Genomic DNA, 115,343 nt, shown 5'->3' on the forward strand with positions numbered 1-115,343 from the left:
CAATAGCGGTTTGGAACCACCTGATCCCATCTCGAACTCAGAAGTGAAACGAACATGCGCCGATGATAGTGTGAGGTCTCCTCATGCGAAAGTAGGTCATCGCCAGGGTTTTATTCCAGGAAAGCGGCTTTTTAGCCGCTTTTTTTTTGTCTTTTTATCATTAAATTCTGCGTTGAATGCCATCAGGCTTACCTGTATCCTTTGAACCTTTACTATTTTTAATAATGAACAATTCGATATAAAGAGGAATAACGATATGCCTAACCTTTTGAGTTTTCTCGGCGTTCCAGTACAACAGCAGAATTTAGTGAATGAACCCATTCTGTTGGAAGAACCATCTGAATTTAAGCCTCACGTGTTCCGAGTTGCTTTAGCAAATATTAAATCAGAAGAAGTGCTAGAAAAATATTTAGACAAGCAAGCTAAACTTTATCCGAATGAATATCGAGAGGCCATTCAAGCCTATTTTAAGGAAAAATTAGCTAATAGAACCGGTCTTATGCGGCATGTTAGTTTTTTTGACTCTGAAAATAGATCAACGCTAAATTTTGGAACAGTAGTTCAGGGATTTAAAGATTTAGGCTTTGAGCCTCTTTCTGCTTATTTGAATACTTTTATTGTTATAGGAGGGGCGATCGCTGGGACAAAAAAAATAGATCGTCCTGTTGAAGAGGCTCACAATTTAACGCACCCGAAATCTCATACTGCTGTATTTAACCAGAATGTAGATAATCTAAACCAGGATGTCCACGAAGCTCGGATGAGGAGCATGATAAAACAAATCATGAATGGTCGCGAAGTACTGGAACAAGAAGATATTGATAGTTTAGTGGAACAGTTGGGAAAAAAACGTTCTAAAACATGTACAGATGAACTTATACGAGCTCTTTTGAGACCGCTTCAGAGAGTCGCGTTTACTAACCTAATGAATTTGTGCGGTGGTGTTCTCACCGAACAAAATTTGAATGATTTTTTTAGGGGAACGCTGTTTTATGCTGTCGCGGAACCCTCGTCGATTGCTCATAGAGTAATGACTATGCGGTAAATTCAGGAATTTTATACTCTTATAATTCTAAACACTATTCAAAGTGTACTACTTAAAGAAATGCCAGGTATTCCTGGCTTGATTTTACCGTAATAGATTGATGTTTATTAGCTTACGAAGAGCAATCAGAACAGACTATTATTCACTATAGATTCCGATACCTCTAGGTCTTCGGAATCTATACTGGATTAGAAGCGTACTTTTATGGAGCACATATACCAGGCCTTTCGTACTCATCCACCGTACTGTCCAGTTGTTCTTCAGGATCTTCCGTTCTGCTGGTTATCCGTGAATAGAGTTGTTTAAAGTTAATTGTTTTTTGTATCGTATTTTCTGGGCTCTGAGTTGGGGTAATGTTTGATGAAGGACTTTCGTTCATTGTACCTATTAACTCTAAAGTTTCCTTGGTAAATTTACAATTTGTCCAAGCTTCAGCTGATGTAGATGATGGGTTTTCCTTAATGTTCGTTTTGATTATTTGTAGTTTTTCCCTATTGGAAGCATCTTGAGGAATGCAGTTTAAAAAATTTGAACGTAGAAACTGAAAATATTTACTGGCGTGTATTTTTTGATACTCATCGGTAAATTTTGCAACTGCAATCTCCTCTTGCAAAGAAGGTGTATTGGCCCAGGTTAAATTCACAGAATTATCATTTCTATTACTTAAGTAGTGTTCTGGATATGTATCACCTATTACTGCTACTTCCACATATGAAGAGAACATCCCATTAAAGCAGCAATCCTATCCTGTTCTATGGAAAATTTCGACCGCATTGAACAATGCATGATGATATTTCAACCATTCATCTAATTGTTGCACAGGGATTTGAAAAGAACGAAGAATATGTGGAAAATCCAGGCGGCCGCAATTTGGAAAAGATTGAGTCTCGTCTATCAATATTTGAAATAATCATAAAAGCTAATACTCTTGAAGACGCTTTTGATAAGATCGCAAGAAAATTTTCTTCTCCAGTTCAAGAGGCAGACAAGCAAATATCTAATTGATGAGTATACTCAATGCGTTATTATTTATTCGCCAGGTCATACCATATGAGGTTTTAAAGCAACTAAATCTGTTTGCTCTTCTGAGTTTTCCTCATTAACCTCAACTTGCGACCGTACTTTATCCATTTCATTTTGAAAATTTTTCTTAAAATCTTTAAACAATTGTTCAGTAGAAGATTCTATTGAAAATAATCTGCTGAAAAAATTAGGTTCTCTTTTCGTATATAAAGCTTCGGAATGAGACTTTTCGTGTTCTAAGACTTTTTTCAGGAGATCATTAGCACTTAGGTTATTTTCTCCCATAATATCTTTATATGTTGACTTTAAAGCCTCAAATTTATCATGAGTTTCTTTCGAATCAGGATTTAGCTTCGGAATTTCTTCCAATCTTTTATATAGTTTATTTAACGTGTCCAATTGTTGTGCTGAAAAATGTTCTTTGTTCACTGTAGGTGGTGGCGGCAAAATATAAAAACTATCTTTATTAGGTTGTCCTCCAACTAAGGTAGTTTCATATTTAGGTGATACAAAAAAATATTTCGATATATCCGTAGTAAATCCTAGGATTGCCTCAACGATGTTTAATGCAGTGGTTCGACACGTATTACTTACTTGAATATGCTGTACACCTTCACTTATTTTATCCTTATCCTTATCCTTATTCTTAACAGTAGAGCTAAAATCACATTCATTTAATTTTTTCCATTCAAAAGTTACATTATCTCCCTCTTCTTGAGTTGGGACGTAACTACGAATGGCTTCTTTATGGATAACTGTTGTTTCTGATGTACCAGCGTTATAAAGATCCATCATGCCTTTTTTAATGTTCGGATTTGCTATTTGCTTTTTTTCCACATCAGAAATTAAGCCCATAAAATCCTTGGCTTGATCATAATTTATAGAATAAGCTTGATATGACATGGGACGAACAGAATCTGGTTTCCTGGAAATACCCTCATCAACTAATCTTGATAAGGTGCCATCCCCAAGCGATTCTACAATCTTAGTCATTTGACTATCAGGGCCAACATCGTTTTGTTTTCCTACTCGTGTTAGGAGCTTAGGAGAACCATCTTTCATTACTCCTAGCATCATAAAACTGTGAATACCCTGTTTACCAATTGCAACAAAATACTCATCTTTCTTGGATAAGTTCAATTTTTCGTAAGTTAGTTCTGGCATGATCATCTCCGCAACATTTCTTTTAGGTAAGTTTTCTCACTTCCTAATTAAAAGTTTATCAAGCCAGGATTAGGTGAATGTGATTGAGCATGTTTAAATAACGTATAGGGTATGCATTTTTTTTAAGTTTGAGTCAAGAAATAACTGGAGTTTGGATAAACTAAAATAGTTACAAGACCGAACCCTGAACTATCAACACATTTCAGAAAAACCAATCGGTAATTCCTCCCATTTTTAACTGAGGCAAAAAATAGAAGATTAGGTAACAAATGCGAATTTTTGCCTTAGCGGAATCCCTCCAATAGCTTTGGGGTACGCATCAAAACACCCTTAAAAATATTCTTCAAATGATGAGGGTTGGTCACTGCCAAATCATAGTCGGTATTGAAATAGCTTTAATTACTTTTTTGTTACATAGATGCTGTTCTATTATCTACAAAGTAATTGATTACTACTTTTATACCATTTCTCCCACATTTATTAATTCAGCATAACACTACGGTATGACACATCAAATGAGTCATCTGCATTATGCTCAATATCACTTTTATGTTCCTTTTCTTGACTGAGCTTTCGTTCGAATGCTAATTGCTGTTTAAGATTCCGCTGAGACTCAATTTTTGGTGTTATATCCGGAAAGATATTATCGAAAACTTTCTTTGCACCAGGTTCTGATACTCTCTTTTCTAAGTAAGCTTTAAGCTCGAGACCATTATCTTGACCTATTCTTTTATCTAAATAGTTTTTGATTTCTTTAGACAGTTCAGGAAATACTTTATTGAACTGCTTTTCGTTTAATTTTTCAAATAATGAAATAATATCTTTGCTTGAATTCATATGTATTTTACTAAAATCTACTTTGGCAGCTAATGACTTGCATTGTGAAGATGATAAATGCTGCATCAAATCACCTAGTGCTGAACAGTTGAGTTCCATAGCATGGATGTCACCTTTCATTGTATTAAAAATTGCAGTCTGTTGCGAAGCTGAAAATGATTTATTCATAATAATGTTAAGATCATCAATGCTTTTAATTAATGTTTTAATCTCGTTAACTTTTAAAAGAGCTTCAATATGCTTGATAGGTAAAAAACGTAATACATCTCCAAGCTGGTTAGCATCCGTAATAACTTCATATACATTTTTAGGAATTTTATCAAAGGCACATGCTCTTGAAGTCTCAGACATTCGATAGAGTATCTCAATCATTTCATCGGCAGTTTTTGCTGTGCTGATGGTGACCATAGCTTGTTCCGGGGTTTTTAAAGAGGTCGGTTTATCATTAAAAGTTTCTGATTCATCCAAATATCGTGTTAAATCAGCATGAAAAATTATATTTTCTTTTAAAAATGAAGACATTAAGGTAGTTAACTCGCCATATTCACTACCTGATAATTCATTTTTTATTGATTTAAGATCATTTAAAACTATATTAACAAACGTTTGTTTTTGTTCTGGCGTAGCATTTTCTATAGGAAATGAATATAACTGTTCATATACTGCTTTTCTAAATTGATTCATAGCTTCCTGTTTTTTTTCATTGCCAGTTTTTCTAAATACATATTGATTAATATTTTCAAATTCGACTATGAACTCCCTAAGCGCTTTGCCTTTAGATGTTGTATCTCGTTCTACAGCTAATATCATTGATTCTTTATGATTAAATTGAGGTGCTAAATCTAAAGCATATAAAGCTTGCGCACTTTTGATACTAGAATCTTTTGATAGCTCCGTATGATGTGTAGTGACTAACTTAAAAAGTGCTGTCTTAAAGCGGGGTAACATTTCAATGCGTCCAATCGCACCAATATGATGCTTTTGCTGAATAATTTTTGGAGTAAAAGTCATTCTGTCATCTGCCTCACCATAACGTTTCGTGTTCTCAGATAAAACTCCGCCATGAATAAGGAAATCAAGTTGTTGATTCTCGGCTTTATAACTCATGTGTGAATGATGAGTTTTAGGTACGGTATAAATTGCTGATTTGCTCGATTCACTAAAAAATGGAGCCATTTGGCGGAAAAATTTATTATGGAAGGCATTTACATTATTTTTATAAGCTCCCAATATCACTTCAGCTTCGACTAAATTGGTACATTCACGTAAGTCGTGATTCTTATAAAACTCTGAGCTTGTTTTTTTTACATCATATTTACTATCACCCGGAACCGGATCTACGGCAAAAAGCCTAATAGGTTTCCCTAAATCATTTAAATGCCTTGCTACAGCAAACGTTGTTACTGCCCCACGACTAAATCCGGTTAAGCTGATATCTTCTACTGCTACCTTTTTATCTATAGAATCTTGTGGTTCGATAATAATCGCGTTTCCAAATTTCTCTTTTAATTCGGCTAAATCTAATTGACCAACGTCATCAAAAGAATCTCTTATTTTTCCGGCAACTGTATCTAAATTAGGATTGATATAACCGATGCCATTCGAAGCTCCGCCAATGGATTTATCATGACAACCATTGAAATACACTCTGATAACATTCTCGTTAAATTGTTCTTCTTCGAACGTGTCTCTATCACTCTGTGCAGTTCGACCGGTTCCCGCAAAAACAAACATAATTTTATTAGGCATTTTATTTTCCTCTAGAAAATAAATTGAAGAGTAGGAATCAACTCTCATAGTTCTATTTAACTATTTTTAAATGACGAGAATATGAATGCCTTTATTCAATATGCGTATAACCTATACACTTTTTTAGTGGGGATAAAAATTTAGTGTGCGCAAGAAATTCTTACTTATATTCAGTTCATTAATGGAATAAGGGGAAATGCAACCGGGAAGGAAATAAAGAAATTAAACTGTATTCAACTAGGTGTGATATATCTCAAGGTATCCTCTGATCCTAATCTATTCGGGCTTAATATATTGATCCAGCCTAACATGATCTGGTCAAGTAAAAATAGACAGCTAGTTAAAGAGGGGGCTGTTTATCTTTTCAAATTGTTTAGGACTCATGTAGTTTAATGTTGAATGTAACTGATTAGAGTTATAAAAATTTTCTATGTAATCAATTACATCATTTTTTGCATACTCATGCGATGAGTAGCATTTACCTTTGGTACGCTCTGTTTTGAGACTTCCAAAAAAACGCTCCATTACAGCATTATCCCAGCAATTCCCTTTACGGCTCATATTAACAGTAATCTGATGTTGTCCTAATAACTGTTGGTAATCTGAACTCGCATATTGACTTCCACGGTCAGAGTGATGCATTAGTTCACTAGTGGGGCAGCGCTTAGTTAAAGCCATTAAAAGGGCTTCCTTAATGAGTCCTTCTCGCATATTCTCTGCCAAAGACCACCCTACTATTCGCTGTGAAAATAAATCGAGAACAGCCGCTAGATATAAATAGCCTTCTTGCGTCCAAAGATAAGTAATATCCGCCATCTAAACACGATTAGGCTGGTTGACGTTAAATACTCTATTAAACTTGTTTTCCGCAATAGGAAAGTGATGTTTACTCTGCGTTGTAACCTTAAAGCGACGCCGTTTTTTACATTCAAGTCCCATTTCTTTCATTAAAGACCTGGTTTTATAGCGGCCTACGTTAAGACCTTTTGCTTTCAATGCTTTTGAGATGCGGCGACTTCCATAACTCTTGTCGGTTTGTTTATGAAGCGCTTTTATTTCAACATGTAATCGCATATCTCCATCCTGCTTGGGTAGCGAGCTCTTCTTTAGATAACGATAGTAACCACTTCGATTAACTCTCATCGCTACACATAATAAGTTAATCGGGTACACCTTACCATGCTCAGTAATAAATCGGTATCTTATTTCTGTTCTTGAGCAAAGAAGGTGGCTGCCTTTTTTAAAATTTCGCGCTCCATCCTGAGTTGAGTCACTTCCTTTCGCAACTTTTTTAATTCCTCTTGTTCTGCACTCAGTGGGGGTTTTGACGCAGGAATTTGCTTACTTTCTTTTACCCAGCGGTTGATATTTTTATCACTCACTCCTAGCCTTCTTCCTGTCACAGCTTGACTGTAGCCATGTTCCGTTACTAATTTTGCTGCCCTTCCTTAAATTCCTTTGTGTATTTTGTACTCATCTTTCCACCTTAATTAAGTAATTATCCTTTTAATCCCTATTAACTTCGGTGTCTACATTTATTAGACCACATCATTCTCGTCACCCTCCGCGAAGGCGGAGGGTCCATATAGGGTATTTCCGAGGCCCCAAAGCCATAAAAAATATTCATATCAGTACATTGCAACTAATAAAAAAGGGAACGTTATATTCATGAATTATAATGAGTCTCATTAAAAGGGTTTGGGTACACACGAATATTGCAGTTATGTGAATGACCAATTAAATGATAAAGAATGGACCCTCCGCCTTCGCGGAGGGTGACGGGGAATTGTAGAGGGTGATATGTAAAAAATGAGGATCGTTCAGAGATAAACCGCGGCACGTAGGCAGCAGGTAAACTGTCACCAGACCCTAGTCTGTATTTTTGTCTATTTGTTCCAATTTGTGACCATCAAGATGGCGTTGGTTGCGTTCATAGTCTTGTTGCTCTATCTGCTTTTCTTGTTTGGTCCTTCCGAACTTTATGCGATTTTCAGAAGACATTTTTTCTTTTTCCAATTTAATTTTAGCTTTTCTCTTTTTATTAAGATTAATGACGTCTGCCATGGCGCTCTCTATCAGATAAGGTTGTATATACTATAGCGCATAAAATCGGTGCACATCATTAAATTACACAAATACAGTAAAACTGAATTCTATGGTATATATTATATCCTGACTTAAGTTTGATTAACCTCATAAAAAGTTCTTACAAATAGAAAACGAATATAACCTTAAACTGGAAGTTAATGGCAAAATTAATTGGTTTTAAGCAGTATGTGACTTTAGGCCTATTCTTATTCTGTTGGTCAGTGCATGCCTCTTTTATTGAGCAAACACTCGGAGCAGCTGTAGTTAAGGACGCCACTGCCGTTTATTTTAATCCGGCGGCTTTAACTATTATTCCTCATCAGCAACTTATCCTTTTGGGCACATTGGCACGCGCACAATCTCAATTTACCGGGAGCGCTCAACAAGTACCGTTTGGTCTTACCGAGTACGGAACAGTCACGACAAAATCAAATTTTTCTTTACCTTCCATGTACGTCAGTTTTCCCATTAATGATAAATTCGCTGCCGGTTTTGCTATCGTAGCCAATGATTTTAATCGGGATCTGGATGATCATTCTGTTCTTCGCTACGTTCTGGCGCGTAATCAAACTAATGATGTGGATTTAGTACCGGGGATTGGCATTAAAATCAATGAATTCCTTTCTATAGGCGGTAATCTTAATATTACTCATGCCCACTTGATACAAGAGCCTGTTTCAGGGGTGACCCGTTTAAATATTCCTGACAGTCGAAGTCATAATAATAGTAAAGCAAATAGTTTAGGTGGTGATTTGGGGATTTTGATTCAACTGAGTAAAAGTACCACTTTGGGTTTTAATTATCGCAGTGCTGTTACTTATCATTTTCATGGCACCAGTACAATTACCAGTCCGCAGTTTATTGCTTCGGATGATTTTCATTTTAAATTCTGGACTCCAGCGAGAAGTGTTATCTCACTTAGTCATTTTCTAAATGAAAAACTTGGTTTTATAGGAACCATTCAATACCTCCAATGGGATATATTTAAAGAGGCTTATATTTATAATTTTGCAACGCAATCGGGACGTCGAGCCTTTATTGTCCCCCAGGCTCGTATAGACTATAACTTTCACAACAGTTGGCTTTTGACCTTGGGTACTATTTATAATATGTCGTCAAAATGGAAAGTCAGAGTAGCGGGAACTTATAATCAGTCCCCATCAAATGGGATGTTTCAGATAGGTACTGGCGATAGTTTGACTGTTGGTTCTTCTATGGGGTATCAACTGCTGGAAAATCTAACCATAGATTTCAGTTATGGCCATGCTTTTTACCAGAAGGAAATTATTAATATCAGAACAGCGCAGAATATCATAACTGGTGTCTATCATGGTACTCATGACGCTGTTTCCTTAAAACTCACATTAACTGCCTGATAAATTGGGATTTAATGATTCATAATCCCTTTTCAGGATTATTTTTTACTTTTTACTATACTCATGGCCGTCGCAACTAATCCTCCCAGATCTGCCAGGTTGCCCGGGAGTATGAGCGTATTGCCCTCTTTGGCTACTCGAGCAAAAGCGTCTACATATTGTTCAGCCACTTTGAAATTAACTGCCTCCATACCACCGGTTGATTGTATGGCCTGCGCAATTTGTTGAATGGCTTGTGCATTAGCCGAAGCTACTGCTTTAATGGCCTCAGCCTCACCTTGTGCGCGGTTAATTGCAGATTGTTTCTCACCTTCTGATCTCTGAATAAATGCTTCTCGTTCACCGGTAGCAATGTTAATTTGCTCCTGCTTGCGACCCTCGGAGGCTGCGATTAGGGCGCGTTTCTCTCGTTCTGCAGTAATCTGTGCCTGCATGGCATGTATAATTTCCTTGGGCGGGGTTAAATCTTTAATTTCGTAACGTAATACTTTCACTCCCCAGCTCGTAGCAGCCTCATCAAGGGCGGCAACGACAGCGGCATTAATGTGTTCTCGTTCTTCGAATGTTTTATCCAGTTCCATTTTTCCTATCACCGATCGCAATGTGGTTTGAGCGAGCTGAGTAATCGCCAACACGTAATCACTGGTGCCATAAGATGCAAGTTTGGGGTCAGTCACCTGAAAATATAATATACCGTCCACTTGTAATTGTGTGTTGTCCTTAGTGATGCAAATCTGGCTGGGAACATCCAGAGGGACTTCCTTGAGCATATGTTTGTAGGCGACTCTGTCGATAAACGGGATGACGACATTCAATCCGGGTAATAAGGCCGCATGAAACCTCCCCAGTCGTTCAATTATCCAGGAATTTTGTTGTGGCACAACCTTGAGTGCCGTAACGATAAAAATAACGGCTACAATCAAAATCAACAATGCAATTTCCATAACGCCTCCATACAGTTAATCAGTAAGTCAAATCGGTTTTCGATTTGTTAATATAAGAACAGAACCTCGTATATCCTTTATACAAAAGCTACCCTCATGCCCAATCTCTTTTGTTTCCAGTTCTGCATTCCATTCGGTACCGCGATAAAAGACACGTGCTGTGCCATCATCTCGCCAGGTTAACACTTCTACTGGCTGACCGATGTCCAGGCTTAGAGCCGATGCATCAGAAGTATGTTCGCTCTTCCAGCGGCGCAACAAAACGATACCTGCGATACTCGCCAATCCTGCCAGTGTCAGTTGTGCCGAAAACGCCATACCTATCAGAGCGAAGATACCACCAACAGCCATCGCAATCGCTACGATTAATAAATAAAACGTTCCAGTTGCCATCTCCAGCCCAAGTAGAATCAAAGCCAGCAAAAACCAATAGATATATAATGTCATGGCGTTCCCCAGAAATAACTTAAGCTTGCTCAATCATCATCGCATCGTCAGAGCTAAAAAAATGATCGTCAATATACACGTTAATTTCATAAGACCTTTGGTCGGCAACCTATTGAAAAGGGTCATAACTGTTGTATTAAATGACGAAATGAGCTCCCCAGGTTTATAATTAATACAGTTCCATTGTATCAAGTTCATTAGTCATCCTTAAGTACGACATTAGCATTATTATAGATTAATTTATATGGATACTAGACCAGGCCATCGGGGTAATCCAGGTGATTTATGTTTTTATGCTCTGATAATCAAACTTTAAGTACAGTCTTGCCCCGCAATATGATTATGAGCCCTGACTTTTTTTTGCTATAACGTCGAATATATCCCAGTTAACTGATTCACCATTCCCTCCTGCCTGTTTATAATAACGATGCAGAAAGTACCTAATTTCAAATCCATTTGAAGTTAAAATACTTTTTAATTCATCCTGGCTTATGCCATAAGCTTTGCCATTCTTTACAAAGGTATGTTTATTACCAAAAAAGTTAACGGCAAACAGTGCATCCGGCTTCATATGTTGACTGATTTTTTTGATGAGATAGGGCAGATTATTTTTATCACCAAAAGGTAAGGAAAAAAAGGATAACACAAAATCATATTTTCCACTTAACGTAGCGTTTTCAAACTCTGACAATTGAAAATTAAATGAACCATTAATGAAGTTCATTCGCTCATTAATTATCTTACCTGCTCGTTTCGACGTATCAACGCAGGTAACATCCCAGCCTAATGAAGCAAGATTAAGAGCGACATCGCCAGCCCCGGATCCTAAATCAAGAGCTCTATATTTTGCTTTGTTCTGAAATGAACTGCTCATTACCTGGGTATAGAGATAGTAAATGTTCCTGCCAACTGAACCATCGAGATACTCTTCCCAGTTATCTTGATATTGACTTGCAAAAGAACTCGTTCCCATGGTTATAAGCAATAGATATACTATTGCAGGCATTATCAGTGTGCACTTATTCATCGATATGGATCTCCCTGTTCTTAATGAAGAAAACGTGACTGATCTATTAATGAGTGTTGTATGTAGGTTGGCTCCAATGTCTGGTTCTTCACACACTCCAAGTATTTACTCTAAGTCTCTACGCCATTGCGAGAGAAATCCATTAGCAGGTCATTTACACACAAGCCATGATGAGTCCATCGGTCAAATGTCAATCATTTATGCTCATCATGTGAAGACAGATGATTGTAACAAGATTAACAACCCCTCATCAAACTTAAACACATACAACGACATTGAATTCAAGCCCAGTAAGGACTGTACTAGAATGTACTGATGTATTGTCAATATACCGTGTTTTATACGGGATGCTCTATTTGTATTTGAATCCCTTGTGTCGAAAGTGGCATTTAGTGAGACTCTATCCAATATAACTTTATAGATGGATTTATATTGAATTTAAGATAAATGTGAAGAATCATTATTGATTATTTGATGTAAATGCTTATCTTGGTTCTTGGATTAGGGTATTATTAGGATTTGTTATTTATTGAACAGTTATACTTTGTCCAATTTTGATTTTGTAAAGGATTGTTATTTTAGATGTTAGTGTTCAGAGTGATACAGCTTACACAGGAATTAGGAGCGTCAGGTACATTAATTCCCTGTGATACCCGATTAAATCAATCCATCATAGCTCAGTTTAAAAATAGAGAACAAGCGGCTACTATTAGTCCTGCAGATGTCCAGTTTTTATTGAAATCTTATAAAGAACGCTGGAACAGTGTAATTGATACTGAAGATGATTATACCTTGAACTGCCAAGGGATAAATCAGATATGGATCAGTTTTGCCCAGGAATTAGCTGAGTTTACCGGCATGCATCTTTATCAGGTATTGATTCCTTCTATAACCAACCTCAAAGATTTCAATAATTTAACTTTTTTAACTGAAACAACCCGAATGGAAAACTTTTATGTAGGGCATGGAGGAAAAACTCTGTACCGTAAGAGAGGGTTTTGTGAGCATTTATTAAATAATGGATTAAGACTGTCTACTTATCGGGATATCTCAAATACTAAATTAAATTTGGTAACCATAGACGAGCTAAGCAGACTGAAATCGTGTAAACAGACTAATGGTGATTTTAAAATCGGCAGTGAAGTTTTTGTAAACTTCTGGGATTTTATGAATAGAAAAGTTTTTCCTCATCTTTTGGATAGGGGGGAAATGCCTTTTGAGTTATTGCCGCGTTTATTAAGCTTGGTAGAACACTATTTTAACTTGAAATGTGCCGGGGCAGACTATGCGATTTTTAAAAAGGCTGCCAAAGAGTTTTTTAAGCTCGTATCACACGGTGATTTAAATAATATTAATTATTTTTATGGACAACACATTTCCTTTCAATCGCGAGACTATTATTTACTGGACTTTTTAATCGCTATAAACATGTCTCGTAGTTATGATTTGGATAATTTGCTTAATGCATTGTTGTTATGGTTATATAGCATTAATCCAGCATTGAAGAGCTGTCTTGGTGCTTTGAAATCTGTATACAGTTCCTTGCCTGATCAGCAGTCCAGCAGTAGCAGCAGTCAGACGGTAGCATCCTCTTCTGTACCTTATAATGAACAGTTGCATCAATGTTACTGCTTAATCGTATCCTTGATGACTACTGCTTTTGAAATGTGGCCTTTTACCGGCGGGACAATCAGTTTATGGGATCTGAACAATTATGTTTTTCCCCAAGCAAAGGAAATTTATCAGTATTTTTTACCTGCACTAAGTGAAAACAGGGAGCATGATTTAGAGGACATCTATTTATTGGTGAAGGAACAATTTTTTGCGCCGGTTCCTGTAAAAATGGGTATATTTTCGTGGATTTCACATTTTTATTCTACAACACGATGGTATGAGTGTGTAGGACAAGGAAGGCTGGATAAGCTGGATATATTTTGGTATGAACCCGAATTATTGCTCCATGCCTTATTGCATTTTAAGCCAACCAGCTCTGTTATAACGCCGCATATTAATCAATTTCTTGATGATTTAGTCCAGACTTATGCGCAAAATTGCAATGATTTATTAAAACGCTTCCGTGTGAATATCCTTTTTACTCATTTATTGAAGAAATTCGATCCTCAGGATAAAGCCAGTTTGAGAATGTTACTGGAGTTGTATGACTTAACTAAAACCAGGATTATTTTTCTGGATAATTGTGCTAATTATATTGGAAACAGATTAATTCAAATTAATTTGAACCAGCCAGGACGCTCACTTTTGTTTTATGCTTTTGTTAGCAGGGCAGATAATTCAAAGGTAACCATTTCAATGACAGGTTTAAAACTGGTCAGTAGTATTATAGATGCTTTTAAAGAAGCGTTACATTCACCTAGCCTAAGCTTGAGTGAGATCTCACGTCAATCGATGTTTTCGTATCTGAGAAATCTGGGGCGTCCTATTTTAACGGTTGGAGAACTCGAGGTGGCTAGAAATAGTGCTGTGTGTTTGGATTATTTGGGTTCTCCAACGTAATCTGCTTTATAAAGTTAATTATTTATAGTGCAAAGCCACAGCCATTATTTAAAGTAATTGAGGGCAAGGAACGGATTTTCCAGACAGAGTCATTATTCAGTTTGTTTCTTTTGACAGTACTTTAGCAATAGGCTTATTGAACACTTGTTATATAGTATAACTAACGCCAATTTATAGATAATAACGTCAGCACTCCTCTGGATTAATACCGATTTCAGTTAATTTTATCAAACCAACCGTTTATGAACACAAATCACTCCTGGTGTTATCAAAACGCCCTCTTTGTTAATATTTAGTTAATAAAAAGTCATTACAATACAAATTAGTATTAATAAAGTAACAAAGGGTGAATTATGTACAGTAAATCTGAACCAAAAACAGGTGGCGCGGCTGAGACTCCATCAGCGACACCAGCACAAGGATTTGCGTCAAATTCAAAACCAACTTTTTCATTTTTGCCACCAGCTCAAATGATGTATCAAAAAAGTTGGGATTTGGCAAACTTTACTACAGTGGCTTTTTTTACCAGTGCCAGTATTGTTGCAACACAAGGTCCAATTAAAGCCATGTTACTGAGTCAAGCTAAAAATGGTACGTTAATCCCTCCATTTTCTGGTGGTGTGTTCGGTTTGCTAGGAGCATTATATCGAGGAACTAGCGCGTCACTTTCAGGCTCAGCAGTAAGGACTGCGTATGTAACCGGTGCAAAGGGCTCAAAGCCCATAGAAGAAGGGTTGATTAGAGAAGAAGGATTTACGAAGGAAGAAAAGGCGCTTGTTGAAGAAAGTAAGCCTTCTAAATTAACAAACCTTGCTCATGTAATGTCGTTGGCTGCAGGTGAGGTGGTGATAACGCAAATACCTGAGTCACTCTCACAATTGAAAAAGGTGCCTGGCCTTCTTCCGGATGATTTTAAATGGAAAACTATTCATAACTCGAGCAGATTGTTGGCAGGTGGGTTTACTCCAAGGTATGCCTCTGGGGTTATTAACTTTGCTTCCTTATGCTTGCTTGAAGATCAAATAGCGAAGAAATTACCAATACACGATGAGCGTATGCTGCATTTTACTGCTGGTGCTTTAAGTGGCGTATTTGCTGCTGGACTGACGTTTCCATTAGCTGCATTTAAGGATGCTTTAGCGGTTAGGTCGACTGTTGTAGATGGAAAATTATATAATAAAAGTGCATTTAGCCTGGTTAAAGAATTCTATTTTAGCTTTAATGAGGATCCCAAGCTTGTTCTAAAAGACTTCGGTAAGAGTGCTGCAAAACAATTACCACTTCGAATGGGGCTTACTGCGGTAATCTTTTCGCTGGTTGCTGGGATTGGTAAAGTCATGGGTCCTGAACCTCTCGAAAGTGTTGTTCCGAAAAAATATCAGCCTAAATCAGTGTTTGATACACCTCAAAGCTTCTTTAGCTCAGCGAAGACAGACAGTCGAGTTGTAGACAGTGAACCTACAAATGATGCTCTGGATATCCCCGTGCAGAATGGACCCAAATAATAGCACCCCTTTTTATTTTTAATAAAAAGGGGTATAATGGACAATTATTGTGTATTATGCTCATTATAATGATAGGCATGGGCGGTCGCAACCAAGCGGATACACTACTATAAGGAATGTCGATGATGATGCGAATTTTTGGTTCCCTTGCTAAACCAGCTAAGGAAGTTTTAGTAAGTACTACAACAACTGTTGGGGCTGGAATATTAGGTACTGCGTTTTTTAGTGCAGCCCAATCAGTGATGGGTGAGCCCAAGAAGCCTGGCGCATCGAGTCAACCTTCAGGTGCTGCTGAATTCCAAGAAACCCCTTGTGCAGGGCCTGAATCAGAACGAAAATATCAATTAAGTCCAGGGATGTAGGTTATTCACCTCATAGCAGAATCATTTAATTAAATGCATAGTGTACACTATGCATTTTTTTTATTGTTACACTTTATTTATGGCGATAAGCACTCTGACTTGAAGCGTGTTGAACTCCATTCAGTATTTGTTCTTGCTAAATTGAGTACAGAGTTTTATGAAGTTTTCATACCGTTTCATAGATACTGCTCCATTCTTTACTGCTTCAATTATGGCGCAGTGCGGGGTATCTATATGGGTACAATTTCGAAATTTGCAAAGTGACAAGAATGGTTTAAATTCAGTATATCCCTGAGCAAGCAGAGAAGTATCTATATCCCAGAGACTAAATTCTCTAACTCCTGGCGAATCGATTAAGGCACCACCACTCGGTAAATGATAGTAGCGAGAGTTGCTTGTGGTATGTCGTCCTAATTCACTACCGTCAGAAAGTTCATTAGTCGCAATGTTTTCTTCATGAGGAAGAATTCTTGAAATTATCGAAGATTTACCTACTCCTGATTGCCCTACAAAAACATTAATCTGATGGTTCAGGCTTTGTTTAAGCTGTTCAAACCCTATGACGTCGTTGTTATGAGTCATAATTATAGGATAACCTAAGGCTTGATAATCATTGATTACTTGCGATCTCAGATCATCACAGGGGAGATCGGTTTTATTCAGCACAATAACCGCGTGAAGATGGAGGAGCTCGGCCATGATGAGGTAACTGTCGAGCAATGGCCAACTGATTTCCGGTTTAGGAGCAATAACAATGATGAGTTGCGTGATATTTGCTGCCACAGGTTTTTTCAAACCGGCGCTGGTTGGTCTTGCCAGGATACTACCTCTGGGATACAGGCTGACTACTACGCCCTGTTTAACTCCTTCTGTTTGCCAGACAACGCGATCACCAGCAACCAAAGTATCTAGATTGGGTCTGATTGAGCAGCGAATTCGATTGCCCTGGTTGTCTTCAATTTCTACATGCCTGCTGAATCGAGTAATAACGAGGCCATCAGCCAAAGAGTCAGGATTGTTTTCTTTTGCCTCTTGATAATTCTGCTGTATTTTTTCTATGCGTACTGATTGTTGTTTATTGATTCGTCTTTTACTCATGGTGTCGATCTATACTATAATTGTTTCGTTTATTAATGATACAGTATGAAGGTAAATCATATTTAATGAAAGTCTACTTGGTGGGTGGTGCCGTTCGGGATCAATTATTGGGTATTCCGGTTAAGGAACGTGATTGGGTTGTTGTTGGTTCAACTCCGGAACAATTGCTAAAAAAGAAGTTTAGACAGGTGGGTCGTGATTTTCCAGTGTTTTTACATCCACAAACCAATGAAGAATATGCTTTGGCAAGAACAGAACGAAAATCTGCTCCGGGATATTATGGTTTTGACTGTGATTTTAGTACCTCGGTCACCCTTGAAGAGGATTTAGCTCGTCGTGATTTAACCATTAATGCGATGGCAATGGATGAACTGGGCAACTTAATTGATCCTTATAATGGACAACAGGATATCAATAACAAAATATTACGCCATGTTTCGCCTGCTTTCATAGAGGATCCGGTACGAGTTCTCAGAGTCGCCCGTTTTGCTTCCCGATTTCATAGTCTTGGTTTTACCCTGGCCAATGAAACGCGATCGTTAATGTATGCGATGGTTAAACGAGGTGAATTATCTCATTTGGTTCCAGAACGTGTCTGGCAGGAATTTCAAAGGAGCCTGGAAGAAAAGAATCCTGAACAGTTTATTACTACCTTGCGTTCGTGTGGTGCTCTGGGAGTGATTCTTCCTGAAATTAACTCATTATTTGGGGTGCCCAATCCTTATCACCACCACCCGGAAATAGACAGCGGTGTTCATAGTTTATTAGTCTTGCAATCTGCTGTAGCTTTAAGCCCTGATCCTATTATTCGTTTTGCGGCCTTAGTGCATGATTTAGGTAAAGTAATGACGCCAATACGCGAATGGCCAAAACATTATAGACATGAAGACTCTGGGGTGGCTGTTATAGAAGCTTTGTGTATGCGATTGCGAATACCCAATGATTATCGTGTTCTGGCTGCTCTTGTCTCAAGATTTCATTTGACCATTCATCGCATATTTGAATTGCGTGCCAATACCATAGTGGATCTATTGGAACGTACAGATGCCTTTCGAAGACCTCATTTGTTTCATAATGTACTTATCGCGTGCCAGGCTGATGCAGAAGGACGTGGAAGACCAGTAGACTATAAGCCAATGGAATTATGGTCTAAAATTTTATCCGAATGTGTTAAAGTAAACCCCAAAGAATTAATAGCGCAAGGTTATGAAGGAAAAGCCATCAAGGAGGCTCTGCATGTACGTCGCGTAGCCTGTGTAAAACAATTACTAAATTCCTGGAAATGAAATGAAAAATAATCAAAATTTAATATGGATAGATTTGGAAATGACAGGGTTGGAGCCTGAGCAGGATAGAATTATAGAAATGGCCACTATCGTTACTGATCCTCACCTGAATATTTTAGCCGAAGGACCTGTTATTGCTGTATCACAACCTAAATCGTTAATTGATGGAATGGATGCCTGGAATACGAAGCAACATAATCAGTCTGGATTGGTTAAACGGGTATTGGAAAGTCAAATTGGTGAAGCTCAGGCAGAACAATTGACCATCGATTTTTTGAAACAATATCTGGATAAAGGTAAATCACCTATGTGTGGGAATAGTATTTGCCAGGATAGACGATTTTTATATAAATATATGCCTGAACTCGCTGCTTTTTTTCACTATCGAAATCTGGATGTAAGCACTTTAAAGGAACTGGTTATTCGTTGGAGACCAGAGTTATTGAGTGGATTGGTTAAAGAATCCAAACATCTTGCTTTAGACGATATTAAAGATTCAATTAACGAGTTAGCGTATTATCGTCAGCATTTCATCAACTTGCCGGAAGTAACAAAATGATACAAAGAGAACGACTGGAGCTGCCTAATGGCGCGAATAAATTATTATTACATTCCTGCTGCGCGCCATGCTCTGGAGAGGTAATGGAAGCATTGGTCTTTTCAGAAATTGAATTTGCCATATATTTTTATAATCCCAATATTCATCCGGTACAAGAATATGAAATCAGGAAACAGGAAAATATAAAATTTGCTGAAAAGCATAATATTCCTTTTATCGATGCTGATTATGATAAAGATAACTGGTTTGAGCGGGCCAAGGGATTAGAATGGGAGCCTGAGCGTGGTAAACGATGCACCATGTGTTTTGATATGCGTTTTGAACGAACTGCTTTATATGCACATGAGCATGGGTTTCCAGTTATTTGCAGTTCATTGGGAATATCGCGTTGGAAAGATATGAACCAAATTAACGACTGTGGTGTTCGTGCAGCAAGTCATTATCCGGAGCTGGTGTATTGGACTTATAATTGGAGAAAAAATGGCGGATCTGAACGCATGTATGAGATCGCCAAACGGGAAGAGTTTTATAAACAGGAGTATTGTGGATGTGTGTATTCATTAAGAGACACCAATGCCTGGCGAAAACAGAAAACTCGTGACAGAATTAAAATAGGGATTAATTATTATACCGATGAGCAGCAACAATAAGGAACATTATGAGTAAGCATTCGCATGAGGGATCAGATAACCATCATGACCATCATGGTCATAGTCACGGTGAGGTAACGTATAATAAGTCCTTTTTAATTGCGATTATTGCGAATAGTGTCTTTGTGGTTCTACAGATTGTCTATGCTTATATAGCCAATTCGACCAGTTTATTAGCCGATGCGTTTCATAACTTAGGTGACGTTCTGGGTTTGATTCTGGCTTGGATTGCTATAGGTTTAATGAGTCTTAAACCGACAAAAAAAGCAACTTATGGTTTGAAGAAAACGTCCATATTGGCCGCTTTGGTTAACGGTGGGTTACTGATTTTTACTTGTGGGATAATTGCCACTGAGGCAGTGTATAAATTAATGTCTCCTACGGAAATCCAAGCGGTGTCCGTAATGATTGTTGCGGGGATTGGAATTATTGTAAATGGTACTACTGCCTTATTATTTTTGCGCGGATCCGATGATCTCAACATACGAGGGGCTTATTTGCATTTGTTTTATGATGCTCTGGTTTCTGTTGGTGTGGTTTTTTCTGCTGCATTATTGTATTGGACTGGCTGGTTGTGGATAGATCCGGTGGTGGGCATATTGATTGCTCTCGTGATTCTAAAAGGAACCTGGTCGTTATTTGCGGATAGTTTCAGATTAATTATTGACGGAGTTCCCAGAGCGATTTCCTGGGCTGCTGTAAGCGAGTTCCTGATTTCCTGGCCAGGGGTTCAGAGTATTCATGATTTGCATATCTGGGCTATGAGTACTAAAGAAAATGCTTTGTCAGTACATCTCTATATGCCTAATGATTTTCTAAGTGACGAATCTCGAGCAGAAATGGTTGAGCAGTTGAGAAAACAATTCGGGATTCAACATGTGACGATTCAGACTGAAAAGACGGAAAAGGATTGTAATGATGCCTGTCATTCACCAATGTCCTGGATTTAATGGATTAAGGACTTACAAAATTTCCAAATCTTTTCGTTAAAAGGAATTGAGCGTAAGTCATGAGATTGTTTCTTGATACGCTAGTTTTGGTAACCGACTTGAATTTGAATGTCATTATTGAGATTTGTATTATCGATAAATCGATTGATAGTTCTGTATCCTCATAACCTCCTCCTTTTGAGCATTGCCATTAAGTTAAGTGGTTATTGTGAATTGACTATTTTCGTAGCCTGTATTAGCGAAGCGTAATACGGGGAGGGAAATAATGGAGTTTGAGGCCACTTAAATCCTGTATGACGCTTTGCTAATACTGGCTACTCTGGCTGGATCGTCATAACCTCCCTGTTTTGAGGAGGTTGCCTACTAAGGCTTATTTATCGCTAATGCCAATCCCTTTCTGAAACTCTGACATGCCAGAAAAGAGTCGTTCAGTTTTTCATAAAGTTTACCCAGTTCATTGTAAGCTGATGGAGTTGGGTTCAATTCATTAGATTGTTCCAGATATTGTTTCGCTTTTCCCCACAAATGTTGGGCCATACAGAGTCGACCTAAACATAAATACAAGGGAGCTGAATGAGGATTTTTTTTAAGTAATGATTCAGCAAAGGATAATTGATGTTCATCATTATAAAACAAACCATAGAGCTCAATGAGATGAGAATCAAATTCTTTGCGAAGACAGCGTCTTAATAATGCTTCTGCCTGGGCATAGTCTTGCTTTCCGTATAAGTAGCGGACATATTCAGTAACTATCTCGGAATTATAAGATAAAGATTTGGGGAGCGAATTAAAAAGATTGGATACCGCTTCGGATTGATGTTGTTTGGTTAAATCTATTATTGCTTGCTGATAGGTGTTTTTTTGTAATTGATCAAAAGCACTATCGGAAATCACATGATTTTTTTTTAAATCGGGTAAAAGTGCTATTAATTGAGGCCAATCCCGGACTTCTTCATACAGGTTCATCAACAATTTCAAAACATAGGGGTGGCGAGGCGCCAGGTCTTGTAGATGTCGTAGCGTTGCTAATGCTTGCTCCCATTGATGATTTGCAAGCTGCAGCTGTGCTTGGGTTAACTCCACCGCAATTTTAGCTTCTGGCATTGATTGTTGGGCTTCTCGTAAATAATGGTCTCGTAATTGACTGTCTCCCATTTTTTGCGCGGCTCGGGCAGCAGTTAAATAATTAAGCAGAGGAGTGTCTGTATTAGGTAAGGCCTGGATTAAATGATTTTTTGCTTTTTGCCAGTAGCCTTCGCTGTATTCAATTAATCCTTTCCGGGTTGTCGCTTGGGCTTTTTGAGCTAACCGTCGGGTATTCCATTTGCTCAGGGCTCCGGGGGTTCTTGCTATTTTATGACAAAATTGTAAAAAAATATGCAGTATCATAAATAAGAAAAGCAGACCAAATAGTGTTACCCATAAAGTAGTTTCGATAGTCCAGTGATTAATTGCAATTAATACATAGCCAGGATCGTAATTGAGTTGAATTCCCAGATATACCGAACCTAATAAGATTATAAAAGCAACGAGAATTCGTATCATTATCAGTTCACTCCTTTCTCGCTGTTATTTATTGGATTGTCATGTGATTCATTACTTTCAATGATCTGATTAAGCTGGGGCAGGGCAGAACCTGTAACTGGTTTTTCCTGTATTATTTTAACGTGCTGTAATTCTGTTATTTGATTTAACAAAGCAGCCGTATCTTGCGCTTTTTCATCAAAAATTCTTTTGATGTTATTACTGGCTTGTGTTAGTGCAAATTGATATACAGTCGGATTGTTATTCAGTATTGCCCATTGCGCTTCCTGGAGATTCAGTCGAATGTTCTCTTTTAATGCGGATTCGAACAAGGGGGACATAAGTGGTTTGATGTTTTCATCGGTGCGGCGGACAATAACCACTTGTTCTAATAATTTGAGACTGTTTTTTAACCGTGCTTTCCAGGTTGAGGAATCAGATGATTGAGACAACTCCGTCTGGCCTGTTACTTTATTTCGTTCTAGTGGTGATTGGACGGTCAGATTGCTGACACTGAGTTGTGCCGCATCCAGCTGGCTGAGTAATCCTGGAATATCAACAGTTGGTACTGCCTTTAACTGGGCAATCTCTTTAGCGATTACTTGTCGAATATCAAAAATCTGAGGGGTGTTTAATTGACTTAACAGTTTATCGGCTTGCTGAAGCAGGGAGATCGATGCGTTATAATTATCGCTCCAGTGAGTATTGATTTGCGCTAATTCCAGGTAATATCGTGCTTTGAGAAGGAGCCAGTCCTGATTTTGATACAGGCGTTGTTTCATGGCAATTTGCAGTTCTTTATTTAAGCCATCAATTCGGATTTGCAAGTTGTTGTGTGCTTGTTGTATTTTATTTTCTTTCTCAGTAAATTGATCCTGGATGTTGGATTGATTTTGCTCTAAATCTTCAACTTGGCTCATCAGGGTCTTATTTTCATCTACTAAATGCGTTTGTAATCTTTTATTGATCTGATTGTTATAAAGATTAATAACAATAGCGACAATGGCAATAATCAGGGCAGTACTTGATAGTAATGAATTGTTTTTGTGAGTGGTCAAATTATCGTGCTCTTGTACTGGCTTATCAGGCTCACTCTCTGAGTTATGGAGTACTTGAGTAGCTTCTTTTTTTTCTTCTTCATTGCTATTTGCCATGGATTAATCCTTGATAATAATCAAACAATGTACTCATCATCCTGTCAGGATGGCTAATTATAATCTTTGTAATACCACTTAATGCCGCTGAGTTAGCAAGTCGCTCACTAAGAACAATAGCGGGTTTGTTTTTCAGCCAGTCATGTGCCTCTTTGCAGAACATCTTAAAAAGGTTATGCATGGACTGTTCACTTGTTAACAGTATAATATCCACTAAATCCTCGCGCCATAACGAATTGATCAATTGATGATGAACTTCGGGCATTACTCGTTTGTATACTGCCAGGCTGCATAAATTGGCTCCCTTTTCTATTAGAGTTTGTTCAATAAGCGGCCTTCCTCCTTCCCCCTTAAATAATAGCACGGTTTGATTTTTTAATTGTTGTAAACAATGAAGTGCTAACAAATGTTCGCTATCAGGCACATCCGGAATGTCATTGATTTCAATATGAAACTTACTCAGCTCTTTTGCGCTTCCCTTGCCAATTGCGATGACGTTAATATGTTTTGGCCACGCGATATTATGACGGAATAATTGAGTAAAACAATAATGCACCGCGTTAGCGCTGATAAATATAGCCTGACTCACGTTTTTTAAGTTGGGTAATGAGTTTATCCATGGAACTTCCGATTCAACGATTTCTAGAGTAGGACATGCAATGGCTATTCCACCGGCTTCAGTAATTGCGCTATTGAGCGCGTAGGCCTGTTTTTGGGGTCGAGTATTCAAGACGCGAAGCCCATGCAGTGACTGACTCATTCTGACAGAGTATCCAGTAATTTTGCCGCTCCTCTGTTTAAGAGATTTTGACTGCATTGCATGGCTAATTGATGTGCCTGTTCCATTGTTCCTGTTTGAGTATCGTCGATGAACAGAGAGCCAATCGGATTTAAAATCTTTGCTTTCAACTGCAGTTGGCTGTCGGAGATCATTTTACAAAAAACAGCTAACGGTACATGACAATTACCACCGAGTTGAGCATTGACAGTTCGCTCAGTGTGAACACAAAGTGAGGAAACCGGATCATTTAAAATGCCAATTATCTTTTGAATGTCCTGATCATCGGATCGGCATTCAATACACAAAGCGCCTTGACCGCACGCGGGTAACATGATGTCGTCTGATAACAGCTCGGTAATGGATTGTTCTAGTCCCATACGCTCAAGGCCGGCTGCTGCCAGGATAATGGCATCATATTCACCTGCTTCGAGTTTGGCAAGTCGGGTATTAATATTTCCACGTAAGGTTTTGATCTGAAGATCGGGTCTGTATGCTAGTAACTGCGATTGACGTCTAAGGCTTGAAGTTCCCACAATTGCGTTTAGAGGAAGCTCATCACAATGAGTGAATTTCGTACTGACCAGGGCATCATAGGGATTGTGTCTTTTACAAATCGCAGCCAGGCTAAGTCCAGAGGGTAGTTCAGCGGGCATGTCCTTTGTAGAATGGACTGCAAAATCCGCTCTCTTATCCAGTAATGCCTCTTCAAGTTCTTTAACAAATAAACCTTTCCCTCCGGCCACTAATAATTTATCTTTAAGAAATTTGTCGCCTGAGGTTACCATGGGCAGTAATTCGATAGTTAAAGATGGCCATTGTTTTAATAGAGTCTCTCTGACATGGTTTGCTTGCCATAACGCCAGTGGACTTTGACGTGTAGCGATTCGAATGGTTTTTGGCTTCATGGATTATCAGATGCTTGGAAAATAAGCGTTGATAATAGCATTGATTCTTGCTTTCTGCTAAGGGAATGGAGTTAAGTAAGTCTAGAGTTCTAGCAAGACTGGATTGAAGGGTTTATCACGATTAGGCAAGAAGTTCTGCCAGGATAAATGATGATTAATAGCATTGAACCTGGGTTTATTGACGACTCCGATTAAGTCGACTCGGACTTTTTTGCGGAGCGTTGGGAATGAGTTGTCAAAACACTTTTTAAAAAAAGGGAAAAGGATTAGGGATGTGGCAAATTAAGAAAATTGTGAGGCATTTAGATGAATCCATGCAACGAAGCTTATCTAACTCCGCTCATCAATTGGTTGCTGTTGGCGCCATAGCATTTTTAGGGTTTCCATTTTTTTATCTGATTTGGGTGTATTGTTTCCCGCAAGCTTATGAAAGCATGCTATTACGTCTTATTGGCAGTATGTTAGGCCTGGGATTAATGCTGACTCCTTACTGGCCGGCCCAATGGAAGAATTATTTATCCTGGTATTGGTTTTTAACCTTATTGTTTACCTTACCGTTTTTTTTCACCTTTCTTTTTTTGATGAATGAGGCCAGCGTTATCTCAGCAATGTCTTTGCTTTGCAGTGTATTTTTGTTGGTATTGCTCGTCGATTTATTGAGCTTAACCATCGTCTTGAATTTGGGTGTTGGCATGGCTTTAATAGGATATTACTGGCTGTCTCCGCACATTTATTTTGGAGAAGAACACATAGAAATGGCCTTAGTCATCCTTTTTACTATAATAGCAGGCTCTACATTAAATTATAAAACTGCCATGCTGCAACAGCAGCGTTTAGCCGGGATGGCCGCTGCCGCGGGAATGATTGCTCATGAATTGAGAACTCCTTTATTGGGAATTAAAAGTGGCGCTCAGGCCTTGGTTCAATATTTACCCGGATTAATTCAAGGTTATCAACTTGCTAAAGAACATCAGTTGATACTAACTCCTTTGAAAGAGCGGCGATTGCTGCAATTGGAAGGCGTAAGTGATCGTATTGTAAGTGAGATTGATTACGCGAATACTATTATTGATATGTTATTGGTTAAGGCAGGTCGCGAGAACACCATACAGAATTGTATTATGGAAACGTGCTCCATGGCAGATTGTTTGAATGAAGCGATTTCACGATATCCGTTTTTATCACCACGAGAGCGAACTTTAATTTCCTGGGAAGGGGATTTTCAATTTAAAGGATCAAAATTGCTCATGCAGCATGTCTTATTTAATTTAATAAAAAATGCACTCTATATGATAGCAACCGCTCAACGCGGCGAGATTCATATTTGGACTGAATATGGCGATAAATTCAATTACTTACATTTTAAAGACACCGCTAAAGGAATGACCAGTCAACAGGTTTCTCGATTGTTTAATCATTTCTATACCACGACGTTTATGGGGACTGGCATAGGGCTTTCTTTTTGTAAATTAGTGATGAATGGTTTTGGTGGCACTATTAGTTGTGAAGCTGAAGAAGGGCAATATGCTTTATTTAGCTTGAGTTTTCCAATTATGGATTAATTTTAATACTCAGGGATAGAATAATGAAAGGAAATAAGTTACTCCGTTTAGTGCACCTGATCTTTTTTATGTGTTGCTCCAACCTTCTGTTTTCAGGATCTCAGCCTAAATTTACTATTATTCCTACAGTTGCGAATGGCAATATTGTCCAGGTTTCAAGTATTGGTAAAGCAGAGGTAACCTATCTGGTTACTAATAAAACCAAATTGCGCCGTTCGCTGGTGATGACGCCCATCACAGGTATTAGCCTGATTCGTGGTGGAGTTTCTAACTGCGCCGATTCTTTTGTGCTTGACCCTCAGCAGTCCTGTGTATTGAAACTTGAAATTAATGGAAGTCTAATACCCGCGAAAGGATATTTTGGCGGGCCGATTATTTGTAAGAGAAATGACAATGGCTCACCCGATCCCTTTTTATGTTCAGAACCTTCACAACCCCATAGTTTGAATGTCTCTGTTATTTCGCCTGGATTGGGGCGGTTTGAGTTTCGTCAGGGTGGGGTGCCAATTCCTGGAAATACCATAAGACTGGTTTCAATTGACTCAGGGGCTATTGAATTATTTAATTCAGGAACTGGAATCATTCAAAATATAACCCTTTCTTACCCAGCAGGTTATTTTACCAGTACTTGTGGTTCTACTCTTGCTCCCAATCAAGGATGTTTTCTTAATTACACCATTCCTCCCCTCCCTCCTTCGGAAACCCTGTTCATCATCGCGAATGGCCTCAATGCGAGTAATAGCCCACAATCTTTGAAAGTCGTCGTTAATCCAGGATTTGCTCATATCACTAACTCAACAAATGGCAGTGTGACTCAATGTGGTTTTCTACCGAATGGAACTTTTAGTGCGTGTAATGATTCCGGAGTGGGTAATGCGTTTAATGGCCCAGGTGGAATTGCGCTAAATTATAATCTAAACATCGCTTATGTGGTTAATTCACTCGGAGGAACGGTTTCTCGTTGTGTGATGAACAGTAACGGAAATTTTGTTGCATGTACTGACTATAATGGAGGGAGTACACCGTTCGTAAGTCCTGAAAGCATTACTCTGAACAATGCGGGTACTCGCGCTTATGTAACTAATGTGAATTTTGTATCAGTGTGTTCTCTCGATTCGAATGGTGCGTTTATTGATTGTCTTAATGCAGGAGGTACTGGTGTTCCTTTGACTGCTCCATTGGGGATTGTTTTAAATGATCTGGAAACCTTTGCGTATATAAGTTGTTGCGATGAAGTCGTTAAGTGTTTAATAAAATCTGATGGAACGTTTGGACTTTGTGTTGATTCAGGTCCTGGTAGCATTTTTACCTTGCCTAATGGCATTACCCTTAATAAACGAAATTCTATTGGCTATGTGGCCAATCAGGGCAGTCCTGGAGAAGGCATCTCATTATGCGCCATTTCAGGGGGGAATTTTACTGCGTGTACTTTATTCACATCCTCGTTATTCCAGAATCCGACTGCAATAGAATTAAATAATTCAGAAAATTATGCTTATGTCACTGATCTGAGTAATGTTGTATTGGTATGCAGGATGAACGCTAATGGTGGTCTTGTAGGTTGTGTTGATTCAGGAGCCGTCTTTAATGGGCCATTCGGAATTGCGTTATCACGTTAACAGTTTAACCTCGGAATTTAACGGCGTCATTTTAGATGGAGTTAAAATGACGTCGTTATTTAACTTGTCGGTTTATAATGTTTTTAGGACTGTGATGCACGTAATGATAGGGCAATAAAAATATAGGTCCAACCATTGACTATCATGTCGATGGCAATAAATAGTCCAATTACCCAGAGAGCGCTAGCTGGCCATTGCGCTAATATCAGAACCCCAAGAATTATTGCGGTGATACCTGCTAAAAATAACCAACCCCAACCTTTTGATTCTCGCAATACTAAAGCCATAATAATACGTGTGAATCCAATCACGATCAGTACAGCAGCTAAAATACCAGTGATTAAGGTTGATGCCAGGAATGGGTCATAAAATACCAGACATCCTGCTGCAATATACAATACTGCAATTAAAGCCTGCCAGATAATCCCTTTCCATTCTTTATGTTTAAATACATCAATAATATGCGTTATACCGGAGACGACCAGAAGTGCGCCAAAAAAATACATACTTACCAGGGTTAAACCAACCACCATACCCAGACCGATACAGCCTAAGAATAGAAAAAGTATTCCCAGTCCTAAAATCCAACCCCAGTTACGTTTCAATTCACCAACTATTGGTTGGTAAACTTCTTGCGAATTAGCCATAAAATATCCTTATTAAATTACCCGATTGAAAGCAGCGATGACTTCGAATTTAAGAAATTTGAAATGAAGTCACTTTAATATAGACTAATTATCAATATGTTGTCGAATGTTCTCTGTGAGTATATCTGGGTTTCTTTCTCGGTTGAAATGAGTCAATAATCTTGAAACCAATTAAAAAAAGGTAATCCACATTGATTGATGCATATAAATCGCAAATGATTTGGCTAAAGTAGTCAATCATGATATTTTATAGGCAGGTTTGCAGCTTGTGTGTGGATTTGATTTATAAAGGATTTTGTGCGTTTCAATAGGATTTGTTTTCGTATCGTTTTGCTCAGGAGGAGCTATGCAACATTTCTCTATACCTACCTGTTACTTCCCAAGTACTGCGGTATTTGTAGATGATAGTCGCGATTTTTTGCTCAATTTTGTTCTGCATTTAGATGAGGGATTGGCCTATCGTGTCTTTGATTCTCCATTTAATGCGTTGGAATGTATCCATAAAAAGCGTTGTGAATTGGAACTATTGAGTCAGCGCTGCATCAGTGAATATACAGAAGCCAAAAATTGTCCCTTGACTAATCATACTATCAATCTGGATTTAGCTGCGATACACGCTGAAGTGTATAATTCGAGACGATTTTCGGAAATATCCGTAGTGATTGTCGATTATGCCATGCCGGGAATGGATGGTTTGGAATTTTGTAGACGAATTGAAGATACCAATATAAAAAAGATCCTGTTAACAGGCCAGGCCGATGAAAAACTTGCAATTGAAGCCTTTAATGAAGGATTAATACATCGATACATTAAAAAAAGTGATCCTGATGTTGCTGGTCTGATAATCAAGAGCATTCATGATTTGCAATTGCAGTACTTCCAAAGTATGTCCGATATGGTCGTGCGTATGCTCTCAGTAACCTCGCCAAGCTGTCTCCATGATAAAAAATTTGCTGAATTGTTTTGGGATTTATGTAAAAAGAAAGGGATAGTGGAATTTTATCTTGCTGATAATTCAGGTAGTTTTTTCATGCTGGATGATGACGCCAATATCAGTTTTTTAATTGTAAAAAATGAAGCCGATATGCGTCTGCATTATGATTTGGCTTTGGATAATGGAGCCAGTGAAGAGGTTTTGGACCAATTACTCAGTGGTGAGAAAATCCCTTGCTTTTGGCAGTCAAATTCTGTGACCCCGCAATGGAATGAATGGACCAATTGTTTAGTGCCTGCTCATAAATTTGTTTCTGATGAAACCTATTATTATGCTTATGTGCAAGGTGCTGTATTGTTTGATGTTCGCCTGGATAAAATTTTATCCTATCACCAATACCTTGAAGAGTTGGATGCGGAGGAAATGTTCCTGACTTAATAGACAGGTGATGGGTTAACGCACTCTATTTAAAATCTGAATTGATTAGGGGGTGTTGGTTGAGAATAAATAGATCAATTGTCAACACTCCTTTAATCGAACACCAGTTTTATAATCAGTTTTGTTGATAATTGAAAAAAGGAATATCTCGTTTATGCTCTGCTAACTTGAGTAAGCAGTCTATCACTCGAATCAGATCCTTTTTTTCGTGATTGGAGCTGATGGATAAACGTATCAATGTTTTATTTTTTGGGGTGGCTGGCGAACAAAATACAGCTCCAAAAATATCTTCTTTTTCCAGTTCATTGCGTAACCAAATCGTATTGGCTTCGTTTCCCGTCATGATTGGAATAATTTGTGATTTAGTGTAACCGATATTAAAACCGTGTATTAAGAGGGCTTCTCGTAAAAACGTGGCATTGGCATGTAGTTTTTCTCGACGCCACTCTTCCCGGGAGATAATCTCCAGTGAAGATGAAAATCCAGCCAAATCATGAGGAACCAGTGCGGAACTAAATATTGCCGGAAGTGAGGAGTAGCGTACAAATTCAATTAGCCGTTTTTTTCCCGCAATTAATCCACCTCTACCTGAAAAAGCTTTCGCCAAACTTGCCGTTATGACATCAACTTGATCGGATAGACCTAATTCGGTAACCAATCCTTTTCCATTTGGACCATAAGTTCCGAGTGAGTGCGATTCATCAACAATTAACAAGCAATTGTATTTTTTTGCAATTTTGACAAATTCTGATAGTGGACTGATTGTTCCTGTTGTACTGTATATGGAGTCAATTGCAATAATACCTGGGCCATGCCGCTCCAATCTTCTGCATAATGACTCTATTGAATTATGGTGAAACGGAATGGGTTTGGCATTAGCAGCTTTTACACCAGCCCAAAACGACATATGTGTATAAAAATCCAAATAAACCGGTGTGTTTCGTTTGGCCAGAGCCTGAATGATACCTACATTTGAACACCATCCTGACTGGGTAAGTAAGCTTGAGGGATAATTCAAAAATGCGCTAAACCGTTTTTCGCAACTATCCAGCAACAAACTATTATTACTTAAAAATACAGCTGATTGCATTTGGCCATTACCGTGCTTTTGCATGGCGTCCATCTGAGCATTAATCAATTCAGGGTGCTGGCTGATATGTAAATAATCATTACTTGAAAAAATAAGTGCGGTAGGAGTAGGTGTTTTTCCATTAAGAATATGCCTTCCTTGCCAAGATTTTTTCACTCGATCTTCAAAGTAATGCTCCATCGCATCATTGATGAAATCAGGATAGTGTTCAGTTTCTACTCCAGCTTCCCAATTCGATGACTCTGAATTATTAGTTTCTGTATTGTTATCTTGAATTCCCATCCCTAACTCAGATTCTTGTCCATTGGCGGCAGTGTAACATGGCTTTATCAGTTCCCCCAATAATCCTGTTCATTGGTATGAAAAGAGACGCAAAAATGCTTGAAGGCAGGGATACGTCCGCAATGCAAAATCAGCATTTATTTCTATAATATTCATAGAGCATAATTTGATTGGATGGGGTAAAGCAAATGGCAGAATATTTGCTGGATATAGCGAGTGAATCATCCTCGTTGATATTTTTTCAGAATCTGGTACCCGGAACACAGGAGTCCCCTTTTATTGATCGTTATAAGAGTGCGTGTTTGAATGATGAAAGTGCAATGACTCAGATGAGAAAACAATTGTTGAATGAGTTTCCTCCTGTTTTGTCATTTAACCATCAGCAGAAAAAGAAATTTTATGAAGAAGAGGCACGGAATTGTCAGCAATTTTGTTGTGGAGGGATGAGCCTTGATAGTGATTTGAAGGGAAATAGTTTTCTGGAACCAAAAGATCATTATATGCTGTCTATTGGTAATGGAACACTCTACGAAGGAAGCCAGGATCAAATTAAAGACGAGATGCAAACTGATGTACGTCAAGAGCAATTCGGTAGTGCCAAGCAAGATCAATTAATATCGAGTATTAAACATTTTGATGACCTCGTCGCTCAACGTGATCAAAAACCTTCAACATCGAAGACGTCTGAATTGGGGTAAAAATCTGAAAAGTATACCCACAATCCTTTTAATACGAAGCCTGATCCATTTACGGATCAATGAGAAAGATGGAAACAATCAGTTAGAACATTGTACTCTGGACGTCGATTTGTAACATGATGTGTTTACATGCCACCGATTGGTTGGCGGCATGTAGGTGTTATTAGCTGTTAGCCTGCAATCATCTTATCGATAAGAAATTGCAATCATTCACTAAGTTAATCAAGCACGAACCTGTATACCAATGTAGGGTCCATAATAAGTGACATAATTTAATCTCAATGGATCATTCGTACTCGATGCCGCGCGCCTGCCATTCATATCACTGTAATAAATGATTTTAAACCCTCCTGAAATCCCTGCATCATATTTACGAAAAACCGCAGGGATACGGTATAAAAGACCGAGATCGAAAAAGCCGTAAGGCACTAGCCGATCGCGATTAAAACTTTGAAAATCGACAAAATTGATCGGTTGAGCAGGCGCATCATTAATGTCTCCTACCGTTCGCATATCCGACTGACCGACGATAAAACCAAGAGTCACATCATTTTTAAGGATGAGCCTATCCAACAAAGGATACTGGCTTTCAAGACCAATCACAGGGCCAATCCCTTTAAAATTACTCGTGAGTCTATGGGTAAACGAACCACCTATCCGAGAAAACCGTTGAATCAGTCGATCATTTTCATCAACGTAATGAAGTCCAGTATAAGGTCTTAACCGCCAACCTGTTTGGGTGGCGTTAACAACTGCACCGAAGGTTAATTCATAATTATTGAGATCGAAAAGAACGTTTCCAGAAGCCTCATCAAAAAATGTACCGGACACAAGAGTGGCGTTAACTACCAACATGGCATTTGGGGCCGCAATAGAAGAACCCTTCTCATGATTAAAATGCGTTGTTCTGAATTGAATATCGGCATGGTGGGCTGCTAAATCATACTTGACAAATGCCGACCAGGATGGTTCATAAGAGGTATTGACATAATTACCGTTCGCAGCCACGATAGCAGGGGTTACAAAGACCATTTTCGTCGCATAATCAATCATCGCACCGTCAGGTCTTAAAAATGATAGTTCACCGCCAATGGTCCATCGACAAGAGGATCCAGACGAGCAATCGTCTTTTTGCAGGCCCATTTCTCCAGCAGTCCCTGTCATTATGAAGGACAACAAAAGTATTCCTAGTACATACTGTTTCATCTGTGTAAAAACTCCCTATTTTCCGTGGCCAAACGTCACATCATTTACTGTCTGTGTAGCGTTCTATCTCATTTAAAATCGGTTTTTCTAAGCTTATACTGCCTTAAAAGCCAATCAAAATGGCGGGAGGAATACTAACATAAACATTAAGTTGAGTCTTGAAACTTGTTTCCAATTTTTTCCTCGTGTTTTGTCATGTACCGATCAGTTGAAAAGAATTTTTTTGAAGAAGAGGCACGGAAGCGTCAGGATTTTTATGCATACTTCTTTAAATGATGCTGGAAAAAAACGTCACTTGTCGGTATGATTTTTAAATTGTAATCTTGAGGGCGCATCCATGAGGTTGATTAGCGTAGCGCTGTTGACAGTTTGTTCATTTTCAATTTTTGCTTTGGATGATATAGACAGACAGGAAATACAACAAAGAATTCAACCCATAGGTAAAGTGCGTGTTCAGGATCAGGGTAATGATACTTCTAAATCCGTGACAGAAGATGAATCAACGGCTAAAGTTCAAACCAAGGAGCCTGGTCAGGAGACTTACGAGCGCTATTGTATTGTTTGCCATCGTGACGGATTAGCGGGGGCGCCAAAATTTCGCGATACAACCGATTGGGGACCTCGATTATCCGGTAGAACAATCGATGAATTGGTCGCCTCAGCAATAAAAGGATTGAATGCTATGCCACCAAAGGGAACTTGCGTTGAATGTACCGATGCAGATCTTAAAGCTGCTATCCAGTATATGTTGCCAAAATCATGACTAAATTTGCCTATAGAAAAACTCAATCGTTTCTTGCATTAATTACACTTTTTGTATTAATGTCATCCTTTTATTTTCAATATATTGTGGGACTTCAGCCTTGTCCTTTATGTCTAATGCAACGTATTTGTGTTTTTTTGTTATTGGGCATTATGGGGTTGAGCCTCGGCACTCTGAAAAAGGCCCATTTTGTTAGCTTTTTGCAGATTATAGTGGCCTGCGCCGGGTTATTTTTTTCTTTAAGGCATCTATGGTTGCAGTCATTACCTGCTGGTCAAGCTCCAGCCTGTATGCCTGGTTTGGATATATTAATACGTTACTTTCCGTGGCAAACTGTAGCTAAAGCCTTATTTTGGGGGTCAGGAGATTGCGCAGAAACCTCCTGGAGCATGTTGGGAATTTCCATGCCGGGTTGGGCTGCCTTGTATTTTCTTTTTATGGCCATTACAGGACTATTCTTGTTTTTACGAACGCGCTCTTCAATTTATTAACTGGTAATAATGATTTGATTTGGCTATGATTGCTCTTTTTTTGAGTTATCTCTTTTAGATGAATAAATTTTCTTGCGAAGTGCTTTACCGGCATGCCGGCACTAAAGCACGTGTTACCCGTGTTACGACCCCTCATGGCGAGTTTATCACTCCGGTGTTTATGCCCGTGGGAACTCGTGCAGGAGTAAATAACATGACTCCAAGAGAATTATTAGCAGCAGGCAGTCAGATTATTTTAGGTGGTAATACCTATCATATGCTGTGCGCTCCCGGGATGACCGTTATTAAACAGGCGGGTGGTATGCATCCGTTTATGGGATGGCATGGTCCCATGTTAACCGATAGCGGTGGTTTTCAGGTGTTCAGTTTATCCAAAAATAAAGAGATTTGTACTATTGATGAGGAAGGGGCTCATTTTAAACTTCCTGGCAGCCAGGGTTTGATTCATATGACTCCAGAGATGTCGTTGGAAACACAAAAAATCATTGGCGCAGACATCATCATGGCCTTTGATCAATGTACTCCCGATAGTTGCTCCAAAGATGAAGTCGCTCATATTATGTCTCGTACCCATCGTTGGTTAAAACAGTCCGTGAATTATCATCTTGAGCATCCAGATTCACGTTATGGGAATCAACAAGCTTTATTTGGTATCGTTCAAGGTGGTATTTTCGAGGATTTACGACGGGAATGTGCTGATTTTGTTGCTTCAATGAATACAGACGGTATTGCAATTGGTGGTGAGACTATTGGTTTTGATATGAAAACCACAGTTGAGGTTATCCGTTGGGTTCGCGATTTCTTACCTGAAAATAAGCCTCGTTACACTATGGGCGTAGGAATGTCGCCGCAGGATCTTTTGGATGTAGTTGCAGAGGGAATTGATATGTTTGATTGTGTTGCTCCGACACGCAATGCGAGGCATGGGGCTTTATATTGTGGTGAGTTGGTACAAGAGGGGAATTGGTTACGTTTTTCCAGTGAATATGAGAATGAACGAATTCAAATAAAAAAGTCATGTTTTGCCAATGATTTGTCCCCGGTAATGGCGAGTTGCTCTTGTTATACCTGCCTCAATTATTCACGGTCGTATTTACATCATTTATTTAAAAGAAAAGCCAATTTATTTACGGCTCTTGCCAGTATTCATAATATCCATGTACTACATGATGTTTGTGCTAAAATGCGGGCTTTGGTAATAAATTCGTAACTGCTCACTAACCTGGGGAATTTCATCATCATGAACGAAGTGAAGCGGGCGCAAAGCCGGTTTCAGAAAATATGCTTCTTTCGAGATGACATCTACCGGACTTATGGAGACGTTACATCAATTCCTAACAATTTAAGATTTAACAGGAGATATAATGGTTGTAATTAGCACGTCTAAAGGTGATATTCATTTACAGTTAGATACAGAGAACACTCCAGGAACAGCAGAAAATTTTCTGAAATACGTTCGAAGCGGTTTTTATAATGATACGATTTTTCATCGGGTTATCGACGGATTTATGATTCAGGGCGGAGGCTTAAATGCGGATATGCAGCAAAAGTCAACAGAAGAACCCATCAAAAATGAAGCAAAAAATGCCAAACCAAATAAGCGTGGAACTATAGCAATGGCACGTACTATGGATCCACATTCTGCGACTGCTCAATTTTTTATTAATGTCGCGGATAATGGTTTTCTTAATTACAGTGGCGACCATGCCCAAGGTTTTGGATATTGCGTATTTGGTGAAGTGGTTGATGGCATGGATGTTGTTGATGCGATTGCAAAGGTAAAAACAGGACAGAAAATGGGGCATGGAGATGTACCTGTAGAAGAAGTAAGCATTATAGCAATTAAAGAAGTTGAATAAGCAATTTAATTGTCTTATTTCAGGTGTTGCGGTAACAAGGATGAGATTATTGAATTTGTGTTTCCGGGGAGATTGTTTTTCGGATACCTTAGAACTCTGCAGCAGGGCGAATTAGTTTCGCCCCGCAACATGCCTATGTTATTGATTGGGTCTAAATAAGCGGTTCAAGTTATTTCTTTTTCCGCTTTTTTATACTCTCTGAATAATCAAATATGGGTATTTCTATATGAAAGAAAATTGCCAATAACCGTGCAGTAAAAATACTGATTAGAGTGATAATGATATTCAGGTTATGAGGAACCTGAAAATGAGCAAGAGTAATAAACAATACCGCGCCAGCAAGAGCAATGACGGCATACAATTCTTTTCTTAGTACTAATGGAATGTCATTGCATAGAATATCCCGCAACATTCCTCCACAAATACCCGTTAACATCCCACTGATTACGGCTACGCTGGGCGGCATTCCGTGAGCAAGGACTTTTTGCGTTCCAATAATAACGAATGCGGATAGCCCCAGGGCATCAAGAATTAAAAATACTTTCATGATTCTGACAAGGGAATGAGCGATAAATATGGTCAGAAATGCGCATAATGAGGTATATAATAAATATTCCGGATGAGCGACCCAGGTTATCGGGTAGGTGTTAAATAGCGCATCTCGTACTGTACCACCACCTAAGGCAGTAATACAGGCTATAAGCATCACACCAAAAAAGTCCATTTTTTTTCGTCCGGCAGCTAATGCACCAGTTATAGCCTCTACACAAATGCCCAGGAGGAACAGGTAATGGAGTAACATAGGATTCACTGTTATGAAAAAAAACAATGATAACACTATTAAAACAAATGGCGAAATACTGTACTTCAACTAGAATTATAGATAAAGAGAACTATTTTCTACCTGGAGCACCTTGATGGAACCCGATACTCAAAATGAAGCGCCATTGGCTCAGTCAACACACGATGTAACCATTCCTGAGAACATTATTAACCTTGAACGGAATTTAAGGGGTTTGCGTGCAGAAATTGATGTAAAAATCCATAATTTTTCTGCTTATGAGGGTGAGAATCGAGTCGCCTATTTAACCAGCCTGGACTCCATTGCAAAAGAACTGGACAGTGCCATAGAGGGTATAGAGACTCTAGTCGGTCTGGTGAACACTCAAAGTGATGAAGAAAAACAGACCTTTTATCAAAGTGAAACCATGCAGAAATTTTATGGGATAGTGACTGAGCAATTAAATGAAATGTCGCAATTAAGGAAGAAACTCTAATTCATCAGACGTGTTAATCATTTATTATCTTGTCTTTGAGACTGCGATAATGACCAGTTCAGGTCTTACGAAAAACGCCCCAACTCCTTGTTAAACAGTGCTTTCTTTGACTGTAGGGTTGTTCGTAAGCTCTTTTGTTAACTCGCTTAAGATTTTTTATGCCGGTTTTTGATATTGAACAGTAAAAACAGGGTTTTCAGAATCCATCTGTGCAATCTGATAATTGTTTCTGCCTTTTCGATAACGACGAGCCAGGGAGCGAACATTAATAAGGACGATAGTCGCCAGTACCATGATAATAATGCCTGGTGAACTGGGCATATGAGTCGTTCTCGCCAGATAATCAGCCAATAGGGGTGGTAATCCAGCGGCCAGACTCGCTGCAACTGAATAGACAATAGAAAGAGCCGTGCAACGTATTTGTAATGGGAACAACTCAGTTAAGAGTACTGTCGAAACACTGTAATAGCAGGCACAGGGAATGGAAATAATTAATTGCATTAAAATAAAGTACCCTGTATTGCCATAATTGATTATATGCATGAAAGGGTAGGTCATAATAAGTAATCCACTGCTGGCAAAAATCAACATTTTTAATCGATCGTGTCTATCTGATAACCAACCAAATAGTGGAATAAGCATGGTGACACACAGTAAAGAGAGAATATTGGACATCATGATCAGGTTACGCGGTATATGGGCATATTGAATGGCGTGCAATGGAATATACAAATAAAAGAAAAATCCTGTTGTAACCGACAAAAACACCGAAAAAAATGCAAAGTAAAACATAAAAGGGTATTTTTTTACAAAATCCAGTGATTGTTTATAGATATCGCGTGTTGAAGGTTTCTTTCTGTTTGCATAGTAAATGATGTAAGCCAGACTCTCCGGCATTTTTGCACGGATAAAGAATCCAATCAGCGTCGTTATTAAGGCAAATAAAAAAGGGATCCGCCATAGATTGTTGAATTCCGGATTGGTATTTGAATAGTAATGAAAAAGCTCTGCAACCAGGCAGGCTACTAAATATCCAGCTTTTACGCCTACTGACGACCAGCATCCTCTAAAACCTCGTTGACTGGTATCCCCGCTTTCAACCAGTAATGAAGAGGAATTTAAAAACTCAGAGCCTAGCGCCATGCTCTGAATTATCCTAAAGGTTAATAAACAACCGGCAGCAAGTATGCCAATCTTATCATAAGCGGGTATTATACCTATTAGGGAGGTGGATACACCCATGATTACAATTGAAGCCATTAGGACATTTTTTCGACCATATAAATCAGAGAGTAGCCCCAGGAAAAACGCACCTATTGGTTTTGCCAGATAGGCGATAAAAATAAGGGATAACATTACCGTTGGTTTCCCTCGGGTATCGCCTAACAGGTTACGGGATAATTCTGCTGATAAAAAATAACAGATGGACATATCGTAAGCTTCTACAACATTTCCCATCAGTCCGCCTAATATTACTTTATTTTGATGTTTCATAATGAACCTGTAGCGGTAAATTTTGCGCAGACACAGCGTCGCAATAATTAAATAGAGGATTAAGCATATTCGAACAGTACTGGCCTATTTTATAAAAGTCATCGTGCTGACTAGTAAACAGTTCTTGAGTGTGTGGGCATGATTTACGGCTTGCCAAAGAATAGATAACGTAATCATTGTCTATTTTAGCAGCCATTGATAACCCGATTGGAAAAGCGTGTTTAATCTGCTTGAGGTAATACAGCTCATCATAACGCTCCGGATCGTATAAGGCTTGCCAGAAAGCCTGTCCTCCCAACTTATACCATTGAGGATTGTAGGTTTGATCAAAATGCCATAGTGAGCTGCTGAATAAATTAAATTCCATCGAGGGGGTGGATGATAAAGACACCAGTTCATTATGTTCATTGATGCGCGTTAGTGCAATATGATGAATTTCATGTATTCCCAACACATCCCTGAATACGTTTGAAAGTTTGCTTTTAAATGCAAATAGAACTTCCAGATGCTGTGGGTGGAGCATCAGTTTACGGCTATTTTCCATGAATACTTCTCTACGTTCCATGCGGATGGCTAAAATGCTTCACTGAAGCCAAAGCCAGGTCAATAATTTTTTTTGACTGCTCTTCGTTGGCGTTGATCAAGCTGACGTCGTTAATCAATTCCATCAAAAATTCAGGCACTTCATGTTCCATTAAATCGCCATTATATAGACATGCTGCTCTTGTGAAAATATAGTGAAGCAAATTTCTGCTGATTGTTAATTTATCTTTCGATAAGCCTGGGTCATTATGAGCATCTCCAAACAATAGCCAGCCAGGGGAAACGTGTAGTTTCGCGGCGATTTCAACAAGTTTCACTGGCTCCGGTATGGCTTCTCCACGCAGATATTTTCGGCAAATTTGAACGGAGTAACCGGTGATTTCAGCTAATTTGTGTATGCATACGCCGGATGTCGAGCGTTGTGAATTAAATCCTGCTGCAATCATTGCATCACGCAAGCGGTAAGCAAACTGTTTTGTTAAGTTAACTTTTTCCATGGGGAGGCAATGTTCCTGATCTCTATATGCTGACTAGAGTGTAACAAAGGGTAACAAAACCTGCAAATAGAGAAATAAATGGAAACTTTTAGTTTCGTTTGGAAATTAATGGTTGACAGAGGAAATCAAATGATTATAATGACCGACGAAACGCATGGAAACAGTTTCAATAGTCCAAACATGGAAGCACGTGATACCGGATGGATCCGGTATCACACCAAAGTCCAATTATGATGGAACAGTGGTATAACCATAGCGGTTAACCTCGCAACCTAATGGCTTGAATGGCTCCCTTCCATTCAGGCCTTTCTATTTTTTGACGGGAAGTTTGAGTTCATTGAGCAATTGAATTAAATTATTTGAAAGCGGAACCCTGATTTGTTTATGGCGACTGCCTTCTCCTCGGATTAATTCGCAATGAGACTTGGGTAATTTGAATAGCTTCGCAACAAATTTAATAAGTTCCTTATTCGCTTCGCCATCTTGTGGTTTGGCATGTAGTGCTATATGCACGTCATTATCGGTAATGGCCAGTAATGCGGATTGCTTTGCATTCGGTTTGGCATAGATGGATAGAGTCACATGATCATTTTCTAGTTTAAACCACATCAATTATTCTGCCTGTTATCTGAATTGTAATTTGTGTTATATATTAGTATAGCGAAATCACTTCGAAGTACTTTAAAGTTGTAGATTAAATGATTTGCTTTATAATACATCTTTATTATATAATTCAAACCTATTTGAATACAGGTCGAATTCTAGGCACGTAGCTCAGTGGTAGAGCACCACCTTGACATGGTGGTGGTCGGTGGTTCGATCCCACTCGTGCCTACCAAGTAACTCGAAAGATACAGTAGAATCTACTTAAAGAGCAGCTGCTGCACTGAATAATAAAGTTTTAACCCTGCTCTGCAGGGTTTTTTTTTGAAATGAAGTGCTTGACGGACGGAATGACGGACAGAACTATGCCAAACATTAAATTGCCTGATGGAAGTGTGAAACATTTTGAAGCCCCTTTGACTATTTACGATGTAGCACACAATATTAGTCCCGGATTAGCGAAGGCTGCTCTGGCCGGTCGTGTTGATGGTCGTTTGGTTGATACCAGCTATCTGATTCAGGACGACTGTTCCCTGGTTATAATCACCGAAAAACAAGATGAAAGCCTGGAAGTCATCAGACATTCTACAGCACATTTATTGGCTCAGGCCGTCAAGGCATTATTCCCCAAAGCTCAAGTGACTATAGGGCCAGTAATTGAAGATGGGTTTTATTACGATTTTGCTTTTGAGCGACCTTTTACACCAGAAGATCTTGAGTTAATTGAAGCAAAAATGCAGGAGTTGGCGAAAGCAAATTATCCTGTTACTCGCAGAGAACTACCTCGTGACGAAGCAATCCAGTATTTTAAAAATTTAGGCGAGGATTATAAAGCCAAAATTATTGCGGATATTCCAGCCGGTGAAGTTCTTTCCTTATACCGACAAGGTGATTTTGAAGATCTGTGTCGTGGCCCACATGTTCCATCTACCGGATTTTTAAAAGCGTTTAAATTGACCAAATTGGCTGGTGCTTACTGGCGCGGTGATTCCAATAATGAAATGCTGCAACGTATTTATGGTACAGCATGGGCTGATAAAAAATCATTAGCTGAATATTTGTTTCGGCTGGAAGAAGCTGAAAAACGTGATCATCGTAAATTGGGAAAAGCACTCGATTTATTTCATTTTCAGGATATTGCCCCGGGGATGGTTTTTTGGCATCCCAACGGCTGGATTATTTATCAGGAGTTAGAGCGCTATATGCGTATGCGTTTGGCTGATTTTGGCTATCAGGAAATTAAAACGCCTCAGTTAGTAGATAAAGTATTATGGGAAAAATCGGGTCACTGGGCAAACTTCAGAGATGAGATGTTTGTCACAGAGACAGAAAATCGACATTATGCCGTAAAACCGATGAATTGCCCCTGTCATGTTCAAGTATATAATCAAGGTCTGAAAAGCTATAGAGATTTGCCCTTAAGGCTCTCTGAGTTCGGTAATTGCCATCGATGCGAACCTTCCGGCTCGTTACATGGATTGATGCGTGTACGTAATATGGTGCAGGATGATGCGCATATATTTTGTACAGAAGATCAAATTCAATCTGAAGTTGCGATGATGTTGGAGTTGGTACAATCTGTATACACGGATTTTGGTTTTAATGAAATTAAATACCGCCTGGCTTTACGTCCCGAAAAACGTGTCGGTTCTGATGAGGTATGGGATAAAGCGGAGAATGCTTTAAAACAAGCCATGCAGGGTAGAAGTATTGAATGGATTGATGCTCCAGGCGAAGGCGCATTTTATGGTCCAAAAATTGAGTGTTCATTATCTGATTGTCTGGGTAGAATTTGGCAATGTGGTACAATTCAGGTGGATTTTTCTATGCCTGCTCGTTTGGAAGCAAGTTATATTGCTGAGGATGGCAGCAAACAGACGCCTGTCATGTTGCATCGTGCGATTTTAGGTTCCTTTGAGCGTTTTATGGGAATATTAATTGAACACTATGCCGGAAAGTTGCCACTATGGTTGTCCCCAGTCCAGGCGGTAGTGCTTACAATAAGTGAAAAACAGAACGCCTATGCGGAAAAAGTCACACGAATTTTACAAAAAAGCGGTATTCGTGCACATTTAGACTTGAGAAATGAGAAAATTGGCTTTAAAATCCGCGAACATACTTTACAAAAAGTGCCTTATTTACTAGTTATAGGCGATAAAGAAGTTGAAAAAGGTCTGGTAGCCGTTCGTTCACGTGAAGGTGTGGACTTGGGCGTGATGACAATAGATACAATTTGTGATACCTTGACGCAAGAAATTGTCCGTAAAGGATCTCTGTAAATAACGAACTGGAGGATTAAACCATTAGTGCACCAACTAAGCGTGAAAATGATCGCGCACGAATTAATGAACAGATCAATGTACCTGAGGTACGCTTAATTGATGTCGATGGTAACCAGGCAGGAATTGTATCAACACGAGAAGCCCTTCGGGCGGCGGAAGAGGGTGGACTGGATTTGGTGGAAATATCTCCAACAGCCAAGCCTCCTGTATGTCGCATTATGGATTATGGTAAGTTTCTTTTTGAACTGAGTAAAAAACAAGCTGAAGCAAAGAAAAAGCAAAAGCAAATTCAGGTCAAAGAGCTGAAATTCCGTCCTACGACGGAAGATGGAGATTATCAGGTCAAGCTACGCAACCTGATCCGTTTCCTGAATCATGGTGATAAGGTCAAAATCACGCTTCGTTTTCGTGGTCGTGAAATGGCTCATCAAGAACTCGGTATGAAAATTCTGGAGCGCATCCAGCTGGATACAGCTGATGTAGCAGTTGTAGAACAACATGCAAAACGCGAAGGAAGACAATTACTGATGGTTTTATCACCCAAAAAAACTAAGTAACAAATGCGGAGTATATTGTTATGCCGAAGTTAAAGTCACATCGCGGAGCATCTAAACGCTTCCGCAAGACAGCAAGTGGTGCGATTAAACGTCGCGGCGCTTACAGGAATCATATCCTCACCAAGAAGTCTACTAAGCAAAAACGCCATTTACGCGTAGGTGCCAGTACTTTGAAGCCATGCGATGCGCGTTTGGCAGAGCGTATGTTGCACGGTAGTTAAGGGGAGATTAAGATATGCCAAGAGTAAAACGTGGTGTGACCGCTAAAGCGCGTCACAAGAAAATATTAGACCAAGCAAAAGGTTATTACGGCGCACGAAGTCGGACCTATCGCGTAGCCAAGCAGGCTGTAATCAAAGCCGGCCAATATGCTTATCGTGATAGACGTCAGAAAAAACGACAGTTCCGTGCTCTATGGATCGTTCGTATTAACGCACAGGCTCGTGAGTGTGGTTTGTCATACAGCCGTTTGATTGATGGTTTGAAAAAAGCTTCAATCGAATTGGATAGAAAAATATTAGCTGATATGGCAATTCATGACAAAGTAGCTTTTGCTGCAGTTGCTGAACAAGCTAAAGCTGCATTAGCAGGCTAAGCAGTCTTTTTCTATCAATGCAATGAGAATGTACTAATAAAATTATTTAGGAGGCTGCGGCCTCCTTTTTACTTGTGGGTATAAAAATGCAGGATATCATCACCATACAAGAACAAGCCTCTGAAGCAATTAACCAAGCGTCGGACATTGCCGCACTTGAGTTAATTCGGGTCGATTTTTTGGGAAAAAAAGGTAAACTGACTGATATTTTAAAAGGCCTTGCGAATTTATCCGCTGAAGAAAAACCCAAGATGGGTCAATTGGTTAATCAGGCAAAACGTGAAATCAGTATGTTGATTGAAACGAAAATGCTTGAATTAAAAGAAAAACAATTGCTGGAAAAATTATCTGCAGAACAAATAGACGTAACACTTCCAGGTCGTAATCGAGAATCGGGTTCGTTACATCCTGTTACCCAGGTAAAACATATTATTAATGAGTTTTTTAGCCGTCTGGGCTTTGATATAGTTGATGGCCCCGAAATTGAAACGGAATTTTATAATTTTGAAGCTTTGAATATTCCTGGTCACCATCCAGCTCGTGCAATGCACGATACTTTTTATTTTGGTGATGGCAGACTTCTAAGAACACATACTTCCCCGGTACAAATTCGTACTATGGAGCAACGTAAACCACCTTTTCGCTTAATCGCTCCAGGACGGGTATATCGCTGTGATTCTGACGTGACTCATACACCGATGTTTCATCAGGTTGAAGGGTTATTAATTGATAAACAGGCTACTCTGGCTGGTTTGAAAGGGTTGCTACATGATTTTTTTGCTCATTTTTTTGGACGCGAACTGGCTCTTAGATTCCGACCATCCTACTTTCCGTTTACCGAACCCTCTGCCGAAGTAGATATTGAATGTACCCAATGCAGTGGAAAGGGGTGTCGATCCTGTAAATTTACCGGATGGCTAGAAGTTCTAGGCTGTGGCATGGTTCATCCTAATGTTCTAAACGCAGTAAATATTTCTCCTGATGAGTATCAGGGATGGGCATTTGGGATGGGGATGGACAGGCTGGCCATGTTGTATTATGGAATAGATGATTTGCGCATGATGTTTGAAAATGATTTAACGTTTTTAAGTCAATTTTAATCATTTAAAACCGGTCACTTTTCTCTCTTACAGTGAGGTCCATGCGGATTATATCTTACAATCCTGAATTGTAGTCCGTAAGTGACGTAAAACATGGGTATGAGAGGCTACAATTGAATTATGGGGACTATAGATGAAATTAAGTAAGTTATGGTTACGTGAATGGGTTAACTTCTCATTAACAGAACACGAGTTAGCCGATCAATTGACTATGGCTGGTTTGGAAGTAGACGCAGTTAACCCTGTCGCAGGTGAATTTACTCATGTAGTTGTTGCCGAAGTTCTAAGTACGAAACCTCATCCTGATGCGGACAAATTGACTTTATGCGAGGTCAATGTAAATGCTGACAAACTATTGAAAATTGTTTGTGGTGCCGCGAATGTCAGAGCCGGTTTAAAAGTAGCCTTGGCGATGATTGGTGCCAAATTGCCCGGTGGCCTCCAAATCAAGGAATCCAAACTACGAGGAGAGTTATCTCAGGGAATGCTTTGCTCCGTTACTGAATTAGGCCTTGCAGAACATTCTGAAGGCATTATGGAGTTAGAGGAAGATGCTCCTGTCGGTATGGATTTACGTGAGTATCTTACCCTTGATGATCATGTGTTTGATGTGGATTTGACGCCTAATCGTGCTGATTGCTTTAGTGTTCTGGGTATAGCCCGGGAAGTTGCGGTATTAAATAAATTACCTTTGATAGAACAACCCATTGCTACAATTACTCCGACTATAGATGATGTCCTTGGGATTCATTTAAACAATTCCCAGGCATGTCCCAGATATTGCGGCCGAATCATACGAAACATCGATACTCAGGCCAAAACGCCTTTATGGATGAGTGAACGTTTGCGTCGGGGCGGAATCAGAATACTTCATCCTGTTGTTGATGTGATGAATTACGTAATGCTCGAATTAGGGCAACCTATGCATGCATTTGATCTGACTAAAATCAATGGTGAAATTAATGTCCGTTTTAGTAATGATTCGGAGCAATTAAAATTATTAGACGGTCAGGATGTCTGCCTGAACGACAAAGTTCTGGTGATTGCTGATAAAGAAAAGCCTCTGGCCATGGCGGGTATCATGGGCGGCGCTGATAGTGCAGTTCAAGCACATACAACGGATGTATTTCTGGAAAGTGCCTTTTTTAATCCGATTACTATTGCTGGTGTAGCCAGAAAATATGGTTTATTCAGCGATTCATCTCAACGATATGAGCGAGGAGTTGATCCCTATCTGCAACTGAAAGCCCTCGAACGAGCAACCGCGTTAATTTTATCCATTGCAGGTGGAACAGCGGGACCTATTATAGAATCCTGTGATACGACGCATTTACCGAAACGAATCCAATTTACTTTTGATACTACAAAAGTGAAACAGCTGACCGGATTGACCATATCGTTACAGGAAATGAGAAGTTTACTGGAGGGATTGGGTATCGTTATTACGCATGAAGCCAGTACAAAATTTGATGTTACTGTTCCTTCACATCGATTTGATATACAGCAAGACGTTGATTTGGTTGAAGAAATCATTCGCTTATATGGCTATGATAATTTAAAAGCTGAACCGATGAATACTGTAGTACAGGCAGGTTCTACCAGTTCTAATGAACGAATTGCTACCCAATTGTCGCATTGGTTTAAAGCCAAAGGATATCATGAAACCATCAGTTATAGTTTTGTGGATCCAGAGATTCAGGAAGCTCTCTATCCCCAGAAAGAGTTTATGCAATTACTCAATCCTATTTCTTCGGAATTATCGCAGATGAGGGTTGGGATGTGGCCGGGATTAATCGCGTCAATGATTTATAATGTCCACAGACAACAGAATGCAATTAAATTTTTTGAACTAGGGGTTGTGTTTGATGTTGAGAAACAGAATTTAACAGAGCGTCCTTGTATTGCTGGTTTATTGATGGGAGAACTGGGTGGCCTGAATTGGAATGAAACAAAGCGATGTTTTGATTTTTATGACTTGAAAGGTGATTTGGAATCACTATTTTCATTATTAAAAATAAATAATGCCGCGTTTATTCCTGCAGTGAATGATGCTTTGCACCCAGGTCAATCAGCACAAATCACAATTGATGGCCAGCATGCAGGATGGATTGGTGTATTACATCCACGCCTGACAGATGCTTTAGATATTGTTCAAGATGTCTTACTATTTGAGTTAAATTTGGATGTATTGAAGAATCCAGTATCGCCATTGTATAAGACGATTTCAAAATATCCTCAAATAAGAAGAGATCTGTCCTTTTTGGTTGATGATAAAATAAATGCCATGCAGATTGAACAGGCAGTCAGATCAGCAGTAAAAGAAGATTGGCTAAAATCATTTGATGTCTTTGATGTTTATGTAGGTAAAGGGGTTCCGGAAGGAAAGAAAAGTCTTGCTGTTGCAATGACCTTACAGGATGATACAAGAACATTAGTTGATTCTGAGATCAATTTATTAATTGATGCTATAATCAAAACACTGGAAAATGAATTTTCAATCATATTGAGGGACTAATCGTGAATGCACTAAGCAAAGCAATAATGGCTGAATCCTTGTGTGATGATTTAAAGCTTTCTAAACCTGTTGCCAAGGAAATGGTAGAAAATTTTTTTGAAGAACTACGTCATGCTCTTGAGCATGGGCAACATGTGAAATTATCCGGATTCGGTAATTTTACTTTAAGAGACAAACCTCAAAGACCAGGTAGAAACCCAAAAACCGGAGAAGAAATTCCCGTAGTTGCCCGAAGAGTGGTAACATTTAAACCCGGTTTGAAATTAAAAACAAAGATAGAAGCAATAGGAAAGTAAATCCTTGACTTATTATACCAAGCACATAATGATATGTACCAATCAAAAGGCTGCAGGTAAACAATGCTGCGCCAATACTGGTGGCGAAGAATATTTTGACTATCTGAAGTCACGCTTACTGGAACTGGACATGCATGGCCCCGGAAAGTATCGTGTGAGTAAGTCGGGTTGTCTTGGGCGTTGCAGTTCTGGCCCTTGCATAGTGATTTATCCTGAAGGGGTGTGGTATTCTTATACTTCTCTTGCTGATATTGATCAAATAATTGAAAGCCATTTAATTGCGGGAGAAACCGCAGAACAGCTTTTAATTGATAAGTAGGTTATTTATTTCGTATGTAGAACAGTTGTAGTTGAATCACAGGAATTATTTCACATATTCATATTCATGTGAAATTTGATGTTTTTATATGGATTTAATTAATTGTTAATAAATTTTTATCCTTTTTACTTGTAGGATGTTTCTGTTTTGGTTAAAATCGCCCGTCCATGATAGAAAGATTACCAATTTAGGCGGTTCGGAGTTTATTTAATGAAGACAATTAGTGCCAAAGGCCATGAAGTCAAACGTGACTGGTTAGTGGTCGATGCCAGCAATAAGGTTTTGGGTCGCTTAGCTACTGAGATTGCCCGTCGTTTGCGTGGCAAACATAAAGCTGAGTATACACCCCATGTTGATACTGGTGACTACATCATTGTTACTAACGCGGAGAAAGTCACAGTGACTGGCCGTAAATTTAAAGACAAGATGTATCATCGTCACACTGGTTTTCCTGGTGGTATCAAATCGGTTACTTTCGAAAAAATGCAGGCACACAATCCTGTAAAAATTATCGAGCTTGCTGTAAAAGGCATGTTACCAAAAAATCCATTGGGTAGAGAGATGTATCGCAAACTGAAAGTATATGTTGGTAGCGAGCATCCGCATACTGCACAGCAACCCAAGCAACTTGAGATTGAGGAATAAGTATTATGGCTGAAATGAAGCAATACTATGGCACCGGCCGTAGAAAAAGTTCAACAGCTCGTGTGTTTTTACGTCCTGGTAAAGGTGAGATTAAAGTTAATAATCGCACTCTGAAAGAATATTTTTGTCGAGAAACTTCTTGTATGGTTGTAATGCAGCCTCTAGAAACTGTTGACCTTCTTGATAAATTCGATATTTTCATCACTGTAGTTGGTGGTGGTGTTTCTGGTCAGGCAGGTGCTGTTCGCTTAGGAATAGCCAGAGCATTGGTTGCTTATGATGAGCATGGACTGGCAGAAGATGCTGAGCCAAACCCTGATTCATTCCGTAGAAAGCTTCGTGCTCGTGGTTTGTTAACTCGAGATTCACGTCGTGTGGAAAGAAAGAAAGTGGGTCTGCACAAAGCACGTCGAGCTACTCAGTACTCCAAACGTTAATTATTTCTTATTTATAAAAACCCGCCTTTTGCGGGTTTTTTTTTATTTCTATCAAAATTGTCCATCTATCCGTTTGAAAATGTGCATTTCTTTGTTATAAATAAGTTTATCTTAAATCAGGACGACATGACGGTGAGTGAAACTACTGATCTGAACCAGGAAGTGGATAAGAAACCAGAAAATCCCTTGGATGAAGAACGACGTCGATTTTTGTTAACTTCTACCTGTGTTTTGGGCGGTGTTGGTGCCGTTTGTGCGCTTACGCCTTTTGTGTCTTCCTGGTTGCCTAGTGCTAAAGCACAAGCAGCCGGCGCACCTGTACAGGTTGATTTGTCAAAAATGCAGCCTGGGGAGCAAGCCATAGTTGAATGGCGAGGGAAGCCGGTCTGGATTATCAGGCGAACGAAAGAAATGCTCCAACACTTAAATGGCGATGACGCTCGTTTGCGCGATCCCGAATCGTTAGTAGATCAGCAACCTGAATATGCTAAAAACAAATACCGATCAATTAATCCTGAATATTTGGTATTAATCGGTATTTGTACTCATCTTGGGTGTTCCCCTAAATACAAACCTGATTTAGGCGAGTTAGGACCTGATTGGCCAGGAGGCTTTTTTTGTCCATGTCATGGATCCACTTTTGATCTTTCGGGCAGGGTATTCAAGGGTGTGCCTGCTCCTATAAACCTGGAAGTACCTCCATATCACTTTATCAATGATCATACGATAGTGATAGGTGAGGAAGCAAAATAAGGATTGAACCATGAGTGGACTGGTCAACTGGTTGGATGCGCGTTTTCCGCTGTTAAGTACCTGGAAAAGTCATTTTAGTACTTATTATGTTCCGAAAAACTTGAACTTTTTTTATTTTTTCGGCTCATTGGCTTTAGTGGTTCTGGTTAATCAATTGGTAACCGGTTTATGGCTTACCATGTTCTATACTCCGAGTGCGGATCAAGCGTTTTCCTCTGTTGAATACATTATGCGCGATGTAAATTATGGCTGGTTATTACGCTACATGCATTCAACCGGAGCATCAGCCTTTTTTATCGTGATCTATCTCCATATGTTTCGTGGTTTGCTTTATGGATCCTATCAGAAGCCAAGAGAATTAGTCTGGCTATTAGGTATGTTTTTATATTTATTGCTATTGGCCGAAGCATTTTTTGGTTATTTATTGCCTTGGGGGCAAATGTCCTATTGGGGGGCAGAAGTCATTACCTCGTTATTCGGTGCAATACCTTACATCGGTAAAAGTTTGGCTGTTTGGTTAAGGGGCGATTTTGCAGTTGCAAACGCTACATTACAACGTTTTTTTGCCTTACATGTTATTGGCATTCCAATTTTAATGTTAATTTTGGTGTTTCTGCATATTGTTGCTCTGCATAAGGTAGGTTCAAATAATCCTGAAGGAATTGAAATTAAACACTGCGTTGATGACCAAGGAATTCCATTGGATGGAATCCCTTTACATCCTTATTATTCTGTTAAGGATTTTTCTGGAATTATTGTATTTTTAATCGCTTTTTTTGCGATTGTTTTCTTTGCCCCGGAGATGGGTGGTTATTTTCTAGAACATGCTAATTTTGTTCCGGCGAATCCCATGGTAACTCCTGATCATATTGCTCCAGTTTGGTATATGGCTCCATTTTATGCAATTTTAAGAGCGATTCCAGATAAACTCTTGGGCATTACCTGCATGCAATCAGCCATATTCATTTTATTTTTCATTCCCTGGCTGGATCGAAGCAAAGTACGTTCTATGAGATATAAGGGAATGTTTTCACGAGTGAGCCTTGCTGTCTTTATATTGAGTGTATTGCTTTTGGGATATTTAGGAACAGCCCCGGTTACTCCGGTACGATTATTGTTGGCCAGAATGGGTACGGTTATCTATTTTTCTTATTTTATTTTCATGCCATTGTATAGTCGATTGGAATCAACGAAACCCGTTCCTGCCCGAATAGGTGAATTATGATAAAACATATGTCCTTAGTGATAGTCTGTATTCTTTTGCTGGATATAGCTCCGATTGCAAACGCAGAAGACAGGCCATTGCAATCCGTGTCTATAGACTTAAAAGACAGAGAGAGCTTGCAACGGGGCGCGAAGCTGTATATGAATTATTGTTCTGGTTGTCATTCATTAAAATACATGCGTTACAATCGAATGGCGACTGAATTAGGCTTGACTACTTTTGATGGCGCACTCGATGAAGATCTGTTAAAAAATAATTTGATTTTTACTGAGGCAACCATTTATGACCCCATCCGTATTGCTATGCCTCCTGAGGATGCAAAGCAATGGTTTGGTATGGTTCCCCCTGATCTGTCTTTAAGTGCCCGCGATAGAGGTCCTGAGTGGATTTATACTTATTTAAAGAGTTTTTATTTCGATGACTCGAGACCTTTTCGTACCAACAATCTTCTTATTCCTGATGTTGCCATGCCCAATATTTTAGAGCCATTGATCGGAACAATGATTTTGAAGAAAAATACGGTATCCCATTCCTCGGATTTAATATTGTTGGAACATGGTGAAATGTATCAGGCAGAATTTGATAGCGCGGTAAAAGATTTAGTAACCTTTCTGGTCTATGTTGGTGAGCCTGCCAAAATGGTTCGCTATAAGATAGGTGTGTTTGTCATTCTGTTTTTATGTGTTCTCTTTATTTTTGCTTATCGATTAAAGAAGATTTACTGGAAAAGAATAAAATAAAATGTCTGTAGGGTTTAATACTGAATAGAATAATAAATTTGCAAAAATGAATTAGATTTTGGCATAAAGTCCCCCAGAAGGGTAAAAATGTGGTAGAATGTTGCTCTTTGAACTGTAAAATACGGAAGCTATTTTTCGGGCTTTCATGAATCGATAGGAGTTGCTAATGGCAATTGTTGCAAAGCGCACCATAATGTCTTTATTTTCTGATGTTGACGATGTTTATAGTCATCAGGTACGGATAGTATTAGCTGAAAAAGGCGTTAATGTAGAAATTCTTGCAGTGAATCAGAACGAGCCAGGCTCAGATCTATTAGCGATTAATCCCTATGGGACAGTTCCTACATTAATTGATAGAGAATTGGTTCTTTATGAAGCGCGCATTATCATGGAATATCTGGACGAGCGTTTTCCTCATCCTCCATTACTTCCTGTTTATCCAGTTGCCCGTGCAGAAACGCGTAAAATGATGCATCGGATTGAGCAAGACTGGTATTATTTTATGAATTACATTTTAAAAGATGAAAATGCTGAGCAGGCTAGAGCCAATTTGCTCGAGAGCTTAACCAGCCTGGATCCGGTGTTCGCTGATAAACCCTATTTTTTGAGTGATGAGTTTTCTTTACTGGACTGCGCTTTAGCTCCATTATTATGGCGTTTACCAAAATTAGGTTTGGAAATTGCCCCCCAATTTAAAGGAATAATCTCTTACATGCAGCGTGTATTCAAACGTGATTCGTTTCAAACGAGTTTGACCGATGCCGAGAGACAAATAAGAGCGGCATAATATGGCAATGACATCAAATAAACCCTATCTGATTCGCGCTTTTTACGATTGGATTGTAGATAATGAGTTGACACCTTATATTCTGGTTGATGCGACTTATCCTAATGTTCAAGTTCCCAAGGAACATGTTCGTCATGAGCGAATTGTATTAAATATCTCACCATCAGCTACTCGCGGTCTTTTGTTGGAAAACGATCGTATTGTATTTACCGCTCGATTTTCTGGTCAAACGGAACAGATATTTGTGGTTCCGAATGCGGTATTGGAAATTTATGCTAAAGAGAATGGCCGAGGGATTGCTTTTGCGATTGAAGAAGGTGAAGAGCCTCAACCACCAACAAGCTCACCTGATGCAGAAGCTGCCGCAAGAAAAAAACCATCATTAAAATTAGTAGAGTAAGTTAACCGGGTTCCTGGACAGTGAGGAACCCGTAGCTTCCTGATATGTTGTGATATTGGATTTCTTCAAGGTAAACATTCACCATTTTTTAGAATCCTGGTGAATAAGTACTCTTCAAGTATAGATTTCGGAGCAACAGGTGACCAAGCCAGAAAATGCCCTTTATCGTTGTGAGCACATTAGAGCCTGCGAACAGCAAGCCATACATTTATATCTATTGGATGAACATGAATTAATGTCCCAGGCTGGAACTGAGGCATTGATGTTCGTTCATGGTCATTTTCCTCATGTGCGTCATATAGCGGTATTTTGTGGCTCAGGAAATAATGCGGGTGATGGGTATGAATTTGCAAGGTTAGCTCACGAGCATGGATTGTCGGTAGTTGTTTATCAATGTAAAGCCATAGCTGATTTACCGCCTGCGGCCAAAAATGCTGCAAATAAAGCCATCGATGCAGGAGTTGATTGCCAGTCTGCGGATGAACCTTTGGATAGCGAAGTTGAGTTAATCGTCGATGCGCTTTTGGGAATCGGATTAAAAGGTCCCGTTCATGGTGTTATTGCTACCGCCATAAATCAAATCAATTCCAGCGGATTACCCGTTGTCTCTTTAGACATTCCCTCCGGATTAAATGCAGATACCGGGCAAGTAGAGAATTTTTGTGTGCAAGCAACAGCAACACTTACTTTTATTGCGCTTAAGTCAGGAATGTATACTCTGGATGGGCCAGATTATTGTGGTGACATTTATTGCAGTACTTTAAATCTTGACTCTTTGGTTGAGAAAATTCCACCCTATGCAACATTGTTAAGTAAATCGATTCTGCCTTTACCATTACAACCGAGAAAAAAAAATTCCCATAAAGGTGATTACGGTCATGTTTTGGTTATAGGTGGTGGCCCGGGTATGCCGGGAGCTATCAGTCTGACTGCAAAAGCAGCCTTGCGAGTTGGCGCTGGAGCCGTAACCATTGCTACCTGGCCTGATTACGCAAAAGCTGTTTTGCCTATGATACCAGAAGCCATGATTTGGGGGGTAAAATCAGCGCATGATTTAACTTCTTTATTAGATAAGGCCACCGTCTGTGTTATTGGTCCGGGGCTTGGAGAAAGCGATTGGGCTAGAACCCTGTTTTTAGCTGCAATTACCTCACAATTACCTATGGTAATTGATGCATCGGCATTACGATTACTTTCAGAGCATCCTCAAGTGGATGATAATTGGGTATTAACACCTCATCCAGGTGAAGCTGGAAGTTTACTTTCCTGTTCAACTAAGGAAATTCAAAAGGACAGATATCAGTCAGCGATGAGCATACAACAACAGTATGGTGGCGTTGTTGTATTAAAAGGGACAGGTACAGTAATCCAATCCGCTGAAGGACAGCGTTTTATTTGCCCTAAGGGGAACCCTGGTATGGCTACGGCTGGAATGGGCGACGTTTTGAGTGGTATAATTGCTGGACTGTGTGCTCAAGGATTGTCACTAATTGATGCGGCAAAGCTAGGCGTCTGGATTCATGCGGATGCTGGAGATCATTGCGCAAAAAGCAAGGGTGAGGCCGGTATGTTAGCAAGTGATTTGCTTCATGTCCTCCCTAATATTTTGAATTGTATCAAGTCATGATAAATAACGATAAAGATAAAATAATGATTCTCGATTTGTTCGATGAACAGGCCAGTGTGCGCTTTGCAAATGAATTGGCCTCATGCTTAGCTCCTCCATTAATACTTTGTTTTAGTGGGGAAATAGGTACTGGCAAGACAACAATAATTCGAGCAATGCTAAAAAGCCTGGGAGTACAGTCAGCGATCAAAAGCCCAACTTTTTCATTGGTAGAAAGCTATTTATGTCATGATGTTCCTGTTCATCATTTTGATCTGTACCGTATACATCATGAGGATGAATTAGAGTATTTGGGATTCCGGGATTATTTTTCCAGGGGCAGTATTTGTTGCATCGAATGGGCGGAACATGCTGGAAATGCATTGCCACAGGTTGATATTCGTTTTAAATTAGTTATTAAAGGGGCTGGTCGCGAAATGCAAGTTGTTGCATCAAGCGTAGCTGGTAAAAGAGTTTTAGCTTGCCTGGCAGGTGAATAATGAAGATGCGAGCATGGGTTTTGGGTTGGCTATTGTGTATAAGCTCTGCTTCAGTTTGTGCCGCACAATTGAGCAATATTACGGTATCACCACAAGCTGGAAAAACCTCACTGTTTATTACAGTGAATGGACCGTTTACTCATCGACTATTTACCTTAACTAATCCAAACCGTGTCGTATTGGATATGAATACGACACGTTTGGAATTTAATCTGAAGCAACTCGGATTAAACCGAACACTAATCAAACAGATTCGCAGTGGACTTCCTAATCCCCAAACTTTAAGATTGGTTTTTGATGTAAGTCAAAACGTTCAGGTACGATCTGTGCCCTGGGAAAATAAAGGAATTCGCATTGATATACTGGCCTCCGGTACTTCTCCTGTTGCAAATCAGACCATGCCGAATAAGCCTATTAAACCCACGGTAAAACCCTCATTGGCGAACAATTCGGCCCCGGTTTCAAACAATCCTCAAGTCGTGAGTTCCAACCAACCAGCAATAATGCATTCTCAACCTATAAAAGTACCTCACAGCCCATCAAATAAATACTTAAGAGATGTTGTGGTGGTTCTGGATGCCGGTCACGGAGGTAAAGATCCCGGTGCACGAGGTCCCGGTCGGAGCAGAGAAAAGGATGTGGTTTTGGCAATTACTCTCAAATTAAAACAATTAATTGATAGACAACCAGGAATGAGGGCAGTATTGACCCGTTCTGGTGATTATTATGTCGGGCTTAGACAGCGATTGGATATTGCCAGAAAATATAATGGTGATGTGTTTGTATCCATCCATGCCGATGCGTTTAACAATCCTCACTCCAATGGTGCTTCAGTATTTGCCTTATCTCAACGCGGAGCAACCAGTGAGGCCGCGCGATGGCTGGCAGAAAAAGAGAACTATTCTGAGTTGGGAGGAGTCAATCTTGGGGAGCTCGATGATTCAAACGGAGTAGTCCGTTCTGTATTAATCGATTTATCTCAAACAGCGACAATTAATTCAGGTCTGCAAATGGGGGGCCGGGTATTGAATCAATTGGATAATTTTACTAACTTGCATAATAACAAAGTGGAGCAGGCAGGTTTTGTTGTTCTGAAATCAACTGATATTCCATCAATTTTGGTAGAAACTGGATTTATTTCAAATCCCAGAGAAGAACGTAATCTGACCAGTTCCGCCTATCAATCTCGTTTAAGTCAGGCGATTTTTCAAGGTATTAAAGGGTATTTTTGGGATAACCCGCCTCATGGAACTCGTATAGAGGCGATGACTTCAACTCATTATCACATCGTCAGATCAGGGGATACTTTGCCCGGTATTGCTTCTCGCTACCATGTAACGATTGAGGCACTGCAAGCAATGAACGGTATTTCAGGCAAATCAGCCCTTAGACCAGGACAAAAATTAGTGATTCCTTCTGCATGGGTATGAGAATACATCAATTACCTGCGGTAATTGCAAATCAGATTGCCGCCGGAGAGGTTATCGAACGACCGGCATCAGTAGTTAAAGAATTGCTGGAGAATTCTTTAGATGCAGGCGCGAACAACATCACTATAGAGATTGGTTATGGCGGCTTGAATCAAATTAAAATCAGCGATAATGGCACGGGTATCGTCGCTGAAGATTTACCTTTGGCTGTAGCGGCACATGCAACCAGTAAAATATCAAAACTTGATGATTTATATGCCATTGACAGTATGGGGTTTCGAGGAGAGGCTCTGGCCAGTATATCCTCTGTAGCTAAAGTCACTATAAGTTCCAGACCTGCTCATCAAGAGCACGCTATGATGTTACGGATTCAAGGTTCGAATATCAGTGTATCCCCATGTGCGCGAAATGTAGGAACTACTATAGATGTTGTTGATTTATTTTTTAATGCCCCGGTACGAAAAAAATTCTTGAAGGGAGAAAAACTGGAGTTTCAAGCCATCGAAATGGTGGTTAAACGTTTCGCATTAAGTGCTCCAACTATTGCCATAACTTTGAAACATAACAATAAACAGGTCTTGTCTTTAGCCCCTGCATTAAATGAGCAGGCAAAAGTAACCCGGATGGCAAAAATATTTGGCTCTTCTTTTATGAACGATGCTCTTTATCTGAATGTCGAAATGGCCGGAATGAGTCTCCATGGCTGGTTAAGTGGCCCTGGATATCAACGCAGTCAGAATGATCGGCAATGGGTGTATATTAATCAACGAATGGTTAAGGATAAATTAATCAATCATGCACTAAAACAGGCTTATGATGGTCTTTTGCATCCAGGCCGGTTTCCTGCTTGCTTATTGTATTTTGTTCTTGATAGTAGTGAAGTAGATGTGAATGTACACCCAACAAAACATGAAGTACGATTTCAACAGCCGCGTTTAATTCATGATTTCTTTGTTTCCCAGTTGAGTAAGGCTTTAAACTCTTCTCCTGTAACCAGTCTTGTCGACTATGAATGTAGGACTGACTCTAATCCAGTCCAAGTGTCTGATGTTTGTGAACCGGTGTCTTATACTACTGATCTGGGACGAAACACGAGCGTGATTAATTCATCTGCGGTCTACGAATTAAATTCTGAGCGTGTTTACAAATTGTCTCAAAATACCAGAACTGCAATATCAGACGCTTCATCTGAACTTGAAGCCTCCTGGGTAATTTTAAATAATCAATACATTCTGGTCTTATTAAAACAACAACCCTATATTGTCGATATCGTAGCCCTTTATCAAAAATGGATTCAATGTCAATTAGGTCATGCGTCTCTACCTTTAGAGAGCAGGCCGTTATTAGTGCCAGTTACCTATTCATTACCGAACCTATTAAACGTGGGTATAGATGAGTTAAAATATAACTTGGCTCAATTGGGAGTTCAGATGGAACTTCTTAAAGAGAATAATATACTCATTCGGACAGTACCCATAAAATTACCTTATTTAGATCTGAGCCTGTTTATTCGTTCGTTTTTTGAATTGAATGAGATTCATTTAAATGCATTGCTTGAGCTTCTAAGCAAGAGTCAGATTTTTGATCCAAAATATTTTAGCCTGGAAGAACGCATGGAATTAAATAACCTGTTGCTGCACGCTCAACATCAGGAAATAAAATATCAGGAAGCCTTTAAAGCCTTAACTATTGAGGATTGTCGGATGTTGTTGCATGTCTAATTTGATTTTTTGTTTGATGGGACCAACCGCTTCAGGAAAAACGGGTTTAGCTTGCGAATTGGTGCACCATCTCCCTTTTGAAATTATCAGTGTTGATTCGGCCATGATATACAGGGAGATGAATATTGGCACAGCGAAACCTTCAAACCAGGAGTTGCTCCGTGCGCCTCATCATTTAATTGATATTAAGGATCCTGTTGAATCTTATTCAGCCGCTCAATTTTGCAACGATGCGACAACCCTTTGTGAGTCAATCATCAAAAAGGGCAAAATACCTCTGCTCGTGGGGGGAACCATGATGTATTTCAATGCGTTGCAAAAAGGTTTATCACCTTTGCCTGAAGCTGATGAGTCCATGAGACAGCAACTAGAGGATGAGGCTGCCCATAAAGGGTGGGGCGCACTTCATCAAAAACTGCAGGAACTGGATCCGGAAACTGCACGTCGTATTCATGCTCATGACGCACAACGAATCCAACGAGCGTTGGAAGTGTATTATCTATCCGGAGTTCCTCTATCTCGTTTTCTTGCTGAAGAGAAGACACAGGCAAAATTTCGTTTTGCTAATTTTGTGCTGTTTCCTGAACAAAGAACCTGGTTGCATGAGCGAATCGCTTTGCGTTTCATGCAAATGTTACAAGATGGGTTGGTTGAGGAAGTACAGCAGCTGCAAAGCCGTTGGACGCTGGATTGCGATTTACCATCAATGCGCTGTGTGGGTTATAGGCAGGTACTTGAATATCTCCAAGGTGACTGTGATTATTCAACTCTGTGCGATAAAGGTATTGCTGCAACCAGACAATTAGCTAAACGACAACTTACCTGGTTGAGACATTGGGAGGATGTTCTTCGTTATGATCCGCAAAATATGACTTTTAGCGATGAGATTCTAGCGAAAACAAGGGAAATATTAGATAATGAGTTTTCTTAATTTATATCATGCCGCAAAGGAACATCATGTCAAAATCAACTAAAGAACCGGCAAGCACCAAAAAAAATTATGTCGTACATCGTAGTGAGTTACCCCTAAGTTGTCCAACGGATGAAATGGAGTTATGGAACGCGCATCCCAAGGTGTATTTACCGATTGAAAAAACCGGGGTAGAAGTATGTCCTTATTGCGGTTCCCGTTTTGTATTACAAAATGATTAAGTCCATTTGTATTGTCAGGCTCTCTGCTTTGGGAGATGTCCTGATGCTGGTTCCATTAATCAGAACCCTGCAAGCCAGTTTCCCAGATACGCAATTAACCTGGATTATTTCCCGGCCAGCTTATGATTTGGTAGAGGGCATGGAAGGTGTTGAGTTTATCGTTATTGATAAACCCAAAAAAATTGCGGATTACTGGCAATTTAAAAAACAGATGAGTGGACGCCAATTTGATATTTTATTAGCGCCACAGGCAAGTCTCCGAACCAATTTACTTTATCCTTTAATCAAAGCAAAACGTAAAATTGGTTATGATTCTCATCGTGCCAATGATGCACATGGATGGTTTGTGAAAGAGCGAATCAGCCCAGGTCAGGAACATACCTTAGAGGGTTTTTTAAAGTTTGCGGAACCTTTGGGTATTAAGGAAAAAGTAATTCGCTGGGATTTACCGGTTTCTGCTGCTGATTATGAATGGGCACAAAATCATCTGCCATTGAAAGATCCCATTCTGGTTGTTAATCCTGCTGCCAGTAAACCAGAACGAAGTTGGCCAGTTGAGCGTTACATCGCACTGTTGCAACAGGCTATAGAGCGATGGCAGGTACAAATAGTGCTGACAGGGGGACCAGGAGAATACGACCGTTTATTGGCTGATCAGATACTTGAAGTCATTCCAGCGACCAATTTGGTTGGAAAAACCAGACCCAAGCAATTACTGGCGGTTATCAGTACAGCAAAGGCTGTGCTTTGTCCTGATACTGGACCATCACATATGTCTGCTGCCGTAAATACGCCTGTTGTTGCTTTGCACGCAGTTACCAACCCATTAATTTCTGGGCCATATACATTTCAGCATTTGGTTGTTAATCGATATCCACAAGCGGTGGAGACCGTTTTGGGATGTTCTCTTGCTCAGAATGTCTGGGGTACCCAAGTGCATGGAGATGAAGCGATGAAACTCATTACAGTGGATGATGTGATGGAACAATTAGCCCGAATTTTTTAACCCCTCGATAGAGAACAGTTATTGTTCTCTATCATCTGATTTCTCAGGAGCTTAGGATGCAGCTTTCTAATGATCAATGCGATTTTTTTCTCACTAATGGCTATTTGGTAATACACGATTTTTTTACAAAAGAAGTCTGTGATATTTTGCGGGAGAGAATAAAAACCCTCATCCAGAATAATCAAGAGGAAATTCCCAAAACGGTGTTTTCGACTGAAACTAACGAGCATGCTAAAAAACAATATTTTTTAGATTCAGGCGATAAAATCCATTATTTTTTTGAAGCAGGCGCTTTTGATGAGCAGGGAGTGCAAACTCGTCCTTTCGAGCAATCAATTAATAAAATCGGTCATGCCCTGCATGAGTTGGATCCAATTTTTAGACAGTACTCTCGTGATCAACGGATTAAAAATATTGGCCATCAACTTGGTTTGAAGACGATTGGCTTGGTTCAGTCCATGTATATTTTCAAACAACCAGGGATAGGAGCAGAGGTCCTTTGCCATCAGGACAGTACTTATATTTACGGACGGAATAGTGATGCCCTCGGGTTCTGGTTTGCTCTTGAGGATGCCACTTTGGAAAACGGGTGTCTTGAAGTGATACCCAGTCCTGATAATACCCCATTAAAGCAACGTATGTTTCGTCAGGACAATGACATTTATTTCGAAGAATATGATGCAACACCCTGGCCTGAAAATAACAGTATTCCCTTACCTGTTGAGAAAGGAACGCTGATTATATTGCATGGGAGAGTTCCTCATAAAAGTAAGGCAAATTTATCGACCCGTTCAAGACATGCTTATACTTTGCATTTGGTTGATTTAACATTACCTTACCCTGATCACAATTGGTTGCAGTGGCCAGATGGAATTCCAACCTTATAGTCTTTGAGTGCAACTCCACATGGAGCCTTGCCATGGCTCCATGTATTCCGAAAAACGTGTTTTACCTGAATCATTATCCTGAATGCTATACTTTCCCCAGAACCGTAAGTCGCTTATGATGTTTTAATTGGGACGCGGTGATTTTCTGCGTACTTGTTTATTATGTTCACAATATAATATCGTGCTTCCAATAACTGCTGCGGGCATGGCCAGGATATTTAAAAAGGGTATAAAACTGACCAGATTGATGCTTGTCCCCAAACCTAATGAACGCATTTTATTATTTTTTACATTTTGTTTCAGATCTTTAAAGCTCACTAAATTATTATCCATAGCGAAGTCTTGATATTGCACACTGATCATCCATGCGGTGAATAAAAACCATAAGAAAGGATAAACAGGTTGGATAAAAGGTACGAAAAATAAAAGACAAATGCCCACAAAACGCAGTAAATAGTATTTTAAAAACTCTCCTTGACGTTTCATTGTGCGAAGTGCCATTTCATAAAAAGGAAGTGATGGCGGCCTGCTGTTATAAAGAATAATTTGGGTTTTTTCCGCTAATAACCCATTAAAAGGAGCCGCAATCACATTAAATACTACTGTAAACATGGAGAGAAACAGTAAGAAAAAACTGATTATAAAAATAATAAAAAATATCCCGCTTAGAACGCTTAGCCAGGAGGGTAACTTGTCCAGATAGTAAGATGTGAAAGAGAACACATAATGATAAGTAAAATAAAATAGTCCCGTGAACAAGATAAAATTTAGGGCCATAGGCACAATAATAAATCGCTTCAGACCATCGGTGAAAAGATGTTGAAAACCTTGCAGTAAGTAGAGCATGCCATGAAAAAAATGATTCATTGTAACTCCTGATATTTATGTTCATTTTAACGTATTTAGAACAATTTAATACTGAGGAGGAAGTTGGATACTGAATTTATTCAGGTCTTAGTGCAAAATACTGTTATCTGAACTACACTAAACAATATAAATTTTTCAAGGATGATTACAATGGCTTCTACAAAATCAAAAGTTGATATTAAAAATCAAACTACTCATAGTTCTCATGTTGCTACAGCTGCAGAAGATTTAATTAATGAAGGGAAAAAGTTTGCTAACGAAGTGTATCGGGAAGGTGTTAATAAAGTATCTGATGCTGAAGAGGTCGTTAAAGAATACTCCGATAAAATAGTACAAAAAATTCAAGAAAAACCGCTTACTTCTGTGCTCGTGGCTGCCGGTGTGGGTATGCTATTGGCTGCATTCTTAAGAAAATGATCAAAGTATTGGAGCATTTAGAAGGTTATGTTTCTGAATATTTAAATCTTTATAAGACCTTTTTAGCTTTAATAAAATGTGAAGCAAGACTGGCGGGACAGAGTATTTATCCCTTAATCTTAACTATTTGTATGTTATTCGTTATCCTCGTGTCCGTTTGGTTTTCGACCATGATATTGTCGGGATATTACTTATTTATAGTATTAGGAAGTTTCGCTCTATCCTGTTCTTTAATTCTGGCTGTTAATGTCATCCTATTATTGATTCTAATGAAATACCTAAGTGTTAATTTAATCAATATGAGTTTTGTAAATACCCGAGAATTTTTTTCTAATAAAGAGCCCAAAAAAGATGAACTCACGGAAGAAAACGAAAATCGAGATAATGATGATAGCAAAGCGATTAAAGATTCATCAACATCGATTACAAATACATAAAGCTTATTTAAGAAAGGTACTTCATCAATACGGAGTTCTTATTGCTGTTCTTTTAAGCCCAACTATTTTTATTGCAGTCAAATATCGTAAATCAGGACGATTTCTAAGTGTGTTATTAAATACTCTTGCTATAACAGCACCTCGTTTGTTAGTAAAAAATCTAGGGAAAGCGAATACGGTGCCCTTTATTTTAATTCAAACATTGGTTACCGCGGGATTTACGTTCTTAACGAATAAAATAAAGCGATAATTTGATCCTGGCGAACCGTTTATGGGCGCTTTAATACAGAATTGCTTTCAATTTCATTTAAATCAATAGTCAGATGATCGGATACCGAGGGTATAAAACAGTGTGCGAACGCTCTCGCAGCAGGTTTAGCCAGACACATTCCAACGCACAGACTCACGAAAAAGGTAACCGGTATAGTGCAGATAAACGTTAATTGAGTAGAGGGGGCCGTTTCGGCTGCTTTAAGAATAAAATAGGTTCCTACATGTAAACCACTGAACATAGTTGAAAAAGTACATGATGAGACTTTTACGAAACATTCGCTTGAAGAGAGCCTCTCGGTACAATCATCAATATTATCCTGACGTTCTTGTTTTTTTTCTTTATAAAGAGTTACTTGTTCATTCACCTTATGTTGTATGGTTGCATTAACATAATCATCGTGTATTTCAGGTGGCATACCTTTGTTGTGCAGGGTAAAAAATAAGCTGGGGTTTGCTTTGGAGATGGCATTGGCCGCAAGGATTTTTAAGCTTAGAATCCTGGGTTTTTTTTCTGTGGTTAATTGATTCACATTTTCTGCTGGCATTACAGACAACCTCAACTAATTTTTGCCTCATTGTCTCTATTTTGATATCGAATTGCAATGGTGTCTCTTAATTAAAGAGCTTCTATTGGTACATAAATTGTCCATTTAATTGGAATGGTCATCTATGACAAGGGTTATCTAATGCACGCTTCTGTTTGAGCTTATTTAAATTTGGATAAAACTCATATCAGATGTTACATTCTAAACCAGATCTAACATCTGTTTTTTCTTGCAATATATCCGCTTCGGAATCTGGCGCCGATACAATCTTCCAAAGACATCCTGAATTGAGGGATGTTGATTGAGTCCCCGTGGCATGAAGTGTTTCAAAACATTCATTAGACGCTTTGAGCTGATGAGCTGGTGTGTGTTTATTCATTACTTGATGAGATGAGCCAAAGACTTCTTTAGGCTGTTGTGTTTCCTGAAGTTGCTTTAGCGGTTGTTCTTTAAAGCGATAGACATTGAGCAGAATAAGACTGGCTTGAATTGCCATTAAAGCGACCCCAACTGCTGGATTCAGGGTGATTCCAACGGCAACCAGTAACCCTCCCGCGACCAGTACCGCGGCGATATTATAGCCAAGACTAAACAGTAAATTTTCCTTTATATTCGAAACCGTTTGTTGAGAAACAGCAAAGGTACTAATTATTGGCAATAAGGTGCCATTTTGGATTACTGCTCCTGCATGCTGTTGGGTCAATTCATCACTATCCTGAGAGAGCACGGCAATGCCCAGATCACTGGCAGCTATGGCTTGGGCATCATTGGCGGCATCACCCACCATGGCTACTTTATGTCCTTTGAGCTGTAAGCCTTTTATGTAAGCAGGTTTCGATTTATCCCCATTCTCCAGATCAGTAGCCACCGCGTTTGCATGGATGTTGTTTATCCCTAAGGCTTTGGCATAGCGTAATGCCGTTTTTTCGTCGGCTCCAGTACATAGATGGACTTCCTTTCCCATGTCGGTTAATGTTTTGATGGTTTTAAATGCATCTTTACGAAGGGGATCTGTAATAATAATATATCCAATCAGATTCTTTTCTTCAGCCAGAAACACTAGGCTATCTCCGGCTTCCAACTCAAGGTTTGCTTCAATGCTTGTAGTTGAAATACCAATCTCATTCATTAGAGAAGGACTGCCTATGATGTACTCTTTGCCATTAATGCATCCAAAGATGCCTGAATGATGTGAGTCATTGGGTCTTGAAACAGAAAAGGTACGAGAACTGTTTTTACTGCAATACGTATGGATTGATTTGCCAACGGGATGTGTTGAGCTTTCTTCAAGTGCGGAGCACAGACCCAGAAAATGATCGGGAGATATATTGGTGTTATTAATCACAGAATAACGTTTAACTATGGGAACGCCTGTAGTTAATGTACCATTCAGATCAAATACTATGGTATCTATTTGCTCCGCTTCTTGCAGGACTTTAGAGTTTTTAAATTGCACTCCGTGCTCTGCTGCTTTATGAATTCCAGTTTTTACAGCCAGAGGAATTATTAAACCTAAAGTACAAGGACAAGCTGAAACCAGGACAGATATGGCACATTGTATCGCGATTGCCGCAGGGAAAAATATTCCTATTATAATCCCGGAGGTAATGGCCAAGGTGATGACCGCAGGAATAAAATAGGCAAGAAGTTTTCCTGTTTTTATCTCCAGAGGTGCTTTTTCATTGATGGACTGATCGATACCTTCATCAAGTCTCGCCAGATAGGATTGTTTTGCCGGTCTCAGTACGCGAATTTTTAAAGAAGGAACCTCTTCTGCCAGCCGCATACCTGCGAGTACTTTTTCTCCCACACGAAAATGCCTGGGTAAAATCGCGCCGGTAATAATCGTGGTATAAATAATACTTTCATTTTCACAAAGTCCGTCCAGCGGGATAATTTCACCTGGAAAGAGTACTATGGAGTCATCCGCCTTAATTTGATGTAAATCCATATCTTGCGTACCGTCAGGCAAAGACAATCTTACTTGTTTTGGAGCTCTGTCCTGAAACTGCGCTGAACTGATTTTTTCTTTGATTGTTTCTTCTATGGCAATCCCAATATGTCTAAAGCCATAAATAAGCAATCCTGCTTCAAACATCATGGGAAGCCAAGGTATAAAAAATGAAGTAAGGGATACCACAATCACCGAAATAGTGCTTATGGCAAAAAGAGTGTCCATGGTTAAGGTTTGGCTAGTAACTAACTTGTTCCATGCCTCAGAATAGGAACGCGCCCCAAGAAACAGTGTTAACCCAATACTCAGGCTGGCAAGTGGGATCATGGCTATTAAAGGTAATCCTCCCATGGTCAGCGAAAGGATCAGTAATGCAATTCCTGAAATACATCCTGTTGCTCCAAGAAACCAATGAGACGCAAGAATTTTTTTTCCCAGGTCAAATATCGTGTTGGAGGATTTTTTTTGTGGGTTGGTGTTCTGTTCGAGTTCAGAGGTAGTCGCTGTTTCCTGGGCATTTTGTTTTATATTCGGAGTGTAGCTATAATCTTCGCAATTGTATCCACTATCTTCAATATGGCCTTTTATTTTTCTCCAAATCTCTTGATGATTTTCTGCCGTAGGTTCAGGCTCAGAGTGATTAAGTATTATGGTCGTTTTTTTGGGATCCTGAGTCGTGAAATCAACATAAAAGGATTGGATTTCCGAGATTCCTGTTTTATTTAGATAAGATTCTAATCCTTCACTGCAACTCGGGCAGCTCATCCCACTGATATAAAAAACATAGGGTTTGGACATAACTGCTCACTGATATAAGGGTTAACTCATCCTGAGATTAATTATTCCTTTGCAGGTAATTTCAATACTCATTTGAAATTTTGATTGGAATAATACCATATCAGCTATTTTTTGCACCTCTGATTTATTGATTTTCATTAAAGCGAATCAATTGAGGCACTTTCATAAGAAACTCAATTGGGATGGTGTTTCATGCTCCGAATCAAAAAAATGCTGTATTAGCGATTGAAGGGCACCAATTGATTGGGATATCGGGCGTTATCTACAAGGAACATACATCGGTGTTTGCGGTTCTGGAACTGTTGATTTTATTATTATGTACGCTAAAACTGTTTTGGATGAATCAGCTCCTGGATGGTTCCAGGAGCTTTAATGAGGATATTATTCACTGGTATCTTGAGTAGTGGACTCAGCATCACTACCTTGAGTACTAAAATCGGCAGAAGGTTCGCTTGCTTTTAAATTCTGCATCAGCATGATCGTATTCGTTAAAAGAATTCGCTCTTGCAATTGACGATCCAAATACATTTGATAGTTAATTTCAGCCAGTAAAACGGCAATTTCTTTTTGTATTGTAGCTGAAGAAGCAGTATCTAATTGCTGCATCCACTGTGTTGGTATTCCATCTTTGCCGGTTTGTGCTTTAGGATTCAATATTCGCCATGTTGCCATGTTAAATTCGCTTAATGCCTGGCTGGAAACCACTTGTGAGCTATTGCCGCCTACAGAGGGTTGTTCCTGAGGCAATCTTTTGGACATTATATAGTATAAATTGCTTATCCCAACGGAACTTTGCGCTGCGTAGACTCGCAGGTTGTTAAAGTAGCTGCTTAATGTGGCTTGGGCTTGCATTTGTTGAGCGTTTGGAGGATTGGCGCCAGCATTATCGGTTGCCAACTTATATAAATCTCCATAGTCCTTCCATTTGGGCAAAGATAATGGAGATACCTGGCCGGATGCATACCGTATAAAGTTATTTGCAAGCTGAGCCTGATTTTGTGCGCTTAAACCTATAGGGGTACCCGAAGAAGGTATTTGATCGTTGGAATAAAGTAAGGGGGCTATCAATGAATTGCTATTGAGTTGAGTGATGAATTTTTGATTGTAATCATAACTAAAGTATTCTGTTACTTTGGGAATATTGCCAGCTGTATTATAGATTACTTTATCTTGATACTTATACTGACACTCTCCTTTATTCCAGGCAGAAGCATCATTATTCATACAATAAGTAAAATCCGGGGTACCTAAAATATTAAAAATTGCCTGACTTACCGGGTCGGGTAAGTATGAACCTTTATTTGAGGTTGGCTGATCAAGCAAAGGAGAAGCAGTAACGCTGGTATTGTCTGAGGTGGAGTCGCCAGCATAATTCTTGAACGTTGTATTGGCAAGTTTGTTTATACCGTCGGCACCAGCAATAGAGGTCGGTACAAATTGTTGTACTATTTGATTCATCGCATTTACAGGAATAGCGCCAAAAAAGGTACTAAATACATAACTTTGAAAGAGACTGGCATCTACTTCATTCAATAATGCCGCAGTATAATTTTCTGGAGGGGTTGGAGGACTTTTGGTCGTTAAGTCAAAGCCCAGAAAGTTTCCCAGATTTTTTAAATACTTGGTCAAATCGCTGTCATTGGTGCTTGGAGCTGGAACGTCCATAATGTTATCTGTAGCAGTAACAACAACTGAATAACTGGTGAGGCAAAACAACGTAACTAGTGAACATTTTGACAGTAACTTCATTATTCATCCCCTTCAAGTGCGCGTAAAACGAGTTTAAGGCGGTATTGACAAAAAACTCGCGACAATAAACGTAAACGTTCGAATACTATATTTCTTTTCAGGAAAAAGCCGGCAGGATCATGACTGCCAATACTGGTTTCCTCGGCATGAATTAATACCCTGGAAGCACTTCCGGGGTGAACAGTATCTATTGCCTGTAGCAAGCGTAGTCCTCTACCTGATTTAATGTTTCCTACAATACGGATAAATTTTTCTTCTTCGGCCATTATTCCCAGGTCAATTTTTTCGATATCATCCAGCTCTTTACCCAGCTGAGTCATTGCTTCTTCAAACTCAGGATTTCCATCAAGAGTCCAGTCTTCAACACTTTCCATAAAGGTAATTACCCTGTAAATCATGGGGTCTAAATATTCAAACCAGTATTTAGCAGATGCTTCGTGACTGAGATCAGGCATTTTTTACTCTTTTTTTACTGTGATAAGTTGATGGACGAATCCACTACATACTACTATAGTATATTATGAAGGGTAAAAGTCCATTATTAAAAAAGTAAAAAATATGAAAAAGAAATCAGGTACTCGGATTGGCAGTATTTTCAAGCGAATCATTAACATTCGCACATGGTCTGATTGGGACAGGATGAAGGCATTTACCCTTTATCTTCTTAATGGATTCAAGCGTTTATTCGTAACTCAGAAGGAAGTTGAAGTTGAATCTTTTGATTCGGCTGTAAATAAGCTGAAATTATCTGATGCTGACTTGGTAATAAAACAAAATGCATTATTGCGTCTAAGTATAGTTATGTTAGCTGCTGCCTTTATGATTTTTATTTATACGGGATACCAGTTGTTTTATGGTTCGTTTAAAGCCGCTATCGTGAGTCTGGTCGTTATGTTGATCGCACTGGTTTTGGCGTTTCGTTATCATTTTTGGTATTTCCAAATTAAACATAAAAAATTGGGTTGTACTATCAAAGAATGGTACAGGCAAGGTATCTTGGGGGAGAAAGAATGAATAAACTGGTTTTAACTGTTCTCCTGTCTTTGTGTCCCGCTTTACTATTCGCTGCCGATTCCGCTGCTTTGAGTTTTGCTCCTCCGGCAAGTGATCTGTCCGTCATTTTTCTGGGTAATTTATTTGGTGTGGTTGACGGCGTGTTGCATGGCACGGGAAGCCAGATTATGGGCACCATGTTTGGCGTATTCAACTCTGCGGTATTAGCATTGGGTGGAATCATCATAATGTACACCCTCCTGGTGTCTACTATGAATACCGCCCATGAAGGGCAGATGCTTGGACAAAAATGGTCTTCAATATGGATCCCTTTGCGTTCCACGATGGGATTGGCTTTATTAATTCCCAAAGCCTCTGGCTATTGCTTAATGCAGATTTTTGTCATGTGGGTCATTGTACAGGGGATTGGTGCTGCAGATAAGGTATGGGAAGCCGCCTTAGGTTATTTAAATCGGGGAGGGGTCATCATACAGGCACAGTCGAATCCAGCTGACGCGTTGACCGCATCATCGACTGGTGGTGTTTCCGATGGGGCAATGACTATTCTTGCGGGCCAAGTGTGTATGTTAGGCTTGCAAAATAAAATAGAAGCACAAAGAAAAAGTTATCTGGACTCACAAGCCAGTGATGTAGGCCCTTGCGCAGGAAATCCTAGTACCGCCATGGATAATTTTTGCAAAACATCAGTTCAAGATTTTTTAGGAACAGTTAATGCGGTGATGACTCAGAGTAATAATAAAGGAGCGAACAACTTCTCGCTTCCAATGCCCAATTTTGATTCGACGTCACCATTGTATTTTTTAAATGGGATTTGTGGAACCATTAAATGGAATACTATAAGTGATTTGGTCGATCCAAATAAAAATTCGAGCTCTACTAGTCCCAATCTTTATAAACAACTTACAGCCTCTCAGCTTGAAACAGCGCAAATGTCGAGAGCGATCGCAATTCAGCAAATGTATATCAGTTTATCTACCGTGGCTCAGGTTATTGTTAATAATGATCCTGACTTAGCCACTACGAATCCTGGAACTACATCAACAAATTTCTCAAAGGTTGCCAAACAACAATTCGGCGTACCTTATACAGCTCAAGGACAAATATGTACTGATTATTCACAAAATTGCGAGATTTGGGGGCCTGTACCGACGCCAACAGGAACCAATTCAGGCGTACTGTTTAACGGAACGGAATTTTTAGGCGCGATTACTGATTATAACGCCATTATGATGCCAACAATTAATCTTATAAAGCAGGCAAATGATGTAAACAATGATAATACTTCACGTGATTTTATCAATAAGGCGACAAATCAAGGTTGGATTCTGGCCGGCTCTTATTTTTTCGATTTGGTGAAATTAAACGGTAATGCAATAACGGATTCCAATCAATTCGATTCAAATACGGGTTTGGATACGAGTACTTTTGATCCGACAAATCTGGTTTCGAGCTTTGGAGAAAAGAATAGCTGCTCTGGTCCTTATTCTTTATTATGTACCTGGTTTGGAGGTGATAAGTCTCCTTTAGATAAAGTACAGGCAGTAATTAATGGGTCTTCGTTAGGTGATTTGGTTCAGAAACCGAGCTTGAAGGATGATGCTCAACGTAAAGTAATCAGCAATCAGCAGTCATCAACTGTTTATGGATTCGTCAATAACTCCGTGATGGTTCGATTACCAGGCCAGCCAGGGTTAGCTCCTCTTCAATTTGCCAATATGATGAAGTTCAGTATTTCTACTGAGCAATATTATTTGCCAAAAGGTGATTTTGATTGCGGTCGAGTTAGAATATTGTTCTTCTCGTTTTGTTTGGGAAGGATGTTTGGAAACTTATTTTATAATGCCATTTTCAGAAACATATATAATCTGCTTCTGAAAATGTTTTCAGACATAATTAATCAGGTGGTTATGGCCTTCTTGATGGTTCCTTTGGAAGGAATGAAGGAAATATTTAAAGCGGGATTGATGAAGGTGTCTGAACCGGGAATAAACCCGATCGTTGCCCTGTCGAATATGGGAATCATGTACATTAACTTCTCGGCTAATCTATGGCTTATGCTCATTAATATAGCCGTGAGCAGCGCAATCTTGTTTCCGTTTGGATTATTCATCTTTGCGTTGATCGGATTAGCCATGCCACTGTTACTGGCATGGGTTGGAACCATGGTTTCGGTAGGATTTGTGACCGCCTATTATATACCCGTCTTACCCTACATGATTTTTACATTTGGAACGATTGCTTGGCTCATTGCGGTGATAGAGGCTATGGTCGCGGCACCTATTGTTGCTTTAGGGGTAACTCATCCTGAAGGTCATGATGCATTTGGTAAAGGTGAAGCTGCCATTATGATTTTGATGAATGTATTTTTAAGACCCTCCATGATGATCATTGGATATATTTCAGGTATTGCATTGTCCTATGTAGGTATTTGGATACTGAACGCAGGATTCGATCATGCAATCTCGTTTATCCAAACCGGTAATTATGACCTGGATAAATCCGGTACCAAATACGGTGGGTTCCAATGGTCAAGTCAAGACAAGCCTGATACTGGGGGTTCCGGTACAGGAGGTTATGGTTCAAACGGTTATACTGATTGGGCTGGTGTTTATGCGTATTTCTTCTCGATACTCATTTATACCACCACGTACCTTATTATTGTTCAAAAAGCATTTACTCTAATTTCTTATTTGCCTGACAAGGTATTAAGATGGATAGGCGGTACCCCCGAAAGTTTGGGGCAGGAGGCTGCTGGTTGGGGTGATGAGTTGAAGGCTGGGGTAAAAGCAGGTGCTGAACAGACCCAAGGCGCACAAGCACAAATGGGACAAAAAATGGGAGCTATGGCTGATAAGAAACTTGGCATAGACAGTCAATCTCTATCAGGCGGAGGGGATGCTTCTGCTACGGGCAGTAGTTCTTCATCCAGCTCTTCATCTAAGTCCCCTGGCGGAGCTGCGCCGAAAATGCCAGGCGGTGGAGCTGGTGCCGAATAATATTAAATCAATTTAAAAGGCAATCGGTCAAATGGATCGATTGCCTTTTTACCAGTAATTGTTTCCTGCATCCGATGTTTAATAAAACTTGTTTCTGTATATTCTATTCTATATAGTTTGCTTTTTTACTGATAAGAATCAACGTGATAGTAACAAAAGAAATAGAATATAAAGACGGTCAGACTTTATGCCGCGGCTATATTGCATACGATAGCAGTTTGTCTCATCCTCTTCCTGCTGTGATGGTTGTTCATGATTGGGTTGGTCGTAGTGAAAGGACGTGTAGTAAAGCCAGACAACTTGCGGCATTAGGATATGTCGGTTTTGCTGTAGATATGTATGGGCAAGCTCAAACAGGAGCGGATAAAACAGAACGAAGAGCCTTAATGGCTCCTTTGATGCAGGATAGAGCTAAATTAGCCGCACGCATAAACGCCGCAGTTGATGTATTGACTCAATTACCTTGTGTAGATAAAACAAACATTGCGGCAATAGGGTATTGTTTTGGTGGGCTATGTGTGTTGGATTTGGCTCGTTCACAGGCGGATGTTAAAGGCGTTGTCTGTTTTCATGGCTTGCTTACTTCCCCTGAACATTCGAACAGTCAACCGATAAACAGTAAAATACTCATTTTACATGGTTATGATGATCCATTGGTTAAGCCCGATCAGATAAGTCATATCGCAGGTGAAATGAATGAAAGAAAAGCTGACTGGCAAATTCATATGTATGGCCATACTCAACATTCGTTTACTAATCCTGAGGCCAATGATGATGAGATGGGATTGCATTATAACGAGAGTGCTGATAATCGTTCTTGGATAACTACACTGGATTTTTTACGTGAGCTGTTTCTTTGACTTCATGTAGCAGCCTTGAGTTTCTAATAGCTCAAGAACAATGGTTGTGTTACTAGTTTTTGATCCGTATGAGATCATAACTTCAGCATCTTTATCGCATTAAGAGAACGAAGTTCTTTTTTTCGTTGCTCCGATAAGTTCAATTCAGAAAACAAGTGTTCTGAATGATCAATCCATTGTTTTATATCCATTTGATCGGTTTGTCCAAGATCTGAACTGTATATGACTCGTGGTAACGAGCTGAGTACTTCACAGAAATCTTCTTTACTTTGATGCTCTAATACATAGGTCAACAGAGTTTGCTCTATCCAGATGAATTCGTGTTTGGCTAACTCATTTAATTGTGCGGCATGTAAATTGGTGAGCGGGTTTGCGGGTTGATTAAGCAATAAAGACCTTACATTGTATTGGATGCAGGCATCTACCAATTGATAGAGTTCATCTGCTGATGCATGCCCGGTAGAAAGGACAATGGGGTAATCGTTTGCCATCTTTAAAACATCAATTACTTCTTTGCGCAGTTGGTACTGATCATTAAAAAGTGTTTCATGCCTCAGACTATACTGTTTTAACTCCGGATGACTCATTGTTCGAGACAATCGTGATTTGATTTTTCGCCCTGTTATGGTGGGGAAATGTACAATCATTCGGGCAGGTATTAGGGGTTGATATTCATTCAAAGCCTGGATAACAACTCGATAATTTATTCCACCCGCGATGTGATTTAATACTAATGAGGGCAAGACAGGTAACCCTAATCTTTGAGCCAGAGTTGCCTGTATACAGGTTGCACCCAGATGACTTTTTAAAACGACAAGTCCATTGATGGTTTGATATAGTGTACCTGTTTCAAGAGCATCCCAACGGCGCAGATAAAGATCGGGATTGGCATGATAGTGAATATCAATCAATTTATAATCATCAAGAGCCTGCAAGATAATTCCTTATTTTTTATGATCTAACCAGGGTTGATCGTAATGAAACCTGGTTCTGGCCTTTTTAAGCGTACTCCCCGATTGAACTGCAGATTTTATCTTGTCTTCGGTTGATTTAATGTTTTGCACTTTATCGATAACTTCTGTTAACCAATGTATGGGAATTACAATAACTCCATTATCGTCTGCAACAATAATATCACCAGGATTGATGAGTACTTTATTAATGGTTAATGAGCATTGTTCCCCCGCTTTATGCACTCGATTTTTACCTGAGCGCATAAAAACATCAGTACAAAATAAGGGATAGGTAACGTTGCGAATCTTTTTTACATCACGAACTGCTCCATGAACTACAGTACCTGCTATATGATTTTGCAGAGCTACCTGTGTCAGAATGTCACCCCAAACAGTACAGTCATTTTGACCATGATTATCGATTACAATTACGGAATTAGGGGGAACTTGATCGATATAGTTTGCTGCATTTTTGAAGGTTGAGGATTTGCTTTTATTAGGCTTATACTGGACAGTATACGCTGGGCCAACAAGCTTCAGTCCAGGTGTTAACGGTTTAATATTCAGTAATGCGCCTTCAATACCACAGGCATCAAGCGCGTCTGATATCTCTGAGGTACTGTATTTTTTAAGTTTCTGGATGGTGTTGGATAATGAATCCATCTCCTTGAGAGTAAAAGAAGCGTTGCCAAGTTCGACCTGTATTTGCGTATAGTGATCAATAATTGCTTTAGCCATATCCATCGTAGTGCTAAAGCCTCCCAAATCATAGGTAATAAAACGTCCTTCACGGACAACCTCGGCTACCGAATCACTAATTTTTTTAGCGTGCAAATTAAAACCAAAATGATTCAGGAGCATAGAAATTGTTAAGAACATCGCACTCGGATTGGCACTGTGAGGTTTCATTCGTGGGCCACTACCATGAACCGGTTCAAAGTAACTGCCATTTACGCCAATATTGGCGCTGGGCGCAAAGCCTAAGCCCCCCATAACGCCAGCCCCAACGTCAGATAATATATCGCCAAACATATTTTCGGCAACGATTACTCCAAACTCCTCTGGTCGTTTAATCATCCATAGAGCTACCGCATCCACATTAAGTATGTCTGAATTAATGTGAGGATAGTGACTGGCTATTTCCTCAAATAATTCTCGGGCAAAATGACTGCTTTGTCGTAAGACATTGGGTTTATCTGCAAAGGTAACCCGATTAATGCCTTGAGTTGATGCGTAGTCGAAGGCAAACTGAAATAATCGGATTAATCCCGATTTTGTTTGTAATCTTAAAGTACAGCTGATCTCATTTGCTGGAATAGTGCGCCAGCGTTCTTTTTCATTGATTAAATCATTTATTGATTCAGGCAACGGATAATAATCAAATCCCGAATAAAGACCTTCTGTATTTTCACGAATAATGCAAAAATTAAATTCTCTTTCTTCGTCTTTAATAGAAAAACACGGTCTGATGTTGGCAAACAGATCCAGTTTTTGTCTTAATTGAATAATTGGTGAAATATAATTGAGTTTGTCATTCTGAAATTGTGTCGCCAGTTCTTTGATGGCCTCTCTTTGGGGTTTACTGGTGATTGCACCTAATAAAACGGTGTCTGAATTAGAAATGAGTTGCCAGGTTCTCTCCGGGATCGGTGTGCCTTCCGTTCTCCAATAGGACCATCCGATGTCACCAAAACTCAGTTGTATGGGGAGTTGCAATAATTCAAAAATAGGAATTGCTGCGTGGGTCACTTCTGCGCCGATTCCATCACCGGGTAACACGGCTATCTTTAAGACCTCATTCGCTTTAAGCATTCAAAGCCTCCCATAGTGCTGCTTGACAATAATGGGGGTTATCTCGTAATACTCTCATTCCTGCTTTGGGTACCTGGAGTACAGTGCCTGTTTTAGGTTCAACTACATTGTCCTTGTTTACTAAATGAGATTGCTCACCGATTAAATGCACATGATTGACGGTACATGATGTCACTACCGAAGTTGAATCCGTTTCCAAAACTCGATTTAATCCATAGATCACGCGATGTGCTGCTGCTGGATTATTTAAGGAATTATGGGATTGTATTGGAACGGCATTGGGGTAATACACGTGTTGATAAAGCTTCTGGAGCGCCTGGTCAACCTGATTGTTTTGACACAGTGCAATGACCTCTTCAAGTTTGTTTCTGAGGGGAATGTCAGCACACGTTGGCGTTGAAAACAATACTATGGGTTTTCCTGTGTTTGCGAATAAAGAAAAGCACTGTTGAATAATGACTCCACCAAATGAAAATCCAAAAAAAGCATCATATTGAGGAATATACTCGTCTAGTTTTTGCGCCCATAACTGGTAAAAGGATGATTTGGGAACGTCTTCCATGATACACAGCGAGTCAATGGGATGAATACTGTATTCACTCTCAAGAAAGGATAATGGACTGACAACTAATTCAATGTACGATGGGTCAGGAGTATCCGGGGTCAGGACCAGTATTTTCTTTTTTTTCATTATGATCTCATGTGCAAATCCTGAAACGATTAATTTCCTGGAATAGTTTTTTGCGTAAATGATTTAAGATCGGCTGTTGAAAAATCGGAAATTCCTCTGATAAATTCATCCATTTCAATAGCCTCATGACCAATATTAAGTGCATCCCGTACGTAGTTTGATGCAGTTAACACGGCTTGTAAATCATATTTTTTAATATTATTGGCATGCAGGTAGGCAATGAAAAACTCTGTTTTCAGGTTTCCTGTTCCTTTGCCCATACCGGCGAGAGAGGCATCAATAAATTGAACTCCAGAATTGAGTGCCGCCAATGCATTGGATTGGGCTAAACCAATATTATCATGGGCATGAAACCCAAAGGGAATCGAGTAATTCGATGTATAGCGCTCATAAATTGCTTTGATTCGCTGGGGTAAAATGCTGCCATTCGAATCCGCAAAATAAATCATATCGGGCTTGTATTGACTGACCTGCTCAACCACTTCGTCTAATTCATCATCTGTGTAGTAGGTCATATGGATGAAATTCACCGAAATCAGTAATTTCAATTTTTGCGCCAATTGAATTACAGGAAAGGCTTCAGCTAATTTATTTTTGGCAATACAAATTCTCAACAATCCAACACCGCACTCTTTCAATTCCAATAAATCGTCTTCAGTAACATTATTGGGGTGTGCCATAACGGCAATCGTTGATTTTCTAATTAATGATTGGCAAAAGAGGAGATAATCTTTGTCCGTTACTCCAGCCCGACCTATATTTTCTATAGGATGCAAAGAGCCATTGCGGTAACCAATTTCGATGAATTCTACTCCAGAATTATCAAGGGGCAGCAAAATACCGCGCAATTCATCATCAGAAAAATGGAAATTAGTTCGATGTCCTCCGTCTCTTAAGGATGCATCTAATAGCTGGACTGAGTTCATTGATTACCTCTATTACACCATGGAGTATTTAGTAAGTTCTGTATATTTTAATTATAGTACTTATGCATTTAATAAGCTTGGAAACCAGGATATAAAATACGGGCTTTTAGCTGTGACAAACAGCCTGGAGCAAGGGCATTCAAACTGCTAACCAATACAATACGCCCAAAATGACGCTTACTGTAATGGCTCTTATATAAAAAGCCGTGGGTTTATGCGTATATAGGGCGTATAGATAACTAAATGGATGGCGGTAGATAAAGGAACGCATGATGGTTTTGGTTACGAGATGCGGTTTACCCGTTAACGGTAGTTCGTGAATACGGATGCTGGGTCTATGATTGACTTCAATTATTACACCATTGGATTGGCTAATTGGGGTATTGATATCAGTACATTCTACGTCAATACCGGCAAGGCCCAGATTTAATATTGAAGCAACCCTGCTCATCAGTTTACGGTTTTCCTTGCAAATTTGATTCCCCAGAGACGCATAGGTACCTCCCCTGGTTGCATTGGATGTGTATGCCAGTAGTACACGTTCCCCTACAGACGGTACATAATCGGTACTTTTTCCTAATTCCTTCAGTTTTATCTTAGCTTCATCATCAATAACAATGGGTCCTAAAAAGTCATTAATTATTTTTCGTTGTTTATTGGTCAGTTCAACCAGTTCGTCGATATTATGTGTGCCATCACCAATGACGCAGGCAGGATATCGTTGAACCACTCCTATTACCCGTCTGTTAAATACCAGGACTCGATATGAATTTAAATTTCCGTAAAACTCTTCGATCATTAAAAACTCATAAATGGAAAAATAGTGATTTAAAAAATAAATCAGTTGGTCTAGAGACTGAATGTTGCATAAAACATCTTTGCCTTTAGATCCATCTAATAAGGGTTTTAAAACCAAAGGGAATTTTAGGCCGGCAATCAATTCTCTGGTTTTATTTTGCCGAAATTCATCAACATGCATAGCGACGGCATTAGGTACAGGAATGCCTGCTTTTTCCAGTAATTTGCTCGTACAATATTTATTGGCCGCTATGTTAGAACTGCTGATGTTATTAAATGGGGTTTCACTCTCTCGAAACAGATAGTGACGAGATCCCAGTATGAGCTCAAAACCATTAATTTCAACGACTGGTTTTACAGGCAGAAATAAAGCCTTAGAGCTTTTATAATAACGTTCAGCGTTCCGGTCTATGGCGATTCTCAGTTGTGATTTAGTCAGGACTTACGAGAGTTACTCAATCGCTGTGTTAAAAGGAATTTTAATTCGGTCATTATGTTTGTCTTAGCTCCCTTATTAAAAACTCCTTCAGCCTTGGTCTTGGGGTTTTTCGTAAATCCTGATAGTTCATATATTTAATAATCTTATCATAATTATTAAATCCCAGTAGGGGGAGGATTGATATATTCATTGATAAAAACAAGTAACATTAGGGTTGGGTGACCATTCCTCATCATGCTTCTGAACAATCCTCACTTTATATGCGTCATCCTCGTTGTATTCTGCCTTCTATGGTTGCAGTGAATGGTTGCGGTAATTTTTTAATATAATTCATGACGGTATCCTGATCGCTTTCACCCACCTTGATTATTGTTCCTCGTGCCATTACTGAAAATACCCCGCCTCCAGTAGCCAGAAAATTATTAGTGGCTATCGTATAGGTTTTACTCTTAATCAGTGGTTTATTTTGATGGTGTATGGTGATGACTTTATGTCCCAGAGGTTTTGCAGGGTCATAACTATAAGTCAGACCAGAAATTTGCAGCATGTTGTCATAGGGGCCCATCCATTGTTGCTCAAAGAGATCGTAGAGATCCTGTCCTGTTAACGTAACATTGACTATGGTATTGCCAAAGGGTAGAACGGCATACACATGCCCCCAATTAACAATGCCGGATTTAATATCATCACGCATACTGCTCGGATTAGTCATTCCTATATCAGCATCCATTTCTGCTTTAAATGCATCAGCTATCAGATTACCCAGGTTTGATTCACCTTCATTATTTTGTTTTCTTGATAAAGTATTTTGCGCTGTTCCTATATAACTGTTTATTATGGGTTCTACTTTGTCTTCGGCTAATTTAACCAACTGCAGTGCTTTTTCATCGGGTTGTGTTCCAGGCCCACGGTTGGCATAAGTTGTGATAATTCGAGCAGATTTTTGTTTCACTTTATGGCTCTTTGCATCGACTTTCAAAGTGACTTCCGCAATAGCCGCACTGTAACTGTATGCCTGGGTAACCAGGATATTGACCCCGTTATGATTGGGAATATAGGCATTCAGAAATTGATGGGTATGCCCCGCCATCACCACATCCACATCATCATCTAATTGATCAATTACTTCATTAATTCCACCTTCAACATGAGAGCTGGCCTTGGTATCTCCTTCATAGGGAACCTGATTGCCTCCTTCGTGGATTAGCACAATAATGATTTGAGCTCCCTGCGCTTTCATCTTAGGAATATACTGGTTAATAGTTCTGGCTTCATCCAAAAATTTAACGCCCTTGGCATTCTCAGGGAACATGGAACCCGCCGCATTCTTTAATACAGCACCAATAAATGCAACTGGCACACCATGTATCAATTTAATGACATAGGGTGGGAACAGTGGTTTTTCGGTTTTTTCATCGACTATATTTGCAGAAATATACGGATAGGCGGCTCCTGGATAATTTGGCAATGAAATCCAGTTGTCTGTTGGTGGGTTATCCGTTCCATAAATCAGATCAAACATGGCTTTCTGACCTTTATCGAATTCATGATTTCCAACGGTTGCGACTATATTACATTGAGGATTCATCCGTGCTTCTGTACTGCAGTGTGTATTGCCCAGGCTGTTAGTAAACAGAATACTTGGTTCATCATGAAGTATTCCGGAAGAAGGAGGGGACGCTCCGACCTGATCTCCCATGATGGTGATGATTGTTCGATCTTCCATTCCGGATTGAGCTTGCTTGATGTACGCCGCGAGCACGGCAGCCCCTCCGACCGGCTCATTTTTTACCATTCTGCCCGTACTGATTTGACCATGAAAATCATTAATTCCCAATATTTTTATATCAATCATTGGTGGATTAACGGAGGAAGGAATATTTGCTGCATTAAGGGCAGCGAAAGGTACTACACTAAAAAATAAAGTCAGGGCACTGATTATTTGTTTCAACTTATTATTATAAAACATGATATTTCTTATCCTTGAAAATATAGAGCAGGCGGTTCTTTTAAAAACAGGATGTTCAGGATTTTTAAAGCTTATCATTCCCATCCTGGACGCAAAGAATAGTACCAGTCTTGGTTTAAAATAAACAGAGAACTGATTGCGGTACCAATGATGGTAACCGCTAATAGAAGTGGGGCGAAGCAACACGGCCATTAAGTTAATGGGGCATTGTGGATTGGTATTTTCGTAGCCTGTATTAGCGAAGCGTAATACGGGGAAATAATGGAGTTTGTAGCCACTTAGATCCTGTATTACGCTTCGCTAATACAGGCTACTCAGGCTTAACTTGATGGAAGTGGGGCCAAGCAATCTCCCAAAATTGAACAGGCATACCATACACAAATTGTCTGTTCCTATTTCGTGGGGATTTCTTTTTGGGGATGAGGATGTTATCGATTACCCAGGAGCGAAAACTAGTGTTGAGCGTTTGTAAGAGGGGTTGTTGTGATCGAAAAACGGTAAGAATTACAACAGAGCAGCCTGTTATTATTGCTGATAATCTTTGGCTCCAGCAATAATGAGTTTGTATACACGTTCACTGATAATACCTTGCTCAAACTTTGCCTTAGCGTCCCAAGTCATTAATTGACCTTTTTGGCGTACTAATTTACGAGTAGCAGAAGTGACATCATTGGGATCACTCTCAAGAAGTATGTCTCTGACTTCTTCGTCAAAAACCAGATATTCTCGTAACGCAACCCGTTTTTCATCTACAGTTGGGACCAGCTTTTGCCAGATACACAACCTGATGGTTTCCAGAATATCAATGGTCCTCCCTAAGCGTTCTTCACCTGAAAATGAGGTAACCAATCGACGCATAGTTTCGGCAACCCCAGATGTATGCAGCGTGGTATACACAGGATGTCCTGTCAGAGCAGCTTCCAAAGCCGCGCTTATTGTTTCGGAATCACGGCACTCCCCTACCATAATCAAACGGGGTTTTCTTCTTAGAGCATTTCGTACTCCATCTGCGAAGCTGGGCAGATGACGGGGAATTTCAGATTGGCTGACCACAGAAGAAATGGTTTCAATTTCATCATAAACGAATTCTATAGGTGATTCATAAGTTAACACTTTTCGGTTGGAATCTGCAGTTTCAATTAATTCTCGAATGATTGATGCCAGAAGAGTTGATTTTCCAGAACCCGTTGCTCCTGTGATGAATACAATACCTTCCTGAGGCGCAATGGCTTCAAGTATGTTATCTGGTAGATTCATACTGCTCAGATGAGGGGGGGTGGTTGGGATGGTTCTTAATGTCAGCTGAATGGCATCATGTCCCTCAACAAGACAGGCAGTGCCGTTAACCCTGTATCGATAACGAACGCCACGATTTGGACGAAATTCGTAGTGAGTATCGATGTCTTTTCCTGATAAGAGCTGTGTGGTGGCATTGGGGCCATAAATTGCGTTGATCAAATCGCCCAATTCGGTATTAGATAATCGTCGATTGGTTATTTTCAGTAATTTTCCATAGACCTCTGCATAAATGGGTTCACCAGTCTGTATGGTAATATCCGATGCATTCAAACTTTCCGCATGCTCCAGCATTCTATCCATAAACACTGGAGTAAATCGTGTCGGTTCATCAGGCATTAAATTAATATTACTCATAATTCATCATTAATTAACTGGAGCTATGGTAGGCTGCCAAGATTTATTCGTTATGATAATTTTAGACTGATTCGCTATTTTTTCCATGTTTTTAAACTGTTCCAACGCATTTTCATCTTTGGCAACAGCGGCTTTCCATTCATTACTGTTGATATTCAGAGCTGGCAATGCAGTAATTCTCAGGACTCTGTCATCAATATGGATTTCAGAACCATCACCGGTGACACCCAGGTCTGTATGAGAGACGTAAGGCGGAGATACCATATTCATGGCCAGCAATTTTCTGTAGAGAATCATTCCACCAAAGTCTTCTTTGATACGGGATATGCTTTCTTCAAGGATGGTGTTCGCTTGTTCTATACCATTCTTCCATCCCTTTGCCGTATAGATGCACCATAACTCTCTTTCTGCTTTGGTTTTAGGAAGCAGGGTGGAGTTGGGCGCTTCCGGTTTGACATAGTCCATCCATAAGTATTGACGCCAGGTGGGTGGAGTAGTAATAAAATGTGCTTGTTTTGCAACCTTATAAGTGCGATCCGATACGCGTATACTCTGAGCATCAGCCAGATTCAGTGTGTTTCTGCCTTCGAGTAATACTGGGGGTAATATATTATGCTCCAGAACCAGGGAATTAAAATCGTAAATCGTATCCAGATTTCTAGCCTGTTTTGTTAAATCCTGGTCAATAATTTTGGCTCGCCATGCTAATCCAGCCTGTGCACCTAAACTTAACGCGATATCCTTGAGAGCCATTTCGCGAATCTTGCTCATTTTTTTCTTGGATTGAACTCGGGTGTACTTGGAGTTAGCCATTGATTGAATACCCGCCAATGAGCCCGTATCTCCCAGATTTCCTCGGGAAGATGAGCAGGCTATCAGCAAGGCTGATAGAATAATGGTTAAACTAGGAATAAATTTTGGCATAGCGCAATTCAACAACCTGACTGTTAGGGTATACATGAATATTGGCTTTTTTACCAGCCTGGTAGTCAATATCACGAAGTAATTCTGCCAAGCTTACGTCTTTTAAGCTCAAGCTAATTAAAACAGGTACCGCAGGAACTTGCCCCAGAACACGCAGTTTAAAATGAGCTGCTTTGGCAATGCGGGCTGTAAGCTCTTCTATAGGGCCTGACCAGTCAACGCTGGCTCTTGCCTGCATGTTATAAGCATTAGGTATTGTGAGTGTATTGTCTTTATTTGGCGGCAAAATCACTTTTTCAATACGAGCCATTTCAAGCATTGAGTCACTTACTGATACAGCAGCTTCTGCCAATTTGATCGTAGCATCGTCACTGGGGTTATTGACGGGTGGTTTTCTAAATGTACCAGCACAGCCGACAAGCATGGCTGAAACAATAAACATTATGACAATCTTGTTGTTCATTCAATGTTCTTTAATGTCTAGGAGTATTAGTTTGATTGAAACAGGAGCAAGGCTCCTTGTCAAGATATTGTTGTTCAGAGTTTTTGAAATAAGCCAAATATAACTTGCCCTGCCTGTTTTAATTTTAACTGCTGCCAGTGTTGTTCATCCAGTTCAATTGCTGTTGGAGATTCAATATAGACAAGACCTCCCTGAGGCAGTAGCTGTTTTTGGTTGATGATATGCATACATTGGGGGATGTAGTTTTTTGCAAAGGGCGGATCTAAAAAAATCACATCAAATTGTTCATTACAATTTTGTAAATAAGATATTGTATCGGCTTTAACCAGTTTTAAAGCCGTATGGTTAAATTGAGAAATAATTTGGCGTAGACTGGCATGCGCGAGCGGAGACTGTTCAATAAATACGACTCGCGTTGCACCTCGAGAAAAGGCTTCCAGACCTAAAGCTCCGCTACCTGCAAAAGCATCCAGGCAGCGGGCTTCTTTAATGTCCTTCATTAACCAGTTGAAGAGGGTTTCCCGGACTCGATCAGGAGTTGGTCTTAAGCCCTCTACTTCGGGGAATTGGATTTTTTTCCCTCGGAACTGGCCACCTATAATACGAATACTTTGCTTCAAGATTGTCCTACGGTCACGAGTAATAGTTTGTCGGGATTGACTTGTTCTTTGAACGCCTGCTTTATTTCATCATGAGTGACTGCGTTAATTCGCTGAACGTACGTATCTAAATAATTGTCAGGTAAGTGATAAAATGCCATACGTAGTAATAATCCTGCAATATTTCGGTTACTTGCTAATGACAGTGGGAAGCTACCGGTTAAGTATTTTTTTGCGGAGTCCAGTTCTTCTTTGCTAGGGCCATTGGATATAAATCGATTCAAGGTGTTATGAGTAATATCCAACGCATTCGTCGCTTGATCGTTTTTGGTCGATAAACTGATGATAAAGGGGCCTTCACCAGGCATTGGAACAAATTGGCTGTCCACGCCATAGGTTAATCCTCTTTTCTCTCTTACCTCTACTGCTAATCGTGAGACCAGAGCGCCACCACCTAAAATATAATTCCCTACGATTAGAGGAAAATAATTGGGATTATGGTGATCAATTCCTATCTGACCCAACCGGACTACAGTTTGTGAGGAAGGGAATGGTATATTTATTTGCTCAGCATTGCTTAATTGATTGGCCTTTGGAATGACACCTGCTGATTTACCCTGTTGGAGATCTTGAGTTAATTGTTCTGCTAATTGATGTGCTTGCTTATTATCAAGGGCACCGACCATGACCAGAACTGCATTGTTGGTTACATAATAGTTTTTGTAGAACTCAACAACGTGTTTTTTCGTGATGCCGCTTAATGTTGGAATTGTGCCATTAACCGGATGAGCATACGGATGCTCTTGATACAACGTCTGGAAAAAGTTGAGGCTTGCTACATCATCCGGAGATTCATCAACTTGTTCTACAGCCATAAGTTGTTGTTGTTTTTCATTTTCAAATGCTTCATCTGGAAAATCCGGATGGTTAATAATTTGGTTAAACACTTGGGTTGATTGTTCAAGCGCGTCTTTTCTGGTCAGAGTTCTTAAGCTAAAAACCGTCATATCTCTGCTGGTTTCTGCATCAAACTGGGCTCCTGTATCAGCCAGTGCTTCGGCTACAGCAGTCGCATCTTTACCCCCGTTTCCTTGATTCATCAAATGTGCCGTTAGCGCACTAAGTCCATATTGAGTCCCATCGTAGGCGGAACCCGCGGCAAAGGCCATGCTTATATCCAGCATGGGTACTTCCATGGCTTGATAGAATACAACCTGTACCCCATTTTTGGTTAGCCATTTTTCTGTTTTAAATGTATTTGCACCTACATTCTGTGAGCAAAGTACAATCAGAGCTGTAATTAATGCATTGAAATGTCTCATGATTTTACCTCGTTATTTTTCGTTGGCTTTAATTCTGCTTCAGTCATATTAGGCTCCTGAAAATATCGCTGAGCAGTTTGCTGAATTTGTTCTGGTGTAATGCTGTTAATTGCCTGGGCATAATTGTTGCTATTCCTCCAGCCAATACCTACTGACTCTAACAAACCTAACTCCATGGCTTGACCAAAAATAGAATCTTTTTCAAATGTTTTTTGAGCAATGATTTGATTTTTTATCCGTTTCAGTTCCTTTTCACTCACTGGAGACGTCTTCAACGAGTTTAATTCCGCAAGGAGTGCTTTTTTCAGATCAGCTACCTGAGCATTCTGACTGGGCGCACCATACATAATGAATTGAGTCTGATATCGTGCATACAAATTGTAATAAACGTCTGCTCCCGTCGCTACATGACTTCCTCTAATCAGATTTTTGGCAAAACGCGCGCTTTCTCCTGAGTCCAGGATGCCTGCAATGAGTTCCAATGCATAAGGTTCCCAGGAATTCTGTGCAGTTTTCACACTAGGGACTGTATAACCTATCATGAACAAGGGGAATTTTGCTGGAGCTTCTATGATGATGGATTTTTTGCCTAAAGCAGGGGGCTCAATTTGTGGTTTCCTTTCGACAACCGCTTTTTTTGCAATGGATCCAAAATACTGTTCTGCAAGCGCATGGACTTTTTCAGGATTAACATCGCCAACGACCACCAGGGTAGCATTGTTGGGTGCATAATAATCTTGGTACCATTTTTTAAGATCTTCTACTTTCATTTGTTGCAATATATTCATCCATCCAATAACTGGATGGTTGTACGGTGCTGTCAAATGAGCAGTAGCCAGAAACCGTTCAAAGGCTAAAGCCTGTGGATTATTGTCGGTGCGCATACGACGCTCTTCCTGGATTACTTTAATTTCTTTAGCAAATTCATCGGCATCAAGGAGTAAATTGTTCATTCTATCTGCTTCCAGTTCGAAGCTGGTAGCTAATCTGGACGCATCGATTTTTTCAAAGTAGGCTGTAAAATCATTATTGGTGAATGCATTTTCCTGACCGCCCTGTGCAGCAATCGTTTTGGAAAATACACCCAGAGGGAATTTTTTAGTTCCCTTGAACATCATATGTTCGATAGCATGTGAAACACCGGTCAGTTCACCTGGCTCATCTGCTGAACCTATGTTATACCAGATCATGGAAACAGCTATAGGCGCACGGTGATCTTCTTTAACCAATACTTTTAATCCGTTATTCAAGATATACTCTTGTACTTGGCTAAAGGTCTGGCAAGATAGTAACATAAACAGGGTGATGAGTATTTTGCGCATAAATTAACCTCAAAGCAAAAAAGCTGATAGAATTTCATATTTCTCGGGAATTGTACACTAAAATGATTAAATGGTTTAAACGAAATCAAGATTCAGTACCTGATGAGGTGTCTGAACATCAAAATATTCCAGCAGAAGACAGCATGGAAACTCTACCTGATTCAGATACTGAAGTAGTGAGAGCCGAAACGCCGCCAGCCAAAGAAGGACTTTTTGCACGCCTTAAACGAGGCTTAAGCAAAACACGTCATCAACTTGGTGATGGTATAGGCCGACTGTTGCTTGGCAAAAAAGAAATAAGCCAGGATTTATTGGACGAATTGGAAACCTTGTTGATCAGCGCCGATTTGGGGATAGATACGACCCAGGCGGTCTTGAAACAAATAACAGATGGTTTGGAACGAAAACAATTATCCGATGGCGATGCTGTTTATGAGGCACTGAAACTTCATTTGCAGAACATTCTAGGGCAAGAAAAAAAGCCTCTGTCATTGGAAACGCCTGATCATTCCCCGTTTGTCCTGTTAATGGTTGGTGTTAATGGCGCAGGTAAAACAACGACTATAGGCAAACTGGCTAAACAATTTCAAAAACAGGGTAAAAAAGTAATGTTGGCTGCCGGTGATACGTTCAGAGCTGCAGCAGTAGAACAATTGCATGTTTGGGGGGAGCGGAATGACATTCCTGTAATTGCCCAGCATACCGGTGCTGACAGTGCTTCGGTAATTTTTGATGCGCTTCAGGCTGCGAAGGCTCGAAAAATCGATGTGTTAATTGCGGATACCGCAGGTCGTTTGCATACTCAAAACAATTTGATGGAAGAATTGAAGAAGGTAAAACGAGTATTGCAGAAAATAGATCCTCAGGCGCCTCATGAAACGATGTTGGTCCTGGATGCGAGTATAGGACAAAATGCTCTGAATCAGGCTCGTCAATTTCATGAGGCAGTAAATTTAACCGGGATTACCATGACCAAACTTGATGGAACAGCCAAAGGTGGAATATTATTTGCCATAGCTAATGATTTGGGGATACCATTTCGTTATCTGGGAGTCGGTGAGGGCATAGAAGATTTACGGCCCTTTGATGCAGCGCAATTTGTCGGTGCAATATTCAATGATGATCACATTTGACCAAGTTAGTAAACGTTATCCTGGCGGCTTCGAAGCATTAAGCCAGGTCAGTTTTTCCATGCAAAAAGGCGAAATGGCTTTTCTTACCGGTCATTCTGGCGCTGGTAAAAGTACTTTTCTTAAATTGATTGCTTTATTGGAATGGCCAACATCAGGTCAATTAATTGTAAATGGCCTAAAATTAAATCATCTTAAAAAAAGAGATGTTGCCGCACATCGAAGTCATTTGGGGATAACTTTTCAATCGCCTCATTTACTCAATGATCGGACTGTATTTGATAATGTTGCCCTTCCTTTGCAAATTCAGGGGCTGTCTTATCCTACGATTGCAAAGCGAGTGCATGCCGCCCTGGATATGGTTGGTTTACTGAGTAAAGAAAAAATGTTGCCCTTGCATCTTTCCGGGGGAGAACAACAACGGGTAGGGATTGCTCGTGCTGTAGTTCATAAACCTGCATTGTTATTGGCTGATGAGCCAACAGGAAATCTGGATCCCAAATTGTCTTCTGAAATCATGACCCTATTTGAACAATTTAATCAGGTTGGTGTAAGCATCTTGATTGCTACACATGATTTAGCTTTGATTGCCAGAATGAAGCATCGTATTGTGATGTTAAAGGGAGGACGCCTGTGTTAAAAAGGACACAATCACTGTTGGTGTACCATGTTCAGGCCGCTACGCAAAGCTTCAATTCATTATGCCGCAAACCTCTGGGAACGATGATGACGGTAATCGTTATTGCTATTGCGTTAGCTTTACCCGCCCTTTTTTGGGTTTTTACTGATAATCTTGGGAATTTGACCATTGGATGGCAACGTGGCGGTCATATTTCATTGTATTTGAAACCATCCCTCAGTCAGGCCGAGCAAGTGAAACTATTGGAGAAAGTACGCAGTACCGAGGGTATTGGGCAGGCTACATTAAAATCATCTGAGGATGGATTGGCTGAATTGACTCAACAGGAAGGCATGCATGATATTATGCGTTATCTTCCTGAAAATCCTTTACCTTCCGTCATTGAGATTGTACCCGCACTAATTATTGATTCACCAGCAAAACTGGATTTGCTCTCAAGGCAATTAAAAGCTTTGCCGGAGGTGGAGCAAGTCAAGCTGGATATGGAGTGGATTAGTCGGTTGCATGCCATACTGGGCTTTGCTGCCAATTTGGCTAATGCGCTTATGGCCTTGTTAGCATTGGCTGTCGTTTTAATTATCGGTAATACCTTACGTTTAGCTATACGTAACAGACAGGAAGAAATCCAGATTTTAAAATTAATTGGCGCTACCGATGCGTTTATTCTAAGACCCTTTCTATATTCGGGTATTTGGTACGGGATGGCCGGGGCAATTTGCGCTGTTTTTTTAGTGAATATATTTATATTGAGTTTAGGAGTTGTGGTAAACCAATTGGCAATTGCTTATCAAATGCACTATCCGCTAGCGGGGCTGTCAATAAGACAAATCTTGCTACTTGTGATTTTTGCGATTATACTCGGGTGGCTCGGAGCCAGATTGTCGGTGAAAAGGCAATTGGCTTCTATAGAACCCTATAAATAATGTATAATATATCTATATCTAATAGTTACTTTAGTGTTGATAGCTGGAGGAAGTAGTATGAGTCAACAGTTGCAACTTGCTGCAATGAATCTACCCGTTGGTAGTCTTGATTCCTATATTCATCGGGTAAATCAAATTCCAATGCTGACATTGGAAGAGGAAATTGCTTGTGCTGAGCGTTTTCATGCTGAAGGGGATATTGAAGCTGCAAGACGTTTGGTGCTTGCTCATTTACGTTATGTGGTTCGTGTAGCGCGAGGTTATTTAGGCTATGGTTTGCCTTTGAATGATTTAATTCAGGAAGGCAATGTCGGCTTAATGAAGGCTGTAAAACGTTTTGATCCCAAAATGGGTGTCCGACTGGTTTCTTTTGCAGTTCACTGGATAAAAGCAGAAATTCATGAATTTGTTTTGCGTAATTGGCGTATTGTCAAAATCGCAACAACCAAAGCACAACGCAAATTATTTTTTAATCTACGCCAAATGAAAAATCGTTTAGGCTGGTTTAGCAACGAGGAAGTGGACGCTGTAGCGAAAGATTTGGGCGTGAGCCGTGAAGATGTATTAGTCATGGAACAGCGATTAAACGTTATGGACTCGCCTTATGATGCTCCTGAAGCTGATGAGCATGATGACGCCTATAAAGCACCTGAGCGCTATTTGTTTAACGTTAACGATGATCCTGCTGTAATGCTGGAAAAAGAAGATACTGGCGATCAGGGGCGTGAGAAGCTGATGTGTGCCATGGAGCAGCTTGATGAACGCAGTCAGGATATTTTACAGCAGCGTTGGTTAGCCGAAGAAAAGTTAACCTTACATGATTTGGCGGACAAATATGGTGTTTCTGCAGAACGTGTCAGGCAGCTTGAAAAAAATGCTATGAAGAAAATTCGCCAGTTTATGGAAAATTAAGTACGGTTTCATTATTCGAATTTAAAAAATCGCAAACCAGTTGTTCTACGCGTTCATCCATTAATACGCTTACATGATCCGCATCAGGCAACAACGATAGGTTTGCGTTTTTATATTCCCTGCAAAAAATTATCGACTCTTTCGGTTTGACGGTTATGTCGTTCTTTCCATGAATGCATAAAAAGGGAGTATCCGGGGTTTGTGAAGTAAAATATTTTAAACGAATTAATTTGGGGTCAATTTCTGCCTGCTGACGGATTAACTGACGTAGCTGTAAATAACCGGGTCCACTGAGTTTCAAGCGCCTTGCAATGGTGTTAACTGGACTGCGCATTTGAGTTGGTGAAGCAATTAATACAACGCGATCCGGCTTAGAATTCAACTGCCATTCGGGAAGTTGACCCGCTAAATTTAAAGTACTTAATAACATTGAGCCACCAAAAGAATGGCCTATTACCCCATGAAATGGACCATGTTGATTGATGGTTTCTTTTAAAATTAAAACAGCGTCAGTCCAGTGAAGTTGTTATCCTCAGGCTTCTCCATGAGCTGGAAAATCCAGAGCATAAACATCATAACCTTGCAGATGCAGGTGTCTGATCAATCGTACCATATAAGCAGCACGAGACATCCAACCATGGGAAATCAGAATTTTCTTTCCATTGGGGTTTTTGGCAGGGGCAAAACGATGGATTACATGATGACGAGGATTTTCTTTATGAATGACTTCGCTACGTTTGCCTTCTACATATTCACAAGCCATTTTGGCAAAATCCCGATATTTTTTTTCTAACGGAAAGTGGATGGGTGTAATGAATAGTTGATAACAAAGTTGTGCATGAAGAAAATCACGGATGTATGTGAGTGAATTAGTCATCATGATGAAATTCCCCTCAAGTTTTATTTTAAGTTTAGGCCAAAATTGAAAGAGATGAGATCGTTTTTTCACTTTTTGTACTGTAGTGTCATCGGTGTATTTTGATCATTTATTTATTACATGGATCGATTTATGATTGTAAAACGATGGTTTATCAATACGATCGGCGAATGTTAAGCCGAAAGAGGTTATACCTGAATGGTTCAATGAGGTGAAATTTTAAGTCATTCTTTTCTTCTGAGATATTAAAGAATCAGGAATTGTTAGGACTTCAAATGAAATTTCACCTTTCCAAATTGCTCTAGCCATAATGTCTTCAGATGATTAGGACTATTTTTTAAATTTAGACTATTTAATAAGTTAATTGAATAAATCAATTAATTAGCATGTGTAAATGGTACTTCTTAGCAATTTTAAACCACTTCAATTTCAACAGGAGCAATGCCTTATATACCGAGTTTTTTAGCTGCACCAAAGGATAAATCAATTAATCTGTTCGATAAAAAAGGACCTCGATCATTAATTCGAACCACAATTGACCGGCCATTATTCAGGTTTTTTACCCGTACTCGTGTAGCAAATGGGAGTGTTGGATGAGCTGCCGTCATCGCATACATATTGAAGCGCTCTCCTGTCGATGTTTTTTTATGCCGAGGATGTGCCCCATACCAGGAAGCAACTCCTTTTGCTTTGTAGTTTTTGGCTGACTTCATCACATGATAAGTTTTCCCTTTGATCACGTAGTGATCCGGACCATTAGATTGCTGATGTGTACAAGCAACCAGTAGTATAGGGAGTATGCCTATAATGAGTCGGTTAAAAATCGCATAATAGTTCATAAAATTATCTTCTACTTCCTCTACAGATAGTTTAAATATCAGTTTTAAATGTTATCGAGATGACTTTTAAGGATACCAAATTAATAGATTACGAGAAAAAAAGATATTTCTTGTAAAGAAAATCGTCAATAGATAACCCATTTTTAGAATTTGCTTTCAACATGGTTTTATTGATTATCTATTTTTTAGATGAACATGTACTAACATATTTTGGCGTATGCCCTTTTATTTTATCACATCAAGGTGATCTCTAAATTCCAGGGATTTTTACGTGAGGGGGAAGGTGTTTCATGTATGCTTTAGCGTCAAGCATCTCGGGCAAGTGGTCTTTTGGGTGGCAGAGAAGACGCAGCTCTCATATTGAGAGAGCTGCATGGGTATTCGTTTATTCTGAACCAAGTCCGTTGCTGTTTCCATTTAGAGCGGATTTGTTTTTGAGGTCAAAACGATCAGCATTCATAATTTTGACCCAAGCTTTAACGAAATCACTTACGAATTGTTTTTTGGCATCGTTAGTTGCATAAAATTCTGCAACGGCTCTTAACTCAGAATTGGCACCAAAAATAAGATCTACCGAGGTAGCTTTCCACTTTAATTGGCCTGTTTTCCTATCAAAACCTTCGTAGATTCCCTCTTCATCCTTGGATTTTTTCCACTCGGTTGACATATCGAGCAAATTAATAAAAAAATCATTGCTTAAAGCATCAGGTTTATCAGTAAAGACTCCATACTGACTGTTCCCTGAATTAGCATTAAGCACTCGCATTCCTCCAACCAGAACTGTCATCTCAGGAACACTTAAATTCAACAAACTTGCCTTGCTAATGAGCATTTCAGGTGGTGATTTTTGATTACTTTTATCAAAGTAGTTACGAAAACCATCTGCAGTTGGTTTGAGTACTTCAAAAGAATTCACGTCTGTCATTTCTTGAGAGGCATCAGTACGTCCAGGCATAAATGGAACTTTAATGGTAAAGCCAGATTTTTCCGCTGCCTGTTCAATGGCAACATTTCCTCCCAGGACAATCAAATCAGCAAGCGAAATTTTCTTACCACCTGTTTGCGTTTTATTAAAATTATCTTGAATTTCTTCGAGGCTTTTCAATACCTTAGCTAAAGCCGTTGGATCATTAACAGCCCAGTTTTTCTGTGGTTCAAGTCTAATTCTTGCTCCATTGGCACCTCCACGCATGTCAGTACCACGGAATGTAGACGCTGAAGCCCATGCTGTTTTTATAAGTTCAGCATTGCTTAATCCAGAATTAAGGATTTGTTTTTTCAACAGGTCAGTATCCTTTTCATCAACTAGCTTATAATCAACTGCTGGTACAGGATCTTGCCAAATCATCGTTTCCTTGGGTACTAATGGGCCGAGGTAACGTGATTTTGGCCCCATGTCACGGTGAATCAATTTAAACCACGCTTTAGCAAAGGCTTGATCGAATTCATTGGGATTATCCAGGAATCGTTTGGCAATTTTACTATAAATTGGATCAAATTTAAGGGCTAGATCCGTGGTTAGCATTACTGGAGCATGGCGTTTATTGAGGTCGAAAGCATCGGGTACCATATTTGAAACGCTTTTATTGTCAGGAACCCACTGAGTGGCTCCAGCAGGGCTCTTTGTTTGTACCCAATTAAATGCGAAGAGATTTTCCAGGTAATTATGGCTCCATTTAGTGGGTGATACAGTCCAAGCTCCTTCCAAGCCACTAGTAATAGTATCTTTGCCATTACCGGTGCCGTAGCTGTTCTTCCAGCCAAAGCCTTGTTGTTCAATGTCGGCACCTGCCGGCGCTGGACCCAGGTTTTTGGTGGATGCTGCACCATGAGTTTTACCGAATGCATGCCCACCTGCAATCAATGCAACAGTCTCTTCATCATTCATTGCCATGCGGCCAAAGGTTTCTCGTATATCTTTAGCTGCTGCAAGAGGATCAGGAACGCCATTTGGTCCTTCTGGATTAACATAAATCAAGCCCATAACTGAAGCTGCGAGGGGTTTTTGAAGTGTTCCATCCGGAGTATGGCGATTACTTTCCAGCCATTTTCCTTCAGAGCCCCAGTTGATATTAACAGATTCCCATGCGTCTTCACGGCCACCAGCAAATCCCAGGGTTTTGAAGCCCATGGAATCCATAGCTACATTTCCAGCCAGAACCAGCAAATCAGCCCAAGATATTTTGTTGCCATATTTTTGTTTGATTGGCCATAGTAAACGTCGAGCTTTATCGAGGTTTGCATTGTCTGGCCAGCTGTTTTGCGGGACTAATCGTTGAAAACCGCCATTGGCTCCGCCTCGACCATCAAAAACTCGATAAGTTCCTGCTGCGTGCCATGACATTCGAATAAATAGAGGGCCATAATTGCCATAGTCAGCAGGCCACCACTGTTGAGAGTTTGTCATTAGCGTTTTGAGATCTTCAATCACTGCATTCAGGTCAAGACTATTGAATGCTTCCGCATAGTTAAAATCTGTTCCCATTGGATTAGAAGTGGCATTGGGCTGGCGAAGAGGGCTAAGATCCAGCATTTTGGGCCACCAATATTGATTTGTTCTAGCCATATCCTCTGCGTGTAAAGGCTGAAAAAGGCACACAGGAGATAGATATAAAGTAAAGACAGATATAAATGAAATGAGCCGTTTGAGCATTATTAAAACTCCATTTTTAACTAAGTTGTTAACTATAAACTATTTTTATTGAAATTTTAAGCAAACTTAGGTCGGGCAACAAATTGCTCGACCTATACCCACTATTATTTGAGTATGCTGTGTTACCCTATGCCATACTTTAGCCATTTCCTAATTACAACAATATAATGTCCCCAAAACTCATGCGTTACGTATAGAAGCGAATAGAGACAAATCACCTTCACCGTTAGAAGCTATGCACATCATTTGAAAGGCACTGGCTGCGGATTTGTCACGTTCTGAGATAATGAAATCCACGGTATTCCTTTCTCTCTTGGGGATGCTATTGCTTACCAAAAATATTATTAAATGACCCATCTTCCTGCTTGGGTACTGGTTGCGGCTTCATCGATAACCATTTAAAAAATATGACAGCCAAATCCATTAGGCTCAGGCATCCGAACACGTACAGGCCATCCTGCTAGAACTTACGAACCTGATTCAGCATTATCAACGCCTGGATGATATGTTGGCGTAGAGACAAAAGATGATGCAACGGTCATCAGGTACTTCCCTGACCTTTTTTTTACATGACCTGTCTCAGGACTTGTATCATTTAGATGGCTATGAGGTAACTCATCAAATATGACTTCAGGAGTTGACCAAAAAACGTCATCTTTCTACGCATATATGATTTATCACGGTTTTGATAAAATAATGGCTCCGTTGCCACGTAGGTAAGGGGCACCTTATTATAGCCTGGTGTTTAAGTGTGAAATGTGATCACGGCCCTAGGCCAATTATGTCGTTCAAATGGTCATGTCCTATCTATATTTATTCATGCCGCCTTAAATATGCCCATACATGTCGCTTTGATCGTGTTTTGTATAAAGCCTAAAAGGTTATTTTATGGGGTTTATGATAAGTAAATTAGCACTGAATTTGTAGGGTTCGCTTTTGTCTCGGTTGAGTAATTCAATCCAGACAACGGCAATTGAGTATCCAATCGGAAATTATGGTTTCATGACGTAACGTATTCATTTTTTTGTTCCATTTCTTTCTGCAATTGCTCAATTGCTTCAATAATTTTCAGGAATTTTTCCCCAAAATTCGTGACAGTGTATTCTACACGCGGCGGTATTTCAGGAAATGTGTTTTTGACGAGAATGCCAAATTCAAGATTTTTGGTGAGGCATTGGTTGAGCACTTTCATGGAAAGTCCTTCCACACTGCGCACCATTGCTCCAGGGCGATTGATGCCATCTCGTAGCAGTCGATAAACAGTCATAGACCATTTGCAGCCGCAGATCGTTTCTAGCATCGATGCGGTTTCAAGAGGCCGTTTTTTTTGTAGTATTTTTGTCGCCATGTCCTTAATGCCTTCGGAAAAAGTTTTGCTCAAAAAAATATGATGAATATCAAAAAGTAACACCATAAAGTACCTAGTGTACCTCAAAGTACCTGCTTTTGTGCGCATTATATAACATCCATACTTGCACACTTATTTTTCTGAAGAAGGAGTGAATCATGCAAACACAAAATTTGGCTATTATTATAGGTGGCTCAAGCGGTATGGGACTAGAGACGGCCATGCGTCTTGCAAGTCCTGCGCTGAATATCCTGATTACTGGAAGGGATGAACAAAGGCTCAAAACAGCTGCGAACATGCTTGCGCAACAGGGGGCCCAGGTTGAATCCCATGTGTTGGATTTGTACTGTAAAGAACAGTGTGATGCTTTTATTGATAGTTTGCTTTCCGAACGTCGCTCAATCAAGCATCTGATCAATGCAGCCGGTTACTTCAAACCGGTAGGGTTTCTGGATCATAGCGAAGCTGACTATGATTGTCAGATGCAGTTGAACAAGGCATTTTTTTTCATCACTCAGGCCGTTGCCAAAAACATGAAACAGCATGGTGGCGGGAACATCGTCAACATTGGTTCCATGTGGGCACATCAGGCGGTCAAAGCCACACCTTCTTCCGCTTATTCCATGCAGAAAGCCGGGCTGCATTCCCTAACTCAACACCTGGCGATGGAACTTGCTGATCACAATATACGGGTAAACGCTGTGGCGCCCGCCGTGGTAGCCACCCCGATTTACAAAGCTTTTATTGATGAGCATCTGATTGAGCAGACATTGCAGAGCTTCAACGCCTTTCATCCCCTTGGCCGCATTGGTAAAGCGTCTGATGTTGCCAACGCAATTGAGTTTCTCCTGTCTGAAAAGTCTAGCTGGATAACCGGCGAAATAGTGAACGTGGATGGTGGCGTTATGGCCGGCAGGATTTAGGCTGTTTAAAACCCTGGCTTTGCCCTCACGTGCTAATTTCTCAGCCTAACGTTCTGATTTACAATTGTTTTTTACAAAAGCGTATGCAAAAAGAGATAGGGGTCAAGACATAGAGGCAAGTCTTTTGATAAAGGGATTCAATTTGTTAAAAGAAATTGCTGCTGCATTGGGATCGATACATGAGGCATTTGTTGTGAAGGCTATTATCAAATTCCTACACGTTTAATAGAGCTAATAATAATTGTGTTGAATTAAATGCCTTGATCAAAAGATTTGCCCCCTATGTTTCATTAGTTAAAATAGTAATTCAAGGTAATTTTTAGTATTAGGCACATTGATAAAATGATTCCTGAGCCGAACTCTTTCTTTCCCATAAAAGAGGGGGTACTTTTCTATCAGAAAAACATCATCACGAGAATAATTATGACTCAATTCGGTTAGTTGAATTTTTACTGATTTTATAGTCAAGTATTGTGCATGCTCCAATACAGTAGCCTTATAAGACTGTTGATTCAATTCAATATAGAATTGCTCCCAATCATTCAATTGACTAAGTTCATTTGATTTTTTAAGTTTGAATTCAACCTGAAAAAAACCGTTCTTATCTATCTTGATGCGTTGAGTTCCATTTTCAAATAATCTTTGATCAGCATAAAAAAAGCATTGATGATCGTCTTTAGGCTTACGGACACTCATATCGATGATCTTATTAACCAGATAATTTACTTCAACAGGCTTATAATTATTTTTATTAATGACATAAGCCATATCGAATAATAAAAAAAGATAGAAGCGATCTTCGTTTATACTATAAGCACGCGCCGCGACAATATTTTGATCAACCATTCTATCTAACACTATTTTAGTGTAAAGATGGTCATAATTTTTTATAAAATACTTTGCTTCATCTATTAATTGCATCAATCGTTGATCATCTTTAATCCAATAACGCTCAAATAACTCACAAGTTTTCTTTTCTACTAGGGAATAATTATCGAGATGGTGGCCTTCTAGTTTTGTTTCATCTAATGAAAAAGAAGTATGCATCATATCGATTAGTGCTTGATCAACTGAAAAGCTTTGATTTATTTTTCGCAAAGGGTACATTCTAAAAAATGCAGAAAAATCAAAAAGATGATTGATTAAATGCTTCGCTGAAAATGCATACAAACACGACTCGGCTTTATAACGAAAATAGTGAGAAAGTCTTAAAAACTGTTTACCCAGTTTATTAAATTCATCAGTATATGAGGTATAAATTGCTTCTTCTTCAGTAAACCCCATCAAATAAGCTAATTTACGTGACACGTGTAGTGTACAAGATGCCTTAGTTTGCGAGTCCGCTTCTTCTTTTGTATATCCTTCATGGTTAATCATGGGATTATCTAACATCGTTTCAATGACTTTCAGTTGCCCACCAATTTCAAAGCCAAAGTAGTTATCACTATCATATTGTGAGGTAGTGAATTGGGGTTGGCGCCCTTTTACAGCACAGGAAGTATCAAAATCCATTAATTGACCATCTGGTGAACAATTTGCCGTTGACCACGCCCCGTGTAAGAAACGGTGTATTATTTTTTCAGCTTCCATGATTCCATGATTAGTGGCATAGCGTTTTAGTTCCTCTTTGGCAAGAGGAGAGGGACGACAAAACAGATGCGATACTCTATCTAAGGAGCCTGAGTCATCAACTCTGATAACATAAGTTGTTTTATAGGACACAGTTTTATTATCTATAATTGTGGTATGAATCTTGTTCAAATCCATAATAGCTAAGACTGGTGATAAACCGGTTTCTATTTCTTCATAAAATACATTGGATATTATTGTGGACCATATAGCATCATGAAGGCTTAAAACGCCAGATGAATACTTTTCATTGCTTGAAATAGCTAAAGGTGTTTTTTCCCCCTTTATATTAAACTCATGTCCTGCATAAAAGGCTCTACCTGAACCTTCATTCCCTGCCAGTGCAAATCCCAGCGGATCGATTTGCCGATCAACATAAGCCCATCCTACTTGTTTGCCAGTAGATTTTGTACTGTTTAAGGTTATGCTGAAGCATTTAGAAAGAACCTCAGTCATTGTTTGCCAATTGCTTGTCAATAAAGGAAAATATTTGTTAAACAGTGTTTCATTAATGTAGATAGGGCTAAATGGTTCATTTGCTTGATATAAAGGTAGTTTTATAAAAACATGCTCTCCTAAACGACCTAGACTTCGTGGTGTTTCATAGAATAAATCCATAGATTTCATTATCTTTCCTCAGAGCAAATCTGTTCTGTTAGTTTTCTGTATAGAGGGAACTATCGATTAAAAACTATATTAATAATCTTATTGCGTCAATTTTGTTATAAATAAAACAAGCTGATCATTGTTTATCTATGTGTTTTGATATGCTATATTGTGTATATTATAAATACATGTCGTGGTGGTGCATGATGGGCGGAATCCTTGGTTTTCATACAAAAAAGTCAGAATGGGATCTTTTACAAGATCAATTAAAACAACAACAACAAACTCTTGATGCACAGAAAATAACTGTCTTTAATAATTTGAATTCAGGTATCCCATTGGCAGTAGTTGATGCTTTAAAGAATAGTCCCCTATTAGCACTCGTAAAAGATGATACATATAATTCAAGCGTATTAATGGCAGCTGTTTTTAACTTATCGAGACAAATTGATGTTAATAAACGTTTAGAGTACATAGACCTTATTAATTACATCATTGATCATACTAAATTCGATATCAGAGCAAGTAATGATAATGGTAGTACAGTCCTTCATCAAATCTTTTGGTATGCCATAATAATACCAAATAACGACCCGGTCTTTAGAGAGCAACTGACTAAAATTGGAATAAAACTAATCAATCATGTATCCGGATCTAGTGAGTTTTTAGCCATTATGAGCCAACAAAATAATATTGGTGAAACTATATTAGATAACCTTGATATTGATCCTAGGAAAATTCCTGAGGTTTGGCAAAAAGAAAATATGAAGGCGGTTCAAGAAGTTGTATATCCAGAATTACAAAAACATGCAGTAAAAGACATCAAGAAGGCAGAAACTCAATATAATTTTTCCACCCAAACCTTTGAAGGTCATCTCGAAGAGATTCTGAAAGATCCTATTATGCTTGATATAATTGAAAATCCGGTTCTTTTGACTACTTCTGGTCATAGTATGTCTAAAGAGTCTTGGGATAGTATAGTCAATTCAAAACCTGGAGCTAATACATATCAGAACCCTCTAACTAAAGCACCCACTCGAAAGGATCAAGTCTACCCTAATAAAAATCTAGCAGAAATTATCGATATCTATAATGCGAATAAGGACAAGGGTAGTGACATTTTATTTGCTGCCTTAGATAAGCACCTTGCTAAATACCAGGGTCTAGCAAAAGCGTTGGTCTATAACGATCTGACCATTAGAGGTGTTATTGATGTAGTGTCTCAATACAAACTTCGTAAAGAGCATGGTTTAGCTCAGAAACAAGACGACGTTCAAGAGAAACAAAAGCAATTAGCCGAGCAACAAAAACAACAAAAAGAAATGCTTCAAAAGCAACAAGAAGAAGCCGAAAAACAAAAGCAATTAGCCGAACAACAAAAGCAACAAAAAGAAATGGTTCAAAAGCAAAAAGAAGAAACCGAAAAACAAAAAAAATTAATAGAACAACAGAAGAAAGTGCCGCAACAAACTCAGATAAAAGAGATGGTACTTGCAGATCCTAAAGGCAATAATTTTATAACTAAAATTGAAGAGCACAATGGCGGTTATAAGATACATGGAAAAAATACTACAGGGGAATCACGTTATTTAATTATTGATCACGAGGGCAAAGCCATAGGACATAAGGGTACTGAGTTAAGTCATGTTGAAGTGCAGATGTTTAAAAATGCGGAAGCAATTTTTAAACATTTTAATGTGGTCATGAAGCAAGAGATCAAGAGCAAATTGGACTCTCAACTGAAAACTTATCTTGAAAATGAGAGTTATTTGGCATTTGTACAAATAAAATTAAACAAAATTGATGCGATACATACCGAGCTAGGGAAGAAGATTGGTACAGTAAACCAACATCATTTTCCGGAAGCCAGTGATGCAGCGAAAGCTTTGTTAAAAGATATTGCTGATGCAAAAAAGAATTATGCAGATAAAGTCTTAGTCATTCCAGCGCCATCGAAAGAAAATCAAGAGCTGGCGGGCAGTGAGTTCTATAAGGCCTGTGAAGAAGCGATTAACAAAGCAAAACCTGTATTAGCGCGTGATCTCAATTGGGGTGATTATCTTGTAGACCTGCTAAAAGCAATTGCTAATACAGTTGTATGGGCAGCAACCTTAGGCAATGTTAATACGTTCTTCCCTTATAAAAAACCTGAATCAATGGACGTTGTTGAAAAAGCAGAACAAGATTTAAAACACAATAAGATCTAAGGTTTTTGAATCAAAACTATCCCAACTCAGTTGGGATAGTTATCATAGTTATAAATCTTTTAGTAGCAACCAATACTGAGCATTTAAGATTTCTAAACCTAAATGAGGATCATTATAATTTTTATGCAAATTTAGTATGGTTTGCACCAAAGGTTTAGAGATCATCTGATTTTTATACGTCTTTGCTAATCCTTGTAAGAGTTCCCATCCCCATCGATTTAGTTCAGATAACCCCTTAGACTCCATCATATAGCTGGGGTATTGGCTTAATATCATTATTTTGGGTTTTAAGCGAGATACACTGGTTTGCCAAGTATTAAATACATGGGCCTTAGAGATAGTGAGTTGTTCTATACTATTATTGAGTTTTTTCCAGGCATTTATCGTAGTATCAAAAGTGGCTGTAGACATGTCAGAGGCCCAATCAAATAATTCATCAAGTTCATCTGAAGTAAGAGGTGCTGACAACAACATATCATCTAAAGGGTGATTCGCTAATATAAAATCTGGTTTAGAGGGTAATTTGTGTAAGGCCTGTTCCAATAAATCATTTATAAAAATAATAGTTGCTTGAGGTAACCATTTTTTATAGGAGTCTTTAAGTACTTCAATAACCTTTGTATGGGGCTCAACGACGTAAAGCGTTCCTGAAAAAGGGACCTTTGCTAAAGCTTGGGCGATTTTACTGGAAGAACCAGGAGCAACTTCAATAACGGTGTCATTTTCTTTAATGTTGCAAAAATGCACCAGGTTGTACCATAAGTGACCCATATAAACATCCCAACCTTGGTAGCTATTTATAAGTTCCTGAGGAAGAGATTCACCTGAATTTAGACCAAACATTGTTATTTACCTGTTATTAGGAGGTTGTCATTACTCGCTTGTTACACATCATCAGTCCAAAATATCCCAGCCATGGAAACAGAGATTTGTCGTTTCCCTTTATAGGATTCACGTGCATGTCCAAATTGGATATTATTCACTAACAGTAGATCACCTGACTGCTGAGTTCTACCTTGGCGAGAATCCCAAAATGCACGTAATAAAATATTTTTTTCATTTACAGTTAATTCTTCACCATTCCCTAAGGGATAGGTTCTGTAACCATTCCTTGCTTTAGGTAAGTCAAAGGCAATACGTGGAAATAATAGATAAGATTCTCCGTCTTGTTCATTCTTTTTGAAAGCAGGAATTTTGATGCTTGTCATAAGAGTGTAAGAGGGCTTACCATCAATACCCAAGATTTCTTCTTTCTGCCAAGCACAATTATCGAATTGGTACGTTGACTCCTTACAGCGTTTCATTGCTTCTTCACGAGAGCTAGTTCCAAATCTATCTTGCCAAGAGCGAAAGTAATTTTCCTTTTTATTTGGATGATTCTCATCTAAAAAACCAGTGTTGATTAGTAAACCATGTTGCTTCAATTTAGATAGCAACTCGAGTCCATCTTCACCCGACTGTGCAATTAACTGTTCTACTTGTTTCGCTGAATGTACAAAGGTACGCCCACCTTGACAGGCAGGTGTAGGGTGTACAGAGTAAAAGAGTAAGTTCTCTGGCATAAATCTCTGATATAAAATTTCATTATGAGGAAGAAGAAATAATTCTGGTGGATATTGATCAGTCTCTCTCATGTGTTTTGATAAATAGTGCAATTGAGTGCGACCGGAATATTGTCCTCCCCATTTAAATTGTTGTTCTGGTCCAAAACCAAGAGCATTAATTAGTTCATCTGGTATATCGCCACCATGCTGCGGCTTTAATCCTGTATTAATGAGATGTAAGGCACCCCAGAGATTAAATTCTTTTTGAATGAGGGCAAGATTGCGATCATTTAATTTACCTTTGGCGTCAAAAATACGCATACTAAATTGCTCGACCCATTGTTTCTTATTGCTGGGCATTGTGTAATAAACATCCTCAATATTAGCTATATTCTTTGCCTGAGGATATTCGGCAGCATTGCAGCCGTTTATAGCTTCATTTGTACTGTGTTTAGAATAAGATATAGATGCATCTTGTTCAATTCGGCACGATCTGGCCATTCCAAGCAGTATTTCTCTATCACCCGTGAAACTTTCCCTTGAATGACCATATCGCAGATTATCCATGAGTATGATGTCACCAAGTTGCCAATCTCGTCCCTCCCTTGTTTCAAGATAAGCTTGTTTTAATAAATTCTTTTCATCAGTGGTTAATTCTTCTCCATTACCTAATGGGAAACGGCGGAACCCATTGCGTATAGAGGGGGTATCAGCAGCAATACGTGGAAAGCGTAAAAATTGTTCCTGAGTTATTGGGTCTTTTAGAAAGGCGGGTAAAGTGATTCTGGTCATTAGAGTATAAGTTTCAGTCCCATCAGGTCCTGGCTCTTCTTCTTTCTGCCACCAACAGTGATCATATTGATCAGTTAAGCTTTGGCATTGTCTGAAAGCTTCTTCTCTAGAGCTAGTACCAAATCGTTCTTGCCATGATTGAAAATAATTGTTGTTCTTTTCTGGATGATGAGCATCCAAATAACCTGTTTCAATCATGAGACCATGTAGTTCCATTTTTTTTAATAAGTTAGTCCCAATGGCTCCGCTATTTCTCAGGTAAGCTTCTAATTTCAAGGATGAATGAAGAAAGGTTCGCCCACCACAATCGGGTTTAGGTGGTTTAGAACAGAAAAAAAGTATGTCTTTTGGAAAAACTCGTTGATATTGAATTTCATTATTGGGTAGTAAATAGCGGTCAGGGGGATAATAGTCCATTCGTCTTAAACCTGGCGCGCACCATTGTTCCTGCCATTTTTTTGAAGTGCGACCACCTTCATTAAATTGATTTTGAAGATCAAAACCAAGTTCAGGGAGTAAAGGGATAAGTTCTTCTTTTGTGGTCAATCCAGTATTGGTCAGATATATATACCCGAATTTTAGAACATGTTGTTTTATTTCGAGGAGGCTCTTTGTTGTTAACGAATTTTTCGCATCAAATATACGAATGCTCATTTCTTCATGTAATTTATTCATAGTAAAACCAATAATTAACTTTTTTTTCTTTATTTCCAGAGAGCAAGTCCTGGGATATAGATCTATAACTACCAAAGGAGCCGAGTATGGTTTAAATATAATTTATCTTGAATAAACAATTATACCATAAACTTATCTTTTTTTTCACAAATGATTCTAATGGTTCAGTTTTTAACTAAATTCTCCATAGGGGAATTGACTGATATTTTTTTATAAGAGGTTATCCGTAAAATACCAATGTTCCTTATGAGCCCTGGGCTGAGATATTGGTCTCTTAATAATAGCAAAGTTGGCATTAAAATCTTATCGAAGTAATCTAATCAACAAGCAGTTGCTACTTATTAAACACTTTTTACCCTCTGAACCCCTATGTTAGAGCGTGAGTAGAGATGGAACAGCTTGATGAACGCATTCAGGATACTCTACAGCAACGCTGGTTAGCGGAAGAAAAATTAACGTTACATGATTTAGCGGACAAATATGGTGTATCCGCAGAACGTGTCAGACAGCTTGAAATAAATACCATGATGAAAATCCGTCAATATGATGGCCATATTATTGGGCTTCATGACGAGCATATAAAAATTGCAAATTAAGATTTATCAATATGTAATTTTTTTAATTTATAAAGTCACAAACCAGTTGTTCAACGCGTTCATCCATTAATACACTTACATGATCTGCATCAGGTAATATGGCTAGGTTGGCATTTTTATATTCCCTGCAAAAAATTATCGATTCTTTTGGTTTTACAGTTACGTCATTCTTTCCGTGAATACATAAAAAGGGAGTATCAAGGGGTTGCGAAGTAAAATATTTTAAACGAATCAATTTTGGATCAATTTCTGCCTGATCCCGGATTAACTGGCGCAGTTGTAAATAACCTTGCCCACTGAGTTTAAAGCGCCTTGCAAGAGTGTTGATCGGACTGCGCATTTGAGTTGGCGAAGCAATTAACACAACGCGATCCGGCCTGGAATTCAACTGCCATTCAGGGAGCTGTCCAGCTAGATTTAAAGTGCTTAATAACATGGATCCACCAAAAGAATGTCCTATTACTCCATGAAACGGTCCATGTTGATTGATGGTTTCTTTTAAAATTGAAACCGCATCAGTCCAGGGCAGTTGTAACCCGCGAGCCTCCCCATGTGCTGGGAAATCAAGAGCGTAGACATCATAACCTTGCCGGTGCAGATATCTGATCAATCGGACCATATAAGCAGCGCGTGACATCCAACCATGGGCAATCAAAATTTTCTTGCCATTGAGGTTTTTTGTCGGTGTAAATCGATGGATTACATGATGACGAGGAATTTCTTTATGAATGACATCGCTCCGTTTATTCTCTACATATTCACAGGCCATATTAGCAAAATCCCGGTATTTTTTTTCAATCGGAAACGGGATTGGGGTGATAAATAATTGGTAACAGAGTTGCGCATGAATTAAATCCCGGATGTATGTGAGTGAATTGGTCATCATGATGATATTTCCCTCAGGTTTTACTTTAAGTTTAGACCAAAACTGAAAGAGATCGGATATTTTCGCACAATTACGGCAACTGCGTCTCATGATTCATTGGTGTCCCATTGATAGATTGAAGATTGTAAAATGATGGGTTTTCGAATTAGATGAAAGGGAAAGGCAATTCTTCTATTTGGGTTCTAAATCGGCTCGAAAAATCTATCTAATATTCATAGTTGTTTTTGAACCGAAGAATTAGGTTTATGAACTTACTTATTAGTTTAAATTGAGAATGAGCTAGCGACGTTACTGCAATTACGCAAGAATGATTGGATTAAAGATTCCTCCAGTGGAATCAAGGTTTAAAAGGTTACAATGGTACTTAATTCAGTTAAAGTAAAAAAGTAGTCTATTCACATCTCACTCATAAATGGATTTAGGAGCGTATATGTATTCTGAACTAATAAAAGCAACACACAATATATCTTTAGACCATACAGTCCTTAGGGCAAGTGAACCACCCAAAGCAGTCGAACAACCTGATAGTGATTTACTTTATGAAGCCATTCGTGAGGGAGATCTGGAGCGAACGAAACAACTGATGGAAGAGGGACTGGTTCTGCATAGTGATGAATATACGCCCTTAATGTTGGCATGTTTTTATGGCCATTTAGAACTGGCTAAATTGTTTTATAAAAATAATTCCATAAATGAGCGGGATGTATGCGGTAACACAGCATTAATTCATGCAGCATGGAATGGCCATACAGATGTTGTTCAATGGCTAATTAGTGTAGGAGCGGATATAAATGCAGTGAACATCAGTGCAGACTCAGCTTTGTTAGTGGCGTTGCGATTTGAACATCCTGAAACGGCAAGATACCTGCTTACTCAGAACAATATTCAAAAAGATGTACCTAATTCCTTAAGTTATGAACCATTGGTCATAGCTCTTGTTCATGGATACCTCGATATTGTCGAAAGCTTATATAACAATCATGTCGATTTAAATAAGCAGTACACTGAAAATAATACTCTATTGCATATGTGCGCAATGATTAATAACCTATCTTCAATGCGCTGGTTGCTTGATCATGGAGCCAATCCCTGGGTGAGTAATGGAAATCATATGACCCCTGCGCGAATTGCTGCATCTCGGGGATACACAGAGATGGTGAGTTCTTTGATTGCAAAAATGAAAAATCATCATCAATTTTCAGAGGAATTGGATTACATACTGCTAGGGGCTGCCTGCCAAGGCTATGGAGAAATCATTGATTTAGTACTAGTTCATAAACATCATTTCCCAAATATAATGATGCAAGTAGCGTTACTTCACTCTACTGTAACCAATAATTGGAATATGGTTGCCAAGCTGTTAGAGATCAACCCTGAGAAAGCTTTAAAACGAATCAATAAACATTATGATTATGGTGATTTTGAGTACAATTACGGCAATACTTTATTGCATTCAGCCGCAGTGAACGGGCACTTGCTGATGGTGCAAAACCTGATTGCTCATGGTGCTAAATTAAAAGCCAGGAATGACAATAACGATACGGTTTTGCATTGTGCTGTACGAAGCGGAAACATCGATTTGGTTCGATGGTTGTGTAACCAATATATGCCCGTTAACCAGCAAAATGAACAGGGAAATACTCCACTTCACTTGGCAGTTAAAATGAAAAACTTGCCTATGGTACGTTGTTTATTGCTTCATGGAGCCAGCTATAAAATAGAAAACAAACAAAAAAACAGTGCTGAGTTTTTAGCGAAAGGAAATCCTGAGTTAGAGCAATTATTTCTAGAAATGAGAGTTAAAGATCTGAAACATTTTGGTATAAACGATCTTCATCTTGCTGCCGCAACTCATGAAGAAAAAGCGTTATTACAGCTTTTGCCTCTGTACCATGATTTTAGTCTGAAATCGGACGATGGACTCACTCCGATTCAGATCGCTGCGCATATGGGAAACTCTGGCACATTGGCTATCATGTTGTTATGGGAAGCAAAAGGAGATAAAAAAGATGCTAAAAATTTAGCTAAAGAACTTAAAGAACACTATGAAGCTAAATCATCCGCGTACTTAGGTATAACTAATGCGGTTAAGTCAATCGATAGCTTTCCAGCTAATCGCCTGGACGCATTAATCAAGTTGTACAATTCCTGCCAAAATCCGAATGTTGATAATAAGCCAGTGCATGATGAAAGAAGAGTTCAAAATTCATCACCACGCTGGAGGGGGTTTTTCTGCATTGATAATCGATCCTCCAGTTCAGTTACAGAGGAAATTGAGGAAGATTCTGAGAATGAAATTAAATCTGTTGCAAGTCAGAATCATTAAATAAAATACGCCTATTGGGGGTTGTAACATGCTGGATGCAGTTCCAGATAATAAAAATTGAATTGATGCTATGTGATCAGTTCTTTAAAAAATGAAGACGGTGTTATTCCTCCAATAATTAATTAGTACAAGAGTCCTCATATGAATTTAATAACTATCTTAAGTTCATATGAGGACTCTTGTTATCAGTGGTTAGTCGATCCAGGACTACTCTTTTGATTTTGTCAACAAAGCATCATGTTGTCCTGTTCGTTATCAGGGATTTGATATCGGAGCTTAGAGCGTCAATACAGGTATTATAATCAATATCAACGAGTCTCTATGCCTTCCTTTCAACGATGGCTGATTCATCATCGGAGGCAATCAGCAAGTACATTCAGGGTCCTAATTGACATGATGAAGTTTGATGCTTCAATTCAGAAGCTTGTTTTATTGACAGAAAATAAATAAAATGATTAGAATGGCCCTATTTTAAACTAAACAAGGGCTTATAGTGATCACAACCTATTCAAGCAAAATAAATGCTTTTAAATTAATTGCACGTCATCTGGGGCTTCACGATGAAGTGTTTAAACTTGATCAGTTACGTAAACATTCCGATGTCATGGAACTTATTGGACACCCTAAAAATCCTCGTCTTTTTGATATAATGGATAAAGCCAAGATGCTTTTTTCAAAGTTCCGCAGCCAATTGGAACAAGTGGAGTTGACCATTTTGACGGCAGTTCAATCGCGGTCCGATTTAGTTACAGCAAGAGAGGTAGCTGGTATTTGTCTCAGTGAGCAACGTGATGAAGAGAAATTGGCTGAATTATCATCCTATCTTGAAACTAAGGTACAAAAAGAGGAATGTGAATACAAACCTGGATTTTGAACCCTGGGTATTGGCATACAGCACCTTGATCAAATGACTATAAATTGCAATTGTTTAGACGGAATTATAGATTGAGAATTACTGGACTTTTATTCTATTTGCCCTAGACTATTTTTATCATTATTTTTAAGGATAGTTTATGTATGAAGCAAATTATATCTATCATCATGGTGCTCAGGAACTGCATGGATTTCTAGCCTTTGATGAACAGATTCGCACTCCTCGTCCAGCAGTAATTGTTGCCCATGATTGGACCGGTCGCAATGAGTTTGCTTGTCAAAAAGCCAGAATGCTCGCTGAAATGGGGTATGTTGGATTCGCTTCAGATGTATACGGCCAGGGTCGTATGGGATCAACGAATGATGAAAAAATGGCTTTAATGCAACCTTTGGTCAGTGATCGTTCCTTGTTACGAGCTCGTTTGCGGGCGGCCTATGAAACCTTGGCAGCCATGCCTGAGGTAGATAAAACCCGGATCGCTGTAATAGGATTTTGTTTTGGTGGATTATGTGCTCTTGATTTGGCTCGTAGTGGCGCAGACATTAAAGGTGCAGTGAGTTTTCATGGATTATTAAATAAACCCGACCATCTAGAATCAGAACACATAAAAGCGAAAATTCTGGTTTTACATGGTTATGATGATCCTATGGTCAGACCCGAACAAGTCCATGCTTTTTGTCAGGAAATGACGGATGCTAAAGCCGATTGGCAAGTTCATATGTATGGTCATGTTCAACATGCATTTACCAATCCTCAGGCACATGATGTGCAATTGGGATTAGTGTTTAATTCTCTTGCTGAACAGCGTTCATGGTTGGCCATGCGTCATTTTCTGCAAGAGATTTTCTAATGGATTGCTTTTAAGGGATTAAATGTTTAAAAAAATTCTAATAGCAAATCGAGGTGAGATCGCATTGCGTATCGTGCGAGCCTGCAAGGAATTAGGTATTTCCGCTGTGACTATCCATAGTGAAGCGGATCGTTATGCATTACATGTTAAAAGAGCGTCTCATTCTCATTGCTTAAGTAAAAAACCGCTTGAAGCATATTTGAATGGTCGGCGTATTATTGAATGCGCGAAGGCTTCGGGATGTGAGGCCATCCATCCGGGATATGGTTTTTTATCTGAAAACACCGAGTTTGCCAAAGATTGCGAAGAAGCAGGAATTGTATTTATCGGTCCAACTTCTTCTGTAATCGCAACAATGGGATCGAAAATAGCTGCCCGTGATGCGGTACGAAAAGCAGGCATACCTACTATTCCCGGTAGTGAAGGGAATCTGGAATCCATTGATGATGCCCTCAGGTGCGCAAAAAAACTGGGATATCCCGTTATGCTCAAGGCTACTTTCGGTGGTGGTGGACGAGGGATCCGATTATGTCATGATGCGACTCAGGTCAAACAACAATTTGAACGAGTGCAATCAGAAGCAGAAAAGTCCTTTGGTGATGCTCACGTTTATATGGAACGCTTTATTAAAAATCCGCGGCATATAGAAGTTCAAATCCTGGCAGACCATTATGGAACGGTACTGCACCTATTTGAACGGGATTGTTCCGTGCAACGTCGTCATCAAAAACTGGTAGAAATAGCTCCTTCTCCACATCTGGAACAGCGAACCCGGGAACTTCTTTTTAGCTATGCAGTTAAAGCAGCAAGAGAAGTAGGATATACCAATGCAGGTACTGTTGAGTTTATCCTGGATGAAGAAAATAATGCCTACTTTCTAGAAATGAATACTCGTTTGCAGGTTGAACATCCCGTTACAGAACAAATTACTGGTATTGATATTGTACAAGAACAAATTCGCATTGCGGCAGGCGAGCCATTATCAATGAATCAGGAACACATTACTTCCAGAGGATATGCAATAGAATTTCGTATCAACGCGGAAGATCCACAGAATGATTTTTTACCCAGTTTTGGTCGCATAACCCGATACTATGCTCCAGGTGGTCCTGGTGTGCGTACAGACAGTGCGATTTATACGGGATACACCATTCCCCCGGATTATGATTCGTTATGTGCCAAATTGACCGTTTGGGCTCTTGATTGGCCTTCAGTATTACGCCGATCTCGCCGCGCTCTTGAGGAAATGCGCATGTTTGGCGTTAAGACGACCATTCCTTATTATCTGGAAATGATTCAATCCAATGAATTTCAGGAAGGGCGATTGACAACTCATTTAGTCGATTCCCATCCTGAATGGTTAAAGTATTCAAACAAATCATTACCTAATCATAAAGCAGCAGTTATTGCAGCAGCTATAGCGATGTACAGTCAAAAGTCATAATCTCGGGCTTTTGGATTGTTGTTACTTAAAATGGGTTTGTTTCTCTAATTATTCTGTATATGGGACAAAATAATGTCCATGCGCTGTTCAATGGGCACTGCAGGAAGTTCAACCAGCTCATAGCCTAAATGATGATAGGCAGCGTAGATTAATTCACCTATTTTTTGAGCGCTCGAATTATCTTCTACGCGGACTGAATCATGTTCCAAAGGTAACTGATGGCAGTAAAACAGTTTTTTATATCGAATGCGTTGGCAGGAATGAATCACCTGATCTGCATTGATATTATAATAGCGAAAATAACCAAGACTATCGGGGGTACCTCGATCAAAAAAAATGAGTTGATTCGCCTGTAAACGTCGTTCTCTTTTCAGCGCTATTGCCAGTATTCCTCGTTGAAGTCGCAAGTTATCCTGTATTATATCATCCAGAGTCAGATTGGTTTCCAACAAACCGTTGATATAGTCTCTTGCGACTTCAGGAGCAATAGCATAGCCAGCGGAGGCTAATTGGTTAATTAAGGTAGTTTTACCCGAGGAAGGCGCACCTGTAATTACATACCAATTAGTCTGGATCATCAGATTTGATAATTATCGATTAAACGTATTTCACCAATCATCACTGCGGCAAATTTTCTGCCAAGATATTCTTCAATGTATTCCACAGCGATTCCCTTTGCTTCTAACTCTTCACTTATCATTACACAAGGTTTGTTCTGATGGAATATGTTTGCAAACTCTTCAGCACGTTTTTTTTGTTCGATAGTTAATCGGTTATTTCGTGAACTGTAGGCCAAACCGCTGCTTTCTCTAATCGTTGGACAGGGGATAATTTCAACATTCATGAACAGCGCCTTGACCATGCCTTGGATTAACAGATACTGCTGATAATCTTTTTCACCAAAATAGGCTCTGTTGGGTCGGGTTAAATTGAGTAATTTCATGACCACCGTTAATACACCATTAAAATGGCCTGGCCGATGTGTTCCTTCCATTAATTGGCACAGTTGATTCTCCTGAACCTGATAAGTATATTCATCAGGATACATCTCTTTGTCAGTGGGTAAAATACAATAATCCACCCCGGATTGTGCCATTAATTCGAGATCTGCATCCAGCGTTCTTGGATAATGGGTGAAATCATCCGGTTTATTAAATTGAGTGGGGTTAATAAATAGACTGGATACAGTGCGGTCATTTTCATCCTTACTTTTGGTAAATAAGGATGCATGGCCAGCATGCAGGTTGCCCATAGTTGGAGCAAAACCCAAGCTAAGTTTTGTGGATAAAGTGTTTCGAAAGTTTATCCACTCATCAAGTTTATGAAAAATGTGCATGAAGTACTCTCTTAAAACGCATATTCAGGAGTTGGAAAATTAACGTGTTGTACTTGTTGGGCGTACGCATTGATCGCCTCAAGAAAAATATCCTTACCGTGAGTATATTTTTTTGCAAACTTGGGCGTGAATGTGGATTGCAATCCCAGCATGTCATGCCATACAAGTACTTGTCCATCGGTGTCCGAACCTGCGCCTATTCCTATAGTCGGAATATCAAGTGAATTGGTGATGGTTTTGGCAAGGTTTTGGGGAACGCATTCAATGACTAAAGCAAAACAGCCACTTTGCTCCAAGGCAAATGCCTGCTGCAATAAACGATCGGCCTGTTCCTGATTTTTTCCCTGAACTTTATAGCCACCCAATTGGTGAATAGATTGGGGAGTCAGGCCAATATGCCCCATCACAGGAATACCCGCTTTGACCAGATAGGAAATAGTTTTACAGGTATCTTCATCGGCTCCTTCAATCTTTATGGCATGGGCTCCTGCCTGTAACAGACGTTTAACCTGCTCTATAGTTTGGGATAGAGAGTGTTTATGACATAAAAAGGGAAGATCAGTTACTAAAAATTGTTGATTCAAACCACGGGCAACCGCTTTAGTATGCAGCTCCATCATCTCGATGGTGGCCATAATCGTCGTGTCATACCCATGAACGGTCATAGCTACAGAGTCACCAACTAAAACGCAATCGATATTGGATTCAGCGATGATGCGAGCCGAAGGATAATCATAACAGGTGAGCATGGAGATTTTTTTGCGGGCTTGTTTGTTAATTTTAAAATCATGAATTTTCATACACTTCTCCCTGGATGGATGAAGAATATGATGTGTATCGAATTTATAGATGGTGCATCAGGTACCTGTCTCATGGATCAAGTCCTCCAAAAATAATTAATAAAGTCACTGCCCGAGGGGTCAGTGCATCTGGGTAATATTATAGTGAATTGATACGAAATTGAATATCAAACCAGTAAATCTTTTAAGGGACAACGTTGATGGATTATTTGAATGATGTTGAGCAGGTGATTCTAGTACCTGAGCGTCGCTATTAAATATTCAACCAACCCTAGGCATTCAGGTCATTATGTAATGGATAGCCATATAAAAAACGAATAACAGCTATTAATTATTTACAGTCTTCATTAATTATTTCTTAATTTATTGCTTGTACAATTTATAGTCAGAAGGAAATAAACAGTTACAGGTGAGGAACGCACAGAGTTCTCATTTTTTAGAGTAAATCGTTTAAGAATATTAAGTTTCATCTGTTGATTTAGGAAGGCTAGTGCTTATTGAGATGAATGTTTTAACGATACATTGTGAGATTAAAAATGAGTATACCTGGTGAGTTTTATTGCTTGTTGTCGCAGACTAAACCTGCTTATACCTATGCTCCAACAGAAAACCTAGACATCAATAAATTGATTCAGTCTAAAGCGCCATGGATTTTACCAGCCAGTCTGGCACAGAAACCAAAAAAGCTCATACTGAGTGATTGGACCGCAAAGAATTGGTCCTATTCTAAAATGAACGTTGTTCAGGATGCATTGATAGACTTAGTGAATCAGGGGTTTTCTTTATATATCCAACAAAATGGACAGAT

General features: G+C 39.4%; 109 protein-coding genes, 1 tRNA gene, 1 rRNA gene and 3 pseudogenes (1 of these 114 running past the window's edge). 63 read left to right on the plus strand and 51 right to left on the minus strand.

The window, feature by feature from the left end; all coding sequences use genetic code 11:
- Window positions 1-108, plus strand: a 5S ribosomal RNA gene (gene rrf / locus IZU94_RS11750); the annotation flags it as partial.
- Window positions 109-256: 148 nt separating this feature from the next.
- Window positions 257-1,045 carry a caleosin family protein gene (locus IZU94_RS11755; RefSeq protein ID WP_203110842.1) on the plus strand — a complete coding sequence of 263 codons (789 nt, stop codon included), beginning with the start codon at window positions 257-259 and terminating at the stop codon, window positions 1,043-1,045.
- A 202-nt stretch (window positions 1,046-1,247) separates the two neighbouring features.
- Here IZU94_RS11755 and IZU94_RS11760 read toward each other — a convergent pair whose 3' ends face one another.
- On the minus strand, window positions 1,248-1,769 hold the full coding sequence (locus IZU94_RS11760; RefSeq protein WP_203110844.1) for a hypothetical protein: 522 nt from the start codon (window positions 1,767-1,769) through the stop codon (window positions 1,248-1,250).
- Window positions 1,770-1,825: 56 nt separating this feature from the next.
- On the opposite strand from IZU94_RS11760, the gene IZU94_RS11765 reads away from it, so the two are divergent.
- A complete protein-coding gene (locus IZU94_RS11765; protein ID WP_203110846.1) occupies window positions 1,826-2,050 on the plus strand; it encodes a hypothetical protein in 225 nt (74 codons plus the stop codon).
- A 36-nt stretch (window positions 2,051-2,086) separates the two neighbouring features.
- On the opposite strand, the gene IZU94_RS11770 is transcribed toward IZU94_RS11765, so the two are convergent.
- The 6 genes and pseudogenes from IZU94_RS11770 to IZU94_RS11795 all read right to left on the minus strand — a co-directional run bounded on the left by IZU94_RS11770 (window position 2,087) and on the right by IZU94_RS11795 (window position 7,882).
- Window positions 2,087-3,232, minus strand: a complete 1,146-nt coding sequence (locus tag IZU94_RS11770; protein ID WP_203110848.1) for a hypothetical protein — start codon at window positions 3,230-3,232, stop codon at window positions 2,087-2,089.
- A gap of 480 nt (window positions 3,233-3,712) precedes the next feature.
- On the minus strand, window positions 3,713-5,818 hold the full coding sequence (locus tag IZU94_RS11775; RefSeq protein WP_203110851.1) for a hypothetical protein: 2,106 nt from the start codon (window positions 5,816-5,818) through the stop codon (window positions 3,713-3,715).
- 336 nt (window positions 5,819-6,154) lie between these two features.
- On the minus strand, window positions 6,155-6,634 hold the full coding sequence (locus IZU94_RS11780; RefSeq protein WP_203110853.1) for an IS3 family transposase: 480 nt from the start codon (window positions 6,632-6,634) through the stop codon (window positions 6,155-6,157).
- On the minus strand, window positions 6,635-6,961 hold the full coding sequence (locus IZU94_RS11785; protein WP_203110855.1) for an IS3 family transposase: 327 nt from the start codon (window positions 6,959-6,961) through the stop codon (window positions 6,635-6,637). It lies immediately after the preceding gene.
- Window positions 6,962-7,020: 59 nt separating this feature from the next.
- A pseudogene (locus tag IZU94_RS11790) lies at window positions 7,021-7,251 on the minus strand (transposase); the annotation flags it as partial.
- Window positions 7,252-7,687: 436 nt separating this feature from the next.
- Window positions 7,688-7,882, minus strand: a complete 195-nt coding sequence (locus IZU94_RS11795; RefSeq protein WP_203110857.1) for a DUF4169 family protein — start codon at window positions 7,880-7,882, stop codon at window positions 7,688-7,690.
- Window positions 7,883-8,064: 182 nt separating this feature from the next.
- Here IZU94_RS11795 and IZU94_RS11800 point away from each other — a divergent pair, with 182 nt between their 5' ends.
- The gene (locus IZU94_RS11800) at window positions 8,065-9,282 is read left to right on the plus strand and encodes an OmpP1/FadL family transporter (RefSeq protein ID WP_203110859.1); all 1,218 of its coding nucleotides are present in this window, start codon (window positions 8,065-8,067) and stop codon (window positions 9,280-9,282) included.
- Between the two features lie 38 nt (window positions 9,283-9,320).
- Here IZU94_RS11800 and IZU94_RS11805 read toward each other — a convergent pair whose 3' ends face one another.
- The 3 genes from IZU94_RS11805 to IZU94_RS11815 form a co-directional block, all read right to left on the minus strand.
- On the minus strand, window positions 9,321-10,226 hold the full coding sequence (locus tag IZU94_RS11805) for an SPFH domain-containing protein (protein WP_203110861.1): 906 nt from the start codon (window positions 10,224-10,226) through the stop codon (window positions 9,321-9,323).
- Between the two features lie 27 nt (window positions 10,227-10,253).
- Window positions 10,254-10,673 (minus strand): NfeD family protein, encoded by a 420-nt coding sequence (locus IZU94_RS11810; RefSeq protein ID WP_203110863.1) that lies wholly within the window; start codon window positions 10,671-10,673, stop codon window positions 10,254-10,256.
- Window positions 10,674-11,013: 340 nt separating this feature from the next.
- Complete coding sequence (locus tag IZU94_RS11815) at window positions 11,014-11,700, minus strand: class I SAM-dependent DNA methyltransferase (RefSeq protein ID WP_203110865.1); 687 nt, start codon at window positions 11,698-11,700, stop codon at window positions 11,014-11,016.
- Between the two features lie 597 nt (window positions 11,701-12,297).
- Between IZU94_RS11815 and IZU94_RS11820 the strand changes: the two genes are divergently transcribed.
- The 3 genes from IZU94_RS11820 (at window position 12,298) to IZU94_RS11830 (ending at window position 16,081) form a co-directional block, all read left to right on the plus strand.
- Entirely contained in the window at window positions 12,298-14,214 is a 1,917-nt protein-coding gene (locus IZU94_RS11820) for a hypothetical protein (protein ID WP_203110867.1), read from the plus strand.
- A 353-nt stretch (window positions 14,215-14,567) separates the two neighbouring features.
- Entirely contained in the window at window positions 14,568-15,719 is a 1,152-nt protein-coding gene (locus IZU94_RS11825) for a hypothetical protein (protein WP_203110869.1), read from the plus strand.
- 122 nt (window positions 15,720-15,841) lie between these two features.
- The gene (locus IZU94_RS11830; protein WP_203110871.1) at window positions 15,842-16,081 is read left to right on the plus strand and encodes a hypothetical protein; all 240 of its coding nucleotides are present in this window, start codon (window positions 15,842-15,844) and stop codon (window positions 16,079-16,081) included.
- Between the two features lie 120 nt (window positions 16,082-16,201).
- On the opposite strand, the gene rsgA is transcribed toward IZU94_RS11830, so the two are convergent.
- The gene (gene rsgA / locus IZU94_RS11835) at window positions 16,202-17,179 is read right to left on the minus strand and encodes a small ribosomal subunit biogenesis GTPase RsgA (protein ID WP_203110874.1); all 978 of its coding nucleotides are present in this window, start codon (window positions 17,177-17,179) and stop codon (window positions 16,202-16,204) included.
- A gap of 65 nt (window positions 17,180-17,244) precedes the next feature.
- Here rsgA and IZU94_RS11840 point away from each other — a divergent pair, with 65 nt between their 5' ends.
- From IZU94_RS11840 to IZU94_RS11855, 4 genes are read left to right on the plus strand one after another with little or no spacing between them, the layout of a single operon-like run.
- Window positions 17,245-18,465: a multifunctional CCA addition/repair protein gene (locus IZU94_RS11840; protein WP_203110876.1), complete on the plus strand. Its 1,221-nt coding sequence runs from the start codon at window positions 17,245-17,247 to the stop codon at window positions 18,463-18,465.
- A 1-nt stretch (window position 18,466) separates the two neighbouring features.
- The gene (orn, locus tag IZU94_RS11845; RefSeq protein WP_203110878.1) at window positions 18,467-19,024 is read left to right on the plus strand and encodes an oligoribonuclease; all 558 of its coding nucleotides are present in this window, start codon (window positions 18,467-18,469) and stop codon (window positions 19,022-19,024) included.
- Window positions 19,021-19,674, plus strand: coding sequence for an epoxyqueuosine reductase QueH (locus IZU94_RS11850; protein ID WP_058472848.1), 654 nt, complete (start codon window positions 19,021-19,023; stop codon window positions 19,672-19,674). The genes orn and IZU94_RS11850 overlap by 4 nt, the downstream gene beginning before the upstream one ends.
- An 8-nt stretch (window positions 19,675-19,682) precedes the next feature.
- The gene (locus tag IZU94_RS11855) at window positions 19,683-20,624 is read left to right on the plus strand and encodes a cation diffusion facilitator family transporter (protein ID WP_203110880.1); all 942 of its coding nucleotides are present in this window, start codon (window positions 19,683-19,685) and stop codon (window positions 20,622-20,624) included.
- A gap of 363 nt (window positions 20,625-20,987) precedes the next feature.
- Here IZU94_RS11855 and IZU94_RS11860 read toward each other — a convergent pair whose 3' ends face one another.
- From IZU94_RS11860 to hemC, 4 genes are read right to left on the minus strand one after another with little or no spacing between them, the layout of a single operon-like run.
- Entirely contained in the window at window positions 20,988-22,169 is a 1,182-nt protein-coding gene (locus IZU94_RS11860; RefSeq protein WP_203110882.1) for a heme biosynthesis HemY N-terminal domain-containing protein, read from the minus strand.
- A gap of 2 nt (window positions 22,170-22,171) precedes the next feature.
- Entirely contained in the window at window positions 22,172-23,302 is a 1,131-nt protein-coding gene (locus tag IZU94_RS11865) for a uroporphyrinogen-III C-methyltransferase (protein WP_203110883.1), read from the minus strand.
- Window positions 23,292-24,062, minus strand: coding sequence for a uroporphyrinogen-III synthase (locus IZU94_RS11870; protein ID WP_203110884.1), 771 nt, complete (start codon window positions 24,060-24,062; stop codon window positions 23,292-23,294). The genes IZU94_RS11865 and IZU94_RS11870 overlap by 11 nt, the downstream gene beginning before the upstream one ends.
- Window positions 24,059-24,988 carry a hydroxymethylbilane synthase gene (hemC, locus tag IZU94_RS11875; RefSeq protein WP_203110885.1) on the minus strand — a complete coding sequence of 310 codons (930 nt, stop codon included), beginning with the start codon at window positions 24,986-24,988 and terminating at the stop codon, window positions 24,059-24,061. The genes IZU94_RS11870 and hemC overlap by 4 nt, the downstream gene beginning before the upstream one ends.
- Window positions 24,989-25,260: 272 nt before the next feature.
- Between hemC and IZU94_RS11880 the strand changes: the two genes are divergently transcribed.
- Together IZU94_RS11880 and IZU94_RS11885 are read left to right on the plus strand one after the other, a co-directional pair.
- Window positions 25,261-26,550: a sensor histidine kinase gene (locus IZU94_RS11880; RefSeq protein WP_203110886.1), complete on the plus strand. Its 1,290-nt coding sequence runs from the start codon at window positions 25,261-25,263 to the stop codon at window positions 26,548-26,550.
- 23 nt (window positions 26,551-26,573) lie between these two features.
- Window positions 26,574-28,169: an NHL repeat-containing protein gene (locus IZU94_RS11885; protein WP_203110888.1), complete on the plus strand. Its 1,596-nt coding sequence runs from the start codon at window positions 26,574-26,576 to the stop codon at window positions 28,167-28,169.
- A gap of 83 nt (window positions 28,170-28,252) precedes the next feature.
- Here the strand turns inward: IZU94_RS11885 and IZU94_RS11890 are convergent, their stop codons facing one another.
- Window positions 28,253-28,816, minus strand: coding sequence for an HdeD family acid-resistance protein (locus IZU94_RS11890; RefSeq protein WP_203110890.1), 564 nt, complete (start codon window positions 28,814-28,816; stop codon window positions 28,253-28,255).
- A gap of 346 nt (window positions 28,817-29,162) precedes the next feature.
- Here IZU94_RS11890 and IZU94_RS11895 point away from each other — a divergent pair, with 346 nt between their 5' ends.
- A complete protein-coding gene (locus IZU94_RS11895; protein WP_203110892.1) occupies window positions 29,163-30,188 on the plus strand; it encodes a response regulator in 1,026 nt (341 codons plus the stop codon).
- 115 nt (window positions 30,189-30,303) lie between these two features.
- Here the strand turns inward: IZU94_RS11895 and cqsA are convergent, their stop codons facing one another.
- A complete protein-coding gene (gene cqsA / locus IZU94_RS11900; RefSeq protein WP_203110894.1) occupies window positions 30,304-31,560 on the minus strand; it encodes an alpha-hydroxyketone-type quorum-sensing autoinducer synthase in 1,257 nt (418 codons plus the stop codon).
- Window positions 31,561-31,748: 188 nt separating this feature from the next.
- Here cqsA and IZU94_RS11905 point away from each other — a divergent pair, with 188 nt between their 5' ends.
- The gene (locus tag IZU94_RS11905) at window positions 31,749-32,258 is read left to right on the plus strand and encodes a hypothetical protein (RefSeq protein WP_203110896.1); all 510 of its coding nucleotides are present in this window, start codon (window positions 31,749-31,751) and stop codon (window positions 32,256-32,258) included.
- A 222-nt stretch (window positions 32,259-32,480) separates the two neighbouring features.
- Here IZU94_RS11905 and IZU94_RS11910 read toward each other — a convergent pair whose 3' ends face one another.
- Window positions 32,481-33,422: an Lpg1974 family pore-forming outer membrane protein gene (locus IZU94_RS11910; RefSeq protein ID WP_203110898.1), complete on the minus strand. Its 942-nt coding sequence runs from the start codon at window positions 33,420-33,422 to the stop codon at window positions 32,481-32,483.
- A 379-nt stretch (window positions 33,423-33,801) separates the two neighbouring features.
- On the opposite strand from IZU94_RS11910, the gene IZU94_RS11915 reads away from it, so the two are divergent.
- The 4 genes from IZU94_RS11915 (at window position 33,802) to IZU94_RS11930 (ending at window position 36,577) form a co-directional block, all read left to right on the plus strand.
- Window positions 33,802-34,227 carry a c-type cytochrome gene (locus tag IZU94_RS11915; protein WP_203110900.1) on the plus strand — a complete coding sequence of 142 codons (426 nt, stop codon included), beginning with the start codon at window positions 33,802-33,804 and terminating at the stop codon, window positions 34,225-34,227.
- The gene (locus IZU94_RS11920; protein WP_203110902.1) at window positions 34,224-34,718 is read left to right on the plus strand and encodes a disulfide bond formation protein B; all 495 of its coding nucleotides are present in this window, start codon (window positions 34,224-34,226) and stop codon (window positions 34,716-34,718) included. Before IZU94_RS11915 ends, IZU94_RS11920 begins: the two co-directional genes overlap by 4 nt.
- A gap of 58 nt (window positions 34,719-34,776) precedes the next feature.
- Complete coding sequence (gene tgt, locus IZU94_RS11925; protein ID WP_203110904.1) at window positions 34,777-35,928, plus strand: tRNA guanosine(34) transglycosylase Tgt; 1,152 nt, start codon at window positions 34,777-34,779, stop codon at window positions 35,926-35,928.
- Window positions 35,929-36,082: 154 nt separating this feature from the next.
- Window positions 36,083-36,577, plus strand: a complete 495-nt coding sequence (locus tag IZU94_RS11930; RefSeq protein WP_203110906.1) for a peptidylprolyl isomerase — start codon at window positions 36,083-36,085, stop codon at window positions 36,575-36,577.
- 169 nt (window positions 36,578-36,746) lie between these two features.
- Here the strand turns inward: IZU94_RS11930 and IZU94_RS11935 are convergent, their stop codons facing one another.
- Complete coding sequence (locus IZU94_RS11935) at window positions 36,747-37,379, minus strand: trimeric intracellular cation channel family protein (RefSeq protein WP_203110908.1); 633 nt, start codon at window positions 37,377-37,379, stop codon at window positions 36,747-36,749.
- Window positions 37,380-37,494: 115 nt separating this feature from the next.
- On the opposite strand from IZU94_RS11935, the gene IZU94_RS11940 reads away from it, so the two are divergent.
- Window positions 37,495-37,854: a hypothetical protein gene (locus IZU94_RS11940; protein WP_203110910.1), complete on the plus strand. Its 360-nt coding sequence runs from the start codon at window positions 37,495-37,497 to the stop codon at window positions 37,852-37,854.
- Window positions 37,855-38,010: 156 nt separating this feature from the next.
- Here the strand turns inward: IZU94_RS11940 and IZU94_RS11945 are convergent, their stop codons facing one another.
- From IZU94_RS11945 to IZU94_RS11955, 3 genes are read right to left on the minus strand one after another with little or no spacing between them, the layout of a single operon-like run.
- Complete coding sequence (locus IZU94_RS11945) at window positions 38,011-39,348, minus strand: MFS transporter (protein ID WP_203110912.1); 1,338 nt, start codon at window positions 39,346-39,348, stop codon at window positions 38,011-38,013.
- Entirely contained in the window at window positions 39,332-39,913 is a 582-nt protein-coding gene (locus IZU94_RS11950; protein ID WP_238400708.1) for a hypothetical protein, read from the minus strand. Before IZU94_RS11950 ends, IZU94_RS11945 begins: the two co-directional genes overlap by 17 nt.
- Window positions 39,903-40,388 carry a helix-turn-helix domain-containing protein gene (locus tag IZU94_RS11955; protein ID WP_203110914.1) on the minus strand — a complete coding sequence of 162 codons (486 nt, stop codon included), beginning with the start codon at window positions 40,386-40,388 and terminating at the stop codon, window positions 39,903-39,905. The genes IZU94_RS11950 and IZU94_RS11955 overlap by 11 nt, the downstream gene beginning before the upstream one ends.
- Window positions 40,389-40,466: 78 nt before the next feature.
- Here IZU94_RS11955 and IZU94_RS11960 point away from each other — a divergent pair, with 78 nt between their 5' ends.
- A complete protein-coding gene (locus IZU94_RS11960) occupies window positions 40,467-40,622 on the plus strand; it encodes a hypothetical protein (RefSeq protein ID WP_203110916.1) in 156 nt (51 codons plus the stop codon).
- 75 nt (window positions 40,623-40,697) lie between these two features.
- Here IZU94_RS11960 and IZU94_RS11965 read toward each other — a convergent pair whose 3' ends face one another.
- The gene (locus IZU94_RS11965) at window positions 40,698-40,997 is read right to left on the minus strand and encodes a DUF167 domain-containing protein (protein ID WP_203110918.1); all 300 of its coding nucleotides are present in this window, start codon (window positions 40,995-40,997) and stop codon (window positions 40,698-40,700) included.
- 154 nt (window positions 40,998-41,151) lie between these two features.
- On the opposite strand from IZU94_RS11965, the gene IZU94_RS11970 reads away from it, so the two are divergent.
- The 24 genes from IZU94_RS11970 to IZU94_RS12085 all read left to right on the plus strand — a co-directional run bounded on the left by IZU94_RS11970 (window position 41,152) and on the right by IZU94_RS12085 (window position 61,944).
- Window positions 41,152-41,226: transfer RNA gene (locus IZU94_RS11970), tRNA-Val, on the plus strand.
- A gap of 130 nt (window positions 41,227-41,356) precedes the next feature.
- Window positions 41,357-43,270 carry a threonine--tRNA ligase gene (gene thrS, locus IZU94_RS11975; protein ID WP_203110919.1) on the plus strand — a complete coding sequence of 638 codons (1,914 nt, stop codon included), beginning with the start codon at window positions 41,357-41,359 and terminating at the stop codon, window positions 43,268-43,270.
- A 23-nt stretch (window positions 43,271-43,293) separates the two neighbouring features.
- Window positions 43,294-43,830, plus strand: coding sequence for a translation initiation factor IF-3 (gene infC / locus IZU94_RS11980; RefSeq protein ID WP_203111034.1), 537 nt, complete (start codon window positions 43,294-43,296; stop codon window positions 43,828-43,830).
- A gap of 20 nt (window positions 43,831-43,850) precedes the next feature.
- Window positions 43,851-44,051: a 50S ribosomal protein L35 gene (gene rpmI / locus IZU94_RS11985; protein ID WP_083500053.1), complete on the plus strand. Its 201-nt coding sequence runs from the start codon at window positions 43,851-43,853 to the stop codon at window positions 44,049-44,051.
- 14 nt (window positions 44,052-44,065) lie between these two features.
- On the plus strand, window positions 44,066-44,425 hold the full coding sequence (gene rplT / locus IZU94_RS11990; RefSeq protein ID WP_058472825.1) for a 50S ribosomal protein L20: 360 nt from the start codon (window positions 44,066-44,068) through the stop codon (window positions 44,423-44,425).
- An 86-nt stretch (window positions 44,426-44,511) separates the two neighbouring features.
- Complete coding sequence (gene pheS, locus IZU94_RS11995) at window positions 44,512-45,525, plus strand: phenylalanine--tRNA ligase subunit alpha (RefSeq protein WP_203110920.1); 1,014 nt, start codon at window positions 44,512-44,514, stop codon at window positions 45,523-45,525.
- Window positions 45,526-45,658: 133 nt separating this feature from the next.
- On the plus strand, window positions 45,659-48,040 hold the full coding sequence (pheT, locus tag IZU94_RS12000) for a phenylalanine--tRNA ligase subunit beta (RefSeq protein WP_203110921.1): 2,382 nt from the start codon (window positions 45,659-45,661) through the stop codon (window positions 48,038-48,040).
- A 2-nt stretch (window positions 48,041-48,042) separates the two neighbouring features.
- Window positions 48,043-48,336: an integration host factor subunit alpha gene (locus tag IZU94_RS12005; protein WP_058472822.1), complete on the plus strand. Its 294-nt coding sequence runs from the start codon at window positions 48,043-48,045 to the stop codon at window positions 48,334-48,336.
- A 28-nt stretch (window positions 48,337-48,364) separates the two neighbouring features.
- A complete protein-coding gene (locus IZU94_RS12010) occupies window positions 48,365-48,655 on the plus strand; it encodes a (2Fe-2S) ferredoxin domain-containing protein (RefSeq protein ID WP_203110922.1) in 291 nt (96 codons plus the stop codon).
- 210 nt (window positions 48,656-48,865) lie between these two features.
- Entirely contained in the window at window positions 48,866-49,300 is a 435-nt protein-coding gene (gene rplM / locus IZU94_RS12015; protein WP_203110923.1) for a 50S ribosomal protein L13, read from the plus strand.
- A gap of 5 nt (window positions 49,301-49,305) precedes the next feature.
- Complete coding sequence (rpsI, locus tag IZU94_RS12020) at window positions 49,306-49,737, plus strand: 30S ribosomal protein S9 (RefSeq protein WP_203110924.1); 432 nt, start codon at window positions 49,306-49,308, stop codon at window positions 49,735-49,737.
- A gap of 126 nt (window positions 49,738-49,863) precedes the next feature.
- Entirely contained in the window at window positions 49,864-50,490 is a 627-nt protein-coding gene (petA, locus tag IZU94_RS12025; RefSeq protein WP_203110925.1) for a ubiquinol-cytochrome c reductase iron-sulfur subunit, read from the plus strand.
- Window positions 50,491-50,500: 10 nt separating this feature from the next.
- On the plus strand, window positions 50,501-51,715 hold the full coding sequence (locus tag IZU94_RS12030; RefSeq protein WP_203110926.1) for a cytochrome b: 1,215 nt from the start codon (window positions 50,501-50,503) through the stop codon (window positions 51,713-51,715).
- Window positions 51,712-52,455 carry a cytochrome c1 gene (locus IZU94_RS12035; RefSeq protein ID WP_203110928.1) on the plus strand — a complete coding sequence of 248 codons (744 nt, stop codon included), beginning with the start codon at window positions 51,712-51,714 and terminating at the stop codon, window positions 52,453-52,455. The genes IZU94_RS12030 and IZU94_RS12035 overlap by 4 nt, the downstream gene beginning before the upstream one ends.
- Window positions 52,456-52,621: 166 nt before the next feature.
- A complete protein-coding gene (sspA, locus tag IZU94_RS12040; RefSeq protein WP_203110930.1) occupies window positions 52,622-53,242 on the plus strand; it encodes a stringent starvation protein SspA in 621 nt (206 codons plus the stop codon).
- 1 nt (window position 53,243) lies between these two features.
- Window positions 53,244-53,642, plus strand: coding sequence for a ClpXP protease specificity-enhancing factor (locus IZU94_RS12045; RefSeq protein ID WP_203110932.1), 399 nt, complete (start codon window positions 53,244-53,246; stop codon window positions 53,640-53,642).
- Window positions 53,643-53,781: 139 nt separating this feature from the next.
- On the plus strand, window positions 53,782-55,269 hold the full coding sequence (locus IZU94_RS12050; protein ID WP_203110934.1) for an NAD(P)H-hydrate dehydratase: 1,488 nt from the start codon (window positions 53,782-53,784) through the stop codon (window positions 55,267-55,269).
- Entirely contained in the window at window positions 55,266-55,748 is a 483-nt protein-coding gene (gene tsaE, locus IZU94_RS12055) for a tRNA (adenosine(37)-N6)-threonylcarbamoyltransferase complex ATPase subunit type 1 TsaE (protein ID WP_203110936.1), read from the plus strand. The genes IZU94_RS12050 and tsaE overlap by 4 nt, the downstream gene beginning before the upstream one ends.
- Window positions 55,748-57,178 carry an N-acetylmuramoyl-L-alanine amidase gene (locus tag IZU94_RS12060; RefSeq protein ID WP_203110938.1) on the plus strand — a complete coding sequence of 477 codons (1,431 nt, stop codon included), beginning with the start codon at window positions 55,748-55,750 and terminating at the stop codon, window positions 57,176-57,178. Before tsaE ends, IZU94_RS12060 begins: the two co-directional genes overlap by 1 nt.
- Complete coding sequence (mutL, locus tag IZU94_RS12065) at window positions 57,169-58,899, plus strand: DNA mismatch repair endonuclease MutL (protein WP_203110940.1); 1,731 nt, start codon at window positions 57,169-57,171, stop codon at window positions 58,897-58,899. Before IZU94_RS12060 ends, mutL begins: the two co-directional genes overlap by 10 nt.
- The gene (gene miaA, locus IZU94_RS12070; RefSeq protein ID WP_203110942.1) at window positions 58,892-59,830 is read left to right on the plus strand and encodes a tRNA (adenosine(37)-N6)-dimethylallyltransferase MiaA; all 939 of its coding nucleotides are present in this window, start codon (window positions 58,892-58,894) and stop codon (window positions 59,828-59,830) included. Before mutL ends, miaA begins: the two co-directional genes overlap by 8 nt.
- 26 nt (window positions 59,831-59,856) lie before the next feature.
- Window positions 59,857-60,051 carry a zinc-finger domain-containing protein gene (locus tag IZU94_RS12075; RefSeq protein ID WP_058472809.1) on the plus strand — a complete coding sequence of 65 codons (195 nt, stop codon included), beginning with the start codon at window positions 59,857-59,859 and terminating at the stop codon, window positions 60,049-60,051.
- A complete protein-coding gene (locus IZU94_RS12080) occupies window positions 60,044-61,057 on the plus strand; it encodes a glycosyltransferase family 9 protein (protein WP_238400390.1) in 1,014 nt (337 codons plus the stop codon). The genes IZU94_RS12075 and IZU94_RS12080 overlap by 8 nt, the downstream gene beginning before the upstream one ends.
- A 56-nt stretch (window positions 61,058-61,113) precedes the next feature.
- Window positions 61,114-61,944 carry a phytanoyl-CoA dioxygenase family protein gene (locus IZU94_RS12085; RefSeq protein ID WP_203110944.1) on the plus strand — a complete coding sequence of 277 codons (831 nt, stop codon included), beginning with the start codon at window positions 61,114-61,116 and terminating at the stop codon, window positions 61,942-61,944.
- A gap of 123 nt (window positions 61,945-62,067) precedes the next feature.
- On the opposite strand, the gene cysZ is transcribed toward IZU94_RS12085, so the two are convergent.
- Window positions 62,068-62,811, minus strand: a complete 744-nt coding sequence (cysZ, locus tag IZU94_RS12090) for a sulfate transporter CysZ (protein WP_203110946.1) — start codon at window positions 62,809-62,811, stop codon at window positions 62,068-62,070.
- 150 nt (window positions 62,812-62,961) lie between these two features.
- On the opposite strand from cysZ, the gene IZU94_RS12095 reads away from it, so the two are divergent.
- On the plus strand, window positions 62,962-63,228 hold the full coding sequence (locus IZU94_RS12095; RefSeq protein ID WP_203110948.1) for a DUF883 C-terminal domain-containing protein: 267 nt from the start codon (window positions 62,962-62,964) through the stop codon (window positions 63,226-63,228).
- A 351-nt stretch (window positions 63,229-63,579) separates the two neighbouring features.
- Window positions 63,580-63,915, plus strand: a complete 336-nt coding sequence (locus IZU94_RS12100; RefSeq protein WP_203110950.1) for a hypothetical protein — start codon at window positions 63,580-63,582, stop codon at window positions 63,913-63,915.
- 19 nt (window positions 63,916-63,934) lie between these two features.
- Here the strand turns inward: IZU94_RS12100 and IZU94_RS12105 are convergent, their stop codons facing one another.
- Window positions 63,935-64,483 carry a hypothetical protein gene (locus IZU94_RS12105; RefSeq protein WP_203110952.1) on the minus strand — a complete coding sequence of 183 codons (549 nt, stop codon included), beginning with the start codon at window positions 64,481-64,483 and terminating at the stop codon, window positions 63,935-63,937.
- A gap of 187 nt (window positions 64,484-64,670) precedes the next feature.
- On the minus strand, window positions 64,671-67,235 hold the full coding sequence (locus tag IZU94_RS12110; protein ID WP_203110954.1) for a heavy metal translocating P-type ATPase: 2,565 nt from the start codon (window positions 67,233-67,235) through the stop codon (window positions 64,671-64,673).
- Window positions 67,236-67,417: 182 nt separating this feature from the next.
- Between IZU94_RS12110 and IZU94_RS12115 the strand changes: the two genes are divergently transcribed.
- Window positions 67,418-67,639 (plus strand): hypothetical protein, encoded by a 222-nt coding sequence (locus tag IZU94_RS12115; RefSeq protein ID WP_203110956.1) that lies wholly within the window; start codon window positions 67,418-67,420, stop codon window positions 67,637-67,639.
- Here the strand turns inward: IZU94_RS12115 and icmX are convergent.
- Window positions 67,617-68,984 (minus strand): type IVB secretion system protein IcmX, encoded by a 1,368-nt coding sequence (icmX, locus tag IZU94_RS12120; RefSeq protein WP_203110958.1) that lies wholly within the window; start codon window positions 68,982-68,984, stop codon window positions 67,617-67,619. The genes IZU94_RS12115 and icmX overlap by 23 nt on opposite strands.
- On the minus strand, window positions 68,984-69,439 hold the full coding sequence (icmW, locus tag IZU94_RS12125; protein ID WP_058472799.1) for a type IVB secretion system protein IcmW: 456 nt from the start codon (window positions 69,437-69,439) through the stop codon (window positions 68,984-68,986). The genes icmX and icmW overlap by 1 nt, the downstream gene beginning before the upstream one ends.
- 103 nt (window positions 69,440-69,542) lie before the next feature.
- On the opposite strand from icmW, the gene icmV reads away from it, so the two are divergent.
- From icmV to IZU94_RS12140, 3 genes are all read left to right on the plus strand, one after another.
- On the plus strand, window positions 69,543-69,998 hold the full coding sequence (icmV, locus tag IZU94_RS12130) for a type IVB secretion system protein IcmV (protein WP_203110960.1): 456 nt from the start codon (window positions 69,543-69,545) through the stop codon (window positions 69,996-69,998).
- Complete coding sequence (gene dotA, locus IZU94_RS12135; protein ID WP_203110961.1) at window positions 69,995-72,994, plus strand: type IVB secretion system protein DotA; 3,000 nt, start codon at window positions 69,995-69,997, stop codon at window positions 72,992-72,994. Before icmV ends, dotA begins: the two co-directional genes overlap by 4 nt.
- A 143-nt stretch (window positions 72,995-73,137) precedes the next feature.
- Window positions 73,138-73,854 (plus strand): dienelactone hydrolase family protein, encoded by a 717-nt coding sequence (locus tag IZU94_RS12140; protein WP_203110962.1) that lies wholly within the window; start codon window positions 73,138-73,140, stop codon window positions 73,852-73,854.
- 74 nt (window positions 73,855-73,928) lie between these two features.
- Here the strand turns inward: IZU94_RS12140 and IZU94_RS12145 are convergent, their stop codons facing one another.
- From IZU94_RS12145 to IZU94_RS12200, 12 genes are all read right to left on the minus strand, one after another.
- Window positions 73,929-74,789 (minus strand): DUF6282 family protein, encoded by an 861-nt coding sequence (locus IZU94_RS12145; RefSeq protein ID WP_203110963.1) that lies wholly within the window; start codon window positions 74,787-74,789, stop codon window positions 73,929-73,931.
- 9 nt (window positions 74,790-74,798) lie between these two features.
- On the minus strand, window positions 74,799-76,619 hold the full coding sequence (locus IZU94_RS12150; protein ID WP_203110964.1) for an isocitrate/isopropylmalate family dehydrogenase: 1,821 nt from the start codon (window positions 76,617-76,619) through the stop codon (window positions 74,799-74,801).
- Window positions 76,612-77,310, minus strand: a complete 699-nt coding sequence (locus IZU94_RS12155) for a hypothetical protein (RefSeq protein WP_203110965.1) — start codon at window positions 77,308-77,310, stop codon at window positions 76,612-76,614. Before IZU94_RS12155 ends, IZU94_RS12150 begins: the two co-directional genes overlap by 8 nt.
- A gap of 29 nt (window positions 77,311-77,339) precedes the next feature.
- Window positions 77,340-78,236: a hydroxymethylglutaryl-CoA lyase-like TIM-barrel protein gene (locus IZU94_RS12160; protein WP_203110966.1), complete on the minus strand. Its 897-nt coding sequence runs from the start codon at window positions 78,234-78,236 to the stop codon at window positions 77,340-77,342.
- A gap of 139 nt (window positions 78,237-78,375) precedes the next feature.
- Window positions 78,376-79,458, minus strand: a complete 1,083-nt coding sequence (locus IZU94_RS12165; protein WP_238400709.1) for a UDP-N-acetylmuramyl peptide synthase — start codon at window positions 79,456-79,458, stop codon at window positions 78,376-78,378.
- 280 nt (window positions 79,459-79,738) lie between these two features.
- Window positions 79,739-81,442 (minus strand): bifunctional metallophosphatase/5'-nucleotidase, encoded by a 1,704-nt coding sequence (locus tag IZU94_RS12170; protein WP_203111038.1) that lies wholly within the window; start codon window positions 81,440-81,442, stop codon window positions 79,739-79,741.
- Between the two features lie 525 nt (window positions 81,443-81,967).
- Window positions 81,968-83,077 carry a Dot/Icm type IV secretion system ATPase DotB gene (dotB, locus tag IZU94_RS12175; protein ID WP_203111039.1) on the minus strand — a complete coding sequence of 370 codons (1,110 nt, stop codon included), beginning with the start codon at window positions 83,075-83,077 and terminating at the stop codon, window positions 81,968-81,970.
- Window positions 83,078-83,104: 27 nt separating this feature from the next.
- The gene (locus IZU94_RS12180) at window positions 83,105-84,019 is read right to left on the minus strand and encodes a type IV secretion system DotC family protein (RefSeq protein ID WP_203110968.1); all 915 of its coding nucleotides are present in this window, start codon (window positions 84,017-84,019) and stop codon (window positions 83,105-83,107) included.
- Window positions 84,000-84,482 (minus strand): type IVB secretion system lipoprotein DotD, encoded by a 483-nt coding sequence (gene dotD / locus IZU94_RS12185; RefSeq protein ID WP_203110969.1) that lies wholly within the window; start codon window positions 84,480-84,482, stop codon window positions 84,000-84,002. Before dotD ends, IZU94_RS12180 begins: the two co-directional genes overlap by 20 nt.
- Window positions 84,483-84,556: 74 nt before the next feature.
- On the minus strand, window positions 84,557-85,102 hold the full coding sequence (gene rsmD, locus IZU94_RS12190; protein ID WP_203110970.1) for a 16S rRNA (guanine(966)-N(2))-methyltransferase RsmD: 546 nt from the start codon (window positions 85,100-85,102) through the stop codon (window positions 84,557-84,559).
- Complete coding sequence (locus IZU94_RS12195; protein ID WP_203110971.1) at window positions 85,099-86,403, minus strand: M16 family metallopeptidase; 1,305 nt, start codon at window positions 86,401-86,403, stop codon at window positions 85,099-85,101. The genes rsmD and IZU94_RS12195 overlap by 4 nt, the downstream gene beginning before the upstream one ends.
- The gene (locus IZU94_RS12200; protein WP_203110972.1) at window positions 86,400-87,725 is read right to left on the minus strand and encodes a M16 family metallopeptidase; all 1,326 of its coding nucleotides are present in this window, start codon (window positions 87,723-87,725) and stop codon (window positions 86,400-86,402) included. The genes IZU94_RS12195 and IZU94_RS12200 overlap by 4 nt, the downstream gene beginning before the upstream one ends.
- A gap of 62 nt (window positions 87,726-87,787) precedes the next feature.
- Between IZU94_RS12200 and ftsY the strand changes: the two genes are divergently transcribed.
- The 4 genes from ftsY to rpoH are packed head-to-tail and all read left to right on the plus strand — an operon-like array spanning window position 87,788 to window position 91,330.
- Window positions 87,788-88,858 (plus strand): signal recognition particle-docking protein FtsY, encoded by a 1,071-nt coding sequence (ftsY, locus tag IZU94_RS12205; RefSeq protein ID WP_203110974.1) that lies wholly within the window; start codon window positions 87,788-87,790, stop codon window positions 88,856-88,858.
- Window positions 88,845-89,495, plus strand: coding sequence for a cell division ATP-binding protein FtsE (gene ftsE, locus IZU94_RS12210; protein WP_203111040.1), 651 nt, complete (start codon window positions 88,845-88,847; stop codon window positions 89,493-89,495). Before ftsY ends, ftsE begins: the two co-directional genes overlap by 14 nt.
- Window positions 89,489-90,418: a permease-like cell division protein FtsX gene (ftsX, locus tag IZU94_RS12215; protein WP_203110975.1), complete on the plus strand. Its 930-nt coding sequence runs from the start codon at window positions 89,489-89,491 to the stop codon at window positions 90,416-90,418. The genes ftsE and ftsX overlap by 7 nt, the downstream gene beginning before the upstream one ends.
- Window positions 90,419-90,475: 57 nt before the next feature.
- Window positions 90,476-91,330, plus strand: a complete 855-nt coding sequence (gene rpoH / locus IZU94_RS12220; protein ID WP_203110976.1) for an RNA polymerase sigma factor RpoH — start codon at window positions 90,476-90,478, stop codon at window positions 91,328-91,330.
- Here the strand turns inward: rpoH and IZU94_RS12225 are convergent.
- The 4 genes and pseudogenes from IZU94_RS12225 to IZU94_RS12240 form a co-directional block, all read right to left on the minus strand.
- Window positions 91,317-92,210 (minus strand): annotated as a pseudogene (locus IZU94_RS12225) (alpha/beta hydrolase). The gene rpoH and the pseudogene IZU94_RS12225 overlap by 14 nt on opposite strands.
- A 443-nt stretch (window positions 92,211-92,653) precedes the next feature.
- Window positions 92,654-93,046 carry a septal ring lytic transglycosylase RlpA family protein gene (locus IZU94_RS12230; RefSeq protein WP_203110977.1) on the minus strand — a complete coding sequence of 131 codons (393 nt, stop codon included), beginning with the start codon at window positions 93,044-93,046 and terminating at the stop codon, window positions 92,654-92,656.
- 385 nt (window positions 93,047-93,431) lie between these two features.
- Window positions 93,432-95,699 (minus strand): catalase/peroxidase HPI, encoded by a 2,268-nt coding sequence (gene katG / locus IZU94_RS12235; protein WP_203110978.1) that lies wholly within the window; start codon window positions 95,697-95,699, stop codon window positions 93,432-93,434.
- 1,000 nt (window positions 95,700-96,699) lie between these two features.
- Window positions 96,700-97,155: a winged helix-turn-helix transcriptional regulator gene (locus IZU94_RS12240; protein WP_238400388.1), complete on the minus strand. Its 456-nt coding sequence runs from the start codon at window positions 97,153-97,155 to the stop codon at window positions 96,700-96,702.
- A 50-nt stretch (window positions 97,156-97,205) separates the two neighbouring features.
- Here IZU94_RS12240 and IZU94_RS12245 point away from each other — a divergent pair, with 50 nt between their 5' ends.
- Window positions 97,206-97,970, plus strand: a complete 765-nt coding sequence (locus IZU94_RS12245; RefSeq protein WP_203110980.1) for an SDR family NAD(P)-dependent oxidoreductase — start codon at window positions 97,206-97,208, stop codon at window positions 97,968-97,970.
- Window positions 97,971-98,264: 294 nt separating this feature from the next.
- Here the strand turns inward: IZU94_RS12245 and IZU94_RS12250 are convergent, their stop codons facing one another.
- Window positions 98,265-100,226, minus strand: coding sequence for a hypothetical protein (locus IZU94_RS12250; protein ID WP_203110982.1), 1,962 nt, complete (start codon window positions 100,224-100,226; stop codon window positions 98,265-98,267).
- A 182-nt stretch (window positions 100,227-100,408) separates the two neighbouring features.
- On the opposite strand from IZU94_RS12250, the gene IZU94_RS12255 reads away from it, so the two are divergent.
- Window positions 100,409-102,412 carry a U-box domain-containing protein gene (locus IZU94_RS12255; protein WP_203110983.1) on the plus strand — a complete coding sequence of 668 codons (2,004 nt, stop codon included), beginning with the start codon at window positions 100,409-100,411 and terminating at the stop codon, window positions 102,410-102,412.
- Window positions 102,413-102,460: 48 nt separating this feature from the next.
- Here the strand turns inward: IZU94_RS12255 and IZU94_RS12260 are convergent, their stop codons facing one another.
- Together IZU94_RS12260 and IZU94_RS12265 are read right to left on the minus strand one after the other, a co-directional pair.
- Window positions 102,461-103,255 carry a class I SAM-dependent methyltransferase gene (locus IZU94_RS12260; protein ID WP_203110985.1) on the minus strand — a complete coding sequence of 265 codons (795 nt, stop codon included), beginning with the start codon at window positions 103,253-103,255 and terminating at the stop codon, window positions 102,461-102,463.
- Between the two features lie 41 nt (window positions 103,256-103,296).
- On the minus strand, window positions 103,297-105,423 hold the full coding sequence (locus tag IZU94_RS12265) for a Fe(II)-2OG oxygenase family protein (RefSeq protein WP_203110987.1): 2,127 nt from the start codon (window positions 105,421-105,423) through the stop codon (window positions 103,297-103,299).
- A gap of 389 nt (window positions 105,424-105,812) precedes the next feature.
- Here IZU94_RS12265 and IZU94_RS12270 point away from each other — a divergent pair.
- Window positions 105,813-106,019 (plus strand): annotated as a pseudogene (locus IZU94_RS12270) (sigma factor-like helix-turn-helix DNA-binding protein); the annotation flags it as partial.
- Window positions 106,020-106,041: 22 nt separating this feature from the next.
- On the opposite strand, the gene IZU94_RS12275 reads toward IZU94_RS12270, so the two are convergent.
- Complete coding sequence (locus IZU94_RS12275) at window positions 106,042-106,905, minus strand: alpha/beta hydrolase (protein ID WP_203110989.1); 864 nt, start codon at window positions 106,903-106,905, stop codon at window positions 106,042-106,044.
- Between the two features lie 430 nt (window positions 106,906-107,335).
- On the opposite strand from IZU94_RS12275, the gene IZU94_RS12280 reads away from it, so the two are divergent.
- The 4 genes from IZU94_RS12280 to IZU94_RS12295 all read left to right on the plus strand — a co-directional run bounded on the left by IZU94_RS12280 (window position 107,336) and on the right by IZU94_RS12295 (window position 112,399).
- Window positions 107,336-109,231: an ankyrin repeat domain-containing protein gene (locus IZU94_RS12280; protein WP_203110991.1), complete on the plus strand. Its 1,896-nt coding sequence runs from the start codon at window positions 107,336-107,338 to the stop codon at window positions 109,229-109,231.
- 493 nt (window positions 109,232-109,724) lie between these two features.
- Window positions 109,725-110,105, plus strand: a complete 381-nt coding sequence (locus IZU94_RS12285; RefSeq protein WP_203110993.1) for a hypothetical protein — start codon at window positions 109,725-109,727, stop codon at window positions 110,103-110,105.
- Window positions 110,106-110,244: 139 nt separating this feature from the next.
- Window positions 110,245-110,955, plus strand: coding sequence for a dienelactone hydrolase family protein (locus tag IZU94_RS12290; RefSeq protein WP_203110995.1), 711 nt, complete (start codon window positions 110,245-110,247; stop codon window positions 110,953-110,955).
- A gap of 22 nt (window positions 110,956-110,977) precedes the next feature.
- A complete protein-coding gene (locus tag IZU94_RS12295) occupies window positions 110,978-112,399 on the plus strand; it encodes an acetyl-CoA carboxylase biotin carboxylase subunit (protein WP_203110997.1) in 1,422 nt (473 codons plus the stop codon).
- A gap of 44 nt (window positions 112,400-112,443) precedes the next feature.
- Here IZU94_RS12295 and IZU94_RS12300 read toward each other — a convergent pair whose 3' ends face one another.
- From IZU94_RS12300 to panB, 3 genes are read right to left on the minus strand one after another with little or no spacing between them, the layout of a single operon-like run.
- Window positions 112,444-112,977, minus strand: a complete 534-nt coding sequence (locus tag IZU94_RS12300; protein WP_203110999.1) for an AAA family ATPase — start codon at window positions 112,975-112,977, stop codon at window positions 112,444-112,446.
- Window positions 112,977-113,735, minus strand: coding sequence for a pantoate--beta-alanine ligase (gene panC / locus IZU94_RS12305; protein WP_203111001.1), 759 nt, complete (start codon window positions 113,733-113,735; stop codon window positions 112,977-112,979). Before panC ends, IZU94_RS12300 begins: the two co-directional genes overlap by 1 nt.
- Window positions 113,736-113,746: 11 nt before the next feature.
- Window positions 113,747-114,535: a 3-methyl-2-oxobutanoate hydroxymethyltransferase gene (gene panB, locus IZU94_RS12310; protein ID WP_203111002.1), complete on the minus strand. Its 789-nt coding sequence runs from the start codon at window positions 114,533-114,535 to the stop codon at window positions 113,747-113,749.
- 536 nt (window positions 114,536-115,071) lie between these two features.
- Between panB and IZU94_RS12315 the strand changes: the two genes are divergently transcribed.
- Window positions 115,072-115,343: the beginning of a hypothetical protein gene (locus tag IZU94_RS12315; protein WP_203111004.1), read on the plus strand. It continues 6,199 nt past the right edge of the window; 272 of the gene's 6,471 nt are visible here — the first part of the coding sequence; the start codon lies at window positions 115,072-115,074; its stop codon lies off the right edge, out of view.

This window comes from Legionella bononiensis, from assembly GCF_016786215.1.
GTDB classification, from domain to species: Bacteria; Pseudomonadota; Gammaproteobacteria; order Legionellales; family Legionellaceae; genus Legionella; species Legionella bononiensis.

Excerpts from the sequence above, each read along its gene's own strand:
- IZU94_RS11755 (WP_203110842.1), top strand. The coding sequence starts at position 257 with ATGCCTAACCTTTTGAGTTTTCTCGGCGTTCCAGTACAACAGCAGAAT.
- IZU94_RS11760 (WP_203110844.1), bottom strand. The coding sequence starts at position 1,769 with ATGTTCTCTTCATATGTGGAAGTAGCAGTAATAGGTGATACATATCCA.
- IZU94_RS11765 (WP_203110846.1), top strand. The coding sequence starts at position 1,826 with ATGCATGATGATATTTCAACCATTCATCTAATTGTTGCACAGGGATTT.
- IZU94_RS11770 (WP_203110848.1), bottom strand. The coding sequence starts at position 3,232 with ATGCCAGAACTAACTTACGAAAAATTGAACTTATCCAAGAAAGATGAG.
- IZU94_RS11775 (WP_203110851.1), bottom strand. The coding sequence starts at position 5,818 with ATGCCTAATAAAATTATGTTTGTTTTTGCGGGAACCGGTCGAACTGCA.
- IZU94_RS11780 (WP_203110853.1), bottom strand. The coding sequence starts at position 6,634 with ATGGCGGATATTACTTATCTTTGGACGCAAGAAGGCTATTTATATCTA.
- IZU94_RS11785 (WP_203110855.1), bottom strand. The coding sequence starts at position 6,961 with ATGAGAGTTAATCGAAGTGGTTACTATCGTTATCTAAAGAAGAGCTCG.
- IZU94_RS11795 (WP_203110857.1), bottom strand. The coding sequence starts at position 7,882 with ATGGCAGACGTCATTAATCTTAATAAAAAGAGAAAAGCTAAAATTAAA.
- IZU94_RS11800 (WP_203110859.1), top strand. The coding sequence starts at position 8,065 with ATGGCAAAATTAATTGGTTTTAAGCAGTATGTGACTTTAGGCCTATTC.
- IZU94_RS11805 (WP_203110861.1), bottom strand. The coding sequence starts at position 10,226 with ATGGAAATTGCATTGTTGATTTTGATTGTAGCCGTTATTTTTATCGTT.
- IZU94_RS11810 (WP_203110863.1), bottom strand. The coding sequence starts at position 10,673 with ATGACATTATATATCTATTGGTTTTTGCTGGCTTTGATTCTACTTGGG.
- IZU94_RS11815 (WP_203110865.1), bottom strand. The coding sequence starts at position 11,700 with ATGAATAAGTGCACACTGATAATGCCTGCAATAGTATATCTATTGCTT.
- IZU94_RS11825 (WP_203110869.1), top strand. The coding sequence starts at position 14,568 with ATGTACAGTAAATCTGAACCAAAAACAGGTGGCGCGGCTGAGACTCCA.
- IZU94_RS11830 (WP_203110871.1), top strand. The coding sequence starts at position 15,842 with ATGATGATGCGAATTTTTGGTTCCCTTGCTAAACCAGCTAAGGAAGTT.
- rsgA (WP_203110874.1), bottom strand. The coding sequence starts at position 17,179 with ATGAGTAAAAGACGAATCAATAAACAACAATCAGTACGCATAGAAAAA.
- IZU94_RS11840 (WP_203110876.1), top strand. The coding sequence starts at position 17,245 with ATGAAAGTCTACTTGGTGGGTGGTGCCGTTCGGGATCAATTATTGGGT.
- orn (WP_203110878.1), top strand. The coding sequence starts at position 18,467 with ATGAAAAATAATCAAAATTTAATATGGATAGATTTGGAAATGACAGGG.
- IZU94_RS11850 (WP_058472848.1), top strand. The coding sequence starts at position 19,021 with ATGATACAAAGAGAACGACTGGAGCTGCCTAATGGCGCGAATAAATTA.
- IZU94_RS11855 (WP_203110880.1), top strand. The coding sequence starts at position 19,683 with ATGAGTAAGCATTCGCATGAGGGATCAGATAACCATCATGACCATCAT.
- IZU94_RS11860 (WP_203110882.1), bottom strand. The coding sequence starts at position 22,169 with ATGATACGAATTCTCGTTGCTTTTATAATCTTATTAGGTTCGGTATAT.
- IZU94_RS11865 (WP_203110883.1), bottom strand. The coding sequence starts at position 23,302 with ATGGCAAATAGCAATGAAGAAGAAAAAAAAGAAGCTACTCAAGTACTC.
- IZU94_RS11870 (WP_203110884.1), bottom strand. The coding sequence starts at position 24,062 with ATGAGTCAGTCACTGCATGGGCTTCGCGTCTTGAATACTCGACCCCAA.
- hemC (WP_203110885.1), bottom strand. The coding sequence starts at position 24,988 with ATGAAGCCAAAAACCATTCGAATCGCTACACGTCAAAGTCCACTGGCG.
- IZU94_RS11880 (WP_203110886.1), top strand. The coding sequence starts at position 25,261 with ATGTGGCAAATTAAGAAAATTGTGAGGCATTTAGATGAATCCATGCAA.
- IZU94_RS11885 (WP_203110888.1), top strand. The coding sequence starts at position 26,574 with ATGAAAGGAAATAAGTTACTCCGTTTAGTGCACCTGATCTTTTTTATG.
- IZU94_RS11890 (WP_203110890.1), bottom strand. The coding sequence starts at position 28,816 with ATGGCTAATTCGCAAGAAGTTTACCAACCAATAGTTGGTGAATTGAAA.
- IZU94_RS11895 (WP_203110892.1), top strand. The coding sequence starts at position 29,163 with ATGCAACATTTCTCTATACCTACCTGTTACTTCCCAAGTACTGCGGTA.
- cqsA (WP_203110894.1), bottom strand. The coding sequence starts at position 31,560 with ATGGGAATTCAAGATAACAATACAGAAACTAATAATTCAGAGTCATCG.
- IZU94_RS11905 (WP_203110896.1), top strand. The coding sequence starts at position 31,749 with ATGGCAGAATATTTGCTGGATATAGCGAGTGAATCATCCTCGTTGATA.
- IZU94_RS11910 (WP_203110898.1), bottom strand. The coding sequence starts at position 33,422 with ATGACAGGGACTGCTGGAGAAATGGGCCTGCAAAAAGACGATTGCTCG.
- IZU94_RS11915 (WP_203110900.1), top strand. The coding sequence starts at position 33,802 with ATGAGGTTGATTAGCGTAGCGCTGTTGACAGTTTGTTCATTTTCAATT.
- IZU94_RS11920 (WP_203110902.1), top strand. The coding sequence starts at position 34,224 with ATGACTAAATTTGCCTATAGAAAAACTCAATCGTTTCTTGCATTAATT.
- tgt (WP_203110904.1), top strand. The coding sequence starts at position 34,777 with ATGAATAAATTTTCTTGCGAAGTGCTTTACCGGCATGCCGGCACTAAA.
- IZU94_RS11930 (WP_203110906.1), top strand. The coding sequence starts at position 36,083 with ATGGTTGTAATTAGCACGTCTAAAGGTGATATTCATTTACAGTTAGAT.
- IZU94_RS11935 (WP_203110908.1), bottom strand. The coding sequence starts at position 37,379 with ATGTTACTCCATTACCTGTTCCTCCTGGGCATTTGTGTAGAGGCTATA.
- IZU94_RS11940 (WP_203110910.1), top strand. The coding sequence starts at position 37,495 with ATGGAACCCGATACTCAAAATGAAGCGCCATTGGCTCAGTCAACACAC.
- IZU94_RS11945 (WP_203110912.1), bottom strand. The coding sequence starts at position 39,348 with ATGAAACATCAAAATAAAGTAATATTAGGCGGACTGATGGGAAATGTT.
- IZU94_RS11950 (WP_238400708.1), bottom strand. The coding sequence starts at position 39,913 with ATGGAACGTAGAGAAGTATTCATGGAAAATAGCCGTAAACTGATGCTC.
- IZU94_RS11955 (WP_203110914.1), bottom strand. The coding sequence starts at position 40,388 with ATGGAAAAAGTTAACTTAACAAAACAGTTTGCTTACCGCTTGCGTGAT.
- IZU94_RS11960 (WP_203110916.1), top strand. The coding sequence starts at position 40,467 with ATGGAAACTTTTAGTTTCGTTTGGAAATTAATGGTTGACAGAGGAAAT.
- IZU94_RS11965 (WP_203110918.1), bottom strand. The coding sequence starts at position 40,997 with ATGTGGTTTAAACTAGAAAATGATCATGTGACTCTATCCATCTATGCC.
- thrS (WP_203110919.1), top strand. The coding sequence starts at position 41,357 with ATGCCAAACATTAAATTGCCTGATGGAAGTGTGAAACATTTTGAAGCC.
- rpmI (WP_083500053.1), top strand. The coding sequence starts at position 43,851 with ATGCCGAAGTTAAAGTCACATCGCGGAGCATCTAAACGCTTCCGCAAG.
- rplT (WP_058472825.1), top strand. The coding sequence starts at position 44,066 with ATGCCAAGAGTAAAACGTGGTGTGACCGCTAAAGCGCGTCACAAGAAA.
- pheS (WP_203110920.1), top strand. The coding sequence starts at position 44,512 with ATGCAGGATATCATCACCATACAAGAACAAGCCTCTGAAGCAATTAAC.
- pheT (WP_203110921.1), top strand. The coding sequence starts at position 45,659 with ATGAAATTAAGTAAGTTATGGTTACGTGAATGGGTTAACTTCTCATTA.
- IZU94_RS12010 (WP_203110922.1), top strand. The coding sequence starts at position 48,365 with ATGATATGTACCAATCAAAAGGCTGCAGGTAAACAATGCTGCGCCAAT.
- rplM (WP_203110923.1), top strand. The coding sequence starts at position 48,866 with ATGAAGACAATTAGTGCCAAAGGCCATGAAGTCAAACGTGACTGGTTA.
- rpsI (WP_203110924.1), top strand. The coding sequence starts at position 49,306 with ATGGCTGAAATGAAGCAATACTATGGCACCGGCCGTAGAAAAAGTTCA.
- petA (WP_203110925.1), top strand. The coding sequence starts at position 49,864 with ATGACGGTGAGTGAAACTACTGATCTGAACCAGGAAGTGGATAAGAAA.
- IZU94_RS12030 (WP_203110926.1), top strand. The coding sequence starts at position 50,501 with ATGAGTGGACTGGTCAACTGGTTGGATGCGCGTTTTCCGCTGTTAAGT.
- IZU94_RS12035 (WP_203110928.1), top strand. The coding sequence starts at position 51,712 with ATGATAAAACATATGTCCTTAGTGATAGTCTGTATTCTTTTGCTGGAT.
- sspA (WP_203110930.1), top strand. The coding sequence starts at position 52,622 with ATGGCAATTGTTGCAAAGCGCACCATAATGTCTTTATTTTCTGATGTT.
- IZU94_RS12045 (WP_203110932.1), top strand. The coding sequence starts at position 53,244 with ATGGCAATGACATCAAATAAACCCTATCTGATTCGCGCTTTTTACGAT.
- tsaE (WP_203110936.1), top strand. The coding sequence starts at position 55,266 with ATGATAAATAACGATAAAGATAAAATAATGATTCTCGATTTGTTCGAT.
- IZU94_RS12060 (WP_203110938.1), top strand. The coding sequence starts at position 55,748 with ATGAAGATGCGAGCATGGGTTTTGGGTTGGCTATTGTGTATAAGCTCT.
- mutL (WP_203110940.1), top strand. The coding sequence starts at position 57,169 with ATGGGTATGAGAATACATCAATTACCTGCGGTAATTGCAAATCAGATT.
- miaA (WP_203110942.1), top strand. The coding sequence starts at position 58,892 with ATGTCTAATTTGATTTTTTGTTTGATGGGACCAACCGCTTCAGGAAAA.
- IZU94_RS12075 (WP_058472809.1), top strand. The coding sequence starts at position 59,857 with ATGTCAAAATCAACTAAAGAACCGGCAAGCACCAAAAAAAATTATGTC.
- IZU94_RS12080 (WP_238400390.1), top strand. The coding sequence starts at position 60,044 with ATGATTAAGTCCATTTGTATTGTCAGGCTCTCTGCTTTGGGAGATGTC.
- IZU94_RS12085 (WP_203110944.1), top strand. The coding sequence starts at position 61,114 with ATGCAGCTTTCTAATGATCAATGCGATTTTTTTCTCACTAATGGCTAT.
- cysZ (WP_203110946.1), bottom strand. The coding sequence starts at position 62,811 with ATGAATCATTTTTTTCATGGCATGCTCTACTTACTGCAAGGTTTTCAA.
- IZU94_RS12095 (WP_203110948.1), top strand. The coding sequence starts at position 62,962 with ATGGCTTCTACAAAATCAAAAGTTGATATTAAAAATCAAACTACTCAT.
- IZU94_RS12100 (WP_203110950.1), top strand. The coding sequence starts at position 63,580 with ATGAACTCACGGAAGAAAACGAAAATCGAGATAATGATGATAGCAAAG.
- IZU94_RS12105 (WP_203110952.1), bottom strand. The coding sequence starts at position 64,483 with ATGCCAGCAGAAAATGTGAATCAATTAACCACAGAAAAAAAACCCAGG.
- IZU94_RS12110 (WP_203110954.1), bottom strand. The coding sequence starts at position 67,235 with ATGTCCAAACCCTATGTTTTTTATATCAGTGGGATGAGCTGCCCGAGT.
- IZU94_RS12115 (WP_203110956.1), top strand. The coding sequence starts at position 67,418 with ATGGTGTTTCATGCTCCGAATCAAAAAAATGCTGTATTAGCGATTGAA.
- icmX (WP_203110958.1), bottom strand. The coding sequence starts at position 68,984 with ATGAAGTTACTGTCAAAATGTTCACTAGTTACGTTGTTTTGCCTCACC.
- icmW (WP_058472799.1), bottom strand. The coding sequence starts at position 69,439 with ATGCCTGATCTCAGTCACGAAGCATCTGCTAAATACTGGTTTGAATAT.
- icmV (WP_203110960.1), top strand. The coding sequence starts at position 69,543 with ATGAAAAAGAAATCAGGTACTCGGATTGGCAGTATTTTCAAGCGAATC.
- dotA (WP_203110961.1), top strand. The coding sequence starts at position 69,995 with ATGAATAAACTGGTTTTAACTGTTCTCCTGTCTTTGTGTCCCGCTTTA.
- IZU94_RS12150 (WP_203110964.1), bottom strand. The coding sequence starts at position 76,619 with ATGCTTAAAGCGAATGAGGTCTTAAAGATAGCCGTGTTACCCGGTGAT.
- IZU94_RS12155 (WP_203110965.1), bottom strand. The coding sequence starts at position 77,310 with ATGAAAAAAAAGAAAATACTGGTCCTGACCCCGGATACTCCTGACCCA.
- IZU94_RS12160 (WP_203110966.1), bottom strand. The coding sequence starts at position 78,236 with ATGAACTCAGTCCAGCTATTAGATGCATCCTTAAGAGACGGAGGACAT.
- IZU94_RS12170 (WP_203111038.1), bottom strand. The coding sequence starts at position 81,442 with ATGTTTTATAATAATAAGTTGAAACAAATAATCAGTGCCCTGACTTTA.
- dotB (WP_203111039.1), bottom strand. The coding sequence starts at position 83,077 with ATGCCTGATGAACCGACACGATTTACTCCAGTGTTTATGGATAGAATG.
- IZU94_RS12180 (WP_203110968.1), bottom strand. The coding sequence starts at position 84,019 with ATGCCAAAATTTATTCCTAGTTTAACCATTATTCTATCAGCCTTGCTG.
- dotD (WP_203110969.1), bottom strand. The coding sequence starts at position 84,482 with ATGAACAACAAGATTGTCATAATGTTTATTGTTTCAGCCATGCTTGTC.
- IZU94_RS12195 (WP_203110971.1), bottom strand. The coding sequence starts at position 86,403 with ATGAGACATTTCAATGCATTAATTACAGCTCTGATTGTACTTTGCTCA.
- IZU94_RS12200 (WP_203110972.1), bottom strand. The coding sequence starts at position 87,725 with ATGCGCAAAATACTCATCACCCTGTTTATGTTACTATCTTGCCAGACC.
- ftsY (WP_203110974.1), top strand. The coding sequence starts at position 87,788 with ATGATTAAATGGTTTAAACGAAATCAAGATTCAGTACCTGATGAGGTG.
- ftsE (WP_203111040.1), top strand. The coding sequence starts at position 88,845 with ATGATCACATTTGACCAAGTTAGTAAACGTTATCCTGGCGGCTTCGAA.
- rpoH (WP_203110976.1), top strand. The coding sequence starts at position 90,476 with ATGAGTCAACAGTTGCAACTTGCTGCAATGAATCTACCCGTTGGTAGT.
- IZU94_RS12230 (WP_203110977.1), bottom strand. The coding sequence starts at position 93,046 with ATGAACTATTATGCGATTTTTAACCGACTCATTATAGGCATACTCCCT.
- katG (WP_203110978.1), bottom strand. The coding sequence starts at position 95,699 with ATGCTCAAACGGCTCATTTCATTTATATCTGTCTTTACTTTATATCTA.
- IZU94_RS12240 (WP_238400388.1), bottom strand. The coding sequence starts at position 97,155 with ATGCGCACAAAAGCAGGTACTTTGAGGTACACTAGGTACTTTATGGTG.
- IZU94_RS12245 (WP_203110980.1), top strand. The coding sequence starts at position 97,206 with ATGCAAACACAAAATTTGGCTATTATTATAGGTGGCTCAAGCGGTATG.
- IZU94_RS12250 (WP_203110982.1), bottom strand. The coding sequence starts at position 100,226 with ATGAAATCTATGGATTTATTCTATGAAACACCACGAAGTCTAGGTCGT.
- IZU94_RS12255 (WP_203110983.1), top strand. The coding sequence starts at position 100,409 with ATGATGGGCGGAATCCTTGGTTTTCATACAAAAAAGTCAGAATGGGAT.
- IZU94_RS12260 (WP_203110985.1), bottom strand. The coding sequence starts at position 103,255 with ATGTTTGGTCTAAATTCAGGTGAATCTCTTCCTCAGGAACTTATAAAT.
- IZU94_RS12265 (WP_203110987.1), bottom strand. The coding sequence starts at position 105,423 with ATGAATAAATTACATGAAGAAATGAGCATTCGTATATTTGATGCGAAA.
- IZU94_RS12275 (WP_203110989.1), bottom strand. The coding sequence starts at position 106,905 with ATGATGACCAATTCACTCACATACATCCGGGATTTAATTCATGCGCAA.
- IZU94_RS12280 (WP_203110991.1), top strand. The coding sequence starts at position 107,336 with ATGTATTCTGAACTAATAAAAGCAACACACAATATATCTTTAGACCAT.
- IZU94_RS12290 (WP_203110995.1), top strand. The coding sequence starts at position 110,245 with ATGTATGAAGCAAATTATATCTATCATCATGGTGCTCAGGAACTGCAT.
- IZU94_RS12295 (WP_203110997.1), top strand. The coding sequence starts at position 110,978 with ATGTTTAAAAAAATTCTAATAGCAAATCGAGGTGAGATCGCATTGCGT.
- IZU94_RS12300 (WP_203110999.1), bottom strand. The coding sequence starts at position 112,977 with ATGATCCAGACTAATTGGTATGTAATTACAGGTGCGCCTTCCTCGGGT.
- panC (WP_203111001.1), bottom strand. The coding sequence starts at position 113,735 with ATGCACATTTTTCATAAACTTGATGAGTGGATAAACTTTCGAAACACT.
- panB (WP_203111002.1), bottom strand. The coding sequence starts at position 114,535 with ATGAAAATTCATGATTTTAAAATTAACAAACAAGCCCGCAAAAAAATC.